The sequence below is a fragment of the Streptomyces sp. B5E4 genome (assembly GCF_039871555.1).
GTDB lineage: Bacteria > Actinomycetota > Actinomycetes > Streptomycetales > Streptomycetaceae > Streptomyces.
On sequence record NZ_JBDPMI010000005.1, the window covers coordinates 1 to 115,343 of the forward strand.

Genomic DNA, 115,343 nt, shown 5'->3' on the forward strand with positions numbered 1-115,343 from the left:
CCAGACCCCTGCGGGGGCTTCGCCCCCAGACCCCTGCGGGGGCTTCGCCCCCAGACCCCTGCGGGGGCTTCGCCCCCAGACCCCTGCGGGGGCTTCGCCCCCAGACCCCTGCGGGGGCTTCGCCCCCGGACCCCTGCGGGGGCTTCGCCCCCAGACCCCTGGCTGCCCTGGTGGTTGCCACGGCTGCCAAGCGCGCAGGGGAAGCGCTCGGCCACCCGCCGCAGGGGTCCGGCTCCGGGGTCCCCACCCCGCACCCCCGGCAGGGCTACCCGCGGAAGGGGCCGTGGACCTCGTACGTCACTCCGTCCGTGCCTGCCACGAAGCCGCTTTCGCCCCGCTGCGACGAGAAGTACAGCCGTGAGCCGTCCGGGGAGAACGCCGGGCCCGTGATCTCCGACTCCGGGTGGCCGTCGATGCGGACCACCGGGGCCACCGTGCCCGTGGGGGTGATGATGTTGATCTCCATGTTGCCGCCGTCCTCGGCGACGTACAGGTCGCCGCCCGCGCGGCCCGTGATGTTGTCGACCGTGCCCAGCGGCTCGTCCGCGTCGTAGACCACCGCGAGGGCGTTGGCGCCCGCGTCGTAGGCCCAGACGCGGTTGTCGCCCTTCGTGGTGAAGTAGCAGACGCCCGCCTGCGGTGAGTAGTAGCACCCCTCGCCGCCGTCGAAGTGCAGCGCCTCGCCGACCTGTGTCCGGGTCTGCTCCCAGGGCCACGGCGCGTCCGGGTCCGGGACCTCGCGCCACTCCACCGCGCCGCCGCCCGCGTCGCACAGCACGTCGAGGCGGCCCGACGACAGCGCGCCCCACGTTCCCCAGGAAGCCGGCGTGAAGCGGTAGAAGCAGCCGTCGTCCTCGTCCTCCGTGAGGTAGACGACCCGGCGGTCCGTGTCGCACGCCGCCGCCTCGTGCTTGAAGCGGCCCATCGCCCCGTACGAGGACGCCGAGCGGTTGCCGTACGGGTCCGTCTCGTAGACCTTGCCGCGGTACGTCTCCTCGCACGACAGCCACGTGTTCCACGGCGTCGCCCCGCCCGCGCAGTTGAGGTTCGTGCCGTCCAGGATGCGGCGGGCCGCCGTCACCGTGCCGTCCGGGCCGAAGCGGAGCGCGGAGACGCCGCCGATCAGCGGGAGTTCGGAGTTGGAGACGTAGATCCAGCCGTCGCCGTCGGGGAAGCACGCGCCGCCGTCCGGCGCGCCGTGCCAGGTGAGGCCGCCGACCGCGCGGGTGGAGCGGGCGACGACCCGGCCCGTGAAGCCCCGGGGCAGTGCGAGCCCGTTGGCGTCGGGGGCCAGCAGCGGTCCGTACGGGCTGTCCGCCGCGGCGGCCGCCGCCGGGGTCGCGGCGGCGTGCCAGAGTCCGCCGGTGACGGCGACGGCGCCGGTGCCTGCGGTCACTGCGCGGAGAAACGAGCGGCGCTCCATGGGGGGTCCTCCCGGTCCGGGGTCGGTGGCTCGTACGGGCGAAGGGGTGCCCGCGTCACGATGCCCATCCGGGCGTGACCGGTGAACTGGGTCGGGTCACAAATCTGGGCGAACATTCTGTGACGCGGGCCGCCGGGTCCCGGGCACGGTATTGCGTCAGAGAGACGATAAAATGGGCCCGTGCCTCAACTACGCCTCGCGCTGAATCAGATCGACGCCACCGTCGGGGACCTCGCCGGCAACGCCGACGCCGTCGTCCGCTGGACCCGGCACGCGGCCGACCGCGGCGCGCACTTCGTGGCCTTCCCCGAGATGGTGCTGACCGGCTATCCCGTCGAGGACCTGGCCCTGCGCTCCTCCTTCGTCGAGGCGTCCTGCGCCGCGCTGCGCGCGCTCGCCGGGCGGCTGGCCGCCGAGGGCCTGGGGGAGACCCCCGTGCTCGTCGGCTACCTCGACCGCAGCGACGAGCGCCACCGCTTCGGCCGGCCCGCGGGCTCCCCCAAGGACGCGGCGGCCGTGCTGCACCGCGGCGAGGTCGCCCTCTCCTTCGCCAAGCACCACCTGCCCAACTACGGCGTCTTCGACGAGTTCCGCTACTTCGTCCCCGGCGAGACCATGCCCGTCGTCCGCGTCGCCGGCGTCGACGTCGCGCTGGCCATCTGCGAGGACCTGTGGCAGGACGGCGGCCGGGTGCCCTCCGCGCGGATCGCCGGTGCCGGTCTCCTCGTCACCGTCAACGCCTCGCCGTACGAGCTGAACAAGGACGACACCCGACTGGAGCTGGTCCGCAAGCGCGCCCAGGAGGCGGGCTGCACGACGGCGTACGTCGCGATGACCGGCGGCCAGGACGAGCTGGTCTACGACGGCGACTCGATCGTGGTCGACGCGCGCGGCGAGGTCGTCGCGCGCGCCGCGCAGTTCACCGAGGAGTGCCTGCTCGTCGACCTCGACCTGCCCGCCGCCGCGGCGCAGCCGCCGGCCGGCATCGCCGACGACGGGCTGCGCATCGAGCACGTGACGCTGTCGGCGGAGCCCGTCGCGCCGTATCCGCGCCGGTACGCGGGAACCGTCGCCGAGCGCCTCCTTGACGAGGAGGAGATGTACAAGGCGCTGGTCACGGGGCTGCGCGCGTACGTCGAGAAGAACGGCTTCGGCTCCGTCCTCGTCGGCCTCTCCGGCGGCATCGACTCCTCCCTCGTCGCCGCCGTCGCCTGCGACGCGCTCGGCGCGGACCAGGTGTACGGCATCTCCATGCCGTCGCGCTACTCCTCCCAGCACTCCCGCGACGACGCCGCGGAACTCGCCCGCCGCACCGGGCTGCACCTGCGCAGCGTCCCCATCGGCCCGATGTTCGACGCCTACATGGAGTCCCTGGGGCTGACCGGCCTGGCCGAGGAGAACCTGCAGTCCCGGCTGCGCGGCACGCTGCTGATGGCCGTCTCCAACGAGGAGGGCCCGCTCGTGCTGGCCCCCGGCAACAAGAGCGAGCTGGCCGTGGGCTACTCGACGCTCTACGGCGACTCGGTCGGCGCGTACGGCCCGATCAAGGACGTCTACAAGTCGGTCGTCTTCCGGCTCGCGAAGTGGCGCAACGCGGCCGCCGCCGAGCGCAACGAGATCCCGCCGATCCCGGAGAACTCCATCTCCAAGCCGCCCAGCGCCGAACTCCGCCCCGACCAGCTCGACACCGACTCCCTGCCCGACTACGACGTGCTCGACGCGATCCTGGAGCTGTACGTGGACCGCGACCACGGCAGCGCGGAGATCGTCGCGCGCGGGCACGACCCGGAGCTGGTGGAGCGGGTGCTGCGGATGGTCGACACGGCGGAGTACAAGCGCCGGCAGTACCCGCCGGGCACGAAGATCTCCCCGAAGGGCTTCGGCAAGGACCGCCGGCTGCCGATCACCAACCGCTGGCGGGAGCGGGCGTAACCAGTCCGGCGGCCGACCGCGTAACGCCCGCCCCGCCCCGCTCCGCTCCGCTCCGTCCACGTCCGCGGTCGGCTGCCGCGGGGCGGCCTTCTCCGGCTACGGGCCGGGGATGTCCTGGCGGCGGACGACCTGTGCTTCGTGACCTGCTGCTCCACGTTCCCTCGTGCGGCCGGATACAGGCGCGGAGGGCGCAGAGCGGAGCGTAGCGCCGTTGACCGTCACTGCCTGAGTTCGGTTGTCTGACCGTCCGGAAGGCGAAAACCTCCTCTCGCCGGAGTAGACATCGGGTGCCGGTGTGGGTATGGTTTCTCTTGTAGCCAGAAGTCAAAGAGGCTTGGCAGAGGATGAACTGCCGGCCAGCAGTAAGCAGGACGGTGCGGTGGTGGAGTTTCGGAGCCAGGATTGTGGCAGGAAGGCGACGGGACTGACGACCGGACCGGGTGGCCCGCAATGATCAAGGGCCGCCGTGAGTGGTACCGCAGTACGGAAGTGCAGTTCGCATCACCGGCAGTAAGTAAGTGATTGATCCCAGAGGGAAGAAACGGAGGAGCCAGGCACCATCAGGATCGCCCGGGCACATGTCTGGGCCCGGGTACCGCAGGACATCGATAGTGAGGTGGTCTCCGGTCAAGCAACCGCGATCCCCGCGCCCCCGGCAGCGTGCTGCCCGGGTCCGCGGAAAGAGAATGCCGGCGCTGTGTCAAGGCCGGCAGATGGTGTAGCAGTTCCTTCGGGGCCCTGGTGCCAGCTGGCACCAGGGCCCCTCGACGCATTCCATGTATGTCACCAAGAGGTGCGATGACAGCAGATGATTCGTTCGGCCGTCTCGACGACGACGACTACCCCGCCTACACCATGGGCCGGGCCGCCGAGATGCTCGGCACCACCCCGGGCTTCCTCCGGGCCCTCGGCGAACACCGCCTGATCACCCCCCTGCGCTCCGAAGGCGGTCACCGCCGCTACTCCCGCTACCAACTGCGCATCGCCGCCCGCGCCCGCGAACTCGTCGACGGCGGCACGGCCATCGAGGCCGCCTGCCGCATCGTGATCCTGGAAGACCAACTCGAAGAAGCCCAGCGCATCAACGCCGAACACCATCGCACCGACTGAACGGCACCTCCCGCTCGCAGCCCGAGCTGCTGGAGGCCGGCCTGCTCAGGAGCCTGCGGGTCACGTTCACGGGCTCGGCGGGTTTCCCGACCCGCCGGGCCGACGGGCGGGCGTCCGCGGGGTCACAGGTCCACGGAGGCCCGTACCGGGCGGTGGTCGCTGCCCGTCTCGCCGAGCACGTCGGAGCTGACCGGTTCCACGCCGCGCAGCAGGATCTGGTCGATCCGCGCCATCGGGAAGTCCGCCGGCCAGCTGAAGCCGAAGCCGCTGCCCGCCGCGCCCTGCGCGGAGCGCAACTGCGAGGTGACGTTCGCCAGCGCCCGGTCGTTCATCGTGCCGTTGAGGTCGCCGAGGAGCAGCACGCGGTCGATCGGCTCGTTCTTGATGGCCTCGCCGAGCGCGTTGGCGCTCGCGTCGCGCTGGTTGGCCGTGAACCCCGCGTCGAGCTTGACCCGCACGGACGGCAGGTGGGCGGTGTAGAGCGCGAGCGGGCCGTCGTCGGTGGCGACGGTGGTGCGCAGGGCGCGGGTCCAGCCCATGTGGATGTCCACGGGGCGGGTGTCCGACAGCGGGTGCTTGCTCCACACCCCGACCGTGCCCGCGACCTCGTGGTACGGGTACGCCTCCGCGAGCCCGTCCTCGTACGCCGCCTTGTTGTCCTGCGTGACCTCCTGGAGGGCGAGCACGTCGGCGCCGGACTCCACCAGTCTGCGAGCGGTGCCGGCGGCGTCGGTGTTCTCCTCGGCGACGTTGTGGCTGACGACGGTCAGGTCGCCGCCGCCCCCGGACTTGTCGGTGAGCAGCCCGCCGAAGAGGTTGAACCAGACGAACACCGGCAGCACCAGCGCACACATCGCGGTCAGCGACCGCCGCCACAGCGCGCACACCAGCAGCACCGGGACGGCCAGACCGAACCACGGCAGGAACGTCTCGACGAGGCTGCCCAGGCTGCCGATCCGGTTGGGGATCGCCGCGTGGCCCATCATCACGATGCCGTCGAGCAGCGCGAGCGCGGCGACCACCAGGCCGCGGCGCCAGGTGCCGGGGCCCAGGCCCTCGCGGAGCCGGCGGCGCCAGTACACCGCGCGCGACTCCGCGGGGGCGGCCGGGTGCGCGGTCCCGGTGCTGCGCCCGGTCTCCGCCATGTCCACGTGCGTCATGCGCTGTTCCTCACGTCACTGCACTTGCCGGTCTTCCCCCGTTACCCCTTACCTGACGAACGGGACGGCGCCGCGAGTTGCGGACGGGGCGTGCCGGGAGGTCACCGTAGCGAAACCGGGACATTTCATCGGTCAGGTGAACGGACGCCGTCGAGCACGGCGTCGACTATCCGCGCGGCGGAACCGGCGGGCGGCGGCTGCCCCGGGTACAGCACGGCGCGGGCCAGCACGGGTCCGGTGAACAGGTCGGTCAGCAGCTCCGGGTCGAGGTCGGCGCGCAGCTCCCCGCTCGCGACGCCGCGGCGCAGCACCTCCCGTACCGCGGCCCTGCGGGGCGCGAGGACCGCCTCCTGGGAGCGGCGCGCGAGCGCGGGGTGGGTGCCGGCCTCGGTGAGGGCGAGGTGCAGCAGGGCGGCGGAGCGCCTGTCGAGCGCGTGGGTGCGGACGAAGTCCACGAGCGCGACGAGGTCGTCGCGTACGGACTCGCCGCGCGGACGCGGCGGCGGCGGGCCCTCCAGGGTGGCGAGCACGTCTGCCAGCAGCTCGTCCTTGCCCGGCCAGCGGCGGTAGATCGTGGCCTTGCCGACGCCCGCGGTACGGGCTATCCGCTCGATGGACAGCTCGGCGGGTGAGACGCCCTCCCCGACCAGGCGCAGCACGGCCTCGGTGATGGCACGTTCGACGGCCTGGCTGCGGGGACGGCCGCGCCGGGGCCTCGGCGGTCCGGGCGGCCTGCCGGCCTCGTCGGGGGCGGGCGCCTCGTCCCGTACGCCGGCACGCGTGCCGTCCTCGTTCGGCCCGTCCTGGTGCCGCCCGTGCCCTTCCCCGTGCCGCTCCCTGAGAGCCACCGTGCCGTCCGCCTGCCCTTCGCCCGCCGCTACTTCCGCGTGGAAGGCTCATTGTCCCTGTCCCCCGCCGGCCCCTGCCCCGCCCGGTCCTTCGCCGGCAGGAACGCCGCGGCCACCACCGCGCCCAGCACCGCGGCGCCCGCCGCCGCCAGCGACGTCACGTGCATCGCGTCGATGAACGCGTTGTTGGCCTCCGGGATCAGTTTCTTCCCGGCGGAGCCGGCCTTCTGCGCGAAGGTGCGGGTGGCCTCGATGGACTCGCCGGCCGCGCTCGGCGCCCCCGGGGGCAGGGTCACCTTGCCGCGGTAGACCGACGACAGCAGCGAGCCGAGCACGGCGACCCCGAGGGCGCCGCCGACCTGCCGGAAGGTGTTGTTCACCGAGGAGCCGGCGCCGGCCTTCTCGCGCGGCAGCGACTGCATGATCGCGGTGGTGGCCGGCGGCATGACGTGCGCCATCGCGGTGCCCATGAGGAAGAACAGCACCTCCAGGATCCACAGCGGCGACGACTCGTCCAGCAGCAGGAAGCCGGCGAAGGCGACGGCGATGGCGAGCATCGCCGTCGTGCACACCGCCCGGGCGCCGAACCGGTCGACCACCAGCCGGGACCGCGGCGCGAAGATCAACTGCGCCACGGCCAGCGGCAGCAGGAGCAGCCCGGAGTCCAGCGGCGACAGGCCGCGCACGCTCTGGATGTAGAAGACCATGAAGAACGTCACGCCCATGAGCGCGAAGAACACCAGGCCGATGACGGCGACCGAGGCCGAGAACCGCGGGTTGCGGAACCACCGGATGTCGAGCGCCGGGTGCCGGCTGCGGCGCTCGTACCAGACGAAGAGCCCGATGACGACCGCGCCGCCGAGGATCGTGCCCCAGACCTCCGGGGCGCCGAAGTCGGCGCGCTGGCCGCCCCGGACCACGCCGTAGACGATCAGCACCAGTCCCGTGATGGACAGCAGTACGCCGGTGGGGTCGATCCGGCCGGGGGCCGGGTCCTTGGAGTCGGGGACCACCAGCACCATGCCGATCAGCGCGACGCTGATGATCGGCACGTTGACCAGGAAGACCGAGCCCCACCAGAAGTGCTCCAGCAGCACCCCGCCGGTGATCGGCCCGATGGCGATGGCCAGGCCCACGGCCCCGGCCCAGATGCCGATGGCCCGGGGCTGCTCGTCGTGCTCGAAGACGTTCACGATGATCGCCAGCGTGGCGGGCAGGACGAACGCGCCGCCCATCCCCATCAGGGTGCGGAAGCCGATCAGCTCGGCCGGGCTGGAGGAGAACGCGGCGAGCACCGAGCCGACGCCGAAGACGACCATGCCCCCCAGCAGCACCCGCTTGCGCCCCAGCCGGTCGCCCAGGACGCCCGCGGTGAACAGCAGGCCCGCGAAGGCCAGGGTGTACGCGTCGATCGCCCACTCCAGCTCGCTCTGGCTGGCGCCGAGGCCGGTGGGGGCGGGGGTGGCGATCGTCTTCATCGCCACGTTGAGGATGGAGTTGTCGAGGACGACGACGAGCAGGCTGAAGACGAGGACGCCGAGGATGAGCCAGCGGCGGCGGTGGACGGCCGGGGGGATCTGGTGCGCGGTGTCCATGAAAACCACGCTAGCCTGCATTCCGAGACGGCGCCGTTTCGTATCACAAAGCCACGGCGAAGGCGCGGTCATGGGGGAAAGTGCAGGTCAAAGCTTCGACACGCGGGGGCATGCGACCTTCCGCACACGTGGCGGGGCCGGGGTGTCGTTCGCCGGTGCGGCGTGCCAGCATGGAAGAGGTCCGGGGACGCCGTCAGGGCGCCTCGAGATGACGAAGGAGCGTTTGCGATGACGCACGTTTCGCATGCCCGCAAGACGCCCGGCGGGGCCGATTCCGCCCCGGCGCTGTACGGCGGGGACGGGGGCAACCGCGGCCGCCGGGTGACGATCCGGGACCTGGCCGCCGCCAAGCGGCGCGGCGAGAAGTGGCCCATGCTGACCGCGTACGACTCGACCACCGCCGGCATCTTCGACGAGGCCGGCATCCCCGTGCTGCTGGTCGGCGACTCCATGGGCAACGTCCACCTCGGCTACGACACGACCGTGCCGGTGACGCTGGACGAGATGACGATGCTCTCCGCCGCCGTGGTCCGCGGCACCCGGCGCGCCCTGGTCGTCGGAGACCTGCCCTTCGGCTCGTACCAGGAAGGCCCGGTCCAGGCGCTCCGCTCGGCGACGCGGCTGGTCAAGGACGCCGGCGTGGGCGCGGTGAAGCTGGAGGGCGGCGAGCGCTCCCTGCGCCAGACCGAGCTGCTGGTGGAGTCCGGCATCCCCGTGATGTCCCACCTCGGCCTCACCCCGCAGTCCGTCAACGCCATGGGCTACCGCGTCCAGGGCCGCTCCGACGAGGACGCCCACCGGCTGGTGCGCGACGCGAAGGCCGCGCAGGAGGCGGGCGCGTTCGCGGTGGTGCTGGAACTGGTGCCGGCGGAGCTGGCCGCCGAGGTGACGCGGTCGCTGGAGATCCCGACCATCGGCATCGGCGCGGGCCCCGACACCGACGCCCAGGTGCTCGTCTGGACCGACATGGCGGGGCTGACCGGCGGCAAGCTGCCGCGGTTCGTCAAGCAGTACGCGCAACTGCGGCAGAGCCTCGGCGACGCGGCCAGGGCCTTCGCCGAGGACGTCGGCTCGGCGGCGTTCCCGGCGGAGGAGCACAGCTTCCACTGAGCCCGCGGGGGGCGGCGGGCACTCCGGCGCGGGGATGATGCGCCGATGCGGTGATCTTATTAACTGCATGCGGGTGCCCGCCGTCGTGCCGACACGGCACCGGCGGGGGCCGCGTGGACGCTGACGGAAGAACAACCCGTCGGCCCCCGCCGGCCCCGTGGAGAGGAACCCCGCCCATGCCCCCCGGACACCCCGGCCGCCGCCTGCTGCTCACCGGCCTCGCCGCGCCGCTGCTCTGGGCGGCCGTCACCGCCCCCGCCGAGGCGGTGGCGCTGCCCGCCGCGACGCAGACCGCCTCCGTCCCCGTACAGGAAGACGCGCCGCACGCCACCGGCGACGGCAAGAACCCCGGCCGCGCGCCTGCGATGGGCTCCCCGGGCGCCCCCGCCGTCCGCGGTGACGACGCCTGGCCCGCGATCACCGCGAGCGGCGTCTTCGCCGTCTCGCTCGGCGCGGCCGTGTACTTCTTCGGCTGGGGCCGCCGCCGTACGGCCTGACCCGCGCGCCGCCCGGCTAGCTCGCCCGGCCCCGGTCCCGGTCGCGGGCCAGCCGCGCGCGGCGTACGTAGAACCACGTCATGTTCGACGACAGCCCGGCCAGCAGCACCCAGACCGCCCCGATCCAGTAGCCCTTCGCGAAGGACACCACGGCCGCGGCCACCGACAGCACGCACACCACGGCGGTGAAGACGGCAAGCCGGCCGGACTGCGCGAGGAGGGACGGGGTCTTGCGGGACTCGGACGGCATGGGGGCGGGCTCCTCGGGGGTATGGCGTGCGGCTCCATTGTGCCCCCACGCCCTACCCGCCCCGCACCGCCCCCGGACGTCGCCGTGACCTCCTTCGGACCTCGCCGGGGCCTCTGCCGGCCGCCGTCAGACGTCGGTCAGCCGCACCCCGGCGTGCGCGCGGTAGCGGCGGTTGACCGAGATCAGGTTGGCCACCATCGCCTCGACCTGGTGCGCGTTGCGCAGCCGGCCCGCGTACACACCGCGCATCCCCGGGATCAGCCCGGCCAGCGCCTGCACGGTGTCCGTGTCCTCCCGGGACTCGCCCAGCACCATCACGTCCGTCTCGATCCGCTCCACCTCCGGGTCCTGGAGCAGCACCGCCGACAGGTGGTGGAACGCCGCCGCCACCCGCGACTCCGGCAGCAGCGCCGCCGCCTGCTCGGCCGCGCTGCCCTCGGCGGGCCGGATCGGGTACGCGCCCTTCTTGTCGAACCCCAGCGGGTTCACGCAGTCCACGACGAGCTTGCCCGCCAGCTCCGTGCGCAGCGCCGTCACCGTGGCCTCGTGGCCCTCCCACGGCACCGCGACGATCACCACGTCGCTGCGCCGCGCGCACTCGGCGTTGTCCGCGCCCTCGACGCCGTTGCCCAGCTCGGCCGCCGCCGCCTCGGCCCGCTCCGCCTTCCGGGAGCCGACGACGACCCGCTGCCCGGCCCGCGCCAGCCGGTAGGCAAGCCCCCGGCCCTGGTCGCCGGTGCCGCCCAGCACGCCGACGACCAGGCCCGAGACGTCGGGCAGCGCCCACGGGTCCTTACGGGCGGGCGGGGTGTTCTGCTCACTCGAAGTCATGCGCCGATCGTACGGTGATCACCCCCGCACCGGCAGCGGCTCACCCTGCCGGAGCGGCGGTGCAGGGCGCGTCGCCGCAGACGTCCACGATCCTGCCGGTGTTCAGGAAGCCGGCCATCTGCCGCTGCGCCGCGGGCTCGTCGCGCGGGTCGCCGTGCGGGTCCCGGCCCTCGGTGGGCGGGGTGTTCGTCAGCGGCTGGTACGGGCTGCCGCTGTCCCAGACCAGCATCCCGGAACCGGCGTGCGGGTAGCGCAGCTTCCGCAGCCCCCAGTACGGCTCCTCGTCGGGGTTGCGCCCGTCGGCCACCGCGGGGGTGTGGATGCGGGCGCCGACCGTACGGGCCTGCACCTCGGCGGCGGTGGGGGAGACCTGGTGGTCGCCGTACGCGACGTGCATCAGCACCCGGTGGCGCGGGGTGCGCGGCAGCGGGTCGGACGTCATGTGCTGGGCGTAGCCGTTGGCCTCGCCGCGGTCCCAGAGCATCTGCATGAGCGCGAAGCCGAGTTGCTGCCGCAGCTTGTCGGGGTACGCCTGGTCCAGGATCTGCTGGAACGGTGCGAAGTCGACGCTGCGGTTGAGCAGCGTGCTGTAGTTCATCGCCGGGACGCCGAGCACGGAGCGCGTGCTGTCCTGCGCCACGGCGGTGTAGATGCCGCCCATGATGCCGCCCTGGCTGTGGCCGGCGTAGCCGAGCCCGGCGCGGACGTCGATGGCGCTCGCGCCCCCGGCGCCGCGGAAGGCGCCGTCCGCGGCGAGCCCGTCCGCGTGCCGCATGAGGCGGCCGAGCCAGAGGGTGTTGAGCACGCCCTGCTGCAGCCGGTCGGCGACCGCGGGGAAGCGGCTGAGGTCCTGCAGCGTGCTCGCGACGAACGGGATGTCCTCGTCGGACATGCCCTGCCACTTCGTGGCGCACATGACGAAGTTGCCGCGGGCCGCCAGCTCGCGCTGCGTACGGGAGCCGACCTGCGTCTCGTTGCCGAGGAGCCCGTGGCCGTAGAGGACGGGCCGCGCCGCCTTGCCGCGCGTGCCGGGGCCGCCGAGGGCGGCGCGCGGTATCTCGCACTGGAACGGCACCACTTGGCTGTTGCCGGGCAGCCGGGCGGGCAGCGCGTCCTTGCCGTCGCCGGCGCGGTGGAAGCCGGAGCCGGGCGGGCCGCCGGGGGCGTCGAGGTAGCTGGGGACGTTGTAGACGCCGCGTACCGTGCGGGCGACGGGGTCGTCGGCGGGGTGGTCCTTCACCTCGTACACCAGATGCTCCGGTACGCCCTTGCCGAGGCCGGCGAAGGCGTCGTCGCGGATGTGCAGCATCCGCTCGCTCAGGCTGCGTTCGCTGGCGACGGTGAAGTCCCAGGCCAGGTGGAGCCCGCGGGAGGAGACGCCGGCGCGGTCGAGGTCGCGCCGGACCTGGCGGTGGTCGCGCTGGCGCTCGTAGAGCGGGTCGCCCTTGCGCAGCGCGGGGCCGTCGACCCGGCGGAAGGCGGCGGGGGCGGGGAGGGCGCGGCCCTCGGCGTCCTTGAGCCGGCGCAGGGCGACGGCGTAGCGGTGGCCCTCTTCGAGGTTGCGCGCGGGGCGGACGACGAGGGCCTGGCGGGCCGGGTCGGCGGCGTTGGCGTCCAGCTCCGCCCAGTAGGGGTGGCGTTCGCCGGTGTCGGCGTCGAGGAGCACGATCGGCGCGTCGCGGTCGAGGGAGGCGCCGATGTCGGTGAGCGGCGCGGCGCCGGTCTCGCCGAGGTCGATGCCGGGCACGTGGGCCAGGATCATCGAGCCGGGCGAGAAGCCGTCGCTGCGGTTCCACTCGGCGGGGTCGATGCGGGTGCCGGCGGCGTTGGCGGGCATGGCGGACGGCTCGAAGGCGACCCGGCGGCCGGTGTCCGTGCGGCGGTCCGGCTCGGTGTACCAGTCGTTGGGGAAGGGCAGCAGACAGTCCGTGGGGCCGATGGGATCGCAGCCGGTCCGGTCGCCGCCGCGGGGCTGCCCGGTCCGTACGGACTGCGGGGACTCCGCCGCCGGACCTGCGAGGGCGGTGGGGGCGAGCAGGCCGAGCGCGAGCGCCGCGACGGTGGTCAGGACCGTGAGCCGAGCGTGCACCGGGGCCTCCCACGTGTGGTTACCGAACAGTTAACCGAGGTACTTAGTCAGGGCCGCGGGCACTGTCAATGGCCGAGGCTTCAGCGATTACGCACGCGGTTCTCACGCAATCCTCATACCGGAAGGGGACATTGGGACTCATGAACGTGCTTGTGCCCGTCTGTCCGAACTGCGGCCGCGTGCGCTGCATCTGCCCGCCGTGTGCCCTGCGATCTCCCGGAAGCGGTGTTGACTGGAGGGGTGAACTGCACCTTCTGTGCCATCGCCGGCGGTGAACTCCCCAGTCACCGCGTCTTCGCGGACGAGGTGGCGGTCGCCTTCCTCGACGCCCGGCCGCTCTTCCCGGGCCATGCCCTGATCGTCCCGCGCCACCACGTGGAGACCCTCACCGATCTGCCGGAGCCCGAGATCGGCCCCTTCTTCGTACGGGTCCGGCGGCTGACCGGCGCCGTGGAGCGGGGCATGGCCGCGGCGGGTTCCTTCGTCGCGATGAACAACCGGGTCAGCCAGTCCGTGCCGCACCTGCACGTCCACGTCGTACCGCGCAACCGCAAGGACGGCCTGCGAGGCTTCTTCTGGCCCCGGACGGGATACCGGGACGAGGAGCACGCCGTCGAGACGGCCCGGCTGATCCGCGCGGCGTTCGACGACTGAACGGCCGGGCGCGCCGGGCCCCGGGGGGAACCCGATCCGGAGCGGCGCCGTCCGAGAGACATGAACCGAACGACCCCCCTACGCACCTCGGCGGTCACCGCCGCCGCCCTCGCCACCGCGTTGCTGGCCGCCGGCTGTGGCTCGGAGGACGCCTCCGGGTCCGCCGGCGACGGCAGCCGCGGGGACGTCGACCCCACCGCCCGGCTCTACCGCGTCCAGGCCACGGTCCTGGCGAACGGCGAGCACGGCCCGCAGCTCTGCCGCACGCTCGCCGAGTCGATGCCGCCGCAGTGCGGCGGCCCGGACGTCGTCGGCTGGGACTGGGACGACGTACGCGCGCACCGCGCGAGGGACACCACGTACACCGACCCGCTGGAGCTCGTCGGCACCTGGGACGGCGAGCGCTTCACCCTGGCCGAGAAGCCGCGGCCCGCCGGCGAGGGCGCCGGACCGGACGGGTCCGAGCCCGCCCCGGACTTCGACACGCCCTGCGCGGACCTGAAGGGCGGGAAGGACGCGGGCGGCTCCGCCGCCGACCGGCAGCGGGTGCTGGACGAGGCCCAGAAGATGCCCGGCTACGCCGGCTCCTGGCTCGACGGCGACATCGTCAACATCAGGTTCGCCGCCGCCGGTGAGGGTGGCGGCCCCGAAGCCGCCGAGCGCGAGCTGCGCGGCGTCTGGGACGGCCCGCTGTGCGTCGTCGGCGCCGAGCACACCGAAGAGGAGCTGGCGCGCGTCCAGCGGCAGGTCGACAAGGACGTCGAGGGGATGCTCGGCTCCGCCGTCGACCCGGTGCGCAACGCCGTCACCCTCGAAGTCGTCGCCGCCACCCCCGAGCTGCGGCGCGAGCTGGACCGTACGTACGGCGAGGACACCGTGCGGCTGAGCGGCTGGCTGCAGCCCGTCGCCTGACCGCACCACCCCGGGGACCGGGTCCCGCGCCGCTCCTCCCCATCCGGCGCGGGACCCGCCCCGGCCCGTCCGGGGCCGCGGCGAACCGCGCCGCGCCGCCGCCTACCGCCCGGGGAGGAGATACCCGCCCCCATGCGGCACCGGGGGATGATCTGACGACCCCTCTCCGTCTGGCAAACTGTCTCCCCATGGGCGCGTCGTATTCCCGGGACCTTGCACCCCGGCCAGCGAAGATTGCGAGGACTCTTCAGGACCGGCGGACACCCGTCTCCTCGACCGATACGGACACCGACGAGAGCCGAAGAGTCCCGCCCCCCTCCCGGCAGCGCCTGCGCGCCCTCCTCGACCGGATGCGCTCGCCCCGCCCGCCGCGGCTGTGGTTCGAGATCATGCTCGTCGCGCTCGTCTACTGGACGTACTCCATCATCCGCAACGCCGTGCCCGAGCAGGAGGCGCAGGCGCTGAAGAACGCGGACCGCATCTGGAGCTTCCAGGAGAGCCTGGGGCTGGCCTTCGAGCGCTCGCTCAACCACGCCGTCGAGGGCGTCACCTGGCTCGTCGTGTCGATGAACTACTACTACGGCACGCTCCATTACATCGTCACCATCGGCGTGCTCGTCTGGCTCTACCGCGGCCAGCCCGGCCGCTACGCCGCCGTGCGGCTCGCGCTCGCCATCACCACCTGCTTCGCCCTCGTCGGCTACTATCTCTTCCCGCTGGCGCCGCCGAGGCTGATGGAGGGCATGGACTTCATCGACACCGTGCGGGTGCACGAGACGATGGGCTCGATGTCCGAGGGCAACCTCGCCAACGTCTCCAACCAGTACGCCGCCATGCCCTCGATGCACGTGGGCTGGTCGGTGTGGGCGGGCATCACCATCGCCGTGCTGGCCAAGCCGCTGTGGGTGAAGCTGCTCGGGGTGCTCTACCCGACGCTGACGCTGCTGGTCATCATGGCCACGGCGAACCACTTCTGGATGGACGCGGTGGGCGGGATCATCTGCCTCTCCTTCGGCTTCGCGGTCTCGTACGCCTGGTACGGCACGGTCGCCTACCGCCTGCCCCAGAAGGTGGCGTCCACCACCTAGCGCCCCCGCGTCACCGCGTGCCGTCGTCCTCCGTGTCCCGGGAGCGGCGGCGGCGCAGGATGATGATGCCCGCGGTGCCGACGAGGAGCGCGGCGGCGGCGCTGCCGACGGCGTAGACCTTGTTGGAGGAGACCCAGGGCTCGGGGGACCACTCGTCGTCGGCGCTGGTGCAGGTGAGCCACTCGCCGCGGGTGCCGCCCTGGAAGCAGACCGTGGTGGCGGCCGCGGGCGCGCCGTCCCCGGCGCGCCGGGAGGCCGGTACGTTCCCGGCCGTGTCGGCGGCGTGCAGATCCCGGCCGTTCCGTTCGGTGCGGTCGGGGACGGCGGTCACCTTCAGCACGCGGCTCGTGCCCGCCGGCAGCATGAGCTCCCAGGTCACCTGCTGCCCGGTCGTCTCGGCCCGCGGGGTCGCGGAGACGTAGTCCATGGATGCGGGCAGGAGTTGGGTGACCCGGCCGTGCGGCGCGTCGGCCCCGGAGGTGTTGTGCACCGTGATCGCGTACGTCGTGCCGCCGTCCGCCGCCTCCCGGCGCTCCAGGGCGAGCCGGATCGGCGACGACGGCAGATCGGCCGGGATCGCGGCGGGGGAGAGCGGCGGGGAGGGGGCGAGGGACGCCAGCAGCCCGGCGACCATCGCCGCGGAAGCGATAGCCGTACGCATTCCGTGCCACCTCGCTGTCCGTGCCGCCCGATCCGTGCGGCCGGTCTACCAGCGGGTCACGAAAAGAAAAAGGGCAAATCGCACGAACAGTGCGCCATGCTACGAACGGACCGCCGAACCGTCCCTCGTCCGGACGAATCGGCGCGGCGGTGCGTCCGGCGATGCGTCAGGCGGTGCGTCCGGCGGTGCGTCCGGCGGTGCGTCCGGTGGCGGGCCGGGCGGGCGTGCGGTCTCCGTCCGGCGTCCTCAGTCGCCGTAGAAGAGCCGCTCCACGACCGCGCGTGCCCGCCGCGTCGTCCGCCGGTACTCCTCCGGCAGCTCCCCGGCCTGCCCCGGGCCGTAGCCGAAGTAGCGTGCCACCGCGCCGAGTTCGCGCTCGGCGGCGGGGAAGGTGTCGCCGGGCCGGCCGCGGACGAGCATCACCGCGTTGCGCAGCCGCGTCGCCAGCAGCCAGGCGTCGTCCAGTATCCGCGCGTCCTCCGCGTCCAGCAGCCCCGCGTCCAGCGCCGCGGCCAGCGCCGCGCGGGTGCGGGTCGTCCGCAGCGCGGGCACCTCGCGCGCGTGCTGCAACTGCAGCAACTGCACCGTCCACTCCACGTCCGCCAGCCCGCCGCGCCCCAGCTTGGCGTGCAGCGCCGGGTCCGCGCCGCGCGGCAGCCGCTCCGCCTCCATCCGCGCCTTCAGCCGCCGGATCTCGCGTACGGCGTCCTCGTCGAGCCCGCCCGCCGGGTAGCGCAGTGGGTCGATCAGTTCCGTGAACCGCACGCCGAGGCCCGCGTCGCCCGCGACCGGCTCGGCGCGCAGCAGCGCGTGGCTCTCCCAGGTCAGCGACCAGCGCCGGTAGTACGCCGCGTACGAGGCGAGGGTGCGCACCAGCGGCCCCGACTTGCCCTCGGGACGCAGGTCGGCGTCGACCAGCAGCGGCGGGTCGGCGCTGGGCAGTTGCAGCAGCCGGCGCAGCTCGTTGGCGACGGCGAACGCCGCCGCGCCCGCCTCCTCGTCGGAGACGCCGTCGCGCGGCTCGTGCACGAAGAGCACGTCGGCGTCCGAGCCGTAGCCCAGCTCGTGGCCGCCGAAGCGGCCCATGCCGATCACCGTGAAGCGCGTCGGCAGCGTGTCGCCCCAGCGGGCGGCGGTCGCGGCGCGCAGGGCGCCGGCGACGGTGGCGGCGTTGAGGTCGCTGAGCGCGTCGCCGGTGCCGTCGACGGTGGCGGCGATACGGGCGTGCTCGTCCCCGTCGTGTTCCCGCGCGTCTCCGGCGCCCTCCTCGTCCTCCTCGCCGGACGCCGTGTGCGCCCCGTACGCCGTGATGAGGTCCGCCGCCGCGGTACGGAACAGCTCCCGCCGCCGTACCCCGCGGGCCGCCGCCACCGCCGCCTCCGGGTCCGTGTGCCGGCCCACGGCCGCCAGGGTCTCCTGCTCCAGGTTCGCCCGCCCGCGCGGCCGCAGCCCCTGCTCGTCGCCGAGCAGCGCCACCGCCTCCGGCGCCCGCAGCAGCAGGTCGGGGGCGAGCCGGCCCGAGGACAGCACCCGCGCCAGGTTCTCCGCCGCCGCGCCCTCGTCGCGCAGCAGCCGCAGATACCAGGGCGTGCTGCCCAGCGCGTCCGAGACCTTGCGGAAGTTCAGCAGCCCCGCGTCCGGGTCGGCCGAGTCGCCGAACCAGCCCAGCAGCACCGGCAGCAGCGTCCGCTGGATCGCCGCCTTCCGGCTCATCCCCGACGTCAGCGCCTCCAGATGGCGCAGCGCCGCCGCCGGGTCCTCGTACCCGAGGGCGACCAGCCGCTCCCGGGCCGCGTCCGGCGTCAGCCGCACCTCCCCGGGCGCGAGCCGGGCGACGGCGTCGAGCAGCGGGCGGTAGAACAGCTTCTCGTGCAGTCGCCGCACCTCGAAGGAGTGCCGCCGCCACGCCTTGCGCAACTGCGACACCGGGTCGCCGCGGTCCGCGTCGGGCAGCAGCCGCGCCAGCGAGCGGCCGAGCGCGCGCAACTCGTGCTCGCCCTCCGGCACCAGGTGCGTACGGCGGAGCTTCTGGAGCTGGATGCGGTGTTCGAGCGAGCGCAGGAAGCGGTACGCGTCGTCCAGCGCGGCGGCGTCGGCGCGGCCCACGTACCCGCCGGCGGCGAGCGCGGCCAGCGCGTCCAGGGTGGTGCCGCTGCGCAGCGAGGCGTCGGCGCGACCGTGCACGAGCTGCAGCAACTGCACCGCGAACTCCACGTCCCGCAGCCCGCCGGGGCCCAGCTTCAGCTCCCGGTCGAGCTGGGCCGCCGGGATGTTCGCCACCACCCGGCGGCGCATCTGCTGCACGTCGGAGACGAAGTTCGCGCGCTCCGCCGCCTGCCACACCATCGGCGCGATGGCGTCCGCGTACGCCGCGCCCAGCTCCGGGTCGCCCGCGACCGGGCGGGCCTTCAGCAGGGCCTGGAACTCCCAGGTCTTCGCCCAGCGCTGGTAGTAGGCGAGGTGGGAGGAGAGGGTGCGCACGAGCGGGCCGTTGCGGCCCTCGGGACGGAGGTTGGCGTCGACGGGCCAGATGGTGCCCTCGGCGGTGGTGTCGGAGCAGACGCGCATGAGGCGGGCGGCGAGCCGGGTGGCGGCCTGCATCGCGGCGCGCTCGTCGGCGGGCTCCGCCCCCTGGCCGCCGCCCGGGCCGTCCTCGCGCGGCTCGGCGACGAAGATGACGTCGACGTCCGAGACGTAGTTCAGCTCCCGCCCGCCGCACTTGCCCATCCCGATCACCGCCAGCCGGCACAGCGCGGCGTCCTCGGGCTGCTCCTCGCAGGCGATCTCCAGGGCCGCCCGCAGCGTCGCCGTCGCCAGATCCGCCAGCTCCGCCGCCGCCTGCACCACGTCGGTCGTCCCGCAGACGTCCCGGGCGGCGATCCCCAGCAGCGCCCGCCGGTACGCCATGCGCAGCGCGTCGGCCCGCGGCAGCTCCGCGCCCCGCGGGCCCCACACGCCCTCGGCGAGCGCCTGCTCGAACTCGGCGGTCATCGGGTGCAGATCGGCCGCCTCGTAGGTGACCAGCGACTCCCAGTCGTCCGGATGCCGCGCCAGATGGTCCCCCAGCGCCTCCGACGCGCCGAGCACCCCCAGCAGCCGGTCGCGCAGCGGCTTGGCGGCCACCAGCGTGTCGAGCAGCGCCTGCCGCCGCTCCGGCCCCAGTGCCTCCGCGAGCCGCACCAGACCGAGCAGCGCCCGGTCCGGATCCGCGGTGCCGCCCAGCGCGTCGAGCAGCACCGGATCGTCGCGTACGCCGTCGAGCGCCGGGGACTCCAGCAGCCGCCCGGCGGCGGCCGGCTCCCCGAACCCGTACCGCAGCAGCCGGGTGAACGCACTGCTCCTGCGCCCCTGCGGAACCGCCATCGCGCGCACCGCCTCCCGTCGTGTGATCGCGCCGGGCTACGAGCTTACGACGACGGCCTCGCCGCGGGGACGGCCGCCGGGGCGCGAAGCGGAGCGCCCCGTCCCTGCCGCCGGCCGGCTCACGCCATCGCGATCAGCCCGATCGCCGCGCCCGCGCACACCAGCCCGGCCGACTGCCGCAGCGTCAGCCGCTCCCTGAGCACGAGCAGGGCCAGCAGCACCGGGATCGCCGGGTAGAGGGCGGCGAGCACGGTGGCGACGGCCATCAACTCCGCGCGGGCCGCGAAGAGGTAGAGGACGGTGGCGAGGGTGCCGAGCACACCGGCGGCGGCCACGTGCGGCGCGCAATGCCGCGGCAGCCGCCACGGCGCCCGGTCGCCCCGCACGGTGATCGCGACGACGGCGACCGACACGGCCCGGCTGACGGTGATGGCCCACAGGTCGCCCTCCTGGGGCATACGGGCGACGGCCACGAAGTGCGTGGCGAACCCGGCCCCGGCGATCACCGCGTCCACCGAGGCGGATCCGTGCGGCCGGCGGGCGATCAGGGCCGGATCCCGTTCCTCTCCCCTCCGCACCGGAACCGCGTGGCTCTCCCGCCCCGCGTCCCCTGCCTGCCGGTCCGGGCCGCGCGAGACCAGCCACAGCGCGGGAAACGCCGCGGCGATGCCCGCGAAGGCGGCCGCGGCCGGGCGTTCGCCGAGGAGGCCGATGCCGATGACGACCGGAACGGCCACGGCCGTCACGTCGCTGACCGGCACCACGACGCTCATCGCCCCCTTGGCCAGTGCGCGGTAGAGGAACGCCACCCCCACGCCGGTGCCCACGCCGGACAGCGCGCCCCAGCCCAGCCCGGCCGCATCCAGGTTGCCCGTACCCGGTGCGGCGAGCGCGGCGGTCACGCTCACCGCCGTGCCGCACACCTGCGCGTACAGGGCGACCGTCACCCCCGCCGTGCGCCGGGCGGCGAGCCCGGCGACGAAGTGCGTGAGGCCGAAGCTGACGGCGGACGACAACGCGAGCAACTCACCCACCGCGGCCATCCCGCCCGGCGCGTGCGGCCTGCCCGACAGGGCACACGTGGCCCGCGGCCAGGCAGGCGCCGCGGTCGCAGAGCCGGCACAGCATGTCCTCCGAGCCGACGTCCGCGTACACCTCGGTGAGCAGCAGTTCCAGCGCCTCCGTCAGCCCCGCGGCCTGCTTCGCGGGGAGCCCCGCGAGCACCCGGCGCAGCCCGTCCCGGCGCGCCGCCTCCGCCCGCGCGGCGGCGGCGACCCCGGCGTCGGTGAGCCGCAGCGGCACCCCCCGCCCGCCGCCCCGCTCGCGCTCGACCAGCCCGCGGCCTTCGAGTTGGTCGAGCATCCGGGCGCACGCGGGCTGGCTCAGCCCGATGCGCCGCCCCAGTTCTGTGACCCCGATGCCCTCCGCGCCCCGCAGCGTGACCAGCGCGGCGGTGCCGCTGACGCTCACACCGGCGGCCGCCGCGGCGGCGGCGGTCATACGGTCGGCCACGGCGAGCGCGGCGGCGCCGAGGAGGTTCGCGGTCCGGGTCTCGGCCGTTTCATGCATAACTCATGCATAGCTCACCGCGCCGACAACCTCAACCCGTGGCGCCTCGAACGGCGCGAGAGGCGGAGGGCGTAGCGGAACGGCGGGCGGCGCGTGCCCTAGAGCACGGGGAGGCTCTTGCGCAGCTCGAAGGCCGTGACCTCCGAGCGGTACTCCTCCCACTCCTGTTTCTTGTTGCGCAGGAAGAAGTCGAAGACGTGCTCGCCGAGCGTCTCCGCGCAGATCTCGCTGCGCTCCATCAGCCCGATCGCCTCGCCGAGGTTCTGCGGCAGCGGCTCGATGCCCATCGCGCGCCGCTCCGCGTCCGTCAGCGCCCACACGTCGTCCTCGGCGCCCGGCGGCAGCTCGTAGCCCTCCTCGATGCCCTTCAGACCGGCGGCCAGGAGCATCGCGTAGGCCAGATAGGGGTTGCAGCCGGAGTCGATGGAGCGGACCTCGATGCGGGTGGAGCCCGTCTTGCCCGGCTTGTAGAGCGGGACGCGGACGAGGGCGGAGCGGTTGTTGTGGCCCCAGCAGATGTACGAGGGCGCCTCACCGCCGGCGCCCGCGGTGCGCTGGGAGCCGCCCCAGATGCGCTTGTACGAGTTCACCCACTGGTTCGTCACCGCGGACACCTCCGCGGCGTGCCGCAGCAGCCCGGCGATGAAGGAGCGGCCGACCTTCGAGAGCTGGAACTCCGAGCCCGACTCGTGGAAGGCGTTGCGGTCGCCCTCGAAGAGCGACAGGTGCGTGTGCATCCCGGAGCCCGGGTACTCGGAGAACGGCTTCGGCATGAACGTCGCCTGCACGCCCTGCTCCAGCGCCACCTGCTTCATGATCAGCCGGAACGTCATGATGTTGTCGGCGGTGGCCAGCGCGTCCGCGTAGCGCAGGTCGATCTCCTGCTGGCCCGGCGCGCCCTCGTGGTGCGAGAACTCCACCGAGATGCCCATCGACTCCAGCATCGTGATCGCCTGCCGGCGGAAGTCCATGCCGACGTTCTGCGGGGTGTGGTCGAAGTACCCCGAGCTGTCCGCGGGCACCGGGCGGCTGCCGTCGACCGGCTTCTCCTTGAGGAGGAAGAACTCGATCTCGGGGTGGGTGTAGAAAGTGAAGCCCAGGTCGGAGGTCTTGGCGAGGATCCGCTTCAGCACGTACCGCGGATCGGCGAAGGACGGCGAGCCGCCGGGCATGAGGATGTCGCAGAACATCCGTGCCGTACCGGGCGTCTCCGCGCGCCAGGGCAGCACCTGGAACGTGCCGGGGTCGGGCTTGGCGAGCATGTCCGACTCGTGCACCCGGGCGAAGCCCTCGATGGCCGAGCCGTCGAAGCCGATGCCCTCGTCGAACGCCTGCTCAAGCTCGGCGGGGGCGACGGCGACGGACTTCAGGAAGCCCAGCACGTCGGTGAACCACAGCCGCACGAACCGGATGTCGCGCTCCTCCAGGGTCCGGAGCACGAACTCCTGCTGCTTCTCCATGGTCCACATCCTCGCAGGTGACTCGGTGGCGCGGGCGCGAGCCCTCAGTATCACGGTAGGGAGTTTCCACCGCGTTTCGCACCCCCGGGGCGGGGGTGGCGGGCGAGGGGCGGCTGCCGGGTGGGGCGGAGGTCAGGACGGGGGGCGGAGTGTGGTGCCGTCGGCGAGGGTCGCGGTCAGCCTGGCGCGGGCGCCGCGGTCGGCCGCCGTGGCCAGGAACCGGCCCTCCGCCGCGCCGGTGACACCGCCCGAGGCGGTGACCGAGGCGACATCGCGGCTGCCCGCCGCCAGCACGTACCACCTGCCCGAGCGCGCCTTCCACAGCACGCCCGCCAGCGCGTGCGGCGCCCGTACGCCACACGCCGTCGTGTCCCGCGCGCGGGCCGCCACCGCGCCCTGCTGCGGCGGGTCGGCCGCCGGCGGCTGGAACTGCGCCAGGGCCACCCCGCCCCACCCACGCCAGGTGTCGGCGCGGGTGCACACCCAGGCGGCGGTGCCGCCCGCCTCGGGCAGCGGCTGGCCGGCGAAGGTCCAGGAGTTCACGGACCGGACGCCGTGGGCGCGGAGCGCGGCGAGGTGGCAGGCGGTACGGGCCCAGCGGTCGCGGGCCGCGGCGCCGGCGATGTCCGTGGCGGCGGCCGGGGGCCCGTACGTCAGCCTGGCCGGCACCATCTCGCCGAGGTCGGTCGTGAGCTGGGCGGGAGCACCGGTGCCGGCGGAGGGGCGGGTGCGCAGCTCCAGGGCGGGCCAGGTGGTGCAGGACCGGCCGGTGCCGGCCGGGCCGCCTTCGGGGGTGGCTTCGGGGGTGCCGTCGTCCGGGGTTTCCGCGGCGGGTGCGTCGGTCGTCGCCGCGTCGTCCGCCTTTTCGCCGGGCGCCCCCCTGCCGGCCGGGTCCCCGCCGGCGTCCGGCCCGTGGCCGTGTTCGTCCGGCTCGCCGGGTTCCGCGGGGGCGGTGGCGGGGAGCGGGGTGCGGGGGACGGGGGCGGTGACGCCGTCCGTGTCACGGCCGACCCGTTGCGGCTCCGCCGCCGGGTCCAGCAGCTCGCGCAGCGAGACGCCGGAGACCCACGGGGCGGTCAGATAGCGCACGTTGCCGTCCGTGCGGCCGACGACGACGGCCAGCGCGCTCGCCGCGTCCGCCCCGTCGGCGCGGGCGAAGTCCAGCACCGCGGCGCCCGGTTCGTCCCGCACCTCCGCGTACCGCACCAGCCGCAGGCCGTCGTGGAAGAGGACGACGGTCGCCCGGTCGACGTCCCCCGCGTACAGCAGCCGCGGCGGTCCCGCGGGCGGCCCGGCGGGGGTGCCGGGCGTCGCGGAGACCCGTACGGACTCGCCCGGCCGGGCCCAGACGGCCAGCGCCCGGCGCAGCAGCGCGGCGTCGCGGGTACGGGCGCCGCGGGCGGGCCAGACGGCGAAGTCGGCGCGGTCGGCGCCCTGCCAGTCGTCGCGGCCCGCGACGGCGAGCCGCGCCGGGTCGAGGGCCTGTTCGGCGAAGGCGTTGCGGGCGTACGGGGCCGCCGCCGCGTCGTCCGTGCCGCCCCCGGTGCCGGGGACGCCGAGCAGGGCGACGACGGCGGCGAGGGCCGCGACGGCGGCGAGCGCGGCGCGGGTGTGCTGGCGGCGCCGCAGCAGGTCGGTGGGGCGGGCCTGCAGCGAACAGGGGTCGAACTCGGGGGAGAACAGCAGCCGCCGCTCCGCGCTGCCGGGCGGCTCCGCGACGCCGTCGGCGGCGGCGAGCGCGGCCCCGGGGTCCTCGGCACCGGCCGCCACGAGGAGCCGGCGCACGGCGGAGTCGGGCAGCGCTTCGAGGCCGCGCAGCACGTACGCGGCGCGGGCCGGCGCGGGGAGCGCCGCGAGGGCGCGGTCGAGGGCCAGTTCGTCGGAGCCGCCCGGGCGCGGGTGGAGCCGCAGCCCCCAGAGCCGCGGCAGCGGGCTCGGCAGCCCGCCGGCGCGCGGCAGCCGGAGCCGGCCGCGGGGCCGCCCGGCGTCGAGCGCGGCCCGCACGATCCGCAGCCGCACGTACGCGTACCCGGCCCCGACGTCGCCTCCGCTCCGCCACGGCGCACCGGGCCCGAACCGCACCTCGGCCGCGTACGCACCACCCGCCGGCCCGGGACCCCGACCCGCGCCGCCGTCCGCGCCGCTCCCGGGGGCCCGCCGGCCCGGCACTTCGCCCCCCGGCACCCCGCCACCCGGTGCCCCCGGCGCCGTACGCCCCCGCGGCAGCGAGCGCTGCACCAGGCCGTGGGCCGCCAGCACCCGCCTGCCGCGGTCGTCCTCCGCCGGCAGCAGCAGATACGCCAGCCGTGTCAGGTGCGCGTAGTGCTCGACGACGGCGGCCTCGGCCTGTTCGACGTCGACGGGTGAGGGGAGGGGGTCCGCGGGCGGTGGCGGCTTCGCGGCGCCCCGGGCGGTGACGGCCTGCTGATCCACGTTGGGTTGAACGAGTGAATCCTCAGATGGTCACCCCGCCGCGGCGCCCGGCCGGCCCTCACCCGCTCGTCCACCCGCTGAACCCCACCGTCCCGCGCACGCCCGCCGCCGCCGACATGAACAGCCCCGCGTCCTGCGTCCCCGCCGTCCCCGGCACCGTGACCGTCGCCACGGTGCGCCACGTCGCCCCGGAGTCCGTGGAGCACGCGCCCGTGAACGTCTCCCCCGCCCGGGTCAGCCGCAGCGTGACCGGTGCCGTGACGCCCGTGATCCGGCGGTACGTGTCCAGCGTGCCGTCGCCGTTCGAGTCGTAGGACAGCACCACGCCGTTCGCCGGGGTCACCGCCAGGTTGAGGAACCCGGCCGCGCCCGCCGTCCGCAGGTCGTTGCGGGCGACGATGCCCGCCCGCGCCCACGGACCCGTCGCCGCCTGTGCGTCGACCGTCAGCGTCACCGTGCCGCCGGAGGCCAGCGCCCCCGGCCGGAAGGCCGCGCCGAACTCCGCCGTCGCCTTCCACATGTCGGCCCCGCCCCCGTCGACCGCCCAGCGGTCGCCGAGTTGGCCGAAGACGGCGGCGTTCGTGGTGACCGTGGCGAGGCTGTCGTCCAGCGGCCCGGCGACGAACAGGGTGCCCGGCGTGTGCACCGTCACCGGGGCCTGCCCCGCCATGCCGTACGCCGTGCGCACCTCGTACGCCAGCGGCGTCAGCGGCTCCGCGGGCGGTCCGGCGGGCGCCCGCACCTCCCACGCGTGCTCCGCCCGCCCCGCCGCCGGCACGGCCGGCAGGGAGACCGCCCCCGGCGGGGCGGCGTCCAGGCCCGTCAGCTCCAGCTCCACCGCGCCGGTGGCGGCCAGCCCGCACATGTTGCGGAACCCGGCCGTCAGCCGCCCCGTCCCGCCCGGCGCCAGCGCGGGGGGATCGGCGACGGCCGTGACGACGCCCTGGTACGGGGCCGTGGCCAGCACCTCGTGGACGCGGCGCGCGAGGGTGTGCGCGTTGCCGGACGGGCGCTCGGGGTAGTGGTTGCGCTGCCGTGTCCAGGGGTCCTCGACCGCGTACCAGTCGAAGGGCTCCGGCTCCCGCCCCGCCGCCAGCGCGTCCTGCAACTCCTCCAAGTAGGCGCGCCAGCGCGGCGCGTGGAAGTCGCGGATCAGCCCGGACCAGTCGCGGTTCGCGTAGTCCGCGAGGTGCCCGCCGTCGGCCGTGGGGCGATCGGCCCAGGTGGTGACGAGGACCCGAGCGGTGCGCTCCAGCAGCGCGGCCTCCGCGTCGTCGGCGGCCATCCGGCGGGCGTCGGCGAGCCACGGGCCGAGGAGGAACGCGCGGTGCGCGCCGGTGGTCTCGTCGCTGAGGGCCATCAGCTTCAGCCACAGGTCGGACAGTGTGCGGAAGGTGGTCGCGTCCTCCCGCTCGTACGCCGCCTTGAGCTGCGGCAGCAGCACCCGCGACCGGCTCGCGAGCGCCTGCCGGGCGAGGTCGACGAGGTCGTGCCGGTACGCGTCGGAGGCGCGCAGCGCCGGGGCGACGGCCAGCAGCGCGCCGAACGCCTTGTCGAACTCGGCGAGGTCGAAGGCCGGCGTCTTGGTCGCGTAGTACGCGCCCGAGCGGGCGTCCAGCGACGGACGGGCGGCGAAGATCGAGTCGTGCGGGCGGCCGTCGGCGCTGGAGATCGCGTACGCCGTCTCGCGCAGCGCCGCGAACGCCGCGCGCGCCGATGCGTCCGCACCGCCGTAGCGCACGGCCGCGTACTCGTCGAACCACTCCTTCCGGTCCACCGGCTCGGCCCGCCACGCCAGCTCGCTGAAGAGTTCCAGCGCCGCCGGGTCGCGCTCGGCGGCCTCCGGCATGTACGCGGTGCCCACGCACGCGCTGCCCGGCTTGTCCCGCCAGGCGGCGAACCGCTCCGCCCACATGTGGGTCTTGGCGCCGATCGTCGTGCGCCCGCCGAAGTTGGGGATGGTGCCGAAGGCGTACGGCACGCCGCCCCAGTCCGCCTCGCGGTCGGTGACCCGCTCCAGGTCGGACAGCCCGTCGACGACGAGCATCCGGTCGGGGTGGGCGAGGCCGTCGAGCAGGGCGCGCCGCGGGTTCTCCTGCCAGCCGAGGATGACCCACGTCGCGCCGGGGCGGGCGGTCTGCAGCGCGGTCTCGACGGCGCGCGCGGCCTCCGGCACGGGGACGTCGCCGGGGTCGCCGCCCTCGTGCAGCAGGTCCATCTTCAGGTGCCGTACGGGCCCGAACAGCTCTTCCTGGTGGCGGTAGAACGCGGCGGCGACCTCGCGGAAGACGTCGGTGCGCGGGTCCAGCCAGTCGGGGCGGGGCAGGCCCGCCCAGGTGCCCTGGGGGACGGTGCGGGCGCCGGGGTTGCGGTCGGCGAAGCCGCCGGGGACGGTGCCGAAGTAGCCCGGCAGGACGGGGGACATGCCCAGCTCCCGCATGCGGGCCGTGATGCGGCGGCCGAGTTCGGTGCGCTCGGCCAGCAGCGCGGGGGAGACCGGGCCGCCGTAGTCGCTCATGTTCTGCAGCAGCCACCACGGCTGGTGGCTGGGGGCGGGCAGCCAGGCGCGGGCCTCGGCGTCGGAGTAGCCGAAGTCCTGGAGCAGCCGGTGGTAGACGGCCTCGGTGCCGGGGGTGACGAGGACCTGGTTGCAGCCGTGCAGGGCGAGCACGTCGAGGAACCGCTCCCAGCGCGCCCAGTCGTGGTACGGGCCGGTGTAGCCGTCGTGCGTGTCGTTGAGCGCGAACCGGGCCGGGACGGTGGCGCGGCGCTCCACGGGCGCGGCGGGCGCGGGGAGGCGGCGGGGGAGCCGGGTCTGGCTGCCGGACCAGGAGACGACGGCACGGCAGGTGTACTTCAGGTACCAGTGCACGCCGGTGAGGAGCACCGCGGGGCTGGTGCCGCCGACCTCGATCCGGCCGGCCCGGCCGCGTACGGTGAACCGCTCCTCGCCGTCGAGGGCGGTGAGCGCGAACTGCCCGGCGTGGTCGGGCAGCAGCCGCGCCAGCGCCTCGCTCGCCGCCGCCACGTCGAACCCCCCGCCCGCGACCGCCGCCGTGCCGCCTCCGGCCGTCACGCTACGGGCGTGCGCCTGCCCGCCGACGAGTGCCGCGCCGGCGCCGAGTGCGCCGGCCGTGCCCAGGATCGTGCGTCGCGTCATGTCCGTCATCAGCGGACCGTAGCCACGCGCGAGGCGAGGGGGCAACGGAGGGAAACGGGTGAAAGCGACCCGCGTTCCGGCCGGCGCCGCAAGCGCTGTCTTCCGGACCCGGACATGGCGCCGGACGCGGGCCCCGGACGCCGGCCCGGCCCGCGTCCGTCAGCCGCGGTCCAGGTACGCCAGCACCGCCAGCACCCGGCGGTTGTCGTCGTCCGACGGCGGCAGCCCCAGCTTGGAGAAGATGTTCGACGTGTGCTTGGCCACCGCCCGCTCCGTGACCACCAGCCGCTCCGCGATCGCCGCGTTGGACCGCCCCTGCGCCATCAGCTCCATCACCTCGCGCTCGCGCGGCGTCAGCGTGTTCACGGGCTGGTCCTGCGCCGCCCGCCGGCTCAGCAACTGCGAGATGACCTGCGGGTCCATCGCCGTACCGCCGCCCGCCACGCGCCGTACCGCGTCGATGAACTGGTCCGCGTCGAACACCCGGTCCTTGAGCAGATACCCCACCCCGCCGCGCTCGTCGGCCAGCAGCTCGCGCGCGTACAACTGCTCCACGTGCTGGGAGAGCACCAGCACCGGCAGCCCCGGCCGCTTCGCCCGCGCCTCCAGCGCACACTGCAGGCCCTCGTCCGAGAACGACGGCGGCAGCCGGACGTCGACCACCGCGACGTCCGGCTCCAGCTCGTCCAGCACCCGCGCCAGCTCCGGGCCGTTGTCCACCGCGGCCAGGATCTCGAAGTCATACGCTTCGAGCATGCGGACGAGACCGTCCCTCAGAAGGAAGAGGTCTTCGGCGATGACAGCGCGCACGGAATCTCCAGGGTCACCATCGTGGGGCCGCCGACCGGGCTGTTGACGGCCAGTACGCCGTCGAATGTACCGAGCCTGCGCTCCACCCCGGCGAGCCCGGAGCCCTTGTCCAGCGACGCGCCACCGCGGCCGTCGTCCGTGATCGCGATGCGCAGCATGCCGTCGCGGTGCCCCATGTCCAGCCACACGCGCTGCGCCTCCGCGTGCTTGACGGCGTTCGTCAGCACCTCGCTGACCGCGAAGTACGCCGCCGACTCCACCGGCTCCGCCGCCCGCCCCGGCGGCGTGCCCAGGTCGATGTCCACCTCGACCGGCACCGGCATGCGCAGCGCCAGCGCCCGCACCGCGTCCGCGAGACCGCGTTCGGCCAGCACCGGCGGGTGGATGCCCCGCACCAGGTCGCGCAGCTCCGTCAGCGCCTCGGCGGACTCGCCGCGCGCTCGCGACACCAGCTCCTTCGCCTTGGCCGGGTCCTTCTCGATGAGCGCCTCGATGGTGCCGAGGCTCATGCCCATGGCGACCAGCCGGGCCTGCGCGCCGTCGTGCAGGTCGCGCTCGATGCGGCGCAGCTCGGCGGCGGAGTTGTCGACGGCGTCCGAGCGGGTCTCGGTCAGCCGCGCGACCCGCTCGGCCAGCTCGACCTCGCGCGGCGCCAGCACGCCCTTGGTCATCTGGAAGTGCAGCCCCAGCAGGCGGTGGCTGGTGAAGAGGCCGACGACGAGCAGGGCGGTGCCGAGCCCGGCGGCCATGAGCGCGGTGCTCTGCGAGGACACCGGCACGAAGCCGTACCAGTAGGTGTTGTCGCCGCCGCTGGTCATGGGGTCCCAGACGCCGGCGGCGATCACGTACCCCTCCACCGGGTAGAAGGTCAGCGCGACCGTCACGACGGCCAGGACCGTGCCCGCGAGCATGTCGGTGAACAGCCAGCGCAGATCGCGCCAGGTCGCCGGGTCGGTGAGCATGTGGCGGGTGCGCTGCGCCTGGCCGACGACCCCGCCGTGCAGGTCCCGCGGCCAGGGGCGGTACGTGGCGGGGATGCGCACGTCCGACCACTGGGCGGCGAGCAGCCGGCGCAGATTGGCCTGCATCCGTACGCCCTCCAGCACCCAGGGCGTCGTCATCAGGCCGATGCCGAGCACGGGGATGAGCACGAGGGAGACGAGGGTCAGCACGAAGAGCGTGATCGAGACCGCGGTGCACAGCACCGTCAGCGCCAGCGCCCGTACGCCGGCGAGCGCCCAGTTCCGGAAGATCATCTCCGTGTTCCCCTCTGTTTCCGCTGCTCCCTGCCGGTCCCGTGCCCGTTCCCGCGCCGGGTCCCGGCTCACGCGGCCCGCTTGACCGGCCGCACGTCACAGTCTGCCGCGCGGCCCGGACGGGGGCACGGGGCCGTGCCCCCGGGCCGGGGTGTAGCTAGCACCACCCCGCCCTGCGCGAGGAAGGGACACACCGGGTTTACATCCGGGCAACGGAAGGGAAACCGCGGCTTGCGACGCTGCGCGCGGCGGACGACCGTGCCCGCCCGCACCGCACCTGTACGAACGAAGGACGGCGACCGTGAGCTACAAGGCCGAGTACATCTGGATCGACGGCACCCTGCCCACCGCCAAGCTGCGCTCGAAGACCAAGATCGTCGAGACCGGCGCCGAGCCGCCCGTGTGGGGCTTCGACGGCTCCAGCACCAACCAGGCCGAGGGCCGCTCCTCCGACTGCGTCCTCCAGCCCGTCTTCACCTGCCCCGACCCGCTGCGCGGCGGCGCCGACGTGCTCGTACTCTGCGAGGTCCTCGACACCGACCTGAGCCCGCACGCCTCCAACACCCGCGCCGAACTGCGCGAGGTCGCCGAGCGCTTCGTCGGCCAGGAGCCGGTCTTCGGCATCGAGCAGGAGTACACCTTCTTCCGCGGCTCCCGCCCCCTCGGCTTCCCCGAGAACGGCTTCCCGGCCCCGCAGGGCGGTTACTACTGCGGCGTCGGCGCCGACGAGATCTTCGGCCGCGAGGTCGTCGAGGCCCACCTCGACAACTGCCTCAAGGCGGGCCTGGGCCTGTCCGGCATCAACGCCGAGGTCATGCCGGGGCAGTGGGAGTTCCAGGTCGGCCCGCTCGGCCCGCTGGAGGTCGCGGACCAGCTCTGGGTCGCGCGCTGGCTCCTCTACCGCACGGCCGAGGACTTCGGCGTCTCCGCCACCCTCGACCCCAAGCCGGCGAAGGGCGACTGGAACGGCGCGGGCGCGCACACCAACTTCTCCACCCGGCGGATGCGCGAGGGCTACGAGGCGATCGTCGCCGCCTGCGAGGCGCTGGGCGAGGGCGACAAGCCGCTGACGCACGTGCGCGCGTACGGCGCGGGCGTGGAGACCCGGCTCACCGGCGCGCACGAGACGGCGCCGTGGGACGAGTACTCGTACGGGGTCTCGGACCGCGGTGCGTCGGTGCGGATCCCGTGGCAGGTGGAGAAGGACGGCAAGGGCTACATCGAGGACCGGCGGCCGAACGCGAACGTCGACCCGTACGTGGTGACGCGGCTGATGGTGGACACGTGCTGCGCGGCACTGGAGAAGGCGGGCCTGGACTGAGCACGGACTCCGTCGGCGTACGGGGCCGGGGCGCCGGCGGTCGGCATGTGCGGACCAGCTCACGGGAGCCGGCGCAGCGGCCGTAGCCGCTGCGCCCGAAGTCCGTGGCCGTGGCGGCGTGCGCCCTGCCGCGGTCCCCGCGGCCGTGCGTACTGCCGCGGTCCCCGCGGACCCCGGCCGCTCCGTACGCGCCCGGAGCCCGGGTACCGCGGGTGGCTGCGGCGGCACTGAGGCCGGGCGCGGCCTCGCCTTCGGCGTCGGCGATCCGGGGGCCGCACGCGTACGTGAGGGGGCACCGCCCGCCCGTGTGCCACTGCGGGGTTGGTGCAACCGGCTTCTTCGCTCGCCCTATCGGCCGCGTCGCGCTGGCCTGGGGCCGGGGAGATGTCGAGGCTGAGTGCATGTCAGGGGCGCGGCGGATCTGGACGGCGGTCGCCGCCGCGCTCCTGAGTGCGCTGACGGTGCTGCTGCTGTGCCGGTACACGGTGGCCGACCCGGCGTACTACACGGGCGCGGTGCGGGAGGCCGACGGCTACCAGCGCGTCTACGACGAGGTGCTGGCGGACCCCGCCGTCCGCCGGGCCTTGCGCACGGGCGCGCTGGGTGTCCCGCTGCGCAGCGACGCGGTGGTCGACAACCTGCCGCTGCTGGTCCCGCGGCCGGCGCTGGAGCAGGCGGCGGACCGGCAGGCGCGGGCCCTTGTCGCGGCGCTGACCGGCACCGGCCGGCCCGCCGCGGGCGACGACTGGCGCCGCCCGGTCACGGAGAGCGCGACGGAGGCGGGCAGCGACCAACTGCGCGCGCTGCGCGCCGATGCGGACCCGGTCGCGGCCCGCGGCCTCAACCACCTCATCGTCCGCCTCCGCGAGTACATCACCCCCACCCGCCCGTCGCCGGCCCCGTCGTCGGCGCTGCGGGAAGCGGTGGCGGCGTTCGTCCACGACACGTGGCCCCCGAGTACGGCACGCCGGATCATGACCGCGCTGGACGAGGTCCTGCCGGGAGCGGAAGCGGAGCCGCGTACGCCGGGGGCCGGTGGCGGGGTCCCGGGGCCGGCGGCGGAAGTGCGGCCGCCGTTGGTGGTGCCTGGGGATGCGGTGGAAGGGCCGGGGCCGTGGGCGGTGGCGCGGGGAGGTGGCGCGGCGGGTGCCGAGGCGCCGGGGGCGGGCGGAACCCAGTCGCGTGGGCCGTCGGCGGTGGGCGGGCACGGCGCGGGGGTGCCGTCCGGGCGTGGGACGCAGTCGCGTCGGCCGGGGGCGGAGCTGCGGCCGCCGTTGATCAGCGCTCCGCGTGCCGAGGCGCCGGTGGCGCCGGGGAAGGAACGGCGTGGGCCGTACGCCGCCGGGGTGCGCCCGCCGCTCGTGGCGCCGGGCGGTGCGGAGGGGGAGGGGCGGGTGCCGTTGGCGGTGGAGGACGGGTCCGGGCCCGGTGCGGATCCGGCATCCGCGGACTCCTCGGCACCGCCGGGGTGGCTGCCGGAGCGGGCGGCGGTGGTACGGACCGTGCTGGCCGCGTCCGCGTCGTGGTGGGCCGTCGCCGGGGTGGCCGGCGCGGCGGCCGGGTCCGGGGCGCTGGCGCTGCGGGCGGCGGCCCGGGACGGGCGTCTCCGGGCGCGTACCGCCGCGGCGGCGTGCACGGGCGCCGCGGTGCTGACCGCCGCCGCCGGGACGGCGGTGTGGGCGACGCTGCCGGCGTCCGCGGGGCTGGTGCCGGACGGCCTGCCGCCGAGCGTGGCGGCGCTGCTCACGGACGTGGTGACCGGCCTCTACCGGCAGGCGGCCCTCACCTGGGCAGCGGCCCTGCTCGCCCTGGCCCTCACCGCCACCGCCCTCACCGCCTCCCCGGCCGCCCGCAGAACCCTGTACCGCACCCTCGCACACGCCGCGGGGCACACGCCGAGCCGGCGGGCGCCCGCCACCCGGACCGCCACCGCCACCGCCACCGCCGCCGTCCGCGCGAACCCGCGCCGCGGCCCCGGCGCCCCCGCGCCGACCGCGGACGGCGCCGCGACGGCACCGCCACCCGCCACCTCCACGCAGCCCTCTGCGGCGGCGTTCCGGCCGAGCCGTACCGCCGCGCCCGCGCCGCCCCGCGCCCCTCGCGCCCGCTGGGCCCGTCGCCTCGGGCTCGGGGCCGCCGGCTTCGCCGCCCTCGCTCAGGTCTGGGTGCTCGTCGGGGTGCCGTCCGAGGACGCGCTCGCCTGCAACGGTGACGTCGCCCTCTGCGGGCGGCCGTACGACCGGGTCGTACAGGTCGGGGCGCACAACGCCATGGCCACCGTGCCCGACGGGTTCCTCGGGGCGCACCAGGACGTCTCCCTCACCGGACAGCTCGACCGCGGTGCCCGTGCGCTCCTCCTCGACACCCACTACTGGGAGACCGCCGAGCGGCTCGTGCCGCCCGCCGGCACCGGCGGGCTCGATGCCGCCGCCCGGGCGACGCTCGTACGGGCCGTGGACTCCGTCGTGCGGCCGCGCCCCGGCACGTGGCTCTGCCACGGCCCGTGCCGGATGGGCGCCACCCCGCTCACCGCCCAACTGCGCGAGCTGCGCGGCTGGCTGGAGGAGCATCCGCGGGACGTGGTGACCCTGGTGCTGCAGGACGCCATCACCCCGCGGGACACCGCCCGCGCCTTCCGCGCCGCCGGCCTCGGGCCGTATCTGCACCGGCCCGAGGCCGATCCCGGCGCGGCCTGGCCGACGCTCGGCGAGATGGCCGACTCCGGGCGGCGGCTCGTGGTCTTCGCCGAGGAGGCCGACGGGCCCGCGCCCTGGTACCGCAACTTCTACGACTACGCCGTCGAGACCCCGTACCGCGCCCGCACACCCGGCGAGATGAGCTGCGCACCCCACCGCGGCGGCAGCGACCCCCGCAAGCAGCTCTTCCTCCTCAACCACTTCGTCACGCACGGCATGGGCGCCCCCCGCGCCGAGGCCGCCGCCGTCAACGCCGCCGACGTCATCGTCCACCGCGCCAGGACGTGCGCGCTGCTGCGCGGCCGGCTGCCCACCATCGTGGCCGTGAACCACATGACCCTCGGGGACGCCGTCGGTGCCGTACGGCGCCTCAACTCCGAGACGCCGTAGGCGGCGCCCGTCAGCCGCAGCGCGTGCCCTTCTCCGGCAGCTTGCCGTCGAGCAGGAAGTCGTCGACGTTCCCGTCGACGCACGAGTCCCCGGTGGTGTACCCGGTGTGTCCGACGCTCCGGAAGGTCAGCACGACGGAGTCGTTGTCGAGTTCCTTCGCCATGTCCGCACCGCCCTGGTACGGGGTGGCGGGGTCGCCGGTGGTGGCGACCAGCAAGGCGGCGGGTGCCTTCGTGGCGCGTACCTGGCGGGAGGCGTTGTCGCCGGGTACGGGCCAGCCCGTGCAGGTGAGCATCTGACCGGCCATGAAATCGCCGAAGACCGGGGACGCCCTGGTGAACTCGCCCCTGGCCCGCTCGACGTCCGCCGCGGTGGCGCGGTCGCCGGTGTCGCGGCAGGTGACGGCGGTGAAGGCGGCGTCGGCGTTGCCCGCGGGAGGACCCGCGAAGACCCCCGCCCCCGGTCGCACCCCGCCCGGCACCCCGACACCCGGCACCCCCGCACCCCCCGGCGCCGCCGCGCCGCTGCTCCCGCCCGCCAGCCGGACCATCGGCGTCCCGTTGCCGTTCCCGAGCGCGCTCAGCGCGTGCCGCAGGTCCGGCCACAGCTTCTCCGAGTACATCGCGTTCTTCAGTGCGTCGACGAACGTCGACTGGTCCAGCTCCCCCGCCGGGGTGTCGAGCTCCCGCTCGTCGAGCAGGGCGAACAACTGCCGCATCTCCTTCTTCGCCTTCGCGGGGTCGCCGCCCAGCGGGCACTCCGACGCCCCGCGCTTCGTGCAGTCGTCCGTGAAGTCGTCCAGCGCGCGCTGGAAGCCGTGCGCGTTGGCGAGGTAGGTCTGCCTGCTGTTCTTCAGCGGGTTCTCGACGCCGTCGAGGACGACCCGGCCCGTCTTGTGCGGGAAGAGGTGCAGGTAGTTGGAGCCCAGCCTGGTGCCGTAGGAGAAACCCAGGTACGTGAGCTTGTCCTCGCCCAGCCTCGCCCGCAGCACGTCGAGGTCGCGGGCGGAGTCGACGGTGCCGACCCACGGCAGGAGCTTCGCGGAGTCCTCCTCGCACAGCTTGCCCTGGAGCCGGTTGAACGCGGCGAGCCGGTCGACTTCCGCACGGGTGTCGGGGGAGCGGTCCAGACTCTCGGCCTTCCGCGCGGCCGGCCGCGCGCAGCGTACGGCCGGGGTGCTGTCGCCGACGCCGCGCGGGTCGGGGGCGACGAGGTCGTAGCGCTCGTTGAGCGTGGAGAACTTCGCGCCGAGGCCGGCGAGGCCCTCGACGCCCGACTCGCCGGGGCCGCCGAAGTTGAGCACGAGGGAGCCGATGCGGTCGCCCTTCGGGCCCGTCGCGGGCAGGCGGGCGACGGCGAGGCGCAGGTCGCCCCGGTCGGCGGCCGCGTAGTCGCGGGGGACCTGTACGCGGGTGCACTGGAGCCGTTTGAGGTAGCCGGGGACCTTGCGGCCCGCCTGCTTCGCCGACTTCGCGACCTGGCGGCCGCAGTCGTTCCACGTCACGGACTGGTCGTAGTACGAGGTGAGCGACGCCCCGCGGTCGCCGGCGGGGCGCTTCACGGGGGCGCCGGCCGGGCCCGTGGCGGTGAGCGCGAGGGCGCCGGCGAACGGCAGGACCGCGACGGCGAGGGCGGCGCGGCGGGACGCGGAACGCCGGCGACCGGCAGGGGATATGTCGTGGTTCGCTCCCATAGGGCACACGGTAAGGGCGCCCCCGTACGGCCGCACCCGCGGGCGCGGACCGCAGGCGCCCGGCGGCGTACCACCGCGGCGCCGTGCGCAAAACGGGGCGCGCCGCCGCCCCGGCGGCTGCGATGCCGGCCCGCATGGCTGATCACGACCACCGCGGCGCCCCGCGCGTCGCGCCGCGCTCGACTCCGTCGCCGTCCGCCGCTACACCACCGGGCAGGTCATCCTCGACGACGTCGACTGGACCGTACGGGCCGGGGACCACTGGGCGCTGCCCGGTCCCCACGGCGCGGGCGAGACCACGGTGCTGCGGCTGCTCGGCGCGCTGACGCACCCGACAGCCGGCACCGTGGAGGTCCTCGGCCACCGCATCGGGCGGGTCGGCATGCGGGAGCTGCGCGCCGCGATCGGCCTGGTCTCCTCGGCGCAGAAGGTGCCGCAGGACGCCCCCGGGCACACCGTGGTCCTCACCGGCCACAGCGGCACCGTGCAGCCGCTGTGGCGCACCTACGACACGGCCGTCCGCGAGCGCGCACACGAACTGCTGGCGGAGCTGGACTGCAAGGAGCTCGCCGACCGCCCGTACGGCGTCTGCTCCGGCGGCCGGCGCGCCCGGCTGCTCGTCGCCCGCGCGCTGATGCCGGACCCGGGTCTGCTGCTGCTCGACGAACCGTTCAACGCGCTCGACCTGCCCTCCCGCGAGGACCTGGTCGACGCCCTGCAACGCCTCGCCGGGACGCGTCCCGGCCTGGCCACCCTCACCGTTCACCCACCACCTGGAGGAGCTACCGCCCACGACGAGTCACGCGCTGCTGCTGCGCGACGGCCGCGTGGCGGCGGCGGGCCCGGCGGCGGAGGTGCTCACGGGCGCCCGCCTGGCGCACTGCTTCGGCCGCCCCATCGAGGTCCACCACCACGAGGGCCGCCGGCAGGCCCGCTCCCCCCGCCCGTAGCCGATCATCCCCGCGCGCGTCCCAACCGCCTTACGGCCGTACAACCTTCACCCCGCCGCACAGGTCTTCCCCACACCCGCGGACATCGTCCGCCACCGACCGGGAGGACCCAGGTGACCCCTCAGCCCCGCCGCCGTACCCTCGTGGCGCTCGCCGCCTCCGTCGCCCTCGCCGGCGGCGGCCTGACGGCGGTGGCCGCGCCACCCGCCGCGGCGGCCCCGAGCGGGCTCAAGGGCGACTTCGACGGCGACGGCTACCGCGACGTGGTGATCGGCAACCCCGCGGCCACCGTGTCCGGCAAGTCCTACGCCGGGGCCGTGGCCGTGCTCTACGGCTCCGCGGCCGGCCCGGACGGGAGCCGGCGCGCGGTGTACCACCAGGGCACCGCCGGCGTCCCCGGCTCGCCGGAGGACGACGACTACTTCGGCGAGACCGTGGCCGTCGACGACTTCGACCGCGACGGCTACGCCGACCTGCTCGTCGGCGCGTCGCGCGAGAACGTGAGCGGGGACGTCGACCGCGGCACCCTGACCCTGCTCTGGGGCGGGCCCCGGGGGCTGAGCGGCGCCGCCGCGGTGAAGGTGGCGAACCTCCCGGACACCGGCTGCGCCCTCGCCGAGGGCCTGTACGCCGGTGACTTCGACGGCGACGGCGCGCCCGAGGTGAGCGTGGCCGCCCGCTGCGCGGCCTTCCACCTCCGGGGACCCTTCACCCGCGAAGGACGGCCGCAGAGCCAGCAGCGCGACTCCTTGTTCGGCACCACCCGCGGCGGCGCCTTCGGGAACGTGGACGCCGACCCGCAGGCCGAGCGCATCGTGTTCGTCGGTCTGATCAGCGGCCGGCCCGGCGGCACCGTCTACGTCGACGACTGGACCGGCGCCGGCTACACCCGCACCCAGCTCACCGACGCCGGCGGCCTGAGCGGCGAGGTCGGGGACGTCGACGGCGACGGCTACGGCGATCTGGTGACGGGATACCCGTACGAGACGCTGAACAGCGGCCAGCCCTGGCCCGTCGGCGGCACGGTCGCGGTCTGGTACGGCGGCCCGGACGGCATCGACGAAACGCAGCGGCCGCAGCGCATCCACCAGGGCACCGCGGGCGTCCCGGGCGGCGGAGAGCCCGATGACCGTTTCGGCGCGTCGGTCGCCGTCGCGGACACGGACGCCGACGGGTACGCCGACGTGGCCGTCGGCGTACCCGGCGAGGACTTCGCCGGTAAGTCGTTCGCCGGGACCGTCACGCTGCTGCGGGGCACCGCGGACGGGCTGACCGGTGCCGGAGCCCGGCTGCTCCACCGGAACACCGCGGGGGTGCCGGGGGCTGCCGCGAAGGGCGATGCGTTCGGCGCCGCGGTCGCGCTCGGCGACCGCAACCGCGACGGCAGGGCCGACCTGACCGTGGGGGCTCCGTGGCGGACCGCCGGGGGCTTCGTCTGGCACGCCCGGGGCACCGCCGACGGCATCACGACGACCGGCTCCTACAACGTCACCGCCGCTCGTGCCGGGTTCGGCCGCGATTTCCCGGGCTTCGGCGAGGTGATCGCCCGGTAGCCCCGGGCGGCCCGCGGCTGCCCACCCGCGGCTGCCCCCGCGCCTGCGCCGCGGCCTCCTCGCGCCCCCGGCTACGTGCCCGGGGGCGGGCGGTGGCGTTCGCCCGGCCAGTCCAGGGTGAGGCGGTGGGCACGGGGGAGCTTGGCCACCACCAGGTCGTACGAGTCCTCGATCATCTCCAGCACCAGCTCCTCGGGGACGGCGCCGTCGAGGCGGACGGTGTTCCAGTGGCGCTTGTTCAGGTGGTAACCCCCGACGATCTCGGGGTGCGTGGCGCGGAGTTGCACCGCAAGGTCCGGCTCGCACTTCAGGCTCACCGACAGCGGCGTGGCGGCCAGCTCGCTGAGCGCGAACATCTTGCCGCCGACCTTGAAGACGGAGATCGCCTGATGCCGGTCGAAGGGCCACTCCTCGACGGCCCCGTTCGGCTCCAGGCAGGCGGCGCGAAGCTGGTCAGGTGTCATGCGCCCAGTATGGGAGCCCCCACTGACACCGCACGGCGAGTGCGCGCCCCCGCGGCCCTGGTGACTGCCTACAGCCCCGCCGCCGCCCCCGCCGTCGCCAGCACCTCCCGCAGCATCTCCGGCGTCAGCCGCCCGGTGAAGGTGTTCTGCTGGCTGACGTGGTAGCACCCGTACAGCTCCAGCGGCGCGCCCCCGTCCGGCCGCCGCAGCGTCGTGTGCGCACCGTGGCCGAACACCGGCCGCGGGCGCGGCACTTCCCAGCCGGCCGCCGCCAGCACCGGCAGCGCCGCCTGCCAGCCGAACGACCCGAGCACCACCGCCGAGCGCAGCGTCGGCCGCAGCAGCTCGATCTCGCGGACGAGCCAGGGACGGCACGTGTCGCGCTCGGTGGGCGTCGGCTTGTTCTCGGGCGGAGCGCAGTGGACGGGGGCCGTGATGCGGACGCCGCGCAGGGTCAGGCCGTCGCCGCGGTGGGTGGCGGTGGGCCGGCTGGCGAAGCCGGTGGCGTGCAGGGCGGCGTACAGGACGTCGCCGGAGCGGTCGCCGGTGAACATCCGCCCGGTGCGGTTGCCGCCGTGGGCGGCCGGCGCGAGGCCGACGATGAGCATCGCGGCGTCCGCGGGGCCGAAACCGGGCACGGGGCGGCCCCAGTAGTCCCAGTCGGCGTACGCCTTGCGCTTGGTCGCCGCGACCTCCTCCCGCCAGGCGACCAGCCGCGGGCAGGCGCGGCACTCGCACAGCCGCCCGTCCAGCTCGGCGAGGGTACGGGTGCGGGGGGCGGTGACGGCGGGGAGCGGGGGTTCTGTGGTGGTCATCGGTGCCAGCATGCCCGAAGGCGGCGGACGGTGCCGAACGGGCCCCTGTACACCTCTGTGCATTCGAACTGGTATCCCGAAATGACCTTTGACCAGGGGTGTTTGTCAGTCGGTGGCGGTATCATGGAGGGAGTGAAGACGGGCCAAGACGAGGCCGAGGAGGTCGCCCATGCCAGTGGCGTACGCCCCGACACCCCTGCCCAAAAAGCCGCTTCCGGCAGGTATGCCGCGTGAGTGGTATGTCGCGCACAACCGCATGCTGAAGGCCATGCGCATCGCCATCGCCCTGCTCGACACCGGGGTCTACACCCCGCAGCGCGCCCGCAACGAGGTGATACGCCACACCGCCGAGCACATCGGCGTCCACCCGCCCTCGCTCACCACCTGCCGGCTGGTGCGCAGCCTGCTCCCGCTCATCTGACCGCGTCCTGACTCCGCGCTGACCCTGCCCCGACCGCGTACCGGGCGCGGGGCACGGCCCAGGCCGTACGCCCCGCGCCCGCGCGCACGCATCCCCGCCCACCGGAAAACCGGCTGCGCCGCGTCCCGTCCACCGCCCACACTGGACGTCCCGACACGGCGCACACCTCCTGCGCGCGCCGCACCCCGACCCGCATCAGGAGCCCGCCGCGTGCAGGCAGCCGTCACCGTCACCCCCGCCCGGATCCCCGAGCTGCTGCTCGGGCTCGCCACCGTGCGCCCGGTCTTCCTCTGGGGCGCCCCCGGCATCGGCAAGTCGTCGCTGGTACGGAAGTTCGCCGGCTCGCTCGGCCTCGACTGCGTGAGCCTCCTCGGCACCCAGCTCGCCCCCGAGGACCTCATCGGCGTCCCGCAGATCCGCGACGGGCGCAGCGTCTTCTGCCCGCCGGAGGCCATCGCCCGCGACGAGGCGTACTGCCTCTTCCTCGACGAGCTGAACGCCGCCACCCCCGATGTCCAGAAGGCGTTCTACTCGCTCATCCTGGACCGCCGCATCGGCAGCTACGAACTCCCCGAGGGCAGCATCGTCATCGGCGCCGGCAACCGCGCCACGGACAACGCGCTCGCCCGCCCCATGGCCTCCGCCCTCGTCAACCGCCTCACCCACGTGCACCTGGAGGCGTCCGCGACCGACTGGCTCGTCTGGGCCGGCGAGCACGGCATCCACCCCTGGGTGACGGAGTACCTGACCGACCGCCCCGACCACCTGTGGGCCAAGCCGCCGAAGACCGAGGAGCCGTTCTCCACCCCGCGTTCGTGGCACATGCTCTCCGACGCGCTGCACTCCTTCGGCCCGTCCCTCGACGACGCCACCCTCAAGACCGTCGCGCACGGCACGCTCACCCCCGCGCACGCCGTCTCCTTCTGCGGCTACGTCAAGATCGTCCGGCACCGGTACGGCGTCGAGGCCATCCTCAAGGGCGACGCCTCCTGGCCCCGCCGCACCGAGGACCGCGACCTGCTCTACTACCTCGCCGAGGCGTTCCGCGGCCGGCTCGTCAAGGAGCTGCCGGCGAGCAAGGAGCACGCCTCGCCGGCCGTGCGCGAGACCGCGTACCGCGCCAAGGCGCTCCTCGTCCAACTGGCCGAGATCTCGGTGGAGGTGGCGCAGACCGTCATCGCCGAGGACACCGACGGGCAGCCGGTGCTGCCCGCCTGGTTCCTCGTCGAGGCGGCCCGGGACATGCCGCGCCTGGTGGAAGCCCGCAGATGAGCCGTACGAACCGGGGCGCACGGCGCGGCAGGGCCAAGGCCGAACAGCGCGACGACCCGGCCACCCGCGCCTTCTCCGCCGGGCTCGCGAAGGCCCTGCAGAACCCGGCCCTGCGCGCCCTCGGCGCGCAGGTCGTCCGCAGGGGAACGGCGGGCGCGCCCGGCGCGCCGGGCACCGGCGGCACCACGATCCTCCCGGGCCGCGCCACCGCCCCCGCCCACGGCCTCGCCCGCGTCGACTCCCACGGCACCGTCCACGCCCACCCCACCCGCCGCGCCGAACCCGCCGAGTGGACGTGGGCGCTGGCCCACTGCCTGCTGCACCTCGGCTTCGGCCACGCCCCCGCCGCCCGCGGCGAGCGCACCCAGCCCGACCGGTTCGAGCAGGCCGCCCGCTGCACCGTCGTCAACCGCTTCCTCGTCTCCTTCGGCACCGGCCGCCCGCCCGCCGACCTGCCCGGGCACTACCCCGGCGGCAGCGAGGAGGAACTCGCCGCGCGCTGGCGGCGCGACGGCATCCCCGCGGAGTACGAGCGCTGCGGCGCCGCCGGCGACGAGCCCGACGTGCTGCTGCTGCCCTGGGAAGGCTGGGCGGGCACCACGCCGCCGGACTGGCAGCGGGACTTCGCGCACGCCCTCGCCCGTACGGTGTCCGCCGCCATGGAGGTCGCCGGCGGCCGGCGCGACTCGCTCACCGGCGTGCGGGCGCCGCGGCGGCCGTGGGAGCGGGCGCTGGAGTGGTTCGTCTCCTCCTACCCGCTGCTCGGCGGGGTCGCCGCCGGCATGACCGTCGTCGCCGACGCCGCACTCGCCCGCGCGCACGGCATCTCCCTCGCCGCCGTCGACGCCGCCGCGGGCGAGATCTACGTCAACCCGCTGAAGGACCACTCCGACGAGGAGTGGCGCTTCATCCTCGGCCACGAGATGCTGCACGCCGCCCTGCGCCACGGCGAGCGCCGCGGGTCGCGGGACCCGTATCTCTTCAACATCGCCGCCGACTTCGTCGTCAACGGCTGGCTGCTGGAGATGCGCGTCGGCGAGATGCCCGCCGGGCTGCTGCACGACCCGCGGCTCGCGGGCCTGTCCACCGAGGAGGTCTACGACCGCCTCGCCGCCGACCCGCGGCTCCAGCGCCGCCGGCTCGCGACGCTGTGCGGCCGGGGGCTCGGCGACATCCTGGGCGAGCCGCTGGTGCCGCGGGATCCGGCGGCCGCGTACGTCGATCTCGACGAGTTCTACCGCCGCGGGCTGCAGCGCGGCCTCGATCTCCATGAGCGCGACCGGGGCCGCGGGCTGCTGCCGGCCGGGCTGGTCGAGGAGATCCGTGCGCTCGCGCAGCCGCCGCTGCCGTGGGACGCGCTGCTGGCCCGCTGGTTCGACGAGTTCGTGCCCCGCGCCGAGCCGGTGCGCACCTTCGCACGCCCCGCCCGCCGGCAGGCCGCCACCCCCGACATCCCGCGCGCGGGCCGCTACTTCCCGCCCGAGGCGGTCGCCCGCTGCACCTTCGGCGTCGTCCTCGACACCTCCGGCTCCATGAGCCGCACGCTGCTCGGCAAGGCGCTGGGGGCCATCGCGTCGTACGCCGAAGCGCGTGACGTGCCCGCGGCGCGCGTCGTCTTCTGCGACGCCTCGCCGTACGACGCGGGGTATCTGCCGGCGACGGAGATCGCCGGCCGGGTGCGGATCCGGGGCCGCGGCGGGACCGTGCTCCAGCCGGGACTCGACCTGCTGGACCGGGCGGACGACTTCCCGCGCGGGGCGCCGGTGCTGGTGATCACCGACGGCATGTGCGACGTGCTGCGGGTGCGCCGGGAGCACGCGTATCTGATCCCCGCGGGGGCGTCGTTGCCGTTCGTCGCGCGGGGGCCGGTGTTCCGTGTGAGGTGACGGCACGCGCGGGCTCCGCACGGGCGTACGGTGACGGCAGAGGCGGCAGCGCACGGGAGGCGGCGGACGTGGCGGAGAGCACGCGGACCCTGGACTGGAACGGGGCCAACGGCGACCACTGGGTCGCGTACGAGGAGAAGTACAACGCGGCGATGATCCGCTACGGCGAGCGGCTGTTCGCGGGAGCCGACGTGCGCCCGGACGAACGCGTCCTCGACGTCGGCTGCGGCTGCGGCCAGACGACCCGGGTGGCCGCGGCGCTCGCCGCCGAGGGCTCGGCGCTGGGCGTCGACCTGTCCGCCGCGATGCTCGCGCAGGCGCGCACCCGGGCGGCCGAGGAGGACATCGCGAACGTGCGCTTCGAGCAGGCCGACGCGCAGGTCCACGACTTCGCCCCCGGCGCGTACGACGTGGCGATCAGCCGGCACGGCGTGATGTTCTTCGCGGACCCGGTCGCGGCGTTCGCCAACGTACGGCGCGCGCTGCGGCCGGCGGGGCGGCTGGCGTTCGTGTGCTGGCGGGCGCCGGAGGAGAGCGAGTACTCGGGCGTGCCGCGCGCCGCGCTCGCGCCATACGTCACCGTGCCGCCGTCCGGCGGCGTGAACGAGCCGGGCCCGAACTCGCTGGCGGACCCCGACCGGGTACGGGAGGTGCTCGGCGCGGCGGGCTTCGTCGACGTGCACCTGGAGGCGGAGAACGAGCCGATGAACCTCGGGGCGGACGTCGGGGAGGCGCTGGACTTCGTCCTCAACCGGCCGCATGTGCAGGGGGCGATGGCGGACCTCGACGGGACGACGAGGGCGAAGGCGGCCGAGTGCGTGCGCGAGGCCCTGACCCCGTACCTGACCCCGGAGGGAGTCCTGCTCCGGGCCCCGGCCTGGCTGGTGACGGCCCACACCCCGGCGTGAGGGGCGCGTGCCGCATGCCACGTGCCGCGTGTGTGCTCGCGGTCTGACCCGCCCCTGGGTCACCGGACCCCCGCCACACCCCCGCCGCCGTAACTCGCGCCCGCCCCCTCGCCGTTCCCCGCTGCCGGGCCGTCAGGCCCGTAACGTGCGGCGGGCGACCAGTGCCGCGCTCAGGCGGCGGGCGTCCGCCGGGGTCGTCGGGGTCAGGCCCGTCAGGAGGGCGATGCGGCGGATGCGGTAGTCGACCGTGTTGGGGTGGACGTGCAGCGCGGCGGCCGTGCCGCGGCGGTCGAGGTCGCGGGCCAGGTACGTCTCCAGGGTGTGCAGCAACTCCGGGCGGCCGGCCAGCGGTTGCAGGAGATCGGCGAGTCCGGTCAGGGCCTCACTGGGCCGGCTGAGCTGGTAGTCGAGGAGGACGTCCGCCAGCCGGTACAGGCCGGGCGGCCGGTCCGTACGCCGTACCAGCTCCACGATGTCCGCCGTCTGCGCCACCGCCGCCGGCAGCCCGTCCGGCGCCGCCGCGGCCGCCGCCGCGGTCACCGGCGCTCCGACGGCCGTCTCCGTACGGTCGATCAGCCCGCACAGCGCCGGCCACGCCGGTTCGTCCGCCACCGGCAGCAGCGCGGTGCCGCCGCCGGCGTCGAGCGCGGTGAGCGCCGGTTCGCCGGCGAAGCCGTTGAGCGCCGTCTGCAGCCGGCGGATCTTGCGCCGCGCGGCGATGCGGGACCGCGGCCCGGGGGAGTGCTCGTCGGGGTGCGGGGCGACGTACAGGGTCATCGCGACGTACCGCGGCGCCGGCCGCAGCCCCGTGCGGCGGGCGATGCCGTCCAGCGGCTCGCCGGCGAGCAGCGCGGCGAGCAGTGCGTGCCGCGGCGCGTGCTCCTGGACGTCGAGCACCTGCCGCGCCTCCAGATACGCCGCGCTGACCGCCGCCGTCAACTGCCGCTGCAGGACGAAGAGATGCCGCAGCACCTCCTGCGCGTCGGCGAGGTCCGCCGGCCGCGCCTCCGCCGAGATCTCCTCCCAGCCCATCGCCGTGCCGATCTGGTACGCGCTGAGGATGGCGTCCAGCGGCACCCCCTCCTCGGCGCGCTGGGCGGCCGACTCCCGCTGCCGTACCAGCTCGTCGTCGCGCGCCGGGCCGCGGCGCTGCAGCACGTCGGCGAAGAGCCGCAGGCTGCGCTGCACGATGTCGGCGATGTCGCCCGCGACCTCCTCGGGCGGCAGGGTGGCGTACACGGGCAGGTCGGTGAGCAGCCGGTCGACGACGCGGTGGGTGAGCGCGGGCACCCGGGCCCGCAGCCGCGCGTCGACCGGGCTGCCGCCGATACACAGCGGTGTGTTGTCACGCGTCACAACGGCTCCCGGAGAACTCTGCGTTACTGACCAGTTAAGCGCAGCCCGGCCCGTCTGCATCATGTGCACGACACAACTTTCCGCTCCACCCACCCCCACCGCCGGGAGCCGCCGATGAACGTGGTGCCGAAACTCCTCAAGGGCGCGCTGGGCGCCGCCGCGGCGACCGGCCTCGTGGTCGCAGGCACGGCCGCGCCGGCCGCCGCGGACGCCGCCGCCGACGCCGCGGCGGGCGAGGTCTACGTCGCCCTCGGCGACTCGATGGCCTCGGGGCCGCTCATCCCGCTCCCCACCGGACCGCTCGCCTGCGGGCGCTCCACCGAGAACTACGCGCACGAACTGGCCGACCGGCTCGACGTGGCGGAACTGCGCGACGTCACGTGCAGCGGCGCCAAGACCGACCACATGACGCAGCCGCAGTCGCTGTCGCTGCTCGACGTGGACATGGGCGAGGCACCCCCGCAGTTCGACGCGCTGAGCGCGGACACCACCCTGGTCACGCTGACGATCGGCGGCAACGACGCCGGGCTCGTCGGCGTCGCGCAGGACTGCATGCAGCTCAACCCGCTCGGCGACCGGTGCAAGGACGGCTTCATGGAGGGCGGCGTCGACACCGTCGCCCAGCGCATCGAGGCCATGGGCCCCGAGCTCGGCGCCGTCCTCGACGGCATCCACGCCCGCGCCCCGCAGGCGCGCGTCCTGGTCACCGGCTACGGCGACTACATCAAGCCGGGCGGCTGCTGGCCGTACCAGCCGGTGCTCGCCCCCGACGCCGACTGGCTCCAGGGCAGCGTCAACCACATGAACCGCGTCATCGCCGACCGCGCGGCGGCCCACGGCGCCGAGTACGTCGACGTCTTCACCCCGAGCCGCGGCCACGACTCCTGCCAGTCCCCGGACAAGAAGTGGGTCGAGGGCTACGTTCCCACCGCCCCGGCCGCACCGCTGCACCCCAACGCCCGTGGCGAGGAGGCGTACGCCGGCATCATCCACGCCCAACTGACCGGCTGACCCCCGCCCCCGGCCGGCCCGACCGGCGGGGACGGGCCGGCCACCGACGTCCCCCACCCCCGAGGGGACGCACACACGCCGGCCCGGCGCGGAGTATCCGCGCCGGGCCGGCCGTGTCGGTTGCGCGGCGGCCGCTTCCGCGCGGGCAGGTCAACCGTCCGCGGCGGGGACCGGCTCCGCCGGCGGGGCGTCCCCGGTGCGGCAGACCTCCCGTACGACGCGCAGGAAGGCGTGCAGGACGGGGTCGCGGTCCGTACGCCGCCAGATCACCGAGGTGTCGACGGTCAGGCCAGGACCGGCGAGGGGCCGGTAGACCACGCCGTCGCGGCGCAGGTTCTCCAGCGAGGCGGGCAGCAGGGACGCCCCGAGTCCGGCCGCCACCAGGCCGATGACGGTCTGCTTGGGCGACGCCTCGCGCAGCGAGGGCGGGGTGTAGCCCGCGGCCCGGCACAGGGCGACGATGTCGTCGAAGAGCGGCGGGTTGATCTCCCGGGGGAACTGGACGAGCGGTGTTCCGGCCAGCTCGGCGAGGTCGACCCGGGACCGTCCGGCCAGCGGGTGCCCCCCGGGCAGCGCCACCGCCAACTCCTCCGTGAACACCGTCTCCACCGCCAGCCGCGGATCGGACACCGGCGGGTGGACGAACCCCGCGTGCAGCCGGCCCTCCGCCACCTCGCGGATCTGGTCGGGGATGCGCAGCTCCGTCACGCTCAGCTCGACGCCGGGGCGGACCTGCGAGAACCGGCGTACCACGGGCGGGATCACGCTGTAGATGGCCGCGTCGATGAACGCGACGGCCAGTTGCCCCGTCTCGCCGCGCGCGGCCCGCCGGGTCAGCTCGACCGCGCGGTCCGCCTGCCGGACGGTCGCCCGCGCCTCCGCCAGGAACACCCGCCCCGCGGCGGTGAGCGCGACGCTGCGGCGGCTGCGGTCCAGCAGCCGGGCACCGACGGCCCCCTCCAGCAGGCGGATCTGCCGGCTGAGCGGCGGCTGCGCCATGTGCAACCGGGCCGCGGCGCGGCCGAAGTGCAACTCCTCGGCGACGGCGATGAAGTACCGCATCTGTCTGAGGTCGACCACGTGTCATATCCGTTCTGTCTCAGAGCCCGTGAAACGGGTATTGGACCCCGCCCGGTTCCGCCGCGGACGCTGGTGCCACCACGCCACCGACGATGCGGAGAGGACGATGACGGACAAGCAGGGGATATCGCGCCGGGGGGCGCTGCGGGCCTCGCTCGCCGGCGCGGCGGCGGGCGCGGCGGGCGTCGCGGCGCCCGGTACGGCCGCGGCCGCCGGGCCCGCCGTACCGGCCGGCCGGGCGCGTCACGTCGAGGCGGTCGGGTACAGCGATCTCGACCACCGGCCGGCGTTCAAGATGGCCGTACGGCACAAGCGCGGCCGGTGGTACCTCTACACGGGGCACTTCTGGGACTCCGGCTGGAGCGTCGTGGACGTGACCGACCCCACGCGGCCGGAGGTCGCCGCCCACGTACCGGGACCGGAGAACACCTGGACCCTCCAGGTCGACCTGCACGGCGACACCATGGTCACGGCGCTGGAGCAGGTCTTCCCCAACTTCGGCGGCGACCCCGCCGCGCCCTTCGAGGAGGGCGTGCTGATCTGGGACATCGCCGATCCCGTACGCCCGCGGCGGCTGGGCCACTACCGCACCGGCGGCACCGGCACGCACCGCAACCTCTATCCGGGCGGGCGCTACGTCCACCTGGCCGCCGGCGCACCGGGCTTCAGCGGCAACATCTACGTCATCCTCGACATCTCCGACCGCTCCCGGCCCCGGGAGGCCGGCCGCTGGTGGGTGCCGGGCCAGCGGGACGACGAACCGGCCCCGGAGGGCTCCGGGCCCGGCGAACCCGCCGCATCAGGCGGCTTCTGCTGCTCCGCGGGCCACGACGTGTCGCTGCACGGCCCGCCGTATCCGGTGGGGAACCTTGTCTACCTGCCGTACGGCGGCGCCGGCCTGGTGGTGCTCGACATCGCCGACCCCGCCCGCCCCCGGCCGGTGGGACGGCTGCCGTTCAGCCCGCCGTTCCACAGCCGCTTCGGCGTCCACGGCGTCCTCCCCGTCCCCGGCCGGAACATCGCCTTCGCCAACTCCGAGGACGTCTCGTACGGCACGGGCCCCGCGCACCACGCCTCGATAGTCGACATCTCCGACCCGCAAAAGCCCTTCCTGCTCTCGCTGCTGCCCGAGCCGGCGCCCCCGCGCGGCGCCGACTACCCCGACTTCTCCACCCGCGGCGGCTGGAGCGGCCCGCACAACATCAACCACCACCAGCACCACCCCGACGTCCAGCCCCACAACGGCCTGCTCCACGTCGCCCACTTCAACGCCGGCCTACGCATCTACGACGTCTCCAACCCCCGCCTGCCCCAAGAGACCGGCCACTTCATGCCCCCGGAACCGACCCGTCGCTACGGCCCCATGCCGGAAGGCGAACTCGCCCTGCAGACGGAGGACGTGGTGGTGGACCGCCGTGGCTACATCTACATCACAGACAAGAACCAGGGACTGTGGATCCTCCGCTACACGGGCCCCCGCCCCTGAGGAGCAGGGCGTGGTGTGGCACCTTCACTGGCGAAGACCGGTGCGTGAGGCTTCTTCGACTCGGGCGATCAGGCGGCTGTTGTGGACGGCGTGGTCGAATCCCGGGGTGTGGTGGGTCCCGTCGGTGAGGTCGCGCGCCAGGCTGGCGTACACCTCGCCCACGTTGGGGGAGGCGCCCCTCCATATCTCGGCGGCGGTCGCGCCGGTACCGGTGGCGAGGGGGCTGTCGGGTGCGGTGAAGTCCACGCTCGACGAGAGTGCGAGGTCGCCGACCTGAACGCCCGCGGGGTGGTCGCCGGTCAGCTTCAGCCAGCCGTCCGACCCGCGTACATCCAGGCTGAAGTGGGCGTCGGACGCGGGCACGCCCGCCAGGATCTGCACGCCGACCGGCGCGCCCGACGAGGTCTTGGCGATGGCGTCGAGGTGGTCGGGGACTTCCCGGACGGAAATCGCGCCGGTGTCCACCAGCTTCACCTGCGGCCAGAGGAGTTCCGTGCGCGCGTCGACTTCGGTGATGTCACCGAGCACGGCTTCGATATCCCGTCCCGCTGGATCCCGCCTCGTGGACAGTGCTGCAACGCTGCCTGGCCCACCGCGCAAAAGCCACCGTCACTGAAGGCGCAGGACGGCAGGGGCTCGATACTCGAAGATCTCGATCAACCAGTCGAAGACGGTCGTTCCACGCTCTTCACGTACCGCGGCCAGATCGGCACTGACCGCTGGGCGGTTCGTGGGGTGGCAGCGCGACAGGCGGATCTCCAACTGCCGAGCAGTCTCTGGGTAGCCCATATGCTCGCGAGACACCTGATGGTCCCGCCACTCCATCACGTAGTCATCGTCATCGGGCGTCCCGAAGCCGCCACTGAGGCAGTCGGCGAAAGCGTCGAGATTCCTGCCGAAGTAGCCACCGGGGCCGTTGATCGCCTCACCGATGACTCGCCAGAAGTCTTCCAACGTCCTGATCCGGGTACCGTCCAGCACGTATATCGCGGTCACAGCCCGCAGGATACGTGCGGCTCCGTGACGGGTCCCTCCATGTTGAACCCGTGCTGTTCAGGCACTGCCTCGCACGGGTTCGCCGGAACATGTGCGCTTTGCCGAACGATTCGTTGGAGGCGATGGCCACGCTGTTCTTCTCCTCCCGTTCGGTCAGGACCTGGGAAGAGCATCTCGGCGCCGTGGCGGTGTTTGTCGCTGGCTTGCTGTGGGGCAAGCCGCGCCGTCGGTCAGTCGAGGTCGGACATGTCGAGTACGAAGCGGTAGCGGACGTCGTTGCGTTCCAGGCGCGCGAGAGCGGTGTTCACCTGGGACGACGGTAGTAGTTCGATGTCTGCGGTGATGTCGTGTTCGGAGCAGAAGCGCAGCATGGCGGCGGTGGACGGGCGGCCGCCGCTGCCGGCGGAGCTGAGCTTCTTGCGGCCGATGAGCAGGTCGAGGGTGTCCACGGTGACCGGTCCGAGGTGGCCGAGGTGGCTGAGGGTGCCGTCCATGGCGGTCATCCGCAGGTACGGGGCCAGGTCGTGGGGGGCGGAGATGGTGTCGATGACCACGTCGAACTGGTCGCGGACCGTTTCCCTCTGCTCGGAGTCGGTGGACACGACGAATCCCTGCGCGCCCAGGCCGCGCGCTTCGCCGGCCTTCTCCGGAGTGCGGCTGACGACGGAGGTCGTGGCGCCGAGCGCGGTCGCCATCTTGACCGCGAGGTGCCCCAGGCCGCCGAGTCCGGCAACGGCGACGGTGCTGCCCGGGCCCACGTCGAGCGCCTGCAACGGTTCCCAGACGGTGACCCCGGCGCAGAGCAGGGGGGCCGCGGCGGCCGCGTCGAGGCCCGCGGGGAGGTGGTAGGCGAACTGATGGCTCACGACGTACTCGCGGGAGTACCCGCCCAGCGTGGTCGTCCCGTCCTGCCGGTCGGCTCCACCGTAGGTCAGTGTCGGAAACGAACGGCAGAAGTTCTCCTGGCCGGCCCGGCACATGCGGCAGATGCGGCACGAGTCGACGATGTTGCCGACGGCCACGGGAGCACCCGGGGAGAAGCCGGAAACTGCGCTGCCGACCTCGGTGACCACGCCGGTGAACTCATGCCCGGGTACGAGCACGCCGTTCGCGCCGTTCTCGTGCGCGTGCAGCGCGTGGAGGTCCGTGTGACAGACGCCGCAGTACTCGACACGTACCGCGATGTCGTCCGGGCGCAGGTCCCGGCGCTCCAGCGCCGTGCGGCGCAGGGTCCGCGTCTCGCTGTCCGCGCGCCATCCGGTCGTAGGGCGCATCACCATCTCCTCAGACAGACTGTTCGGTCTGTTTCACGGTAGGCGCACGGGAGCCGAGAAGCAAACAGACAAGTCGGTCTGTAAGATTCGAGGCATGCCTGAGCAGCCGTCCAGCAGCCGCGGAGCCGCGACGTACCAGCGCATCGTCGACGCCGCCACCCAGGAGTTCGCCCGGCACGGCATCGCCGGCGCACGCATCGACCGGATCATCGCCGCCGCACGCACCAACAAGGCGCAGCTCTACGGCTACTTCGGCAACAAGGACGCGCTCTTCGACGCGATCTTCTTCGCCTCACTGGAGCGGATCACCAATGTCGTCCCCATCGACGCCACGGACCTCGCCGACTGGGCGGTGCGCCTCTACGACGAATACCTCAGCCGCCCGGATCTGATCCGGCTCGCGACCTGGGCGCGCCTGGAGCGGCGCCCGACCGGAAACCTCGTCGCGGACCACGACCGCTACGACGACCACAAGCTCCGCGCCATCGCAGAAGCCCAGGCCGCCGGACGCATCAGGCAGGGAGACCCCTTCGACGTGATGGCCATGGTCATCGCCATGTCCATGGCCTGGTCCCCGGTGAGCAACGTCTACGCCGCCTCCGCCGAGGAGGCCGCGGCCGTGCACGACCAACGGCGCGCCCTGCTCCGAGACTGCGTACAACGCGCCGTCGCCCCGGACCCGGGAGCCTGAGCACCCCGCCCCGTGAGTGTGCGGGCCTTGCCTTCACCTGCGAAGTGCACGTCTTTGTTCCCCACTTGACTGAGGGGCCAACCGATGGGACGACGAGTGGCCCCGGCCGATTCCAGAGATCCCGTCAAGACCGCGTTCAACCTACGGATTGCGGGTGGAGAGGGTCGCGCATCATCGTGGCGAATACCGGGGAGTCCGCAAAGGGCTGTTGCCCCTTCCGAAGGAGTGCAGAAGGCTGGAGACGCGGCCGTGCCGGGCCTCTGCGGGCACTCTCAGAGCAGTGGTGACGGCGGGTTCGAGGTCGTCCTGTTCGAGGTGCGCGAGGTGCGCGAGTGCGAGAGCCCGATTTCGCTGGAAGTCGTAGCGCAGCAGATGAGGTTGCGGTGGGCGTGCGCTTCGGCTTCGGCCCAGCGGCCCAGAGTCAGGTGGGGTCGTCAGCGCCGGCAGTCCCAGCTCTGCTTGGTCGTAGAAGGCCATCCACGGCGGCCGGTACGCGCTGGGGTCGGAGCGGTCCACAGCTTGCTGTGCGTGATCCAGGGAGCGACGGGCGGCAGTGGTATTGCCGAGAGGGCCGCAACGCCCACCTGGGGTGGGGTCGCGACCCTCGTGGCGTTTCTGACGTCATGTCAGAGATTGGGTCAGGCGGTGCGCACCGGGCGCACCAGGAGGCGGAAATCGTGGGCGGCGGCGAGAACTGATGCGAAGAGTTTTCGCAGGTCAGAGCCTGTTGCCAAGGGCTTCCACCCAGGTCACCCGAGCCTGCTCTTTAGATGTCGAAGTACAGCTCGAACTCGTGCGGGTGCGGGCGGAGCTGGATCGGCTCGATCTCCTGGGTGCGCTTGAAGTCGACCCACGTTTCGATCAGGTCGGACGTGAAGACGCCGCCCTGGAGGAGGAACTCGTGGTCGGCTTCGAGGGCTTCCAGTACGGCCGGGAGGTTCGTCGGGACCTGGGGGACCGCGGCGTGCTCCTCGGGGGCCAGTTCGTAGAGGTCCTTGTCGACCGGCTCGGCGGGCTCGATCTTGTTCTTGATGCCGTCCAGGCCCGCCAGCAGCATGGCGGAGAAGGCCAGGTACGGGTTGCCGGAGGAGTCCGGGGCGCGGAACTCGATGCGCTTGGCCTTCGCGCTGGCGCCGGTGATCGGGATGCGGATCGCCGCGGAGCGGTTGCGCTGGGAGTAGACCAGGTTGACCGGGGCCTCGAAGCCGGGGACCAGGCGGTGGTAGGAGTTCACCGTCGGGTTGGTGAAGGCCAGCAGCGCCGGGGCGTGGCGGAGGATGCCGCCGATGTAGTAGCGGGCGGTGTCCGACAGGCCCGCGTAGCCCTGCTCGTCGTAGAAGAGCGGCTCGCCGCCGGTCCAGAGCGACTGGTGGCAGTGCATGCCGGAGCCGTTGTCGCCGAAGATCGGCTTGGGCATGAAGGTCGCGGTCTTGCCGTTGCGCCAGGCGACGTTCTTCACGATGTACTTGAAGAGCATCAGGTCGTCGGCGGCGGCCAGCAGCGTGTTGAACCTGTAGTTGATCTCGGCCTGGCCCGCGGTGCCCACTTCGTGGTGCTGGCGCTCGACCTTGAGGCCGGACGCGGCGAGTTCGAGGGAGATCTCCGCACGCAGGTCGGCGAAGTGGTCGACCGGCGGGGCGGGGAAGTAGCCGCCCTTGTAGCGGACCTTGTAGCCGCGGTTGCCGCCGTCCTCGATCGCGCCGGTGTTCCAGGCGCCGGCCACGGAGTCGATGTGGTAATACCCGGCGTTCGCCTTGGTCTCGAAGCGGACGTCGTCGAAGACGTAGAACTCCGCCTCGGGGCCGAAGTACGCGGTGTCGGCGATGCCGGAGGAGGCGAGGTACGCCTCGGCCTTCTTGGCCACGTTCCGCGGGTCACGGCTGTACTGCTCGCCGGTGATGGGGTCGTGGATGAAGAAGTTGATGTTGAGCGTCTTGTCCTTGCGGAACGGGTCGAGGCGGGACGTGGAGAGGTCCGGTACGAGCGCCATGTCGGACTCGTGGATGGCCTGGAAGCCCCGGATCGACGAGCCGTCGAACATGAGCTGGCCGTCGGGCTCGAAGACGTCCACGGGCACCGTGAAGTGCTGCATGATGCCCGGCAGATCGCAGAAACGCACGTCGACGAACTTCACGTCGTTGTCCGCGATGTACTGCTGGACCTCGTCGGCGTTCTGGAACATCCCACTCCTCCTATGTCCCGCCGCGAGGGGACGGGTAAGCCTGCAGAGCCTGCGCGAGGTGCGCCTGCCGGCGTGCCGGCATGCTCGCCCGAGCGTAGGCACCCGGGATTTCTCGGGCATGACCCGGTTGTTTCGCCGATGTTAACCGCGACCCCCGGCCGGGCCGGGGAACGCGGCCCCGGCGGCCCCGCGGGTGGCCGGAATCGTATGCGGTCCGAGGGCGCCGGCAGGGGGCGAGGAAGGGCCGCGCGCACCTGGCAGTACCGTGGATACGTGGATGACGCGGAGAAGCGGCAAGCAATCGGATCGTGGCTCTCCGGCCCCCGCGCGGCGGCCGAGGACATGGGCGTCGACTTCGGCTACCGGGGCCAGCGCCTCGGGCTGCCCGAGACCGGCCCCGGCTCGGTCGCGTCCGTCGGCCGGCGGATCGCGGCGCTGGTCGTCGACTGGCTGCTGTGCCAGCTCATCGCCTACGGACTGTTCGCGGGCAGCGACACCCGGTCGCTCGGGCTGTGGACCATGGTCGTCTTCTTCGTGATGACCGTGCTGCTGGTCGGCACCCTCGGCTTCACGCCGGGCAAGCGGATCATGCGCATCCGCGTCCTCGCCGAGAACGGAGCCCGGCTCGGCCCCGTCGCCACCATCGCCCGCTCCGTGCTGCTCTGCCTGCTGATCCCCGCGGTCGTCTTCGACCGCGACACCCGCGGTCTGCACGACCGGCTCGCCCGCGCCGTCGAGGTGCGGTTCTGAGAGAAGTGCGGTTCTGACCGAAGGGCGGTTCCGAGCGAGACCGGGTTCCGCGCCGGGCCTTTCCGCGCCGGGCCTGCCTCCGAGCCGGTCCTACGCCGCGGGCCCCTCCGGCGCCCGTCCCCGTACCCGTACGAGATCCGCCGCGCTCAGCGCAGCTTGCCGCCGCCCTTCGGAATCCGCATGCCCTTGGGCATCGGGCCCTTCGGGACCGGCATGTTGCTCATCAGGTCGCCCAGTGCCTTCAGCCGGTCGTTGACCTGCGTGACCTGCGGGCCCTGCAGCACGCGCGGCATCTTCACCAGCGTGGCCCGGAGCTTCTTCAGCGGCACCTGGCCCTCGTCGTTGCCGACGACGACGTCGTGGACCGGCACCTCCGCGATGACCCGGTTCATCTTCTTCTTCTCGGCCGCCAGCAGGCCCTTCAGCCGGTTCGGGTTGCCCTCGCCGACCAGGACGATGCCCGCCTTGCCCACGGCCCGGTGCACGACGTCCTGCTGCCGCGTCATCGCCACCGCGGGGGTGACGGTCCAGCCCCGCTTCATGTTGTCCAGCACCGCCGCGGCCGCGCCCGGCTGGCCCTCCATCTGCCCGAACGCCGCGGCCTCCGCGCGCCGCCCGAAGACGATCGCCATGCCGAGCAGCGAGAGCAGGAAACCGACGATGCCCAGGTAGATCGGGTGTCCGATGAGGAAGCCGATGCCCAGGGCGGCACCGAGGACCAGGATGCCCACGCCCGCGACGATGAGACCGACCTTGGGGTCGGCCCGCCTGGTCATCTTGTACGTGAGGGCGATCTGCTTCAGACGCCCGGTGTTCTCGGGTGTGGGTTCACTGCTGGCCATGCCGCGAATTCTACGGCCAGCCGGGCCCGGGGTCAGACCGGGCCCGGCACCTGGTGGCCGGATCGGGGCGCGCCGGGCGGCCCGCGGCGCCGGGGCGCGGCGGCTAACGGGGCAGAGCGGACGTACCGCCCGCGGGCGGGTCCGCCTGCGACACCGCCGATTCCGACTCGCGGCGGGCCATGGCCCGGCGGCGGTCCTCCAGGACGGCGTCCCAGGCGTTACGCCGTGCGGTGCGCTGCTCGCCGCGGAGCAGCACTTCCTCGATCGTGCGCAGCACCCGGGCGACGGTGGGCCGGGGCGGCGGCCAGGACGGTAACGACGACGGTGACGACGGCACGACGGCCCTCCTCGGCGGTCGGGAAGTCGGAACTGGGTCGGGCTCCATGCTCACCCCACGGTGTTACCAGCGCGTGGCCCGGCGGTCAAAGCGGGGTGAAGACCGCCGGGACGCGGCCGCCGGCGGCACTGCCGGGCCGGCTCGCGGGGGCCTACGCCGCTTGCTGCGCGCGCTTCTCCATGGCCTGCTTGTACAGCCGTCCCGCCCGGTACGAGGACCGCACCAGCGGGCCGGACATGACGCCTGCGTAGCCGATCTCCTCGGCCTCCTGCTGCAGCTCCACGAACTCGTGCGGCTTCACCCACCGCTCCACCGGGTGGTGCCGCGGCGACGGGCGCAGGTACTGCGTGATCGTGATCAGCTCGCAGCCCGCCTCGTGCAGGTCACGCAGCGCCTGGCTGACCTCCGCGCGCTCCTCGCCCAGGCCCAGGATGAGGTTCGACTTCGTCACCAGACCGGCCTCGCGGGCCCGCGTGAGGACCTCCAGCGACCGCTCGTAGCGGAAGCCGGGGCGGATGCGCTTGAAGATCCGCGGGACGGTCTCGACGTTGTGCGCGAGCACCTCGGGGCGGGCGGAGAAGACCTCCGCGAGCTGCTCCGGCTCGGCGTTGAAGTCGGGGATCAGCAGCTCCACGCCGGTGCCCGGGGTGGTGGCGTGGATCTGGCGCACGGTCTCCGCGTAGAGCCAGGCGCCGCCGTCCTCCAGGTCGTCGCGGGCGACGCCGGTGATCGTGGCGTACCGCAGCTCCATGCGCTGGACGGACTCGGCGACCCGGCGGGGCTCGTCGCGGTCCAGCTCGGCCGGGCGGCCCGTGTCGATCTGGCAGAAGTCGCACCGCCGGGTGCACTGCTCGCCGCCGATCAGGAACGTCGCCTCGCGGTCCTCCCAGCACTCGAAGATGTTGGGACAGCCGGCTTCCTGGCAGACCGTGTGCAGACCCTCGTCCTTGACGAGCTTCTGCAGCGCGTTGTACTCGGGCCCCATCTTGGCGCGGGTCTTGATCCACTCGGGCTTGCGCTCGATGGGGGTCTGGCTGTTGCGGACTTCCAGGCGGAGCAGCTTGCGACCGTCGGGTGCGACAGCGGACACGTCCGGGCTCCTAGCTTTCGATTCCTCGGCGTTCTCCAGCGTACGCCTCTGAATTGGGGAGTCAGACCGCGCGGGGGAGCGCCTCGGCCGTCTCCAGGATCTCGCGCAGATGCTTCTCCACGACGGGGAGAACCTCCGACACCGGTACGTCTCTTCCCAGCTCGCCGGAGAGCGAGGCCACCCCCGCGTCGCGGATGCCGCACGGCACGATCCTGTCGAACCAGGTGTTGTCCGGGTTGCAGTTCAGCGAGAAGCCGTGCATGGTCACGCCCTTGGCGACGCGGATGCCGATGGCGGCCAGCTTGCGGTCCTCGCGCCGCTGGCCGGCGTTGGACGGCGCGTACTCGGGACCGGCCAGGCGCGGGTCGTACTCCTCGTCCGAGAGGCGGGGGTCGAAGTCCAGCGCCAGCCCGCCCAACTCCGCGCGCTGCTCCACGGGGTCGCCCAGCACCCAGACGCCGCTGCGGCCCTCGATGCGGGTGGTCGCCAGGCCGAAGTCGGCGCAGGCGCGGATCAGGGCCTCCTCCAGCCGCCGGACGTGCGCGACGACGTCCACGGGGCGCGGCAGCTTCAGGATCGGATAGCCGACGAGCTGGCCGGGACCGTGCCAGGTGATCTTCCCGCCGCGGTCCACGTCCACCACGGGGGTGCCGTCGAGCGGGCGCTCGTCCTCGGCCGTGCGGCGGCCCGCGGTGTAGACCGGCGGGTGCTCCAGCAATAGACAGGTGTCGGGGATCTCCTCGGCGAAGCGGGCGGCGTGCACGCGCCGCTGCTCCTGCCAAGCCTCCAGGTACTCCACGGCGTTCTCGCCGAACCCCAGGTGAACGAAGCGCAGCTCGCCCACGGTGCCCTCCTCGCGCTGTTCGCGCAGTTCGCGCCGGGCGGTGCGCGTGCGCCGCCCGGCATATGCGGTCGGCGGTATTCCAGCCGACCCTCTGCCACTGTACGGCGGTATACGTTCCCGCCCTGCACCCAGGTCTCCTCACACGATCGAATGAAGCTGGGACGAAAGCGGCGAGTGAGGCTTGTTTCGCCGCTACATTCGCGCCGTTCCCGGAGGCCAGGCAGGAGACCCCACAGGTGACGACGGAACGACCTTCACAGCGACCTCCCAACCGCCAGCTCGCGGCCCTCATCTCCGAGGCCGGGTTCTCCAACGCGGGGCTCGCCCGCAGAGTCGATCAGCTAGGGCTCGAACACGGCCTCGACCTGCGATACGACAAAACGTCCGTGACCCGGTGGCTACGCGGCCAGCAGCCGCGCGGCACGACACCTGCGCTGATCGCCGAGGTGTTCACCCGGCGCCTCGGCCGCCGGCTGACCGCGCAGGACCTCGGGCTCGACGCATGCGCACCGGTGTACGCCGGACTGGAGTTCGCCGCGACGCCCACCGAGGCGATCGACATCGTGAGCGGGCTGTGGCGCAAGGACACGGGCAGTCAGGCGGAGCTGCGGAAAATCGCGTTCACTCCTGCGGGTCTCGTCGTGCCGAGTCGGGATTGGCTGATCGGCAGGCCGGACGAGAAGGTGGCGCGCGAGCTGCAGCAGCGCGGGGCGCCCGGTCCGGCGGGGGTGGCGTCGCCGGGGGCGCCGGGCGCGCTGCGGGTGCCGGCGCAGGGGCGCGGTCCCGGCGTGGGCCTCGGTGGCGGCGGTGTCGCCGTCGGTGCGGGGCCGGGCGCCCCGGGCGGACCCGGGGCGGGTCTGGGCGGCGTGCCCGCCGGGCGCGGTGATCCGGGACCGGGGTGGGGCGGGCCGGGGGCGCGGGCGCCGGGACAGCGGGTCACCCAGGGGGACATCGGGGCGATGCGGTCGGTCGCCGAGATGTTCCGGGCGCTGGACAACGCCTACGGCGGCGGGCACGCCCGGCAGGCCCTCGTGCGGTATCTGGAGCACGAGGTCGAGCCGATGCTGCGCGGCACGTACAACGAGGCAACGGGGCGCCGGCTGTTCGCCGCCGCCGCGGACCTGACGCGGCTGGCGGGCTGGACGTCGTACGACATCGCGGCCCACGGGCTGGCCCAGCGGTACTTCGTCCAGGCCCTGCGGCTGGCGCAGGCGTCGGGGGACCGGGCGTACGGCAGCTACGTGCTGGTCACGATGAGCCGCCAGGCGGTCTACCTGGGGCACGGCCGGGAGGCGGTGCAGCTCACCCGGGTCGCGCAGCAGGGTGTCGGAGGGGGCGCGCCGCCGGTGGTACAGGCGCTGCTGCACGCCGCGGAGGCGCGCGGGCACGGGCTGCTGGGCGAGGTGCGGGCCTGCACGACGTCGCTGGCGCGGGCGGAGCGGGCGCTGGAGTCGGCGCGGCCGGGGGAGGAGGCGCCGCACTGGGCGCGCTTCTTCGACGAGGCGCAGCTCGCGGACGAGTTCGGGCACTGCTACCGCGACCTCCAGCAGTACCGGGCGGCGGCGCAGCACGCGGAGCGCTCGCTGCAGTACAGGGCGGCGGGGTTCGCGCGCAGCCGGGTCTTCTGCCGGCTGGTGCTGGCGACGGCGCGGCTGGGGCTGGGCGAGGTGGAGCAGGCGTGCGTGCTGGGCGCGGAGGCGGCGCAGCAGGCGGCGGAGATGCGTTCGGCGCGGGCGGCGGAGTACGTCCGCGACTTCGAACGGCGCCTGGAGCCGTACCGCGATGCACCTCCGGTGCGGGCGTACCGGGAGCGGGTCGCGGCGCTGGCGGTGTGAGGGCGGGGGCCGCGGGGCCGCGGAGCGGCGCGGCCGGCGGTGCGGGTCGGGGCGGTGCGGGCGGCGGGTGCGCGCGTGTGGTGAGCGGTGCTCTCGCTGCTGAGGGCTCTCTGGGGAGCTGCTTCTCGGTGTAGGACGCCGCTCTTGGCGCGGATCGCTGTGCTCGCCGCAGAGCAGTGCTCTCGGTGCGGGGTGCCGCTCCCGATTCGGAGCGGTGCTCTCGGGTGGGCGGCGCTCTGGTCGGAGAGCTGTGCTCTCGCCTCGGAGCGGTGCTTCCTTCCCGGAGCGGTGCTCTCGCTGCGGGGCGGTGCTCCGGTCCCGGAGTGGCGTTCCGGTCCCGGAGCGGTGCTCCCGCTCAGGAGCACCGCTCCGTGGTGGAGAACCGTTCCTGCTAGGCGACTGCCGGGACGGCCGCCGGGTCCGTGGCCGGGGTGAGGCCGAAGTCGCGGAGGAGGGCACGGGCTGCGCGGCGGCCCGAGTACAGGGCGCCCTGGGGGGTGCTCGTGTCGCGGTGGTCGCCGCAGACGTAGAGGCCGCACAGCACCCGGACCGGTCGGTGGAGGTCGTGCGGCGCCGGCATCGCCGGTATCGCCTCCGGGTCGTGGTGCGCCCCCACCAGCTCCCAGTCGAAGGCCGACGTCCCGTACAGCTCGCTCAACTGCCGCCGCGCCGACTTGTCCAGCACCCGCGCCGGCCGGACCGCGTCCTCGCCCAGCACCACCGAGCTGACCAGGGCCCGCCCCCGCGGCGCCCGCGACGTGTCCGCCCTGCTGACCACCGCCGTATGCGACACCGGCCCCTGCGCCCCCTCCGCGTCCAGCAGCAGCGCCGCCTGCCGCACGCCGCCCGCGACCGCGCCACTCCGCGCCGCCCCGCCTTCCCGCACCCCGCCTTCCCGCACCGCGCCCTGCCGCGCCCCGCCGTCACGCCCCCCACCGTCACGCGCCGGAACGCCGTCCTCCGCGCCCCCGGCCTCCCCCGCCTCCGGCCGGCTCCCGACTCCGCCGCCGCCCGGCAGCGACTCCGCCGGGGCGCTGTGGTGCAGCACCGTCACCGGGTGGAACCCCGGCAGCCGCAGCCCCGGCAGCAGCCCCGCCGCCGCCCGCGCGCCCGTGGCCACCAGCACCGACCGGCACCGCAGCACCCCGTGCTCCTCCGTCCGCACCGCGGTCGTCGAGACCGACACCGCCCGCACCCCGGTTCGCACCGTCCCGCGCGGGAGCCCCGCCGCCAGCTTCTGCGGCACCGTCGCCGCACCGCCCGCCGGCAGGCACAGCCGTCCGCGCGCGAACGCCCGCAGCGCCAGGTCCGCCGAGCGGCTCGACGTCGTCAGCGCCGGGTCGTTGAGCAGCGCCACCAGCAGCGGCCGCAGGAACCCCGCCGCGATCCGCGGCGGCAGCCCGCGCGCCGCCAGCGCGTCCGCGGCCCGGCGCTCCGGCCGGGCCAGCAGCCGCGCCGTGGGTACGGTCGCCAGCCGCGCCAGCGCCGCGGAGAGCCACGCCTGGTCGATGACGGCGCCCCGGGGCGCACGCGCGGCGCTGGCGAACGCACTCGCCGTCGTGAACGCGCCCCCCGTGCCCCGCGATCCGCCGATCCGCTGCCGCCGCCCGCCCGCGCAGACCACCACGTCCCCGTCGAGCGGGCAGAGCGGCACCCCCGCGAGCCCCGGCAGGCGACGCAGTTCCGGGTACGAGGTGTTGAGCAGGTGCAGCGAGCGGTCCAGCCGGAATCCGTCGACGTGGTCGGTGGTCATCCGCCCGCCGACCTGCTCGTCCGCCTCCAGCACGGTCACGCTGAGGCCCGCTCCGACCAGGTGCTGGGCCGCGGCGAGACCGGCGAGTCCGGCGCCCACGACGACGACGTCGACGGGGTCCGTGCTTCCTGCGGCATGGGGCACGGGTGCCTCCCGGGGTTGTGCGTCCGCGGCCGAGCGCTCTCGCATGCCGCTGGACGCCTGTTTGATGCCCAACTGGGCATGGTCGTATCCGCGTTCCCCCGTGGACGCGTTCCGTTGACGATAGGGCGGATGGTGGCGCCGGCCAGGTGCGCACCACAAGGGCACGGACGCACACCCGGCGCAACCAGCCGCGACACCGTCCCCGCCGACCCTCCGGCCGGCCCCCGGATCAGCCCGCCGCACCCTCCCGGGCCGGCACCGCACCGGCCCCCTCCCTCGCCTCCGTCACCCCCGCAGCGCCGCCCGCAGGGCCTCCTCGATCCCCGGGAACGCGAACGTGAACCCCGAGTCGAGCAACTTGCGCGGCACCACCCGCTGGCTGCCGATCACGTCCTCCGCCAACTCGCCCAGCGCCACCCGCAGCGCCGCCGCCGGCACCGGGAACGGCGTCGGCCGGTGCAGCACCCGCCCCATCGCCGCCGTCACCTCGCGGTTGGTCACCGGCTCCGGGGCCGTGAGGTTCACCGGCCCGGCGAGCGACTCGGTGTCGATGAGGTGGCGCAGCGCCGCGATGTGGTCGTGCAGGGAGACGAAGCTCCAGTACTGCCGTCCGTTGCCGAGCCGCCCGCCGAGACCCGCCCGGAAGAGCGGGAACAGCCGTCCCCACGTCCCGCCCCTGCGGGAGACCACCAGGCCCGTACGCGCGTGGACGGTACGGATCCCGGCCTCCTCCGCCGCGTTCGTCGCCGCCTCCCACTCCTGGCACAGGTCGGCGAGGAAGCCCCGCCCCGGCGGCGCGGTCTCGTCGATGCGGCGGTCGCCGGTGTCGCCGTAGTAGCCGATCGCGCTGCCGCAGACGAAGACGGACGGCGGCCGGTCGAGACAGGCCAGGGCGTCGGCGACGGCCGCGGTGCCGAGCACCCGGCTGTCGCGCAGCACCCGCTTGTAGCTCTCGGTCCAGCGCCGGTCGGCGATGCCGGCCCCGGCGAGGTGCACGACGGCGTCGCAGCCGTCGAGCCGCCCGGCGTCGACGTACCCCTTCCCGGGGTCCCACCGCACCTCGTCCGGTGCGCTCGCCTCCCGCCGCACCAGCCGCAGGACGTCGTGCCGGTCGGTCCGCAGCGAGCGGACGAGGGCGGAGCCGATGAGTCCGGAGGAGCCGGAGACCGCGATGCGCATGGGCCCATCCTGCCCTCATGTGCCGTCCCCCGGCAGCACGTGTCACAGTGAGCCCATGACTGACGTGCACGGCGGCGGGGCGGTCGGCGGCGGCGAGCTGCGCATACGCCCCGCGAGCGCCGCCGACGGGGATCTGCTCCGCGCCCTCGACGCCGCGACCTGGTCGCATCTGCACGCGGTGACCGCCCCGCCCAGCACCGACGCCCCGTTCTTCGACGAGCGCCACCACCCCGACCACTACCTTCTCGCCGAGCTGCCCGGCCGGACCCCCGCCGCCCCCGCCCGCGTCGTCGGCTACATCTGCGTCGTCCCCCCGACGTCGCTGGCGGTCAACGGGCACGTACGCCAGATCCAGGGCCTCGTCGTCGCCCCCGAGGCCCGCGGCGCCGGTGTCGCGCGGGCGCTGCTGCGGGCGGGCGCGGAGCACGCCCGCGCGGCAGGTGCGCGGCGGCTGACGCTGCGCGTGCTGGGGCACAACGCCCCGGCGCGGCGGCTGTACGAGTCGGAGGGGTTCGCGGTGGAGGGGGTGCTGCCGGAGGAGTTCCTGCTGGACGGCACGTACGTGGACGACATGCTGATGGGGCGCACACTCCTCTGACGCGCGCGCCCCCGCCGATCCCGTACGAGCTCCGGCCCTCAGCGCCAAGCCCCGGCCCCAAGCCCTCGAACCCCGCGCCCGCGGCCCCGGGGCAACGGCAAGCCGTCAGTCCTCCCGGTACAGCGCCCACAGCTTCGGGAACCGCTGCGCCAGCACCCCTACGTCCTCGAAGTCGATCGCCTCGCCCACCGGCTCCGCGGGCCCCTCCGGCAGACCCAGCTCCGGCAGCTTCAGCCCCGTCAGCCGCTCGTACGCCTCGTCCGCCACGTACGCCAGGTCCTCCGCCTCCCCGTCCGTCTCCTCGTCGAAGTCCTCCAGCAGGTCCGCGAGATCGTCCGGCTCGTGCAGCGCGCCCTCGAAGACCGTCCGGCCCTGCCCCACGAGCCAGCCGCGGAAGGAGTCGAAGGCGTCGTCGCTGACCCCGTCGAGCAGCACCCACGCCGCGCCCCACAGATCCATGCGGTACGCGCGGTCCATCCGCGACTCGAAGTGGCAGGCGAAGTCGGTCACGGCGTCCGGGTCGAGACCGGTCAGCCGGTCCACGAGCAGGTCGGCCTGCTCCGCGGGGTCGCCCTCGGCGGCCTCGCGGGCGGCGTCGATCAGCTCCCAGAACTCCGACTCCTCCATCACGGATCCAGCATCTGCCTTCCGCCGCGCATATGCACGCGGAGCGCGGGATCGGAATCCTCCGGAACTCCTTTCGCAACCCGCCGGAAAACCAGACAGAAGATGTCCGGATTCGCTGTCACGGTGGGCGCATGAGCGAAGAGCAGAACCGAGACAAGCCCGTTCCGGGCACCGCGGACAAGCCGCTGCGCGGGAAGGTCGCCCTGGTCGCGGGCGCCACGCGGGGCGCGGGCCGGGCGATCGCGGTGGGGCTGGGCGCCCTGGGCGCCACCGTGTACGCCACGGGCCGTACGACCCGGCAGCACGTCAGCGAAGTCGGCCGCACCACCGAGACCATCGAGGAGACCGCGGAGCTGGCCACCGAGGCCGGCGGCGAGGGCGTCGCCGTCCGTGTCGACCACCTCGAAGCCGATCAGGTACGGGACCTGGTCGCCCGCATCGAGCGCGACCACGGGCGGCTCGACGTGCTGGTGAACGACGTCTGGGGCGGGGAACACCTCGTCGAGTTCGGCAAGAAGATGTGGGAGTACGACCTCGACCGCGGCCTGCGGATGATGGAACTCGGGGTCAAGACCCACCTCATCACCAGCCACTGCGCGCTGCCGCTGCTGCTGCGCACCGGCGGCGGGCTGGTGGTCGAGATCACCGACGGCACCGCGGAGGCCAACAAGCCGTACCGCGACATGTTCTTCTACGACCTGACCAAGAACGCCCCGATCCGGATGGCCTTCGGCCTCAGCCACGAGCTGAAGGACGCCGGCGCCACCGCGCTCTCCCTCACCCCGGGCTTCCTGCGCTCCGAGCAGATGCTCGACCACTTCGGGGTGACCGAGGAGAACTGGCGCGACGCGGTCGCCAAAGACAAGCACTTCGCGCTCTCCGAGAGCCCCGTCCTCGTCGGCCGCGCGGTCGCGGCGCTGGCGGCGGACCCGGACAAGGCGCGGTGGAACGGCACGTCGCTGTACAGCGGGCAGGTCGCCCAGGAGTACGGGTTCACGGACGCCGACGGCACGCTGCCGGACAGCTGGCCGTACTTCCAGCGCGTCATGGCCGGCGAGGACCCCGGCGACCCGGAGGGCTACCGGCTCCGCCCGTAGGGCTCCCGCCCGTACAGCTCCGCGCTGCGGGCCGCCGCCGCCGCGAACCGCGCGCGCAGCTCCGGCGGCCCCAGTAGCTCCGCGTCCGGGCCGAGGGCGAGGAGCTGGCCGTACGCGACGTCCGCGGACTCCACCCGCAGCCGCACGGCCGTCCAGCCCCGGTCGTCCGGCGGGCCGGCTGCGGCCACGGCGTCCTCGGCGGCGAGCCGGTCCGTGACGTGCGGCAGCCGCCGCAGGCCGTCGGGGGAGAGCCGCAGCGTCACCTCGTCCCGCAGGATCGACCGCGCGAACGCCGCGGCCCGCTCCGCCCAGAAGCCCGGCAGATCGAACTCCTCGTCGCGCTCGAAGCCCGCGTCACCGTCGACGATCACTGCCTGCTCGAAGCGCTCCACGCGGTAGACCCGGTACGCGCCCCCTGCTTCCGGCACCCGCGCGACCAGGTACCAGACCCCCGCCTTCAGCACCAGCCCGTACGGCTCGACCTCCCGCTCCACCGCCTCCGCCGCCGGCCGCCGCCGGTACGTCACCGCCAGCGTCCGGTCCGCCCACACCGCCTCCGCCACCGCGGGCAGCAGCTCCGGCGCGTCCGGCTCCCGCCACCACCCCGGGGCGTCGAGGTGGAACCGCTGCGCCGCGCTCTCGGGGGCGCCGCGCAGCTCCGGCAGCAGCGCCGCCGACACCTTCAGCCGCGCCGCGGACGCCGCGTCCGCCAGCCCCATGTCCCGCAGCGCGCCGGGCACCCCGGACAGGAACAGCGCCTCCGCCTCGGTCCGCCCGAGCCCGGTGAGCCGGGTGCGGTAGCCGCCGACGAGCCGGTAGCCGCCGGTCCGCCCGCGGTCGGCGTAGACCGGCACCCCCGCCTCCGCGAGCGCCTGCACGTCCCGGGCGACGGTCCGCTCGGAGACCTCCAGCCGCTCCGCCAGCTCGGCGGCGGTCATGGACGGGCGGGACTGGAGCAGCAGAACGAGGTGGATGAGGCGGGCGGCGCGCATGTCAGCCATCATGCAGCGCCCTGATACCGTCGTTCGGCACTGCACCAAAGAATAAGAGAGTTCTATATGTCCAACGAGCCTCGTGAGCGTTGGGGAAACCGGGCAGGATTCCTCTTCGCCGCGATCGGATCCGCGGTCGGTCTCGGCAACATCTGGCGTTTTCCCTACGTCGCCTACGACAACGGCGGCGGCGCCTTCCTTCTGCCGTATCTGGTGGCCCTGCTGACGGCGGGACTCCCGCTGCTGATCATGGAATACGTCATCGGCCGCCGCTACCGCTCCTCCCCGCCCGGCGCCTTCCGGCAGCTCTCCCGCCCCGCCGAGGCCATCGGCTGGTGGCAGGTGGCGATCTGCTTCGTGATCTCCGCGTACTACGCCGTGATCCTGGCCTGGGCCGTCCGCTACGTCGGCTTCTCGATCGACGAGTCGTGGGGCGACGACCCCAACGCCTTCTTCTCCGAGGACTTCCTCAAGTCCGGCGAACCGGGCACCGTCTCCACCTTCGTGCCCGGCGTCATGTGGCCGCTGCTCGGAGTGTGGCTGGTCACACTCGTCATCCTCTGGCTCGGCGTGCGCCGGGGCATCGAGTGGGCCAACCGCGTCTTCATCCCTGCGCTGCTGGTCTTCTTCGGCATCCTCGTCGTCCGCGCGGTCACCCTGGACGGCGCGGGCGAGGGCCTGGACGCCCTGTTCAGGCCGGACTGGGGGGCGCTGGGCGAGGGCAGCGTGTGGGTCGCCGCGTACGGGCAGATCTTCTTCTCGCTGTCCATCGGCTTCGGCATCATGATCACGTACGCCTCGTACCTGGGCCGCAAGTCGGACCTGTCCGGCTCGGCGCTCGTCGCCGGCTTCGCCAACAGCTCGTTCGAGATCCTGGCCGGCATCGGCGTGTTCTCGGTGCTCGGCTTCATGGCCGCGCAGCAGGGCGTGGGCGTCGACGAGCTGGCCACCTCGGGCGTCGGGCTGGCGTTCGTGGCGTTCCCGGCGATCATCTCCAGCATGCCGGGGGGCGCGTTCTTCGGCGTGATGTTCTTCCTGTCGCTGGTGATCGCCGGCCTCACCTCGCTGGTGAGCATCGTGCAGGTGCAGGTCGCGGCGGTCGAGGACCGTACGGGCCTGTCCCGCAGGGCGGCCGTCGCGATCGTCGGCGGCGTGCTCACCGTGGTGTCCGTGCTGGCGTTCGCCAACGACGGCGGGCTCACGCTGCTCGACGCCGCCGACCACTTCATCAACCAGTACGGCATCGTGCTCGCCGGCCTCGTGTCGGTCGTCGTCGTGGCCTGGGTGCTGCGCCGGCTGCCGCTGCTGCAGCGGGACGCCAACGCCACGTCCGCGGTGCGGATGGGGCGCGTATGGCTGGTGTGCCTGGGGATCGTCACACCGCTGGTGCTCGGCTGGATGATGGTCGACAGCCTGCGCACCGAGCTGGACGAGAACTACGGCGGCTACCCCGGCTCGTTCCTCGGCTGGGCCGGCTGGGGCGTCGCCGCCGGTGCGCTGCTCGTCGGCGTGCTGGCCGCCCTGATCCCGTGGCGCCACCACGGCGACATCGGCGGCCGGGCGCCGGAGGCACAGCCCGTCGAAGACCCGGAACCCGCGAAGGAGGGCAACTGATGTCGGCGAGCGCCATCGTCATGCTGGTCGTCGCGGTCGTGATCGTCTGGGGCGGCCTGGTCGCGGCGCTGCTGAAGCTGCGCAGCTTCCCGGACCAACCGGACTAGGCCCGCAGGCCGGTACGGGCCCGGCCTGCGCCCCCCGCAGGCCGGGCCCGTCGGCCCCAGGGCTCAGACCAGCCCGTACTTCGACGCCGCCGCCGCGACCGTCTCCTTCTTCACCTCGCCGCGCCGCGCCAGCCGGTCCAGCACCGCCACCACGATCGACTCCGGGTCGACCCCGAAGTGCCGGCGGGCCGCCTCACGGGTGTCGGAGAGGCCGAAGCCGTCCGTGCCCAGCGAGGTGTAGTCCTGCGGGACCCACTGCGCGATCTGGTCGGGCACCTGCCGCATCCAGTCGCTGACGGCGAGAACCGGGCCCGGTGCGCCTTCCAGAGCACGGGTGACGTAGGGGACCCGGTCCTCGCCGCGAAGCTGCGCCGTGTCACAGGACAGGGCGTCACGGCGCAGCTCGCTCCAGGAGGTGGCGGACCAGACGTCGGCCGCGACACCCCAGTCCTCGGCGAGCAGTCGCTGGGCGTCGAGCGCCCAGTGGATGGCGGTGCCGGAGGCGAGCACCTGGGCGCGCGGGGCGTCCTCGGCGGCGGCCCCGGCGGGGGAGTCGGCGGTCCGGTAGCGGTAGAGGCCGCGGATGATGCCCTCCTCGACGCCCTCGGGCATCGGCGGCTGGACCTTCGGCTCGTTGTAGACGGTGAGGTAGTAGAAGACGTCCGGGTCCTCGCCGGGGGCGGCCTGCCCGTACATGCGGCGCAGCCCGTCCTTGACGATGACCGCCACCTCGTACGCGAACGCCGGGTCGTAGATCAGCGCCGCGGGGTTGGTGGAGGCCAGCAGCGGGGAGTGGCCGTCGGCGTGCTGCAGGCCCTCGCCGGTCATGGTGGTGCGGCCCGCGGTGGCGCCGACGACGAAGCCGCGGCCCAACTGGTCGGCGAGAGCCCAGAACTGGTCGCCGGTGCGCTGGAAGCCGAACATCGCGTAGAAGATGTAGAACGGGATCATCGGCTCGCCGTGCGTCGCGTACGACGTGGCCGCGGCCGTGAAGGACGCCAGCGAACCGGCCTCCGTGATGCCCTCGTTGAGGATCTGCCCGTTCGCCGCCTCCTTGTAGTACAGGAGCTGGTCGCGGTCGACGGGGTCGTAGGTCTGCCCGCGCGGGGAGTAGATCCCGGCGCTCGGGAAGAGCGACTCCATGCCGAACGTGCGCGCCTCGTCCGGCACCACCGGTACCCAGCGGCGGCCGGTCTCCTTCTCCCGCATGAGGTCCTTGACCAGGCGGACGAACGCCATGGTCGTCGCGATCTCCTGGCTGCCGGAGCCCTTCTTGAGCGCGTCGAACGGCTTCGCCGCCGGCTCCGGCAGCGCCGCCGGGTGCACCCGGCGGGCCGGCGCGGGGCCGCCGAGCGCGGCGCGGCGCTCCTGGAGGTAGCGCACCTCGGGGGAGTCGGGGCCCGGGTGCGCGTACGGCACGAGGTCGCCAGCCAGCGCGCTGTCCGGGATGGGCAGCTCCAGCAGGTCCCGCATGTCGCGGAACTCGGCGCCGGTCAGCTTCTTCATCTGGTGGTTGGCGTTGCGCGACTCGAAGCCCTTGCCGAGGGTGTGGCCCTTGACGGTCTGCGCCAGGATCACGGTCGGCGCGCCCTCGTGGGCGACGGCGGCACGGTACGCGGCGTAGACCTTCCGCGGCTCGTGGCCGCCGCGGGAGAGGTGGAAGCATGCGAGGATCTTGTCGTCGCCGAGCAGCTTCGCCATCTCCGCGAGCGCGGGCTCGGCGCCGAAGAAGTGCTCGCGGATGTACGCGGCGTCGCGGGTGGCGTACGTCTGGAACTGCGCGTCGGGCACGGCCCGCAGCCGGCGGGCGAGCGCGCCGGTGGTGTCGAGGGCGAGCAGCTCGTCCCAGGCGGAGCCCCACAGCGACTTGACGACGTTCCAGCCGGCGCCGCGGAACTGGGCCTCCAGCTCCTGGACGACCTTGAAGTTGGCCCGTACGGGGCCGTCGAGGCGCTGCAGGTTGCAGTTGATGACGAAGGTGAGGTTGTCGAGCTGCTCGCGGGCGGCGAGGGCGAGCGCGGCGGTCGACTCGGGCTCGTCCATCTCGCCGTCGCCGAGGAAGGCCCATACGTGGCTGGCGGAGGTGTCCTTGATGCCGCGGTGGGCGAGGTAGCGGTTGAACCTGGCCTGGTAGATCGCGGAGATCGGGCCGAGCCCCATGGAGACGGTCGGGAACTCCCACAGCCAGGGAAGCCGCCGCGGGTGCGGATACGAGGGCAGTCCCTCGACGGCGCCGGGCGCGGCCTCCTGGCGGAACCGGTCGAGGTGGGCCTCGGAGAGCCGGCCGTCGAGGAAGGCGCGGGCGTAGACGCCGGGGGAGGCGTGGCCCTGGATGTAGAGCTGGTCGCCGGAGCCGGGGGCGCGGTCGTCGTCCTTGCCGCGGAAGAAGTGGTTGAAGCCGGTCTCGTACAGCCAGGCCGCGGAGGCGAAGGTGGCGATGTGCCCCCCGAGCCCGAACCGCGACCCGCGGGTCACCATGGCGGCGGCGTTCCACCGGTTCCACGCGGCGATCCGCCGCTCCAGCTCGGGATCCCCGGGCAGCTCGGGCTCGGCGGCCGTGGGGATGGTGTTGACGTACGGCGTCTCCAGCAACGCGGGCACGTCCAGACCGGCGTCCCCGGCGTAGGCGAGGGTGCTTCGCAGCACCTGCGCAGCCCGGTCGGGGCCGGCGTGCTGCGCCACCGCGTCCAGGGACTCACGCCACTCGGCGGTCTCCTGCGGGTCGCGGTCGGGGAGCTGGTCGAGCTGACTCTGCATGGCAACTACCTCCTCGACCGAACTGTAAGTCTCCGATCGATGATCGATCAAAGGTTGGACGGCAAAATACTTCCGGAACGAGAAAGTAGGCATGCCGTGCCAGCCCTACGTGCACGCGGTGCCCCTCGGAGGGCGGGGTCGACGAGGACCGGGCCGACGGGAAGACGAGGAACAGGGGCCGCCGGCAAGCGTTGCCGAAGCCGCAGCCCGACGGGCACACCGCCGCAGGGATGGCGGGCCGCCCCCGGGAGGGGCAGCCCGCCCGGCGAGTGACGGCCCTCGCGGGCCGAAAGAGCACGGCGAGTCCGGAGCGTAGCCCCGCGCGCGGCCGGGAGCGCAGCCCGGCGGCCTGCTGCGCAGCGCCTACGGGCCGGGTCGGAGCGCCCGGCGGGAGCCCGGGGCCTACCCCGCGGGGGGTGGGTCGCGAGCCCTCCGGGGTCGGGAGCGGAGCCCCGGTCAGGATTGCTAGGCAGCCGCGGGGGGCGCGGCAGAGCGTCCGGTCGGATCTAGTGCCTGCTCGGGGTGAGCCTCGCGGGGTCCTGGGGGGCGGAGCACCCGGTCGAGTCCGGGGCTTAGCCGGGCGGGGGCAGGGGAGAAGCCCCCGAGCCGAGCGAGTGCGGGGGCCTGGGGCAGAGCCCCGGCCGTGCTCGGCGCGCAGCACCGTGAAGGGCTGAGCCCACCGGGTAAGGCTCAGCGCTGGGCCCGAGGTGGAGCCCGGGTCGGGGGCGGAGCCCACGGCGTGTTCGGTGCGCAGGGGCGTCAGTCCCGCGGGGCAGGGGGCGGAGTCCCCGGGGCGAGGTCCGTGGGGGCCGGGGCGGAGGCCCGGTGGGGGTGCGGGGGCGGAGCCCCCGCTTACGCGGGCGCGCAGCCCAGGACGTGGGCCTTGACCAGTTCCGCGATCGCCGGGTCGCGGCGGCGGAAGGCTTCGACGATGTCCGCGTGCTCCTCCGCGTACGACTGCTGGCGCGTGCCCAGCCAGCGGATCGCCAGCGACGTGTAGATCTCGATGCCCAGCGACTCCCACGTGTGCAGCAGCACGCTGTTGCCCGAGGCCCGCACCAGCTCCCGGTGGAACGCCACCGTGTGCCTGACCTGCGCCCCGCCGTCGCCCTTCGCGTCCGCCTCCCGCAGCGCCGCCACGTGCGGCTCCAGCGCCGAGACGTCCGCCGCCAGCCGCGGCGCCGCCAGCTCCGCCGCGATCTGTTCGAGACCGGCCCGTACCGGATAGATCTCCTCCAGATCCGCCGCCGTCAGGTCGCGGACCCGTACGCCCTTGTTCGGCGCGGACTCGATCAGCCGCATGCTCTCCAGCTCGCGCAGCGCCTCGCGCACCGGCGTCTGGCTGACCTCCAGCTCGACCGCGATACGCCGCTCCACGATCCGCTCGCCCGGCTTCCACCGGCCGCTGACGACGCCCTCCACGATGTGCTCGCGGATCTGCTCGCGCAGCGACGGGTGGACGACGGTAGGGGGCATCGGCATCTCCTCGGTGTGCTCACAGACGCGCAGGGGGTGCAGACGAGAATACGGCGCCCCCGCCCGGACCGGAGCCGGACGGGGACGCCGCGGTGTGCGCGTCAGGCGCTGCGCGCGAGCGCGGGTGGCGCCGCTCGCTCAGTCGAAGGGATCACCGTTGTACTGCGGCTTGCGCAGCCGGTCGGGCGTGAGCGGGCTCATGTCCGTCACGTCGCGCGGCGAGAGCTGGAAGCCCTGCCAGTGCACCGGCATCGGCGTCTGGTCCTCGTCGCGGGCGATGTGGTGGAAGCCCACGTTCACCCAGACGATCGGGTGCTTGAGCTGCTCGCCGTCGGTGGCGGCGACGATGTCCTTCGCGCAGTTGCCGTCCCAGCGCCGGTTGTGGTTCGGGAACTTCTCGCACTTCTTGTACTGAGTGAAGTACACGTCCTTGCTGGTGAACTTGCGCCCCGTGTAGCGCGCGCTGTTGCTGTGCACCAGCTCCCAGGACCGGGTGTGCCCGTCGCCGTTCTTGCCCGCCGTGCCGCTCACGCGCCACCAGCGGTGCTGGTCGGAGTTGCCCGACGTCTCCTTGGTGACGTTCTTGCGAGTCGTCTCCTGCGCCGGGTAGCCGCCCTCGCCGGTGCCGGAGCGGTTCGTGTCGTACTGCTGGATCTTGGCCGGGCGGGCGCTGTCCGTCTGGAAGTCCAGCCGCCAGAAGATGTTGTGCTGGTGGCTGGTCGCGCGGTCGCGCGAGTCCTTGCCGATCGGCCAGCCCTGCTTGTCCGAGGCGTCGAAGTCACCGGGGGAGAGGTTGCCGGTGGCGCCCTCCTTGGCGGTGATGGTGCCGTCGTCGGAGAAGTTCCACTGGGTGATGTAGTAGTAGTAACCCGCCGAGTGGATCGTGTAGACGACGAGGTCGTCGCCCTGCGCGCTGTCGTTGCGGCCGTTCTCCTCGCCGACGTCCCAGCTGTTGCCGAAGTGCGCGAAGCCGCGCGGCTGCTGGGTGACGCACACCGCGTCGTACGCCTCGCCCCCGACGTTGACCGGGCGGCGGGTGCCGCCGGGGCAGTCCTTCTCCTTCAGCGACACGGGCGAGGTGCCGAGAGAGATGTCGGTGACGTCGTAGTACTCGATGCCGCCGTCGTCGTACGGCACGTGTATCTGGCCGAGGCGGGCGCTGTTGAGCACCGGGACGGCGTTGGCGGCGCCCTTCGGCTTGTACGAGACGTCCTCCAGGACCAGGCCCGCGTAGTCGTTGTTCCGGTAGCACATCTGCCACTCGGTGCCGTTGGGCAGTTTGTGCGTGATCCGGTACTCCTCGCTGCAGTCGGGCGCGGCCGCCTGCGGCGCGTGGGGCGTCGCGGCGCCCGCGGTGGGCAGCGCCGCGGGGCCCGCGGCCGGGAGGAGCAGGACCAGGGCGGCGACGGCGCCCCCGCGCCAGGTCGCGGGGCGGCGCCAGAACGCGCCCCTGCGCCGGCCGGCGGACACGTCGGAGCCGGCGAACGGCGCGTCCGGCCCGTGGGTCGTGGGGTTACGCATGGTGCACCTTCCGCTCGCTCAGGTCGATGACGAAGTCGCGGGTGTCGATCCACGGGCCGTCCTTGACCCGGGTGAAGAGCCGCACGCAGCGGTGCTCGCCGCACTTCTCCAGGCCGCCGGAGTCGCCCGGCCGCGCCGTGTACGTCATCCCCTGGACCTGCAACTGCCCGGCGCCGGTCAGCTCTTCACCGGTCGCCGCCTTGTAGTCCTGCCGCAGGCCGGCCCCGACGGGGCTGTCCACCAGCAGGTCGGCGGCGGCCTCCGCCTCCGGCGCGGCCGGCGGGGGCTGCGCGCCGGTGGACTCGACGGTGTCCACGACCTCGTTGCTGCTCAGGTTGACGCTCTTCTGGACGAGCGTGTCCCGCGCGTAGTCGTAGAAGTACACCTCGGCGATCCGGTCGTCGCCGGCGCTCACCGAGGTGTCGGCGAGGTCGGTGTTGACGAGCTGCGGCATGCCCTCGCGGCCCCGGACCCCCTCGCTCTCCGTACGCAGCGGCCGGTCCCCGGCGAGCGCCAGCTCCTCGGCGCGCTGCTCCTCGTCCGGCGTCAGCGGGTCGCTGCCCGTGCCGGTCTTCTCGGTCGGCAGCGGGGCGGTCCCCGGTCCCCCGGTGCCCGGCGTCTGAAGCGCGCCGGGCGCCGGGGACGACGCGGACACCCCCGGATCCCCCTTTTGTCGGTCGTCGCCCGCCGCGCCGAGCGGCACGGCCACGACGACGGCGGCCGCGGTGCCCGCGACGGCCGTCAACGCCCCCCACACGATGCGCTGTCGCATGCGGCGGCGGCCTCCCCCCGATGTGCTCATGGGAAGTCCCTTCACTTTGTTCGGTCCCGACCGATTAGATCGGCCGGACCGTTGTTCAGCACCCCGTTTCGGCCCTTCTGAACAATCCCCGGGGGACGTCGTACGGCGTCCGTGGCGCGGTTTATCGTGGGGGGCGACCTGGGGGAGCAGGGGAGCGAGGGGGGACCGCCCATGGGGCGGCGCGAGAAACCCGTGGATCCGTCCGCGGGCCCGGTCCAGTGCTTCGCGTACGAGCTGCGCAAGCTGCGGGCCGAAGCAGGCGGACCGACCTACCGGCAACTCGCCGCGCGCGGGCCGTACTCGGTGACGGCGCTGTCGCAGGCCGCCGCCGGCGACCGGCTGCCGTCGCTGCCGGTCGCGCTGGCGTACGCGGAGGCCTGCGGCGGCGAGCCGGACGAGTGGGAGTGGCGCTGGCGGCAGGCGGCGGCGGAGGACGCGGAACAGCCGCTGCAGCACGGCGACGCGGCGCCGCCGTACCGGGGTCTGGCGCGCTTCGAACCGGGCGACCGCGACCGGTTCTTCGGCCGCGACCGGCTCACGGCGGACCTCGTGGAGCTGGTCCGCGCGCGCCGCTTCGCGGCGGTCTTCGGCCCGTCGGGCAGCGGGAAGTCGTCGCTGCTGCGCGCCGGGCTCGTACCGGCGCTGCAGTCGGGTGGCGTACGGGGACGGGACGGCGAGGAGGCGGAGGGGGCCGGGCGGGAAGAGTCCGGGGAGCCGGCCGGGGCCGGACCGGAGCCGGTCCGCCCGCCGCCCGCCGCGCTGCGCATCCTCACGCCCGGCGAGCATCCGGCACGTACGCACGCCGACGTGCTCGACGCGGCCCCCGGCGAGGGGGACACGTACCTCCTCGTCGACCAGTTCGAGGAGGTCTTCACCCTCTGCCAGGACCCCGAGGAGCGCGCGGCGTTCCTCGGCCGCCTCCTCGCCGCCCGCGACCCGGCGCGCCGTCTGCGGGTGGTCATCGCCGTACGGGCCGACTTCTACGGCCGCTGCGCCGAGCACCGCGCGCTGACCGAGGCGCTGCGCGACGCCCAGTTGCTCGTCGGCCCCATGTCGCCGGCGGAGCTGCGCGACGCGGTGGTCAGGCCCGCGGCGGCGGAGGGCCTGATCGTCGAACGGGCCCTGACGGCGCGCATCCTCAAGGACGTCGACGGCGAACCGGGCGCGCTGCCGCTGATGTCGCACGTCCTGCTGGAGACGTGGCACCGGCGGCGGGGCCGGTCGCTGACGGAGGAGGCGTACGAGGCGGCGGGAGGCGTCCGCGGCGCCATCGCGAGGACGGCGGAGCGGGTCTACGGAGAACTGACGCCGCCGCAGCAGCAGGTCGCCCGCCGCGCGCTGCTCCGCCTGGTCTCGCCGGGCGAGGGCTCCCAGGACACCCGCCGCCCGGCACCGAGGACGGAGCTGGCGGAGATCGCCGCACACGCGGGCGCCGCCGGCGGGGGCGGGGGACCGGCCCGCCCCGGTGGTGACCCCGACCACCCCCGGGACGAGGCCGCCGACGTCGGGTACGTGCTCGAACGGCTCGTCGAGGCACGGCTGCTGACCCTCGACGACGACGTCGTCGACCTCGCCCACGAAGCCCTCCTCACCTCCTGGCCCCGCCTGCGCGGCTGGATCGAGGAGGACCGCGAGCGCATGCGCGCCCTGCGGCGGCTCACCGAGGCCGCCCACGGCTGGGAGGAGCTGGACCGCGACCCCGGGGCGCTGTACCGGGGGAGCAGGCTCGCGCAGGCCGAGGAGCTGTTCGCCGATCGGCCGCAGGAGCTGACCGGCGGCGAGGGCGCGTTCCTCGCCGCCAGCCGGGCCGCCCGCGGCAGGGAGCGGCGGCGGTTCCGCGGCCTGCTCACCACGCTGGTGGCGCTGGTCGTCCTGGCCCTGGTCGCCGGATCGTTCGCCTGGCAGCAGGACCGCGCCGCCGACGCCGAGCACCGCCGCGCCGAGGCCCGCCGCGTCGCCGCCGTCGCCGGGAGCCTGCGGTTCACCGATCCCGTACGGGCCATGCAGCTCAGCGTCGCCGCCTGGCGGCTCGCCGACACCCCGGAGACCCGCGGCGCCCTGCTCGGTGCGCTGCACCAGCGGGAGTCCGACTCGTTCGCCCTCCCCCAGGACGGCGAGCCCGGCGCGCAGCGCTTCCTCAGCGCCGACGGCCGCACCGTCACCAGCGTCGGCAAGGACCGTACCGAGCGCTGGGACGTCGCCACCCACCGCCGGCTCGACTCGGGGCCCGGCCTCGGCCAACCGGCGGACGAGGCCGACTTCCAGCTCTCGCCCGACGGCCGCACCCTCGCCGTCGCCGGCGAGAACGGCGGCGTCCGGCTGCGCCCCGGCCGCGACATCCCCGGCACGACGGGCTGGTTCGGTCCCAGCAGCCGGACGTACGTGTCGAACACCTGGTCCTTCGACGGCGAGCGGACGCACCTCGCGCTCTACGACGTACGCGACCGCAAGAGGCTCTTCTCCTACGAGGCGGGCACCGGCGACACCGGCTGGTTCAGCCAGGTCAGCCCCGACGACCGGCTCGTCGTCGTGTGCCCGGACAGCGGCGTGCCGGAGGTGTGGCACACGGGCGAGCGGCAGCGCCTGCTGCGCGCGTATCCCGGCGCCCGCGACGCCTGCGGCGCCGACACGACGTCGCTGGAGTTCACGCCCGACAGCCGCGGGATCGTCGTGATGAACGACTCCGGCTTCCGCGTGCTGGACGTGGCGACGGGGCACAAGCGGCTGGAGGTGGAGCGCGAGGGGCTGTCGGAGATCGAGTTCAGCCGGGACGGCTCGCTGGTGGCCGCCGTGGGCCCGGACGAGCTGATCGTCTGGCGCACGGCCGACGCCTCGGCGCCGGTGCTGCGGCATCCGCTGGTCAGCGAGTACGCGACGGAGCTGCGGGTGACGCCGGGCAACCGGGAACTGCGGTATCTCAGCGGCCTGTCCGGGCACGTGGTGCGGACCGTCCGGCTGGACGGCATCGCGGGCGCCGGCTGGCAGGCGCGGCGGCTGGAGGGCGCGGCGTTCAGTCCCGACGGCGGCAAGCTGGTCACCGCCCGCCGCTCGGGGGCGCGCGGCGTCTTCGAGGTGCGCGACATGCGCGGCGGCCGGACGCCGCAGACGCCGCCGCCGCTGCCGTGCCGGGTGCCGGAGGGGCTGGACCCCGTCGAGGACTTCTGCGTTCCGCTGATGGCGTTCAGCCCGGACGGCCGGCGGCTGGCGTACGCGTTGCCGAGCGTCATGGGCGACGAGCCGGAGCGGGTGCACGTGTGGGACACCGGGAAGGGCCGGATCGTACGGACGCTGGAGGTCACCCCGGACCCGGCGCGGGCCAACCCGCTGAACAGCCTGGCGTACGGGGCGGGCGGCAAGCTGATCCTCTCCCGGATACCCGACCGCGAGTCCCTGGAGGTGTGGGACGTCTCGCGCGGCGAGCGCGTGCGCCGGCTGCGCGACACCGGCGGCGATCCGCTGGCCCTGCACCCCGGCGGCAGGCTGCTGGCCACCGGCGACGATCAGCTCGTCGCGCTGCGCGGGGGCCGGGTGACGCCGCGCCCGCTGGCGCAGGACGGGGTGCGTTCCGTGGAGTTCAGCCCGGACGGCCGCTTCCTCGCCGCGGGCGACGACTCCGGCCGCATCACCCTGTGGGACGGCGAGGGCCGGCGCCGTCTCGGGGTGCTGCCCGGTACGTACCGGGGAATGCAGACGGGCGCCGCGGAGCCGGCGACGGCGCTGGCGTTCTCGCCGGACGGCCGCACGCTGGCGGTCGCGGGGCACTCGGGGACACTGCGGCTGTGGGACACGGCGTCGAACCAGTCGCTGGGCGGCAGTCTGCCGACCGCCGGCGACGAGTTGCTGGCGGTCTCCTTCAGCCCCGACGGCAGCGAGGTCTACGCCGTCGGCAGGCACACCGCGCCGCGCGCCTACCCGGCGGATCCGGAGCGGGCCCGGCAGGCCGTGTGCGCCCGCGCGGGCGGCGGGCTGTCGCGGGCCGACTGGGAGGCGTACCTGCCGGGGACGCCGTACCGGGACACCTGCTGACCGACCCCGCCCGCTTCGGCCCCGCGCGCCGGCCCGGAACACGACCGCGCCCCCGCCCGAGCTGCTGCTCGGAGCGGGGGCGCGGCCGGTGCGTACGGAACTACCGGACCGCTCGCCTCACAGGCCGATCTCGCTCTCGAACTCGCCCGCCTCCAGCAGGCCCTTGACCGCGCCCAGGTAGCGGGCCGCGTCGGCGCCGTCCACCAGGCGGTGGTCGTAGGAGAGCGTCAGATACGTCATGTGCCGCACGGCGATCGTCTCGCCCAGCTCCGGGTGGTCGACGACCGTCGGACGCTTGACGGTGGCGCCGAGGCCGAGGATGGCGACCTGGTTCGGCGGCACGATGATCGTGTCGAACAGCGCGCCGCGCGAGCCGGTGTTGCTGATGGTGAAGGTCGCGCCCGACACCTCGTCCGGGGTGATCTTGTTGTTGCGGACCTTGTCCGCCAGCTCCGCCGTCTTCCTGGCGATGCCGGCGATGTTGAGGTCGCCCGCGCCCTTGATGACCGGGGTCATCAGGCCCTTCTCCGTGTCCACCGCGATACCGACGTTCTCGGTGTCGAAGTAGCTGATCGTGCCCTCGTCCTCGTTGATACGGGCGTTGACGACCGGGTGGGCCTTCAGCGCCTGGACGGCGGCCTTGACGAAGAACGGCATCGGCGAGAGCTTCACGCCCTCGCGCTGGGCGAACGCGTCCTTGGCCCGCGCCCGCATCCGCATGATGCGGGTGACGTCCACCTCGACCACGGTGGAGAGCTGGGCCTGGTCGTGCAGGGCGCGCATCATGTTGTCGCCGATGAGCTTGCGGATGCGCGGCATCTTCACGGTCTGGCCGCGCAGCGGCGACGCCTCCAGCACGGGCGCCGCGGGCCGGCCCGCCGAGGGCGCCGCGGTGGCGGCGGCCGGGGCGGAGGCGGCGGCGCGGGCGGCCTGCTCGGCGGCGGCGACGACGTCCTGCTTGCGGATACGGCCGCCGACGCCGGAGCCCTTGACGGCGGCCAGGTCGACGCCGGACTCGGCGGCGAGCTTGCGCACCAGGGGGGTGACGTACGCGCCCTCGGCGGCGGGTGCGGGAGCCGGAGCCGCGGCGGCCGGAGCCGGTGCGGCCGGAGCCGGTGCGGGCTGGGCCGGTGCGGGCTGGGCCGGCGGAGCGGGCGGGGCCGGCTGTGCCGGAGCCGGAGCCGGAGCGGCGGGCGCGGCGGCCGGGGCGGGCGCCGCGGCGGCGGGCTGCTGCGCCGGAGCCGCCGGGGCGGCAGCCGGTGCGGCCGGTGCGGCAGGCGCCGCGGCCGCCGGAGCGGCGGCACCGCTGCCGATGACCGCCAGCTTGGCGCCGACCTCCGCCGTCTCGTCCTCCTGGACCACGATCTCCAGCAGCGTGCCGGACGCCGGGGAGGGGATCTCGGTGTCGACCTTGTCGGTGGAGATCTCCAGCAGCGGCTCGTCGGCCTCGACCTGCTCGCCGACCTGCTTCAGCCAGCGGGTCACCGTGCCTTCGGTGACCGACTCGCCCAGCTCGGGCAGCGTGACGTCGGTGCCCTGAGCACCCCCGGCGGCCTGCGCGGGCGCGGGCTGCTCGGGCGCCGCGGGCGCGGGCGGGGCCTCGGCAGGAACCTCGGCCTGCGCCGGAGCGGATGCCGGTGCCTGGGCGGGCTCCGGAGCCGGTGCGGCGGCGGGCGCGGGTGCGGGCGCGGGTGCCTGGGCCTGCTCGGCGGCGGGCGCGGGCGCCGCAGCGGCACCGCCGGTGCCGTCGTCGATCACGGCCAGCTCGGCGCCGATCTCGACGGTCTCGTCCTCGGCCACCTTGATGGAGGACAGCACTCCGGCGGCGGGGGAGGGGATCTCGGTGTCGACCTTGTCGGTGGAGACCTCAAGCAACGGCTCGTCGGCCTCGACACGCTCGCCCTCGGCCTTGAGCCAGCGCGTGACGGTGCCCTCGGTGACGCTCTCGCCGAGCGCCGGCAGGGTTACGGAAACCGCCATGGTTTCGGTTGCTCCTCACGTTCTTTGCGGATGGTGGGCGTCTCCGTGGCTCAGTCGTGAGCGTGGAGCGGCTTGCCGGCCAGCGCCAGATGGGCTTCGCCGAGCGCTTCGTTCTGCGTCGGGTGCGCGTGGATGAGCTGGGCCACCTCGGCCGGCAGCGCCTCCCAGTTGTAGATGAGCTGCGCCTCACCGACCTGCTCGCCCATGCGGTCGCCGACCATGTGCACGCCGACCACGGGGCCGTCCTTGACCTGGACGAGCTTGATCTCGCCCGAGGTCTTGAGGATCTTGCTCCGGCCGTTGCCCCCCAGGTTGTACTTCAGCGCCACGACCTTGTCGGCACCGTACGTCTCCTTCGCCTTCTCCTCCGTGATGCCGACGGACGCGACCTCCGGGTGGCAGTACGTCACCCGCGGCACGCCGTCGTAGTCGATCGGCACCACGTCGAGCCCGGCCAGCCGCTCCGCGACGAGGATGCCCTCGCCGAAGCCGACGTGCGCGAGCTGGAGGACCGGGGTCAGGTCACCGACGGCGGAGATCGTGGGCACGTTCGTGCGCTTGTACGCGTCCGTCAGGACGAAGCCGCGCTCCATGGCCACGCCCTGCTCCTCGTAGCCCAGGCCCTGCGAGACCGGGCCGCGGCCGACCGCGACCAGCAGAAGCTCGGCCTCGAACTCCTTGCCGTCGGCGAGGGTGACCTTGACGCCGTCCTGGGTGTACTCCGCCTTCTCGAAGAAGGTGCCCAGGTTGAACTTGATGCCCCGCTTGCGGAAGGCCCGCTCCAGCAGCTTGGAGCTGTTCTCGTCCTCGGCCGGGACCAGGTGCTTCAGGCCCTCGATGATCGTCACGTCGGTGCCGAAGGACTTCCACGCGGAGGCGAACTCCACGCCGATGACGCCGCCGCCCAGCACGATCGCCGACTTCGGCACCCGGTCCAGGACCAGCGCGTGCTCCGAGGCGATGATGCGGTCGCCGTCGATCTCCAGGCCCGGCAGGGACTTCGAGTACGAACCGGTGGCGAGCAGCACGTGCCGCCCGCTGTACCGCTGGCCGTTCACGTCCACCGAGGTCGGCGAGGACAGCCGGCCCTCGCCCTCGACGACGGTGACCTTGCGGGAGGCGATCAGCCCCTGCAGGCCCTTGTAGAGGCCGGCGACCACGCCGTCCTTGTACTTGTGCACGCCGGCCATGTCGATGCCGTCGAGCGAGGTGTTCACTCCGAAGGATGCGCCTTCGCGCGCCTGGTCGGCGAGCTCCCCGGCGTGCAGCAGCGCCTTCGTCGGGATGCATCCGCGGTGCAGGCAGGTGCCGCCCACCTTGTCCTTCTCGATCAGGGCGACGTCAAGACCAAGCTGAGCGCCTCGCAGGGCGGCGGCGTAGCCACCGCTGCCGCCTCCGAGGATCACCAGGTCGAAAACGGTGCTGGCGTCGTTCGCCACGTCACGTCCTCCATGCATGTGCGCCGGTGGCCGGCCGTGGTGCGGCCGGGCGGCGGCTCCTTATCGGCCGCTCTACTACTGAGGCCCTGTCCTGCCACCAGCCATCTTCGCACTTGTCGCCGGAAGACGGAGACGCGGGCCGCACCCCGCCGGGCCGAAGACCGGTCGCCGGCGGGCTGCGGTGCACGTCAGACCAGGTCGCCGTGCGCTGCCTCCTCGGCGATCGCGACCAGCGTGCGCACCGCGGAGCCGGTGCCGCCCTTGGGGGTGTAGCCGAACGGTCCCGCGGAGTTGAAGGCCGGGCCCGCGATGTCCAGGTGCGCCCAGGTGATGCCGTCGCCGACGAACTCCTCCAGGAAGAGCCCGGCCACCAGCCCGCCGCCCATCCGCTCGCCCATGTTGGCGATGTCGGCGATCGGGGACTCCATGCCCTTCTTCAGCTCCGGCGGCATCGGCATCGGCCAGGACTGCTCGCCCGCCGCCTCGGCGAGGACGTGGATCCGGGTCCGGAAGGCGTCGTCGTTGGCCATGATGCCGAAGGTGCGGTTGCCCAGGGCCAGCACCATGGCGCCGGTGAGGGTCGCCACGTCGATCATGTAGTCGGGCTTCTCCTCCGACGCCTTCGTCAGCGCGTCGGCGAGGACGAGCCGGCCCTCGGCGTCGGTGTTCAGCACCTCGACGGTCTTGCCGCTGTACATCCGCAGTACGTCGCCGGGGCGGGTGGCGGAGCCGGACGGCATGTTCTCGGCGAGCGCCAGCCAGCCGGTGACGTTCACCGGCAGCTCCAGCCGGGCGGCGGCGGAGACGGCGGCGAGCACGGCCGCGGCGCCGCTCATGTCGCACTTCATCGTCTCGTTGTGGCCGGCGGGCTTGAGCGAGATGCCGCCGGAGTCGTAGGTGATGCCCTTGCCGACCAGCGCGATCGTCTGCTCGGCCTTCGGGTGCCGGTGCTCCAGGCGGACCAGCCGGGGCGGGGTCTGCGAGCCCTGGCCGACGCCGAGCAGGCCGCCGTAGCCGCCCTTGGCGAGCGCCTTCTCGTCGGTCACCGTGACCTTGAAGCCGTGCTCCTTGCCGGCCTGCTGGGCGGCGGCGGCGAAGCCGGTGGGGTCGAGGTCGTTGGAGGGGATGTTGACCAGGTCGCGCGCGCGGTTGACCTCGTCGGCGAGCACGGAGGCGCGCTCGACGGCGGCGCGGTGGGCCTTGTCGCGCTTGCCGCCGAGGAGGGCGATCTCGGCGAGCGCGGCCTTGGCGCCGTTGCCGTTCGCCTTGCCCTTCGCGGCCTTGCCGCCCTTGGTGCCCTTGTCGTCCTTCGCGTCCTTGGCGTCGGCGGCCGCGCCGCCGTTGCGGTAGGTGTTGAAGGCGTACGCGCCGAGCAGCGCGCCCTCCGCCACGGCGGCGGTGTCGTCGGCGACGTCCAGCGGCAGCGCGAACGCGGCCTTCTTCGCACCGGCCAGCGCGCGGGCGGCGCTGCCCGCGGCGCGGCGCAGGGTCTCCGTGTCGTAGCCCGCGCCCTTCTCGGGCACGGCGCCGAGGCCGACGGCGACGACGAGGGGCGCCTTGAGGCCGTCGGGGGCGGGCAGCTTCGTGACCTCGCCCTCACCGCCGGACGCCCCGAGGGCCTCCAGCACGGCCCCCAGCTTCCCGCCGTACGCCTCGTCGACCGCCTCGGCGCCGGGGGCCGGCACGGGACCCTTGGGGCCCTTGGCCACACCCACGACGACGGCGTCCGCACGCAGGCCGGCGGCGGACGAGGAACTGAGAGTCAGAGCAGTCACGGTGGTGAAGATCCATTCTCGGGTGCGGGTTTCGGGGAATGTACGCGGCATCGTATGCGGTACGACGCCCGCGGAGGGCGGCGGGTTGACGGCGGGTTTCCCCGCGTACGGGCAGGTGGCGGGGACCCGCCGCGGGGCGCCGCGGGCGTCGGCGGCGGCGTCGGTCGCGTGCCGAACCCGCGCCGTTCGCCCGAAGTGCGGACGTCGGAGGTTGACGCCGGGTGCTCGACGGGGGCCCGACGGCGGTGAGGAGGGGGTGGGCGCGGTGGTCCGGGGAGCGCGGCAGGCGGTGGGGACGCGCCGTCGGGTGTCACGTCCGGTGTGCGGACGGCGCGAAGTTGACGAGGGGCCTAGGCGGGCCCCAGCACGGCGGCGACGAGGGCGGCGGTCGCGGCGGTCTCGGCGAGTGCGCCGAACACGTCGCCGGTGACCCCGCCGAGCCGGCGGACGCAGTGGTGCCGCAGCAGTTCGGCGGCGGCAAGACCGGCGGCGACCGCGAGGGCGGTGTGCAGCGCCGCGTATTGGCCGGAGAGGAGCCCGGCCGCCGCGGCGGTCACGGCGGTGGCAACTGCCGTGCAGCCGACGGCCGTACGGGCGGACAGCACCCCCGCCACCGCGGCGCCCAGGCCCTCCGGGCGGGCCGCCGGCACGCCGGTGCGGGCGGCGAGGGCGAGGGCCGCGCGGGCGGCGACGGCGGCGGCGGTGACGGCGAGCGCGGCGCGGGTCCGGGAGCCGTCGCCGTACAACTCGGCCACCGCGGCGGCCTGCCCGCCCAGGACCAGCAGCAACGTGATCACGCCGAACGGGCCGATGTCGGAGCGCCGCATGACCGCCAGAGCTCCCGCGGCGGGCCGCCCGCTGCCCAGCCCGTCGGCGGTGTCGGCGAGCCCGTCGAGATGCAGCCCGCGCGTCAGCACGGCCGGCACGGCGACGGTGGCCACGGCGGCGACGGCCGCCCCGGCTCCCGCGAGCAGCAGCAGCCAGCCGGCCCCGGCCGCGACTGCGCCGAGCACGAGCCCGACGAGGGGCGCGGCGAGCATGCCGCCGCGGGCGGCGGCGCGGTCCCAGCGGCGGACGCGTACGGGCAGGGCGGTGAGGGTCCCGAAGGCGAACCGCAGCGCGTCGAGGTGAGGGGAGGCGGGCGCGTCCGGGGCGGTACGACCGCCCGACGGGCCGGGGCGGGGGTCGTCCGGGTCTGCGGCATCGGACCGGTCGTGCACGGTCGCGTCGGGCGCCGGACCGGGACCGGCGGTCTCGTGCGACTCGTCCGGCCGCCCCGGGTCCCGGCCCTCCGCGGGGCCGGCCGCGTCGGGCGCCGGACCGGGACCGGCGGTCTCGTGCGACTCGTCCGGCCGCCCCGGGTCCCGGCCCTCCGCGGGGCCGGCCGCGTCAGGTGATGTCGTCAACCGCTTCCTCGGCCGCGGGGTCCTCCGGGCCGGCCGTGTTCTCCGGCAGGTCCGCCCACAGCTCTGCCGCCGCCTGGAGGAACGGCAGGGCCAGCAGGGCGCCGGCGCCCTCGCCCGTCGTCACGCCGTGGTCGAGCAGCGGGTCGATCGCGATGCGGTCCAGCGCCTTCTCCTGTGCCGGCTCGCCGCTCGCCTGACCGGCCAGCCACCAGTCCGGCGCCCGGAACGCCACCCGCTGCGCGACCAGCGCCGCCGCCGCCGAGACCACCCCGTCGAGCACCACCGGCGTGCGGCGTACCGCCGCCTGCAGCAGGAAGCCCGTCATCGCGGTGAGGTCCGCGCCGCCGACCGTCGCGAGCAACTGCAACTGGTCGCCCAGCACCGGCCGCGCGCGGCGCAGCGCGTCGCGGATCGCGGCGCACTTGCGCATCCACGCCAGGTCGTCGATGCCCGCGCCGCCGCGGCCGGTGACCACGGAGGCGTCGGTGCCGCACAGGGCCGCGACGATCGCGCCGGCCGCCGTGGTGCCGCCGACGCTGAGGTCGCCGAGGAGCAGCAGGTCCGTACCGGAGTCGGCCTCCTCGTCCGCGACCGCCATGCCGGCCCGGAACGCCTCCTCGGCCTCCTCGGCCGTCAGCGCGTCCTCGACGTCGATACGGCCGGACCCGCGGCGTACGCGATGGCGGGTGACCTCCTCCGGCAGCGACTCCGGGTCGCAGTCGAGCGCCATGTCGACGACCCGCAGCCCGGCGCCGAAGCGGCGGGCGAGGATCGCCGAGGTGCTCCGGCCGTCGAGCGCGGCGCGGGCCAGCACGTCGGCGGTGCCCGCGGCGCGTCCGGAGACGTCCAGCCCGGCGACGCCGTGGTCGCCGGCGAAGAGCACCAGCCGCGGTTCCGCGACCGGCTTCGCCGGCACACCGCCCTGCGCCGCCGTCAGCCACTCGCCCAGGTCGTCCAGGCGGCCGAGCGCGCCGGGGCGTGGGCCATGGGTCGCCCGCCACTCCTCGGCATCGCGGCGGATGGCCGAGTCGGGGCGGTCGATGTCGTTGATGAAGTCGTCCAGATTCAGGCCGCTCACGGGCGCAGATTACCCGCCGGGGGCGCCGCCGACTCCGCTGCCCCCGAGGTTGCCCGCGCCCGCGGGGACCGGTGCGCGGGCGGTTGGTCCGTATCCGATCCGGTATCGGAGCAGGGGTGTACGCGGCACGCGGGAGGTCTCCCCGGGCCCGGCACCCGCCGCACCGCAGAACCGATCACCCCCGGAGGACCCGCACCTGTCCCGCCACCACCAGCAGCACCTGTTCGCACTCCGCCGCCACCCCCGCGTTCAGCCGGCCCAGCTCGTCGCGGAACAGCCGGCCCGCCGGGGTGGCCGGGACGACGCCCGAGCCGACCTCGTTGCTCACCGCGACGACCGTGCGGCGGGTGGCGCGTACCGCCGCGACCAGCTCGTCGACCCGTGGCCGTACGTCGCCGCCCTCCCATGCTCCCGCCCGGTCCATGGCGTCCGTCAGCCACAGCGACAGGCAGTCGACGAGCAGCGGCGGCGCGCCGTGCGCGGCGAGCAGCGGCACCAGGTCGCAGGTCTCGGTGGTACGCCAGCTCGCCGGCCGGCGCTCGCGGTGGACGGCGACCCGCGCCGCCCACTCGGCGTCCCCGTCACGGGCGCCGCCGGTGGCCGCGTACTCGACCTCCGGGAACGCCGCGAGCCGCCGCTCCGCCTCCACCGACTTGCCCGACCTGGCGCCGCCCAGGACCAGCGTGCGCCGCGGCACGGCGGGGCTGTCCGGGCCGTGCCCCGCGACGAGGCCCTGCCCGTCCGGTACGGCCCTGGCCCCCGCGGCGGCGAGCCGCCGGTGCAGCTCCGGCCCCGGCGGCGGCGTCGGCCCGGAGGCGTCGCCGGAGTGGCCGCCGAGGTGGACGGCGACGACGTCGGTGGCGGCGGTGACGGCGCCGTGGGCGCGCAGCCGGGCGAGCGCGTCGGGGCGGCCGCAGACGTCGAGCAGCACCAGGTCGTACGGCTCCACCGGCCCCTCCAGGCCGGCCGGCGCGGCCCGCGGCGGCAGATACAGCAGCCGCCGCCCGCCGGGCCCGGTGATCTCGTACCCGGTGCCGGGGAAGTCGACCGCGACGGCCCGCACCCGGTGCCCGCTGATCAGCGTCACCTCCTGCCCGTCCGGCGCCCGCGACGGCGCCGGCACGCCCGCCGGGGGCGCCAGGGCGGGGCCGTCGTGCGGGTGGCTGAGCAGCACCTGCATGACGCCGGACAGCGTCCGCCCGGCACGCGCCGCGGCGAGCGCCGCGCCGGGCGTGAGGTCGAGCAGCACGATGCCGTCCACCAGGACGGACGTCGCCGCCCGCGCCTCGGGCCCGACGGCGGCGGCGCACGCCGCGCAGGGGCAGCCGGGGCGCGGCAGCCCGGCGGGCGCACCGGTGCCGAGGAGGGTGATGTCCACGCCCCGATCGTCTCGCGAGCGGCGGTCCCGCGCCCGGGCGGGGCCGCGCTTCAGCGCTCTCGGTTACGCTGCGAGCGCACTATCCGGCGTGGGACGGAGGCATTCATGGCAGCGTGGACCTGGCGGTTCGAGAAGGCCGACGGCACGGAGACGACCCCGGCGGTGGAGCCGGAGGACTTCACGACCCAGGGGGACGCCGAGTCATGGCTCGGCGAGGTCTGGAAGGACCTGCTGGCGGGCGGCGTCGAGCAGGTCAGGCTGCTGGAGGACGGGGCCGAGGTCTACGGCCCGATGAGCCTCGCGGCGGCCGAGGGCGCGTAGCGGCAAGCCCGCAGCGGGAGCCCGGCACCGGGCGGCGGCGTTCGGCTCGTACGGGCGTACGCGGCGGTCTCCGCCCCGTACGCCCGCCGGCGTCAGGGCCGCTCGCCCCGCTTCACCTGCGGCTTCGGCAGCCGCATCCGGCGAAGCTGCAGCGTGCGCATCAGCGCGTACGCCCGGGCGCCGCGGTGGCTCTCGTCCGGGAAGCGCGCCTTGAGCTGCTTCTTCACCTGCACGGAGATCGCGATCGAGTCGAAGACGATGAGCACGATCACGAACAGCCACAGCAGCAGCGAGATGTTCTTCAGCCCCGCCGACGGCGTGATGCTGAGCATGAGGATGACGATGGCCAGCGGCAGGAAGAACTCCGCCACGCACCACCGCGAGTCCACGTAGTCCCGCACGAACTTGCGCACCGGGCCCTTGTCGCGCGCGGGCAGGTATTTCTCGTTGCCCGAGGCCAGGGCCTCGCGCTGGCGGGCCATGTCGGCCCTGCGCGTCTCCCGCGCGCGCTTCGACGCCTCCTTGCGCGTCACCGGCGTCTTGGCCATGGCGCGGCGCTGCGCCTGCGAGTCGCTGCGCTTGGGCGTGGGCCTGCCCTTGGGCGCCTCGGCCGGACGCACATGCTTCGACTCCACCGCGCTCACCTCGGGCTCAGTGGACTGGTCATCCTTGGAACGGCTTCCGAACACAAGCCCAAGAATAGGGGCAGTCGGGTGTACGACACAGAGCGAGGGGGAACGATCCGGCAACGGCGTGCGTGTCACTACCTGTGGGGGCGCGTGAACCGGGAGCCCCTACGGTCGTCTACTCCCTGGGCGGGAGGACGGACCCCCCGCGGTTCGTCCCACAGGAGGAGCGCATTGGCGCCCAGGCAGTGCGGTAATGGAAGCAGGGCCCGTACTGTGGGTTCTGCAGAGTATGTGCCGAGGCTGAAGTCCGTCAGAAGGGGGCGCGCGAGGCCCATGAGCGGTGTCATGAAGCGGATGGGGATGATCTTCCGCGCGAAGGCCAACAAGGCCCTGGACCGGGCCGAGGACCCGCGCGAGACCCTCGACTACTCGTACCAGAAGCAGCTTGAGCTGCTCCAGAAGGTGCGCCGGGGTGTCGCCGACGTGGCGACGTCGCGCAAGCGCCTGGAGCTGCAGCTCGGGCAGTTGCAGAACCAGTCCGCCAAGCTGGAGGACCAGGGCCGCAAGGCCCTCGCCCTCGGCCGCGAGGACCTTGCGCGCGAGGCGCTGTCCCGCAAGGCGGCGCTGCATCAGCAGGTCACCGACCTGGAGACGCAGCACCAGACGCTGCAGACCGAGGAGGAGAAGCTCACCCTCGCCGCCCAGCGGCTGCAGGCCAAGGTGGACGCCTTCCGGACGAAGAAGGAGACCATCAAGGCCACGTACACCGCGGCGCAGGCGCAGACCCGGATCGGCGAGGCGTTCTCCGGCATCTCCGAGGAGATGGGCGACGTCGGCCTGGCCGTGCAGCGCGCCGAGGACCGTACGGCGCAGATGCAGGCCCGCGCCGGCGCGATCGACGAGCTGCTGGCCTCCGGTGCGCTGGACGACCCGACGGGGATGGCGAAGGACGACATCTCCGCCGAGCTGGACCGGCTCTCCGGCGGCGCGGACGTCGAGCTGGAGCTGCAGCGCATGAAGGCAGAGCTGGCGGGCGGCCCCGCCGAGCAGCAGCAGGCGATCGAGGGCGGCCAGCAGGGCGCCCAGACGCCGCCGCAGCAGCAGGCCCCGCCGCAGGACGCGCCGCGGTTCGACAAGCAGTGACTGCCCCGCGACGGGCTCGGAAGAACGGGAGAAGGCCGTGATCGTACGGATCATGGGGGAGGGTCAGGTGAAGCTGGACGACAGCCACTTCACCGAGCTCAACAAGCTGGACGACGAACTGCTCGCCGAGATGGAGAGCGGTGACGAGGCCGGCTTCCGGCGGACGCTCGGCGCCCTGCTCGACGCCGTACGCTCGCTGGGCACCCCGCTGCCGGACGACGCGCTGGAGCCCTCCGAGCTGATCCTCCCGGGGCCTGACGCCTCCCTGGAGGAGGTCCGGGAGATGCTCAGCGACGACGGCCTCATTCCCAGCTGACTCCCGGACTCCCCTCACGAACGCCTCGGCCGCTCCGCGCCCCGGTCGTCAGGACCGGGGCCGGCCCTCCTCTGCACACCCCGCTGCCGTGACCTCACTCGCCGCTCTGCCCCGCTGGCTGCGGGCGCACCCCCTCGCGGCCGACGCCCTGCTGGCGGCGGCCGCGCTCGCCGCCATCCTCATCAGCTCCGTGTTCCCGGACCGCGGGGCGAACGCGCCGCCGCCGGCCGACCTCGGCCCCGCCGAGGTCGTGCTCGCGACCGCGGCCTGCGCCGTCCTCGTGCTGCGGCGGCGGGTGCCGTGGGCCGTGCTCTCCGCCACGATGGCGCTGACCATCGCGCACGTCATCGCCTCGGCGGGCGACCCGCGCTCGCCGATCGCGCTGAGCGTCGTGGTCGCCCTCTACACCGTCGCCGCCCGCACCGACCGGCACACCACCTGGCGGATCGCGTTGCTCACCATCGGGGTGCTGACGTTCGCGATGATGCTCTTCGGCGACCGCCCCTGGTACGCGGACGAGAACCTCGGGGTCTTCGCCTGGACCGGGATGGCCGCGGGCGTCGGCGACGCCGTGCGCAGCCGCCGGGCCGTGGTCGACGCCATCCGCGAGCGCGCCGAGCGGGCCGAGCGGACCCGCGAGGAGGAGGCGCGGCGGCGGGTCGCGGAGGAGCGGGTACGGATCGCGCGCGAGCTGCACGACGTCGTCGCGCACCACATCGCGCTGGTCAACGTCCAGGCGGGGGTGGCCTCGCACGTGATGGAGAGCCGCCCGGACCAGGCCAAGGAGGCACTGGCGCACGTACGCGACGCCGGTCGCACGGCGCTGGAGGAGCTGCGTACCACCGTCGGGCTGCTGCGCCAGTCCGGCGACCCGCACGCGCCCACCGAGCCGGCGCCGGGGCTGGCGATGCTGACGGAGCTGGTGGAGGGGTTCGTCCGGGCGGGCACGCCGGTGTCGGTGGAGGTCGCCTCGGAGCTGGGCCCGCGCAGGACGGCGGTGACGACGCGGGTGGAGCGGGCCGCCGAGGTGATCGGCGGGCTGCCGGCGGCGGTGGACCTGGCGGCGTACCGGGTGCTGCAGGAGGCGCTGACGAATGTGCGCAAGCACGCGGGGGAGCAGGCGCACGCGGTGGTGAGCCTGTCGCGGGAGGCGGACGGGCTGGAGGTCACGGTCCGCGACGACGGCCGGGGCGGGGACGGCACCGCGGCGGACGGCGGACGCGACGACGGCAGACGGGACGATGGCGGGCGGGCCCGTGCCGAGGGGGACGCGGACGGCGAGCGTGCGGGCGGACTCGGGCTCGTCGGCATGCGGGAGCGGGCCGCCGCGCTGGGCGGCCGGTGCACGGCGGGAGAGCGTGCGGACGGCCGGACGGGCTTCGAGGTACGGGTACGGTTGCCGCTGCGGGTGACCGCGGACGCGGACACGGGCGGCACGCACGCCGCCGGCGGCCCGGGCCGGGACCGGCCACCGCGCGAGACGAACGGGACGCGGGCGCCCGGCTGTCTGCGCCGCGCGCCCGGCGAGGCGATCAAGGAGCAGGGGTGAGCGAGGTCCCGCCGCCGCGGACGCGGCCGATCCGGGTGGTGCTGGCGGACGACCACGCGCTGATGCGCAGCGCGTTTCGCGTCCTGGTCGACTCCGAGCCGGACATGGAGGTCGTCGGCGAGGCGGGCGACGGGGCGGAGGCGGTGCGGATCGTCCGCGAGACGGACGCGGATCTGGTCCTCATGGACATCCGGATGCCCGGCACCGACGGCCTGACCGCCACCCGCACGATCTCCGAGGACGACAGCCTCCACCACGTGCGCGTGGTGATCCTCACGACCTTCGAGGTCGACGACTACGTCATCGAGGCGCTGCGCGCCGGCGCGTCCGGCTTCCTCGGCAAGGGCGCGGAGCCCGGCGAGCTGCTGGCCGCCATCCGGGTGGCCGCGGACGGCGACGCGCTGCTGTCGCCCACGGCGACGAAGGGGCTGATCGCCCGCTTCCTGGCGGCCGGCGACACCTCGCCGGGCGGCACGGCGGACGTCACCGGGGGCCAGGCGGCGACGGACCGCCTCGCCGTCCTGACGAGCCGGGAGCGCGAGGTGCTGGGCCTCGTCGCCCGCGGCCTGGCGAACGACGAGATCGCCGGCCGGCTGGAGGTCAGCCCGCTGACGGTGAAGACGCACGTCAACCGCACGATGGCCAAGCTGGGCGCCCGCGACCGGGCCCAACTGGTGGTGCTGGCCTACGAGTCGGGCCTCGTCCGCCCGGGCGGCTAGGCCCGTGCGGCCGGGCCCGTACCGCTACAGGAACATCCCCGACGGAAGGTACGGCGCCGGCGGCCGCATGCCCCGGACGCACACGTAACCCGCCGTCGTCAGCTCCAGCCCTGCCGCGAGCCCCACGTCCACCGCCCACTCCTGGTCCGCCGTCAGGTGCGCGACCCGCGCCGCCGTCCCCGGGGCCAGGCTCAGCAGCGCCGCCGTCAGCAGCCGCGCCGCGATCCGGCGCGACGTCGCCGCCAGCATCTCGACCTCGCCGTCGCGCAGGTAGGCGTACCCGCTGCCGGCGAGGTCGTCGGAGACGATGCACCGGTAGTGCCGCAGCAGCTCGGTGTGGTCGGGGCCGTGGGCGCCCCCGCGGAGCCTGCGGTCGACGGAGTCCATGAGGTCGCGCTGGCCCGGGCCGCCCTCGACGACCGCGCCCGTGGGCGGTTCGAGACCGGCGTGGTCGACGGTGCCGCGCAGCCGCATGGCGGGGTGCAGGGTGAAGCCCGCGGCGCGGTAGGCGCGGGCCGCGTGCGGGTGGCGGGAGCCGCAGATGAGGCCGCGCAGGCAGCCGCGTCCGTACACGAGCGTGCGCGCGAGCAGCGCCTTGCCGAGCCCCTTGCCCTGCGCCTCCGGCGTGACGACCAGCAGCGACAGCCCCCAGGTGCCCTCGCGTCTGGTGGACAGCGCCGCGCCCACCGGCCGGCCGGAGTCGTCCAGGGCCAGCCAGCAGCCGCTGGGGTCGGTGCGCGCCAGGTGCCGTACGACGCTGCGCAGGAGGATCGCCTCGCTCTCGCCGGGCTCCTCGGGCGGGTCGCCCTTGGCGGCGTGCGAGGCGGCGAACGCGGCGTGGGCGGTGAGGCGTACGGCCTCGGCGTCGTCCTTCGAGTCGCGGACCTGGCGCAGGATCATGAGGTCAATCCTCTGCCCTGCGCCGGGCCCGCGTCACCCCCCGCATCCGGACGTCAGGGCAGCGCCAGCATCCGCTCCAGCGCGAGCTTGGCGAAGTCCTCGGTCTCCTTGTCGACCTCGATGCGGTTGACGAGCTTGCCGTCGGCCAGCGACTCCAGTGCCCAGACCAGGTGGGGCAGGTCGATGCGGTTCATCGTGGAGCAGAAGCAGACGGTGCGGTCGAGGAAGACGATCTCCTTGTCGGGGTGCCGCTTCGCCAGCCGGCGGACGAGGTTCAGTTCCGTGCCGACGGCCCACTTCGAGCCGGCGGGGGCCGCGTCGAGGGCCTTGATGATGTGCTCGGTGGAGCCGACCTGGTCGGCGGCGGCGACCACCTCGTGCTTGCACTCGGGGTGGACCAGCACGTTCACGCCGGGGATGCGCTCGCGTACCTCGTTCACCGAGTCGAGCGAGAAGCGGCCGTGCACGGAGCAGTGCCCGCGCCACAGGATCATCTTCGCGGCGCGCAACTGCTCCGCGGTCAGGCCGCCGTTCGGCCGGTGCGGGTTGTAGAGGACGCAGTCGTCGGGGGACAGGCCCAGGTCGCGTACCGCGGTGTTGCGGCCGAGGTGCTGGTCGGGCAGGAACAGCACCTTGCCCGTGCCGGCCGCGCGCTGGTCGAACGCCCAGTTCAGGGCCCGCTCGGCGTTGGAGGAGGTACATATGGTGCCGCCGTGCCGACCGGTGAACGCCTTGATGTCCGCCGAGGAGTTCATGTACGAGACGGGGACGGTGACGTCCGCCACACCGGCCTCGGTGAGCACGTCCCAGCACTCGGCGACCTGCTCGGCGGTGGCCATGTCGGCCATGGAGCAGCCGGCCGCCAGGTCGGGCAGGACGACCGCCTGGGCGTCGGAGGTGAGGATGTCCGCGGACTCGGCCATGAAGTGCACACCGCAGAAGACGATGTACTCCGCCTCGGGGCGGGCGGCGGCCTGCTGGGCCAGCTTGAACGAGTCACCGGTCACGTCGGCGAACTGGATGACCTCGTCGCGCTGGTAGTGGTGGCCGAGGACGAAGACCTTTTCGCCGAGCCGCTCCTTGGCGGCGCGGGCGCGCTCGACCAGCCCGGGGTCCGAAGGGGCGGGCAGGTCGCCTGGACAGTCGACGCCGCGCTCGCTGGAGGGGTCGGCCTCCCGCCCGAGCAGCAGCAGGGCGAGGGGCGTGGGGGTCACATCAAGGTCCTGGGCGGTGGTCACAGCGCACTCCACCCTTTCTCTTCGGCTCTCGGCGGGCTGCCGGCGCATCCATTTTCGTCACATTGACGTTATTAATCATATCCCCTTCGCGTCAGGTTGACGATGGTGCTCGCGTCAATGTGACGAATGCCGCCCGCGGGCCCCGGCCCGGTCCGTACGGCCCTCCTCCGACCTCGGGCGGATGACCCGAAGTGGTGGCGTATGCGAGCATGAAAGGAGCAAGAACGCGCGCCCCCGGCCGGAATGAATCGGGAGCGCGGCCGGTTGGACTCGATCGGCAAGCAGTCCACAACCCGGGAGACATGCGAATGACCGTTCAGGGCGAGACCACCGCAGTCGACGGCATCATTCTGTCCGACGCCGCTGCGGCGAAGGTCAAGAGCCTGCTGGAGCAGGAAGGCCAGCCGGATCTCAAGCTCCGCGTCGCCGTACAGCCCGGTGGCTGCTCCGGCCTGCGCTACCAGCTCTTCTTCGACGACCGCGACCTCGACGGCGACGTCGTCAAGGACTTCGGTGGCGTCTCGGTCGTGACCGACCGGATGAGCGCCCCGTATCTGACCGGCGCGTCCATCGACTTCGTCGACACCATCGAGAAGCAGGGCTTCACGATCGACAACCCGAACGCCACCGGCTCCTGCGCCTGCGGCGACTCCTTCAGCTGACGAACCGCCCGGAGCGCACGGGCCGCGGCCCGTACCGGCATGAGGAAGGCGGCGGAAACCCCCACGGTTCCGCCGCCTTCCGCTTGTGTGGGCGTCGCCGCCCGGCGTGGCAAGTTCTTACTACTCCTCCTTGGCCGCCACCCGCTCTCCCGTTCGCGCGTCCACGACCCTGCGCCCGTCGAGCGGCGCGGACAGCTCCACCGTCTCCGTCAGGCGCTTCGCGATCTTGATGCAGACCTGGCCCGGCTTTTCCTCGCCGGTGAGCCGCACCGTCACCGTGCCGTCCGACTCGTCGGCGGTCGCCGCGTAATCGGTGCACACGCCGCCCCAGAAGTGCAGCTCCAGGGTGCGCCCGGACACCGAGTACGACTCGATGCCCACGGCGCTGCCCACGGCACCGCCGTTCTCCGGCTGCTCCTCCGGCGCCGACGACGGCGGCTGCGCCGGCTCGGCGGGCTCCACCTGACCGGGCGATTCCGGCGCCGAGCCGCTGCCCGTGCCGGGGGCGCTGCCCGAGTCGCTGCCGGAGCCGCCGCCCGCGCCGGGCTCGGCGCCCGGGGCGGATGTCGGCGGGGCCGGCTCGGGGACCGGCGGCGTGCTCGGTTCGGCGGAGGTGACGTACTCCGGCGCGACGGCCAGTTGCGGCCAGACGATCGTGCCCGGCCTGCCGCCGTGGAACGGGGTCGGCGCGTCGCTCGTCACCGCGAACAGCCAGGACGGCACCAGCACCGGCCGCCCCTCCACCGACTGTGCGGAGAGCCCGAACTCGGCGCCGCGCACCTTGGTCGGCGTCATCCTGCCCATGCACGGGTCCACCTTGCCGGCCGGCGGCTTGCCGGGCCCCGTGCCCTTCTCGTACGGCACCGCGGAGGCGCACGCCGGGGCGACCGCCGGCTCCTCGCCGTTGCCGCCCGAGGGCTCGTTCAGCTCCCGGAACGCCGCGTCCGCCGTGATCACCGGGTACGTGTCCGCCTCGGCCGGCGCGGCCAGGTAGCCGTTGCCGCCGGTCACCTGCCCGTCCCCGCCTATCTGCAGCGACGTCTGCCAGCCCGTCGTCGGCAGGCCGCCGACGACCGGCTCCGCCGTCACCGTACGCACGGCCCCGAACGGCTCGGCCGCCGCCACCTCGGCGTCCTTCTGGCCCACCGCCGCGAGCACCGGCTCCGCGGCCTTCTCCGCCGCGGACCCGGGCACCGGGTCGCCCGCCTGGCCGCCGGGCCGGGGGGCGGGGGCCTCGCACGCGGACGTCACCGCCGCGTCCGGGTCGCCGCCGTCCTGCTGAGCCGGCAGCGGGAGGTCGCAGGCCGTGCCGCCGTACTGGTGGTACGTCCAGGCGCCCGGCGCCTCCGCCTGGACCTGGAGCAGCGGACCCTGCCCGTCGCGCGAGACGCCGACGCGCCAGCCGCCGCCCTCCTCGCGGGGCCTGCCGTCCATCCCCAGCGCCTCCGCGAGCCGCGCCACGTCGGCGGCCCCGACCCGGCCCGCCGGCTCGAACACCGGCGCCTCGTCGGGCCCCTCGGGCAGCTCGCCGACGAGCCGCAGCGGCCCGCGCGCACCCGTCGCCGCGGTCTCCACGGAGAGCCCGTCGAGCCGCAGCGGCGGCGGCTCGCCGCCGTCGGAGCCGGCGCCGCCGCCGTCGTCCGTCCGGTCCACCAGGTACGCGACCCCGCCGCCGGTCAGCATCACCGCGGCGGCGACGGCCGCGGCCACCAGCACGCCGGGCCGGCGCCTGCCGCCGTCCGGGTGGCCGGGCTCGCCGTGCCGGCCGAGACCGCCCGGGTCGTCGGCGTCCCGGCCGTCCGGCCCGGACGCGCGGGCGTGCGCGGGCTCGGGCTCAGGCGCGGGACCTGGGGTGTGCTCGGTGCTCACCGTTCGGCTCCTTCGTCGGGGATGACGATGGGACGCCGGTCACGCGGATCCGGTTCCCTCCGGGGGGAGCCGACCGGGCGAAGGGGTCAGTCGCCGTACTCGGACATGCCGCGGAGCAGGTCCGCGGACGCCGGCGGGACCATGATCCGCGCCAGACCGCTGATCCGGGAGTCCGGCACGTGCCCCGAGGGGGTGTGCGCGTGCCCCGACCAGTGCGGCGCCATCCGGGCGCAGTCGGTGCGCAGCTCGGCGAGGCCGCCGTCCAGTTCCAGGGGCGCAGTGCTCGGAAAGGCCGGCGGCGGGAGGGGGGTGGCGGAGGCACGCGAGTCCTTGTGCATGTCCCGACCGTACGCATCCGCGGGGAGGAGGGGTAAGACCTACTATCAGGTAGTTTTGGCCGGGTCGAACCCGTCCGGAGGCCGGTGTTCAGCCGGTAGCGTGAGCACTACCCGCGTTACCTGCCCCGCCTACAGGAGCGTACGCCGTGCATATTGCCGTTTCCGGCTCCATCGCGACCGACCATCTCATGACCTTTCCCGGTCGGTTCTCCGATCAGTTGGTCGCAGACCAACTGCACACAGTCTCGCTGTCGTTCCTCGTCGACAAACTGGACGTGCGCCGCGGCGGAGTCGGACCCAACATCTGCTTCGGCATGGGCCAGCTCGGCGCCCGCCCGATCCTCGTCGGCGCGGCCGGCCCCGACTTCGACGAGTACCGCGACTGGCTGGAGCGGCACGGGGTCGACACCGGCTCCGTACGCATCTCCGAAGTGCTGCACACCGCGCGCTTCGTCGTCACCACCGACGCCGAGCACAACCAGATCGGCTCCTTCTACACCGGCGCCATGAGCGAGGCCCGGCTGATCGAGCTGAAGACCGTCGCCGACCGCGTCGGCGGCCTCGACCTCGTCACCATCGGCGCCGACGACCCCGAGGCGATGCTGCGCCACACCGAGGAGTGCCGCACCCGCGGCATCCCCTTCGCCGCCGACTACTCCCAGCAGATCGCCCGCATGGAGGGCGACGGCATCCGCACCCTCACCGAGGGCGCCGCGTTCCTCTTCTCCAACGAGTACGAGAAGGGGCTGATCGAGACCAAGACCGGCTGGGGCGACGAGGAGATGCTGACCCGCGTCGGCACCCGCGTGACCACGCTCGGTGCCCGCGGCGTGCGCATCGACCGCGCCGGCGAGGAGCCGATCCTCGTCGGCTGCCCGGAGGAGGAGCGCAAGGCGGACCCGACGGGCGTCGGCGACGCCTTCCGGGCCGGCTTCCTGTCCGGGCTGAGCTGGGGCGTGAGCATGGAGCGGGCGGCGCAGCTCGGCTGCATGCTGGCGACGCTGGTCATCGAGACCGTGGGCCCGCAGGAGTACGAGCTGCAGCGCAGCAACTTCGTCGCCCGGTTCACCAAGGCGTACGGGCAGGAAGCCGCCGCCGAGGTGCAGGAGCACCTGCCGGAGACGGCGCAGGACTAACGGTGCCGCGCGGGCGCCCGGCGGACAGGACGAGCCGGGCGTCCGCCGCGCGTCCGCCGTACGGACCGGCCGCTCAGCTCCTGCGCCGCACCCGGTAGCCCGTGCCGCCGCCGGCCGCCGGCTCCTCGCCGACGTACTCCTGCCCGCGCATCCCGCACCACGCCGGGATGTCCAGCCGCGCCGCCTCGTCGTCCGACAGCACCAGTGCCGTGCCGCCCACCGGCACCCGGTCGAAGACCTTCGCCAGCTCTATGACGGGGATGGGGCAGCGCCGGCCGCGCGCGTCGACCACCAGCTCCCCGCCCGGCGCCTCCTCCGCCGCACCGCTCACCGTGCCCAGCTCCGCCCGCACCGCGGCGACCGCGTCCCGCAGTGCCCCCAGGAAGCCCTGCACGTCCTCCGCCGACGTCCCCTGCGGCAGCGACACGCGCACGTTGCCCTCCGACAACACGCCCATGGCCTTGAGCACATGGCTCGGCGTCAGCGTGCTCGACGTGCACGAAGACCCGGACGAGACCGAGAAACCCGCCCGGTCTAGCGCGTGCAGCAGCGCCTCCCCGTCCACGTACAGACAGGAGAACGTCACCAGATGCGGCAGCCGGCGCTCCGGATCGCCGACCACCTCCACGTCGGCGACCGTCTCCGGCACCCGCGCACGGATCCGGTCCACCAGCGCCCGCAGGCGGGCGTCCTCGGCCTCCGCCTCCCCGCGTACGGCGCGCAGCGACGCGGCGGTGGCGACGATGGCCGGGATGTTCTCGAAGCCGGGCGCGCGGCCCGACTCCCGCTCGTCGGCCGGGCCCGACGGCGCGAAGCGGGTGCCCTTGCGCACCGCGAGCAGCCCCACGCCGGGCGGGCCGCCCCACTTGTGCGCACTCGCCGCCAGCAGCGACCACGGCCCGGCGACCCGTCCCCAGCCCAGCGACTGCGCCGCGTCCACCAGCAGCGGCACCCCGGCGTCCCGGCACTCCTCGGCCGCCTCGGCGACCGGCTGCTCGGTGCCGACCTCGTGGTTGGCCGACTGCAGACAGGCCAGCGCGGTATCGGCGCGCAGCGCCTCGGCGTACGCCCCGGGCGCGACCCGGCCGCCGCGGTCGACCGGCACGTACGTCACGTCCCCGTCCGCCGCCCGGTGGGCCTCCGCGGAGTGCAGGACCGCGGAGTGCTCGACCGACGAGACGACCAGATGCCGGCCGGTGCGGCGGCGGCCCGCCAGCGCCCCGGCGATGCCGTCGTGGACCGCGCGCGTACCGGAGGACGTGAACACCAGCTCGTCCGGGCGGCAGCCGACCAGCTCCGCGGTGGTCTCGCGGGCGGCGTCCAGCAGCCGGCGCGCCCGGCGGCCCTCCCGGTACAGCCGGGCCGGATCGGCCCAGCCCTCGTCGAGCGCGGCGAGCAGCGCCTGCCGGGCGATCGGGTGAAGGGGCGCGGACGACGCGGCGTCGAAGTACGGCACCCGACCACGCTAACCCCTGGTCCGCGCGGCCGGGACCACGACGCCGGGACCCCGGCCGGGCCCCGGGCGGACCCCGACGGGGGACCGGCGGGACCGAGTTGACGGCCCCCGCCACGCCATCGGAGTGCCCCCGGCGCGCCAGGGCACCCTCCCCGAGCGACCCCAAATGGCGTCCAGTAGGGTTTGGTCCGCGTAAACATCCAAACCTGCTGCCCGCGCGCCCGAAGGGACCGTGGGCGAGACTCTCGGGAAGGCGCTACGTGAGTCACAACGGCTCCGACCTCCCCCGCGGCCACAAGGCGGCCGCGGGAGGTACCCGCTCGCCGCGGCGCACGATGCGGCGAAGGCTGCCGCAGGCGCTGGCCGCGGGCCTGGTCCTGGTCACCCTCTCCGGTTGTACCTACAAGGACTTCCCCCGCCTGGGCATGCCCACGCCGGCCACCGAGGAGGCGCCGCGGATCCTCTCCCTGTGGCAGGGTTCCTGGGCGGCCGCACTGGCCGTCGGGGTGCTCGTCTGGGGCCTGATCCTGTGGAGCGTCATCTTCCACCGCCGCTCCAGGACCAAGATCGAGGTCCCGGCCCAGGTCCGGTACAACCTGCCCATCGAGGCGCTGTACACGGTCGTCCCGCTGATCGTCGTGGCGGTGTTCTTCTACTTCACCGCGCGCGACGAGAGCAAGCTGCTGGAGACGTCGGAGAAGCCGGACCACGTGATCAACGTGGTGGGCTACCAGTGGAGCTGGGGCTTCAACTACCTGGAGAACCTGGACGGCGACGCCGCCACGCCGGCGAAGCGGCCCAAGGAGCTCGACGCCATCCCCGACCGGGACTTCGAGGCCGTGCCGAAGGGCGCCGAGGGCGTCTACGACTACGGCGTGCCCGCCAGCGAGAACGAGCAGACCGGCAACCCGGGTCCCACGCTGGTCCTCCCCAAGGGTGAGACGGTCCAGTTCGTGCTGACCTCCCGGGACGTCATCCACTCCTTCTGGGTGGTGCCGTTCCTGATGAAGCAGGACGTCATCCCCGGCCACACCAACGTCTTCGAGGTGACCCCCAACAAGGAGGGCACCTTCCTGGGCAAGTGCGCCGAGCTGTGCGGCACGGACCACTCCCGGATGCTCTTCAACGTGAAGGTGGTCTCCCCGGAGAAGTACCAGGAGCACCTGCAGAAGCTGGCCGACAAGGGCCAGACCGGGTACATCCCGGCGGGCATCCCCCAGACCGACGCCGCTAGGAATGCGGAGACCAACCAACAATGAGCATCCTCAACGAACCCCAGGGTGCGGCGGCCGCGGGCGCGGACGAAGACGCATACGAGGACGAGGTGCCCGCGCGCCGCCGCGAGCCCGGCAACGTCGTGGTCAAGTGGCTGACGACCACCGACCACAAGACGATCGGCACGCTGTACCTGGCGACGTCGTTCTTCTTCTTCATCGTCGGCGGTGTGCTGGCGCTGTTCATGCGCGCCGAGCTGGCCCGGCCGGGCACGCAGGTGATGAGCAACGAGCAGTTCAACCAGGCGTTCACGATGCACGGCACGATCATGCTGCTGATGTTCGCGACGCCGCTCTTCGCGGGCTTCGCGAACTGGATCATGCCGCTGCAGATCGGCGCGCCGGACGTGGCGTTCCCGCGGCTGAACATGTTCGCGTACTGGCTGTACCTCTTCGGGTCGCTGATCGCCGTCGCCGGCTTCATCACCCCGCAGGGCGCGGCCGACTTCGGCTGGTTCGCGTACACGCCGCTCTCCGACGCGGTGCGCTCGCCGGGCGTCGGCGCCGACATGTGGATCATGGGTCTGGCGCTCTCCGGCTTCGGCACCATCCTCGGCTCGGTCAACTTCATCACCACCATCATCTGCATGCGGGCGCCCGGTCTGACGATGTTCCGCATGCCGATCTTCACCTGGAACGTGCTTCTCACCGGTGTGCTGGTGCTGCTCGCCTTCCCGGTGCTGGCCGCCGCGCTGCTCGCGCTGGAGGCGGACCGCAAGTTCGGGGCGCACATCTTCGATCCGGCCAACGGCGGTGCGCTGCTCTGGCAGCACCTCTTCTGGTTCTTCGGGCATCCAGAGGTGTACATCATCGCGCTGCCGTTCTTCGGCATCATCTCCGAGATCATCCCGGTCTTCAGCCGCAAGCCGATGTTCGGCTACATCGGCCTGGTGGCCGCCACGATCTCCATCGCCGGCCTGTCCGTGACCGTGTGGGCGCACCACATGTACGTGACAGGTGGCGTACTCCTACCGTTCTTCGCGTTCATGACGATGCTGATCGCGGTGCCGACAGGAGTGAAGTTCTTCAACTGGATCGGCACGATGTGGAAGGGATCACTGAGTTTCGAGACACCGATGCTCTGGTCCATCGGCTTCCTGGTGACGTTCGCCTTCGGCGGTCTGACCGGTGTCATCCTGGCCTCGCCGCCGCTGGACTTCCACGTCTCCGACTCGTACTTCGTGGTGGCCCACTTCCACTACGTGGTCTTCGGCACCGTCGTCTTCGCGATGTTCGCGGGCTTCCACTTCTGGTGGCCCAAGTTCACCGGCAAGATGCTCGACGAGACGCTCGGAAAGATCACCTTCTGGACGCTGTTCATCGGCTTCCACGGCACGTTCCTGGTGCAGCACTGGCTGGGCGCCGAGGGCATGCCCCGGCGGTACGCGGACTACCTCGCGGCCGACGGCTTCACCGCCCTGAACACCTTCTCGACGATCAGCTCGTTCCTGCTCGGCATGTCGATGCTGCCGTTCTTCTACAACGTGTGGAAGACGGCGAAGTACGGCAAGAAGATCGAGGTCGACGACCCGTGGGGCTACGGCCGCTCGCTGGAGTGGGCCACGTCCTGCCCGCCGCCGCGGCACAACTTCACGTCGCTGCCGCGCATCCGGTCCGAATCGCCGGCCTTCGACCTGCACCATCCCGAGATCGCGGCGGCCCAGGTCGGCCACGGTCACGGCGCCGGTGCCAAGACGCTCGTCGGCGGCGGCAGCGAAGGGGAAGCGAAGTGAAGATCCAGGGCCACATGTTCGGCTGGCTCGCCGCCTTCGTCCTGGTCGCGGCGATCGTCTACGGCTACTGGTCGAAGGAGCCGGTCGGCACCACCGCGCTGTTCCTGGCCTTCGGCCTGACCGCGATGATCGGGTACTACCTGGTCTTCACGGCCCGCCGGGTCGACACCGGGGCGCAGGACAACAAGGAGGCGGAGGTCGCCGACGACGCCGGCGAGCTGGGCTTCTTCAGCCCGCACAGCTGGCAGCCGCTGTCGCTGGCGATCGGCGGTGCGCTCGCCTTCCTCGGCATCGTCCTCAACTGGTGGCTGCTGTACTTCTCCATTCCCGTGATCCTGGTCGGCCTCTACGGCTGGGTCTTCGAGTACTACCGCGGGGTGGACCAGAACCAGTAGCACGCACGACAGCACAGCTCCACCGAGGGGCCGCGGCACGCCGAACGGGTGCCGCGGCCCCCTCGTATGGCCCACACACCGCGCGTCGCGTTGTGCATCTGCCTAGCGTGTGATCATGAGCCAAACGCCCCATCGCCGCACGGCAGTCAGTTGTTCGTTGCTGTTGGTCGCCCTCGCCCCCGGCCTCGCCGCATGCGGCGCGGGCGGCCATCCGCTGGCCCGCGAGCCGGGAGAGCCCGCCGGCCGGATCACCCTCGCCGGCCTGGCCGATGACAGCGATCGTGCCGACCCCTCGGAGGACCTGGAGGTCACCGCCCAGGGACAGGCCCGCATCACCGACGTCACGGCCGTGGACGAGAGCGGCCGGTACGTACGCGGCCGGCTGTCCGAGGACGGCCACACCTGGCGCAGCACCGTGCCGCTGGCCTCCCGGTCCCGGTACAGCGTCGAGGTGAGCACCGAGAACGACGACGGTACGCCCGGCCGCAAGCGGCTGACGTACCGCACCTCGAAGGCCAGGACCAAGAAGCCGATGAAGGTCGAGCTGGGCCCCGACAAGGGCACGTACGGCGTCGGCCAGCCCCTGACGGTCAAGCTCGACCGGGCCGTGAAGACCCAGGCGGAACGGGCCGTCGTCGAGCGCGGGCTGAAGGTCAGCTCGACTCCCGTGGTCGCGGGCGCCTGGTACTGGGTCGGCAACAAGGAACTCCACTACCGTCCCCAGGACTACTGGCCCGCGGGCGCCCGGGTCCGGCTGGAGAGCAGGCTGGAGGGCGTGAAGGTGCGCGAGGGCGTCTACGTGAGCGCCACGAAACCCCTCGAACTGAAGATCGGCGACCGCATCGAGGCGGTCACCGACGCCGCCACGCACGAGATGACCGTCTTCCGCAACGGCAAGGCGATCAAGACCATCCCGGTGACCACCGGCAAGGCGGGCTTCGAGACCCGCAACGGCAAGAAGGTGGTCCTGGAGAAGCAGTCGAGCGTCCGGATGACCGGTGCCAGCATCGGGGTCGGCGGCACCGGCGAGGACTACGACCTGCAGGTGTCCTGGGCGACCCGGGTCACCTGGAGCGGCGAGTACGTGCACGCCGCGCCCTGGTCCGTGGGCTCGCAGGGCTCCGCCAACGTCAGCCACGGCTGCACCGGAATGAGCACCGACAACGCCGCCTGGTTCTTCAAGACCGTACGGCCCGGCGACATCGTGGAGGTCGTCAACAGCTTCGGCGACGACATGGCCCCGTTCGGCAACGGCTTCGGGGACTGGAACCTCTCCTGGACCAAGTGGCAGGAGGGCAGCGCCCTGACGCCCGGCGTACGCGACGGCGGCGGCCCGGCCGACGCGAGCCGGCTGCGGCCCGCGGTCTGAGACGCCCTGCCCGGCCGACGGCCGGAAGGCCCGGCCGGGAAGCGCGAACTCCTCAGACGCCGGCCGCCCTCAGGCGCCGACGGCCAGCCGCGTCCGCAGCACGCCCGCCAGACCGTCCGCGAGCGCCGCCGGGTCGACCGGGTGCGCCACGGTGGCCTCCGCCCGGCTCCAGGTCGCCAGCCAGGCGTCCTGCGGGCGGCCGATGAGCAGCAGGACGGGCGGGCACTGGAAGATCTCGTCCTTGATCTGGCGGCACACGCCCATGCCGCCGGCCGGCACCGCCTCGCCGTCGAGCACGCAGGCGTCGATGCCGCCCCGCTCCAGCTCCGCCAGCACCGCGGGGAGCGTGGCGCACTCGACGTACTCCACGGGCGGCAGATCCGCCGCGGGCCGGCGGCCGGCGGCGAGCCGGACCTGCTCGCGCGTGTTCGCGTCGTCGCTGTAGACCAGTACGTTGACCGGTCCTGCGGCCGTCGACTCCATGGTTCCTCCGGTGGTTCTCGGGCACCGCTCTCACCGCGGATGCTACTCCGCCCGGCATGCGGCGGTGCAGTCCAGGGCCCCTCCGCAGGGCCTTGACACTCCGAACGGCACCCCCCGGAGTGAGGCGGAGATAAGGGACCGACATAATGTCGGACGTGGCGACAGCAACAGCAGCAGTAGAGACCGGGCACGCGCACCCGTCGGTCAACCGGCCGAACCTCACCAGCGTCGGAACCATCATCTGGCTGAGTTCCGAGCTGATGTTCTTCGCGGCCCTCTTCGCGATGTACTTCACCCTGCGTTCGGTGATGGGAGCGGACTTCTGGGGGGAACAGGCCGACACCCTCAACGTTCCGTTCGCACTCGGCAACACCACGATCCTGGTGCTCTCCTCGCTCACCTGCCAGCTCGGCGTGTTCGCCGCCGAGCGCGGTGACGTGAAGAAGCTGCGCATGTGGTTCTCGGTGACCTTCATCATGGGTGCCGTCTTCATCGCCGGGCAGGTCACCGAGTACGTGGAGCTGGTGCACGAGGGCATCACGCTCTCCTCCGGCCCGTACGGCTCGGTGTTCTATCTGACCACCGGCTTCCACGGACTGCACGTGACGGGCGGCCTGATCGCCTTCCTGCTGGTCCTGGGACGCACCTACGCGGCCAGACGGTTCACGCACCAGCAGGCGACCGCCGCGATCGTGGTGTCCTACTACTGGCACTTCGTCGACGTGGTCTGGATCGGCCTCTTCGCCACGATCTACTTGATCAAGTAACCGGCCGGGGAGCCGGCACCGAGAAGCACACCGACGCTGAAGATCCTGATACCGGGGTAATCCGTGAAAAAGCTCTCCGCACGACGGCGCCATCCGCTGGCGGCGCTCGTCGTCCTACTCATCGCGCTGGCGGCCACCGGGGGGCTGTACGCCACATTCGCGCCCACCGGTAAGGCGCAGGCCGACGAGACCAGCGCACAGTCCCTCGCCGTCGAAGAGGGGCAGAAGCTCTACCGGGTCGGCTGCGCGAGCTGCCACGGCACCGGCGGGCAGGGCTCCAGCGACGGCCCCAGCCTCGTGGGCGTCGGCGCGGCGGCGGTGGACTTCCAGGTCTCCACGGGCCGGATGCCCCTGCAGCAGCAGGGCGCCCAGGCGCCGAAGAAGCCGAACATCTACACCCAGAAGGAGATCGACCAGCTCGCCGCGTACGTCGCCTCCCTGGGCCCGGGCCCGGCGGTCCCCGAGGAGAGCCAGTACGACCCGGCGGGCGGCGACGTCGCCCGCGGCGGTGACCTGTTCCGCACCAACTGCGCGCAGTGCCACAACTTCACCGGCAAGGGCGGCGCCCTGACGGACGGCAAGTACGCGCCGAGCATCGACGGCGTGGACCCGAAGCACATGTACGAGGCCATGCAGACCGGCCCGCAGAACATGCCGTCCTTCCCCGACAAACTGCTGACGACCACGGACAAGCAGGACATCATCGCCTACCTCGACGAGGTCGGCGGTGACGAGGCCGAGTCGCCCGGTGGCTTCAGCCTCGGCGGCCTCGGCCCCGTGAGCGAGGGTCTGTTCGCCTGGGTCTTCGGGCTCGGCTCCCTCGTCGTCCTGACGATCTGGATCACCGCCCGGACTGCAAAGGCCAGGAAGTCATGAGTAGCCAGGCTGGCTCTGAGAACGAGAACAACGGCGAGCACCTGCCGACCGTCCGGGAGGGCGAGGAGGGCGGGGGCGTCGCGGTCGAGGAGCGCGACCCGTTCGCCAACCCCGGCATGCCGCCGCACGAGCCGCGCAAGCAGGACATCGACGAGCGTGCCGCCAAGCGGTCCGAGCGCACCGTGGCGCTGCTGTTCACGGTGTCGATGCTGGCGACCATCGGTTTCATCGCGGCGTTCGTCGCCATCGACGTCGACAAGATCGTCTACATCTTCCCGCTCGGCCACGTCAGCGCGCTGAACTTCGCCCTCGGCGTGACCCTGGGCCTCGCGCTCTTCTGCATCGGCGCCGGCGCGATCCACTGGTCGCGCACGCTGATGTCGGACGTGGAGGTGATCCAGGAGCGGCACCCGATCGAGGCCTCGGAAGAGACCAAGGCCATCACCAAGGCCGAGTGGCGCCAGGGCACCGAGGAATCGGCGATCGGCAGCCGCAAGCTCATCCGCCGCACCATGCTCGGCGCGCTCACGCTGGTGCCGCTCGCCGGCGTGGTGCTGCTGCGCGACCTCGGCCCGCTGCCGGGCACCAAGCTGCGCCACACCATGTGGGGCAAGGGCAAGCTGCTCATCAACATGAACACCGACGAGCCGCTGCGCCCCGAGGACATCACCGTCGGTTCCCTCTCCTTCGCCAAGCCCGAAGGGCTGAAGGAAGGCGACCACGACTTCAACACGGAAATCGCCAAGGCGGCCCTGATGCTCGTCCGGATCCACCCGGGCGACATCAAGGACCCGAGGTCGGCGGACTGGGGACACGAGGGCATCCTGGCCTACTCCAAGATCTGCACGCACGTCGGCTGTCCCGTCAGCCTGTACGAGCAGCAGACGCACCACGTGCTGTGCCCGTGCCACCAGTCGACGTTCGACCTCGCCGACGGCGCGCGCGTGCTCTTCGGCCCGGCAGGCCACCCCCTGCCGCAGCTGAGGATTACGGTCAATGACGAGGGCTACCTGTACGCGCTCGGCGACTTCGACGAGCCGGTCGGCCCGAGCTTCTGGGAGCGCGGATGAGCACCACCACGACAGACACACGCCGCAAACCGCCGAGCAGAGGCGAGAAGGTCGCCGACTGGGCAGACGCCCGGCTGGGCCTGCACGCCGCCGGCCGTAAGAACCTCCGCAAGGTCTTCCCGGACCACTGGTCCTTCATGCTCGGGGAGATCGCCATGTACACCTTCATCATCGTGTTGCTGACGGGTGTGTACCTGACGCTCTTCTTCAAGCCGAGCATGGCGGAGATCACGTACCACGGTTCGTACGCGCCGATGAACGGCGTGCACATGACCGAGGCGTACGCCTCCACGCTGGACATCAGCTTCGACGTCCGCGGCGGGCTGCTCATCCGGCAGATCCACCACTGGTCCGCGCTGATCTTCATCGCGGCGATGGCGACGCACATGATGCGCGTCTTCTTCACCGGTGCGTTCCGCAAGCCGCGCGAGGTCAACTGGCTCTTCGGCTTCACTCTGCTGGTCCTCGGCTGCATCGCCGGCTTCACCGGCTACTCGCTGCCCGACGACCTGCTGTCCGGCACCGGCGTCCGGTTCATGGAGGGCGCGACGCTCGCCACCCCGGTGGTCGGCACGTACCTGGCGTTCTTCCTGTGGGGCGGTGAGTTCCCCGGGACGGACATCATTCCGAGATTCTTCTCGATCCACGTGCTCCTGGTGCCGGGCATCATGCTGGGACTCTTCGTGGTCCACCTGATCCTGGTCTTCTACCACAAGCACACCCAGTACGCGGGTGCCGGCAAGACCAACGACAACGTCGTGGGCATGCCCTTCATGCCGGTCTACGTGGCGAAGGCGGGCGGGTTCTTCTTCCTCATCTTCGGCATCATCACCGTGATCGCGGGGATGTTCACCATCAACCCGGTCTGGGATCTCGGACCCTACCGACCGGACCTGGTCTCCACCGGAGCCCAACCGGACTGGTACATGGGCTGGACCGAGGGCCTGATCCGGTTCATGCCAGGGTGGGAATGGGTCATCCCGGGCGGATACACGATCAACTTCGGGGTGTTCATCCCGCTGATCATCGTCGGCATCGTTCCGGTCGCGCTGGTCGCCTACCCGTTCTTCGAGGCCTGGGTCACCGGTGACCGCCGCGAGCACCACACCCTGGACCGCCCGCGCAACGTGCCGACCCGCACCGCCTTCGGTGTGGCCTGGCTGACCTGGGTCTTCGTGCTGCTGATGGCCGGCGGCAACGACCTGTGGGCCACGCACTTCCACCTCTCGATCGAATCGATCACCTGGTTCGTGCGGGTCGCCTTCTTCGTCGCCCCGGTGCTGGCCTTCTGGATCACCCGGCGCATCTGCCTCGGGCTGCAGCGGCGGGACCGTGAGAAGGTCCTGCACGGCCGGGAGACGGGCATCATCAAGCGGCTGCCGCACGGCGAGTTCATCGAGGTGCACGAGCCGCTGTCGCAGGAGGAGCTGCACAAGCTCACCGCGCACGACCAGCACGCGCCGCTGGAGCTCGGCCCAACGGTCGACGACAACGGCGTGGTGCGCAAGCAGGGCCCGGTGGAGAAGCTGCGGGCCAGGCTGTCGCAGAGCTACTACGGCGAGGCCGGCCAGATCCCGAAGCCGACCCGGCGCGAGTACGAGGAGATCACCAGCGGCCACGGGCACCACTAGGGCCTGTCCGCCGCCGGGCGATCACCGCCGGGGCCCCCGTCCAGCAGTTGGACGGGGGCCCTTCGGCGTATTCTGCGGTCGATAGGCTGACGCCCGACAACTGAGACGACCCCCGGGACGGTGTGCCATGAGCGTGCAGACGGCAGCAGGAGGCGACAGCACGGCGGCGCGTTCCTGGCCGGATGTCATCAGCGCGCTGATCGCCGGGCAGGACCTGGGCGCCGAGGACACCGCCTGGGCCATGGACCAGATCATGTCGGGCACCGCGAGCAACGCGCAGATCGCCGGATTCGCCGTCGCCCTGCGCGCCAAGGGCGAGACGGTCGCGGAGATCTCCGGGCTCGTCCGCACGATGTACGCGCACGCCAACACCATCTCCGTCCCCGGCCCGACCGTGGACGTCGTGGGCACCGGCGGCGACCGGGCCCGTACCGTCAACATCTCCACCATGTCCGCGATCGTCGTCGCCGGGACCGGCGCGAAGGTCGTCAAGCACGGCAACCGGGCCGCGTCCTCCGCCTCCGGCGCCTCCGACGTGCTGGAGAAGCTGGGGGTCAACCTCGACCTGGCCCCCGAGCGGGTCGCCGAGGTCGCGGAGGAGGCGGGCATCACGTTCTGCTTCGCGGTGAAGTTCCACCCCGCGATGCGGCACGTCGCCCAGACCCGCAAGGAGCTGGGCGTCAGCACCCCGTTCAACTTCCTCGGCCCGCTCACCAACCCGGCCCGGGTCGGGGCGCAGGCCACCGGCGTCGCGGACGCCCGGATGGCGCCGATCATGGCCGGGGTGCTGGCCGAGCGCGGCACCTCGGCGCTGGTCTTCCGCGGCGACGACGGGCTGGACGAGCTGACGACGACGGCCACCTCCCAGGTGTGGACCGTGCGCGGCGGCGCGGTGCGCCAGGAGCGCTTCGACCCGCGGGACGTGGGCATCGAGCTGGTGCCGGTGGAGGCGCTGCGGGGCGCGGACGCCTCGTACAACGCCGACGTCGCCCGCCGGCTGCTGGCCGGCGAGACCGGCCCGGTGCGCGACGCGGTGCTGCTGAACGCGGCGGCGGCGCTCACGGCCCTGGACACCGACGCGGACGGCCCGCTGCCGGACCGGATCGCGACGGGCATCGTACGGGCCGCGGAGTCGATCGACTCGGGGGCGGCGCTGCGCGTGCTGGAGCGCTGGGTCGCGGCCAGCAACGGCTGAGGCGGACGCGGGGGGACCTCCTGCTCCGGGTCACTCCCCGCCGATATCCGGAGAGTTGCGGACAGTCCGGGCAACCGGGTTGCGCCGCGGCTCTCCGGTGCGCATACTCCTGACCAGGTCACGAGCGACAGCGATCAAGGCCCCGGCCCGCTGTCCGGCAACCCTCCGTCCGTGGCGGGGTGCCCCGGGTGATGACCGGGCCGCAGGCAGCGAGGTCTGCGGCAAGCGCGGACCCCTCGCGAATCCAGGGGTCCTGGTCGGCCGAGGGAGTTCCGCCGTGAGCAAGCGAATGCGCTAGGGGCCAGCCGCCCCGCCGCCGCTGCGCGCGTCTTTCCGCCGGGTGCCGCGCGCGTCCTTTCCGGGCCGTACGGGCCCGTCACCCCGCATCTCCACGCCTGCTCACGGGAGTTCCGCATGTCCGCGTCCACGCTCACGCCCGCCTGTCTGCCCGTCCTCGGCCGGGACGTCCGCGCCCCGCTCGTCACCGGCGGCGACGCCGAGTACGCCGCCCTGGACTACGCCGCCAGCGCCCCGGCGCTGCAGCGCGTCTGGGACGACGTCGCCGCATACGCGCCGTACTACGGCGCGTGCACCGCGGCGCCGGCTACCTCTCGCAACTGTCCACCGAACTCTTCGAGTCCAGCCGTGCGACGGTCGCCGGGTTCCTCGGCTGCCGCCCCGACGACCAGGTCGTCTTCACCCGCTCCACCACCGACTCGCTCAACCTGCTGGCGACCGCGCTGCCGCCGGGGACCGAGGTCTACGTCTTCGAGACCGAGCACCACGCCGCCCTGCTGCCCTGGCAGCACGACGGGTCCGCGGCCGGCCGGGTCACCGTGCTCGCCGCGCCCGCCGGCCCCGAGCAGGCGGTGGCGGCGCTGGACTCGGCGCTCGCCGCGCGGGTCGGCGACGGTCCTGCGCTGGTGTGCGTCACCGGCGCTTCGAACGTCACCGGCGAGCTGTGGCCCGTACGGGAGCTGACCGCGGCGGCGCACCGGCACGGGGCGCGGCTGGTCCTGGACGCGGCGCAGCTGGCGCCGCACCACCCGGTGGACGTGGCGGACCTGGGCGTGGACTGGGTGGCCTTCTCCGGGCACAAGCTGTACGCACCCTTCGGCGCCGGCGTCCTGGCCGGCCGGGCGGACTGGCTCCAGGCGGCGCCGCCGTATCTCGCGGGCGGCGGCGCCAGCCGGCGGGTGCTGCGCGCGGCGGACGGGGGACTGGACGTCGAGTGGCAGACGACGGCGGCGCGGCACGAGGCGGGCTCGCCGAACGTCATCGGCGCGTACGCGATCGCATCGGCCTGCAAGGCGCTGACGCAGGCGGGGTTCGACGCGCTGGTGGAGCGGGAGCGGGCGCTGGTGGCACGGGTCCTCGCGGGGCTTGCGGCGCTGCCGGGGGTGCGGGTGCTGTCGCTGTTCGGCGCGGACGCGGCGCGGGTCGGGGTGATCTCGTTCGTGGTCGACGGCTGGAGCAGCTCGCATCTGGCGGCGGCGCTGTCGGCGGAGCACGGGATCGGGGTGCGCGACGGGCTGTTCTGCGCGCACCCGCTGGTGCGGGCGCTGCTCGGCGAGGCGGGGGAGTCGGCCGAGTGCGGGGGCGGCGCGTCCGAGGGGGAACGGCCGCTGAACGCGGTGCGGGTGAGCTTCGGGGCGGGGACGCCGGACGAGCACGTGGACCGCTTCCTGGCGGCGCTGGGGTCGCTGGTGCGCGACGGTGCGCGGTGGTCGTACCGCACGGTGGACGGCCGCTGCGTACCCGCCTTGGGCGCGGTACCGGCCGGAGGCGGGGCCCCGGCGGCGGCCTGACGGCGGCCGCCCGGCGTGCGCCGTCCGCGGCGCCGCCCCGGGGCGGTGCACGCGTGCGTGCGGTACGTGCCCTCGCCGCCGGCCGCTCCCGCCGGCCCGCCGCAGGCGACGCCGTGCCTCCGCGGCCGTCCCCCGGCTCAGGCCGGCGGCCGCACCGCCGCCGCGGGCACGGGGGCGGCCGGGCGGCCCGCGAGGGTGCTGCCGATCAGCACCATGCGCAGCGTCCGTTCCGCCGCGTCCGCCAGGAACTCCCGGGCGTGCAGCAGTGCTTCGGGCAGCGCCATCGGGCCCGGGATGATGGTCCCGTAGGCGTCGACGCCCGTGTCGTGGATCTCGTGTGCGCCCTCGCCGATGGTGCCGGCGAGGGCCAGGACCGGGCGGCCGTGGAGCTTGGCGCGGCGCGCCACCTCCGCGGGCACCTTGCCGCGCGGGGTCTGGTGGTCGAGGGCGCCCTCCGCGGTGATGACGAGGTCGGCGGCGGCCAGCCGGGCGTCGAGGTCGAGATGGCCGAGGAGCACCTCGAAGCGGGGAAGGAGGCGGGCGCCGACCGCCGCGAGGCCCGCGCCGAGGCCGCCGGAGGCGCCCGTGCCGGCGCCCAGGCGCAGGTCGGTGCCGGGGGCCGGGAGGTCGCGGGTGAGGACGCCGGCCCAGCGGTCGAGGGCGGCGGCCAGCTCCTCGACCTGCTGCGGGGAGGCGCCTTTCTGCGGGCCGAAGACGCGGGCGACGCCGCGGGGGCCGCAGAGCACGTTGTACGGGTTGCAGGCGACGAGCAGCTCCGTTTCGGCGAGCCGGGGGTCGAGCCCCGCGGTGTCGATGCGCGCGAGGCGGGCGAGGGCGGAGCCGCCGGGGGCGAGGTCGCGTCCTTCGGCGTCGGACAGCCGGGCGCCCAGGGCCGTCAGGGCACCGGCACCGCCGTCGGAGGTGCCGGAGTCGCCGCAGCCGACGATGATGCGGCGGACACCGTGGTCGAGCGCGGCGCGGATCAGCTCGCCGACCCCGTACGTCGTGGTGCCGCCCGGATCGCGCCGCGGGTGCGGCACGAGCGCCAGGCCCGCGACGGCCGCCATCTCCACCACCGCGGTGGTGCCGTCGCCGAGGAGGGCGAAGTGGGTCTCCAGCCGGTCGCCGAGCGGGCCGGTGGCGGTGTACGGGACGAGCCGCCCGCCGGTCGCGGCGGCCAGCGCCTGCGCCGTACCCTCGCCGCCGTCGACGAGGGGGATCAGGTCGACGGCGGTGTCGGGCAGCACCCGGCCGACGCCTTCGGCGATGGCCTCGGCGGCGGCCTCGGCGGACAGGGATTCCTTGAAGCCGCTGGGGGCGACGACGACGCGGTCGAGCATGAGATCTCCTGAGGGTCGGAGGGAGGGACGAGGGCCGGCGGCCGGCGAGCGGAGGTTCAGCGGTCGAGGACGGGCACGCCGAGCAGCGGCCAGACGGCGAGGGCGAAGAGCAGCACCAGCGCGGCCGTCAGCGGCGCCAGCACCGCGGCCGTACGCAGCAGGTCCCGCGGCGTGTACGTCGCCACGCCCGGTATGTCCGAGAAGAGCGCGACGGGCTTGGCGGACGCCGGCAGGGTCTGGCAGAAGCCGGCAGCCGCGGTGGACGCCAGCGCGGCGGCGACCGGGTTGACGCCGGCGGCCAGCGCCGCGGCGATGACCAGCGGGACGAGCACGCTGGAGCGCGCGGAGCGGGACTGCAGCACGAGATGCGCGGCGGTGCTCACGGCGACCACCCCGGCCAGGAACGCCCACGCCGGCACCGACGAGCCGCCCGGGAGCCCGGAGACCAGCCACGCGGCGGCCTTCGACTGCGACAGCGCGATGCCCATCGCCATCGTCGCCGCCATGAACAGCAGCAGCGACCACGGCACCGTGCGCAGCGCGTCCTTCAGCCGTACGGTCCCTATCACCGGCGACGCCGCGACCACCGCGCCGATCAGCGCCACGACCGCCGGCGGCACCCGGTGCAGCGGTTCGCTGCACCACAGCACCACCACCGTGCCGAGCAGCAGCGCGCACCGCGCCTCGGCCTGCGACAGCGGCCCGGTGACCGGCTGTTCGGTGTGCTCCTGGATCTGTTCTGCGGTCAGGTGCACCGGGCCCTTGCGGTCCGCGCGCTTCGTCATCGTCAGCAGCACCACCTCGGCGGCGAGATGGGCGGTGGCGATCGCCAGCGGCAGCCCGAGCAGCAGCCACTCGGTGAAGCCGATCTGCTCCCCGGTCGCCTCCCACAGCACCGACACGGTGATCAGGTGCGCCCCGGCGCCGATGAGGGTCGCCACCGCGGAGAGCAGGATGACGGTGGGGAAGAGCAGTGCCAGCATCACCACCAGTCGCTTCCGCTCGCCCAGCGCCTTGGCCAGG

Annotated in this window: 92 protein-coding genes, 3 pseudogenes and 1 riboswitch (1 of these 96 running past the window's edge); of the genes and pseudogenes, 42 read left to right on the forward strand and 53 right to left on the reverse strand. The window is 73.8% G+C overall.

Annotated features, from left to right (window positions below; translation table 11 throughout):
* Nucleotides 1-265: 265 nt before the first annotated feature.
* On the reverse strand, nt 266-1,423 hold the full coding sequence (locus ABGA99_RS08805) for an alkaline phosphatase PhoX (RefSeq protein ID WP_347575330.1): 1,158 nt from the start codon (nt 1,421-1,423) through the stop codon (nt 266-268).
* Between the two features lie 180 nt (nt 1,424-1,603).
* Between ABGA99_RS08805 and ABGA99_RS08810 the strand changes: the two genes are divergently transcribed.
* Nucleotides 1,604-3,355, forward strand: coding sequence for an NAD+ synthase (locus tag ABGA99_RS08810; RefSeq protein WP_347575331.1), 1,752 nt, complete (start codon nt 1,604-1,606; stop codon nt 3,353-3,355).
* A 798-nt stretch (nt 3,356-4,153) separates the two neighbouring features.
* Entirely contained in the window at nt 4,154-4,465 is a 312-nt protein-coding gene (locus ABGA99_RS08815; protein ID WP_347575332.1) for a MerR family transcriptional regulator, read from the forward strand.
* Nucleotides 4,466-4,587: 122 nt separating this feature from the next.
* Here ABGA99_RS08815 and ABGA99_RS08820 read toward each other — a convergent pair whose 3' ends face one another.
* From ABGA99_RS08820 to ABGA99_RS08830, 3 genes are all read right to left on the reverse strand, one after another.
* Complete coding sequence (locus tag ABGA99_RS08820; RefSeq protein WP_347575333.1) at nt 4,588-5,625, reverse strand: endonuclease/exonuclease/phosphatase family protein; 1,038 nt, start codon at nt 5,623-5,625, stop codon at nt 4,588-4,590.
* Nucleotides 5,626-5,750: 125 nt separating this feature from the next.
* Nucleotides 5,751-6,473: a TetR/AcrR family transcriptional regulator gene (locus tag ABGA99_RS08825; protein WP_347575334.1), complete on the reverse strand. Its 723-nt coding sequence runs from the start codon at nt 6,471-6,473 to the stop codon at nt 5,751-5,753.
* Between the two features lie 29 nt (nt 6,474-6,502).
* Nucleotides 6,503-8,068: an MFS transporter gene (locus tag ABGA99_RS08830; RefSeq protein ID WP_347575335.1), complete on the reverse strand. Its 1,566-nt coding sequence runs from the start codon at nt 8,066-8,068 to the stop codon at nt 6,503-6,505.
* Between the two features lie 228 nt (nt 8,069-8,296).
* On the opposite strand from ABGA99_RS08830, the gene panB reads away from it, so the two are divergent.
* Nucleotides 8,297-9,178 carry a 3-methyl-2-oxobutanoate hydroxymethyltransferase gene (panB, locus tag ABGA99_RS08835; RefSeq protein ID WP_347575336.1) on the forward strand — a complete coding sequence of 294 codons (882 nt, stop codon included), beginning with the start codon at nt 8,297-8,299 and terminating at the stop codon, nt 9,176-9,178.
* A 176-nt stretch (nt 9,179-9,354) separates the two neighbouring features.
* Entirely contained in the window at nt 9,355-9,675 is a 321-nt protein-coding gene (locus ABGA99_RS08840) for a hypothetical protein (RefSeq protein WP_347575337.1), read from the forward strand.
* A gap of 16 nt (nt 9,676-9,691) precedes the next feature.
* Here ABGA99_RS08840 and ABGA99_RS08845 read toward each other — a convergent pair whose 3' ends face one another.
* The 3 genes from ABGA99_RS08845 to ABGA99_RS08855 form a co-directional block, all read right to left on the reverse strand.
* Nucleotides 9,692-9,925, reverse strand: coding sequence for a hypothetical protein (locus ABGA99_RS08845; RefSeq protein WP_347575338.1), 234 nt, complete (start codon nt 9,923-9,925; stop codon nt 9,692-9,694).
* Nucleotides 9,926-10,051: 126 nt separating this feature from the next.
* Nucleotides 10,052-10,756, reverse strand: coding sequence for an NADPH-dependent F420 reductase (npdG, locus tag ABGA99_RS08850; protein ID WP_347575339.1), 705 nt, complete (start codon nt 10,754-10,756; stop codon nt 10,052-10,054).
* A gap of 40 nt (nt 10,757-10,796) precedes the next feature.
* Nucleotides 10,797-12,845, reverse strand: coding sequence for a hypothetical protein (locus ABGA99_RS08855; protein WP_347575340.1), 2,049 nt, complete (start codon nt 12,843-12,845; stop codon nt 10,797-10,799).
* Between the two features lie 240 nt (nt 12,846-13,085).
* On the opposite strand from ABGA99_RS08855, the gene ABGA99_RS08860 reads away from it, so the two are divergent.
* The 3 genes from ABGA99_RS08860 (at nt 13,086) to ABGA99_RS08870 (ending at nt 15,499) form a co-directional block, all read left to right on the forward strand.
* Nucleotides 13,086-13,499 carry an HIT family protein gene (locus ABGA99_RS08860; RefSeq protein WP_347575341.1) on the forward strand — a complete coding sequence of 138 codons (414 nt, stop codon included), beginning with the start codon at nt 13,086-13,088 and terminating at the stop codon, nt 13,497-13,499.
* Between the two features lie 60 nt (nt 13,500-13,559).
* The gene (locus ABGA99_RS08865; RefSeq protein ID WP_347575342.1) at nt 13,560-14,411 is read left to right on the forward strand and encodes a hypothetical protein; all 852 of its coding nucleotides are present in this window, start codon (nt 13,560-13,562) and stop codon (nt 14,409-14,411) included.
* Nucleotides 14,412-14,761: 350 nt separating this feature from the next.
* On the forward strand, nt 14,762-15,499 hold the full coding sequence (locus tag ABGA99_RS08870) for a phosphatase PAP2 family protein (protein WP_347575343.1): 738 nt from the start codon (nt 14,762-14,764) through the stop codon (nt 15,497-15,499).
* A 10-nt stretch (nt 15,500-15,509) separates the two neighbouring features.
* Here ABGA99_RS08870 and ABGA99_RS08875 read toward each other — a convergent pair whose 3' ends face one another.
* From ABGA99_RS08875 to ABGA99_RS08915, 9 genes are all read right to left on the reverse strand, one after another.
* Nucleotides 15,510-16,160, reverse strand: a complete 651-nt coding sequence (locus ABGA99_RS08875; protein WP_347575344.1) for a DUF11 domain-containing protein — start codon at nt 16,158-16,160, stop codon at nt 15,510-15,512.
* A 246-nt stretch (nt 16,161-16,406) separates the two neighbouring features.
* The gene (locus ABGA99_RS08880; protein WP_347575345.1) at nt 16,407-19,523 is read right to left on the reverse strand and encodes a bifunctional [glutamine synthetase] adenylyltransferase/[glutamine synthetase]-adenylyl-L-tyrosine phosphorylase; all 3,117 of its coding nucleotides are present in this window, start codon (nt 19,521-19,523) and stop codon (nt 16,407-16,409) included.
* Between the two features lie 119 nt (nt 19,524-19,642).
* Nucleotides 19,643-20,557, reverse strand: a complete 915-nt coding sequence (locus ABGA99_RS08885) for an EamA family transporter (protein ID WP_347575346.1) — start codon at nt 20,555-20,557, stop codon at nt 19,643-19,645.
* Nucleotides 20,550-21,092 (reverse strand): MarR family transcriptional regulator, encoded by a 543-nt coding sequence (locus ABGA99_RS08890; protein WP_347575347.1) that lies wholly within the window; start codon nt 21,090-21,092, stop codon nt 20,550-20,552. Before ABGA99_RS08890 ends, ABGA99_RS08885 begins: the two co-directional genes overlap by 8 nt.
* A 98-nt stretch (nt 21,093-21,190) precedes the next feature.
* On the reverse strand, nt 21,191-22,552 hold the full coding sequence (locus tag ABGA99_RS08895; RefSeq protein WP_347575348.1) for a glutamine synthetase family protein: 1,362 nt from the start codon (nt 22,550-22,552) through the stop codon (nt 21,191-21,193).
* A gap of 132 nt (nt 22,553-22,684) precedes the next feature.
* Nucleotides 22,685-24,985, reverse strand: coding sequence for a hypothetical protein (locus ABGA99_RS08900; RefSeq protein WP_347575349.1), 2,301 nt, complete (start codon nt 24,983-24,985; stop codon nt 22,685-22,687).
* A gap of 58 nt (nt 24,986-25,043) precedes the next feature.
* On the reverse strand, nt 25,044-28,154 hold the full coding sequence (locus ABGA99_RS08905) for an alpha-N-acetylglucosaminidase (RefSeq protein WP_347575350.1): 3,111 nt from the start codon (nt 28,152-28,154) through the stop codon (nt 25,044-25,046).
* A 150-nt stretch (nt 28,155-28,304) separates the two neighbouring features.
* Nucleotides 28,305-28,955 (reverse strand): response regulator transcription factor, encoded by a 651-nt coding sequence (locus tag ABGA99_RS08910; protein ID WP_347575351.1) that lies wholly within the window; start codon nt 28,953-28,955, stop codon nt 28,305-28,307.
* Nucleotides 28,919-30,211, reverse strand: a complete 1,293-nt coding sequence (locus ABGA99_RS08915) for a sensor domain-containing protein (RefSeq protein ID WP_347575352.1) — start codon at nt 30,209-30,211, stop codon at nt 28,919-28,921. Before ABGA99_RS08915 ends, ABGA99_RS08910 begins: the two co-directional genes overlap by 37 nt.
* A gap of 301 nt (nt 30,212-30,512) precedes the next feature.
* Between ABGA99_RS08915 and glnII the strand changes: the two genes are divergently transcribed.
* Entirely contained in the window at nt 30,513-31,532 is a 1,020-nt protein-coding gene (gene glnII, locus ABGA99_RS08920) for a glutamine synthetase (protein WP_347575353.1), read from the forward strand.
* 401 nt (nt 31,533-31,933) lie between these two features.
* Nucleotides 31,934-34,618: a hypothetical protein gene (locus ABGA99_RS08925; protein WP_347575354.1), complete on the forward strand. Its 2,685-nt coding sequence runs from the start codon at nt 31,934-31,936 to the stop codon at nt 34,616-34,618.
* Nucleotides 34,619-34,628: 10 nt separating this feature from the next.
* Here ABGA99_RS08925 and ABGA99_RS08930 read toward each other — a convergent pair whose 3' ends face one another.
* The gene (locus tag ABGA99_RS08930; RefSeq protein ID WP_347575355.1) at nt 34,629-36,311 is read right to left on the reverse strand and encodes an alpha/beta hydrolase; all 1,683 of its coding nucleotides are present in this window, start codon (nt 36,309-36,311) and stop codon (nt 34,629-34,631) included.
* A 122-nt stretch (nt 36,312-36,433) separates the two neighbouring features.
* Between ABGA99_RS08930 and ABGA99_RS08935 the strand changes: the two are divergent.
* Together ABGA99_RS08935 and ABGA99_RS08940 are read left to right on the forward strand one after the other, a co-directional pair.
* Nucleotides 36,434-37,261: pseudogene (locus tag ABGA99_RS08935) on the forward strand (ATP-binding cassette domain-containing protein).
* A gap of 191 nt (nt 37,262-37,452) precedes the next feature.
* Entirely contained in the window at nt 37,453-38,814 is a 1,362-nt protein-coding gene (locus ABGA99_RS08940) for an FG-GAP repeat protein (RefSeq protein ID WP_347575718.1), read from the forward strand.
* Nucleotides 38,815-38,885: 71 nt separating this feature from the next.
* Here ABGA99_RS08940 and ABGA99_RS08945 read toward each other — a convergent pair whose 3' ends face one another.
* A complete protein-coding gene (locus ABGA99_RS08945) occupies nt 38,886-39,278 on the reverse strand; it encodes an MmcQ/YjbR family DNA-binding protein (protein ID WP_347582452.1) in 393 nt (130 codons plus the stop codon).
* A 68-nt stretch (nt 39,279-39,346) separates the two neighbouring features.
* Nucleotides 39,347-40,093 (reverse strand): uracil-DNA glycosylase, encoded by a 747-nt coding sequence (locus ABGA99_RS08950; RefSeq protein ID WP_347575357.1) that lies wholly within the window; start codon nt 40,091-40,093, stop codon nt 39,347-39,349.
* Between the two features lie 169 nt (nt 40,094-40,262).
* On the opposite strand from ABGA99_RS08950, the gene ABGA99_RS08955 reads away from it, so the two are divergent.
* The 4 genes from ABGA99_RS08955 to ABGA99_RS08970 all read left to right on the forward strand — a co-directional run bounded on the left by ABGA99_RS08955 (nt 40,263) and on the right by ABGA99_RS08970 (nt 44,580).
* Nucleotides 40,263-40,514: a hypothetical protein gene (locus tag ABGA99_RS08955; protein WP_347575358.1), complete on the forward strand. Its 252-nt coding sequence runs from the start codon at nt 40,263-40,265 to the stop codon at nt 40,512-40,514.
* 210 nt (nt 40,515-40,724) lie between these two features.
* Nucleotides 40,725-41,786: a MoxR family ATPase gene (locus ABGA99_RS08960; protein ID WP_347575359.1), complete on the forward strand. Its 1,062-nt coding sequence runs from the start codon at nt 40,725-40,727 to the stop codon at nt 41,784-41,786.
* Complete coding sequence (locus ABGA99_RS08965; RefSeq protein ID WP_347582453.1) at nt 41,783-43,672, forward strand: hypothetical protein; 1,890 nt, start codon at nt 41,783-41,785, stop codon at nt 43,670-43,672. The genes ABGA99_RS08960 and ABGA99_RS08965 overlap by 4 nt, the downstream gene beginning before the upstream one ends.
* 68 nt (nt 43,673-43,740) lie before the next feature.
* A complete protein-coding gene (locus ABGA99_RS08970; RefSeq protein ID WP_347582454.1) occupies nt 43,741-44,580 on the forward strand; it encodes a class I SAM-dependent methyltransferase in 840 nt (279 codons plus the stop codon).
* 132 nt (nt 44,581-44,712) lie between these two features.
* Here ABGA99_RS08970 and ABGA99_RS08975 read toward each other — a convergent pair whose 3' ends face one another.
* Nucleotides 44,713-45,936, reverse strand: a complete 1,224-nt coding sequence (locus tag ABGA99_RS08975) for a helix-turn-helix domain-containing protein (protein WP_347575362.1) — start codon at nt 45,934-45,936, stop codon at nt 44,713-44,715.
* A gap of 114 nt (nt 45,937-46,050) precedes the next feature.
* On the opposite strand from ABGA99_RS08975, the gene ABGA99_RS08980 reads away from it, so the two are divergent.
* Nucleotides 46,051-46,947 (forward strand): SGNH/GDSL hydrolase family protein, encoded by an 897-nt coding sequence (locus tag ABGA99_RS08980; protein ID WP_347582455.1) that lies wholly within the window; start codon nt 46,051-46,053, stop codon nt 46,945-46,947.
* Nucleotides 46,948-47,097: 150 nt separating this feature from the next.
* Here ABGA99_RS08980 and ABGA99_RS08985 read toward each other — a convergent pair whose 3' ends face one another.
* The gene (locus tag ABGA99_RS08985; protein ID WP_347575364.1) at nt 47,098-48,027 is read right to left on the reverse strand and encodes a LysR family transcriptional regulator; all 930 of its coding nucleotides are present in this window, start codon (nt 48,025-48,027) and stop codon (nt 47,098-47,100) included.
* Nucleotides 48,028-48,133: 106 nt separating this feature from the next.
* Between ABGA99_RS08985 and ABGA99_RS08990 the strand changes: the two genes are divergently transcribed.
* Complete coding sequence (locus tag ABGA99_RS08990; protein ID WP_347575365.1) at nt 48,134-49,513, forward strand: hypothetical protein; 1,380 nt, start codon at nt 48,134-48,136, stop codon at nt 49,511-49,513.
* 24 nt (nt 49,514-49,537) lie between these two features.
* On the opposite strand, the gene ABGA99_RS08995 is transcribed toward ABGA99_RS08990, so the two are convergent.
* The 4 genes and pseudogenes from ABGA99_RS08995 to ABGA99_RS09010 form a co-directional block, all read right to left on the reverse strand.
* Nucleotides 49,538-50,041, reverse strand: coding sequence for a hypothetical protein (locus tag ABGA99_RS08995; RefSeq protein ID WP_347582456.1), 504 nt, complete (start codon nt 50,039-50,041; stop codon nt 49,538-49,540).
* Between the two features lie 81 nt (nt 50,042-50,122).
* Nucleotides 50,123-50,509, reverse strand: coding sequence for a barstar family protein (locus tag ABGA99_RS09000; RefSeq protein ID WP_347575367.1), 387 nt, complete (start codon nt 50,507-50,509; stop codon nt 50,123-50,125).
* A gap of 103 nt (nt 50,510-50,612) precedes the next feature.
* Nucleotides 50,613-50,697, reverse strand: a pseudogene (locus ABGA99_RS09005) (AAA family ATPase); the annotation flags it as partial.
* Between the two features lie 42 nt (nt 50,698-50,739).
* Entirely contained in the window at nt 50,740-51,783 is a 1,044-nt protein-coding gene (locus ABGA99_RS09010; RefSeq protein ID WP_347575368.1) for an NAD(P)-dependent alcohol dehydrogenase, read from the reverse strand.
* Between the two features lie 94 nt (nt 51,784-51,877).
* Between ABGA99_RS09010 and ABGA99_RS09015 the strand changes: the two genes are divergently transcribed.
* Nucleotides 51,878-52,474: a TetR family transcriptional regulator gene (locus tag ABGA99_RS09015; protein ID WP_347575369.1), complete on the forward strand. Its 597-nt coding sequence runs from the start codon at nt 51,878-51,880 to the stop codon at nt 52,472-52,474.
* Between the two features lie 766 nt (nt 52,475-53,240).
* On the opposite strand, the gene glnA is transcribed toward ABGA99_RS09015, so the two are convergent.
* Nucleotides 53,241-54,656, reverse strand: a complete 1,416-nt coding sequence (gene glnA / locus ABGA99_RS09020) for a type I glutamate--ammonia ligase (RefSeq protein WP_347575370.1) — start codon at nt 54,654-54,656, stop codon at nt 53,241-53,243.
* 273 nt (nt 54,657-54,929) lie between these two features.
* On the opposite strand from glnA, the gene ABGA99_RS09025 reads away from it, so the two are divergent.
* Entirely contained in the window at nt 54,930-55,406 is a 477-nt protein-coding gene (locus ABGA99_RS09025; protein ID WP_347575371.1) for an RDD family protein, read from the forward strand.
* A gap of 146 nt (nt 55,407-55,552) precedes the next feature.
* On the opposite strand, the gene ABGA99_RS09030 is transcribed toward ABGA99_RS09025, so the two are convergent.
* From ABGA99_RS09030 to lipB, 4 genes are all read right to left on the reverse strand, one after another.
* The gene (locus ABGA99_RS09030) at nt 55,553-56,248 is read right to left on the reverse strand and encodes a DUF4191 domain-containing protein (protein WP_347582457.1); all 696 of its coding nucleotides are present in this window, start codon (nt 56,246-56,248) and stop codon (nt 55,553-55,555) included.
* A 103-nt stretch (nt 56,249-56,351) separates the two neighbouring features.
* A complete protein-coding gene (locus ABGA99_RS09035) occupies nt 56,352-56,585 on the reverse strand; it encodes a hypothetical protein (protein WP_347575373.1) in 234 nt (77 codons plus the stop codon).
* 151 nt (nt 56,586-56,736) lie between these two features.
* Nucleotides 56,737-57,675, reverse strand: coding sequence for a lipoyl synthase (gene lipA / locus ABGA99_RS09040; RefSeq protein ID WP_347575374.1), 939 nt, complete (start codon nt 57,673-57,675; stop codon nt 56,737-56,739).
* Between the two features lie 61 nt (nt 57,676-57,736).
* On the reverse strand, nt 57,737-58,519 hold the full coding sequence (lipB, locus tag ABGA99_RS09045; RefSeq protein ID WP_347575375.1) for a lipoyl(octanoyl) transferase LipB: 783 nt from the start codon (nt 58,517-58,519) through the stop codon (nt 57,737-57,739).
* 236 nt (nt 58,520-58,755) lie between these two features.
* Between lipB and ABGA99_RS09050 the strand changes: the two genes are divergently transcribed.
* Nucleotides 58,756-60,354, forward strand: coding sequence for a regulator (locus tag ABGA99_RS09050; RefSeq protein ID WP_347575376.1), 1,599 nt, complete (start codon nt 58,756-58,758; stop codon nt 60,352-60,354).
* Nucleotides 60,355-60,745: 391 nt separating this feature from the next.
* Here the strand turns inward: ABGA99_RS09050 and ABGA99_RS09055 are convergent, their stop codons facing one another.
* Nucleotides 60,746-62,251 (reverse strand): FAD-dependent oxidoreductase, encoded by a 1,506-nt coding sequence (locus ABGA99_RS09055; RefSeq protein WP_347575377.1) that lies wholly within the window; start codon nt 62,249-62,251, stop codon nt 60,746-60,748.
* A gap of 285 nt (nt 62,252-62,536) precedes the next feature.
* Nucleotides 62,537-63,430, reverse strand: coding sequence for a TIGR01777 family oxidoreductase (locus ABGA99_RS09060; protein WP_347575378.1), 894 nt, complete (start codon nt 63,428-63,430; stop codon nt 62,537-62,539).
* A gap of 55 nt (nt 63,431-63,485) precedes the next feature.
* On the opposite strand from ABGA99_RS09060, the gene ABGA99_RS09065 reads away from it, so the two are divergent.
* Nucleotides 63,486-64,028, forward strand: coding sequence for an N-acetyltransferase (locus tag ABGA99_RS09065; protein WP_347575379.1), 543 nt, complete (start codon nt 63,486-63,488; stop codon nt 64,026-64,028).
* Between the two features lie 105 nt (nt 64,029-64,133).
* Here the strand turns inward: ABGA99_RS09065 and ABGA99_RS09070 are convergent, their stop codons facing one another.
* Nucleotides 64,134-64,655 (reverse strand): DUF4240 domain-containing protein, encoded by a 522-nt coding sequence (locus tag ABGA99_RS09070; protein ID WP_347575719.1) that lies wholly within the window; start codon nt 64,653-64,655, stop codon nt 64,134-64,136.
* A gap of 131 nt (nt 64,656-64,786) precedes the next feature.
* On the opposite strand from ABGA99_RS09070, the gene ABGA99_RS09075 reads away from it, so the two are divergent.
* The gene (locus ABGA99_RS09075; RefSeq protein ID WP_347575380.1) at nt 64,787-65,752 is read left to right on the forward strand and encodes an SDR family oxidoreductase; all 966 of its coding nucleotides are present in this window, start codon (nt 64,787-64,789) and stop codon (nt 65,750-65,752) included.
* Here ABGA99_RS09075 and ABGA99_RS09080 read toward each other — a convergent pair.
* A complete protein-coding gene (locus tag ABGA99_RS09080) occupies nt 65,734-66,744 on the reverse strand; it encodes a WYL domain-containing protein (protein WP_347575381.1) in 1,011 nt (336 codons plus the stop codon). The genes ABGA99_RS09075 and ABGA99_RS09080 overlap by 19 nt on opposite strands.
* Before the next feature lie 66 nt (nt 66,745-66,810).
* Between ABGA99_RS09080 and ABGA99_RS09085 the strand changes: the two genes are divergently transcribed.
* Both ABGA99_RS09085 and ABGA99_RS09090 read left to right on the forward strand, forming a co-directional pair.
* Nucleotides 66,811-68,358: a sodium-dependent transporter gene (locus ABGA99_RS09085; protein ID WP_347575382.1), complete on the forward strand. Its 1,548-nt coding sequence runs from the start codon at nt 66,811-66,813 to the stop codon at nt 68,356-68,358.
* The gene (locus ABGA99_RS09090; protein WP_347575383.1) at nt 68,358-68,465 is read left to right on the forward strand and encodes a methionine/alanine import family NSS transporter small subunit; all 108 of its coding nucleotides are present in this window, start codon (nt 68,358-68,360) and stop codon (nt 68,463-68,465) included. The genes ABGA99_RS09085 and ABGA99_RS09090 overlap by 1 nt, the downstream gene beginning before the upstream one ends.
* 63 nt (nt 68,466-68,528) lie before the next feature.
* Here the strand turns inward: ABGA99_RS09090 and aceE are convergent, their stop codons facing one another.
* The 4 genes from aceE to ABGA99_RS09110 all read right to left on the reverse strand — a co-directional run bounded on the left by aceE (nt 68,529) and on the right by ABGA99_RS09110 (nt 74,991).
* A complete protein-coding gene (aceE, locus tag ABGA99_RS09095) occupies nt 68,529-71,222 on the reverse strand; it encodes a pyruvate dehydrogenase (acetyl-transferring), homodimeric type (protein WP_347575384.1) in 2,694 nt (897 codons plus the stop codon).
* Nucleotides 71,223-72,074: 852 nt separating this feature from the next.
* Nucleotides 72,075-72,698, reverse strand: coding sequence for a GntR family transcriptional regulator (locus tag ABGA99_RS09100; protein WP_347575385.1), 624 nt, complete (start codon nt 72,696-72,698; stop codon nt 72,075-72,077).
* A 138-nt stretch (nt 72,699-72,836) separates the two neighbouring features.
* On the reverse strand, nt 72,837-74,219 hold the full coding sequence (locus ABGA99_RS09105) for a copper amine oxidase (protein WP_347575386.1): 1,383 nt from the start codon (nt 74,217-74,219) through the stop codon (nt 72,837-72,839).
* Complete coding sequence (locus ABGA99_RS09110) at nt 74,212-74,991, reverse strand: hypothetical protein (protein ID WP_347575387.1); 780 nt, start codon at nt 74,989-74,991, stop codon at nt 74,212-74,214. The genes ABGA99_RS09105 and ABGA99_RS09110 overlap by 8 nt, the downstream gene beginning before the upstream one ends.
* 201 nt (nt 74,992-75,192) lie before the next feature.
* On the opposite strand from ABGA99_RS09110, the gene ABGA99_RS09115 reads away from it, so the two are divergent.
* The gene (locus ABGA99_RS09115) at nt 75,193-79,047 is read left to right on the forward strand and encodes a DNA-binding protein (protein WP_347575388.1); all 3,855 of its coding nucleotides are present in this window, start codon (nt 75,193-75,195) and stop codon (nt 79,045-79,047) included.
* A 117-nt stretch (nt 79,048-79,164) separates the two neighbouring features.
* Here the strand turns inward: ABGA99_RS09115 and sucB are convergent, their stop codons facing one another.
* The 6 genes from sucB to ABGA99_RS09145 all read right to left on the reverse strand — a co-directional run bounded on the left by sucB (nt 79,165) and on the right by ABGA99_RS09145 (nt 88,103).
* A complete protein-coding gene (sucB, locus tag ABGA99_RS09120; protein WP_347575389.1) occupies nt 79,165-81,027 on the reverse strand; it encodes a 2-oxoglutarate dehydrogenase, E2 component, dihydrolipoamide succinyltransferase in 1,863 nt (620 codons plus the stop codon).
* 50 nt (nt 81,028-81,077) lie between these two features.
* Nucleotides 81,078-82,466 (reverse strand): dihydrolipoyl dehydrogenase, encoded by a 1,389-nt coding sequence (lpdA, locus tag ABGA99_RS09125; protein WP_347575390.1) that lies wholly within the window; start codon nt 82,464-82,466, stop codon nt 81,078-81,080.
* A 188-nt stretch (nt 82,467-82,654) separates the two neighbouring features.
* Nucleotides 82,655-84,241, reverse strand: coding sequence for a leucyl aminopeptidase (locus tag ABGA99_RS09130; protein ID WP_347575391.1), 1,587 nt, complete (start codon nt 84,239-84,241; stop codon nt 82,655-82,657).
* Nucleotides 84,242-84,591: 350 nt separating this feature from the next.
* Entirely contained in the window at nt 84,592-85,359 is a 768-nt protein-coding gene (locus ABGA99_RS09135; protein ID WP_347575720.1) for an adenosylcobinamide-GDP ribazoletransferase, read from the reverse strand.
* 271 nt (nt 85,360-85,630) lie between these two features.
* Nucleotides 85,631-86,725, reverse strand: a complete 1,095-nt coding sequence (locus tag ABGA99_RS09140) for a nicotinate-nucleotide--dimethylbenzimidazole phosphoribosyltransferase (RefSeq protein WP_347575392.1) — start codon at nt 86,723-86,725, stop codon at nt 85,631-85,633.
* 175 nt (nt 86,726-86,900) lie between these two features.
* Nucleotides 86,901-88,103 carry a bifunctional adenosylcobinamide kinase/adenosylcobinamide-phosphate guanylyltransferase gene (locus tag ABGA99_RS09145; RefSeq protein WP_347575393.1) on the reverse strand — a complete coding sequence of 401 codons (1,203 nt, stop codon included), beginning with the start codon at nt 88,101-88,103 and terminating at the stop codon, nt 86,901-86,903.
* 105 nt (nt 88,104-88,208) lie between these two features.
* On the opposite strand from ABGA99_RS09145, the gene ABGA99_RS09150 reads away from it, so the two are divergent.
* Nucleotides 88,209-88,424, forward strand: a complete 216-nt coding sequence (locus tag ABGA99_RS09150; protein WP_347575394.1) for a hypothetical protein — start codon at nt 88,209-88,211, stop codon at nt 88,422-88,424.
* Nucleotides 88,425-88,516: 92 nt separating this feature from the next.
* Here the strand turns inward: ABGA99_RS09150 and ABGA99_RS09155 are convergent, their stop codons facing one another.
* Nucleotides 88,517-89,068, reverse strand: coding sequence for a DUF3043 domain-containing protein (locus ABGA99_RS09155; RefSeq protein ID WP_347575721.1), 552 nt, complete (start codon nt 89,066-89,068; stop codon nt 88,517-88,519).
* 318 nt (nt 89,069-89,386) lie between these two features.
* Here ABGA99_RS09155 and ABGA99_RS09160 point away from each other — a divergent pair, with 318 nt between their 5' ends.
* The 4 genes from ABGA99_RS09160 to ABGA99_RS09175 all read left to right on the forward strand — a co-directional run bounded on the left by ABGA99_RS09160 (nt 89,387) and on the right by ABGA99_RS09175 (nt 92,780).
* Nucleotides 89,387-90,196 carry a PspA/IM30 family protein gene (locus ABGA99_RS09160; protein ID WP_101424950.1) on the forward strand — a complete coding sequence of 270 codons (810 nt, stop codon included), beginning with the start codon at nt 89,387-89,389 and terminating at the stop codon, nt 90,194-90,196.
* 37 nt (nt 90,197-90,233) lie between these two features.
* A complete protein-coding gene (locus tag ABGA99_RS09165; RefSeq protein WP_018837621.1) occupies nt 90,234-90,512 on the forward strand; it encodes a hypothetical protein in 279 nt (92 codons plus the stop codon).
* Between the two features lie 88 nt (nt 90,513-90,600).
* Nucleotides 90,601-92,061 (forward strand): histidine kinase, encoded by a 1,461-nt coding sequence (locus tag ABGA99_RS09170; RefSeq protein WP_347582458.1) that lies wholly within the window; start codon nt 90,601-90,603, stop codon nt 92,059-92,061.
* Nucleotides 92,058-92,780, forward strand: coding sequence for a response regulator transcription factor (locus tag ABGA99_RS09175; RefSeq protein ID WP_347582459.1), 723 nt, complete (start codon nt 92,058-92,060; stop codon nt 92,778-92,780). The genes ABGA99_RS09170 and ABGA99_RS09175 overlap by 4 nt, the downstream gene beginning before the upstream one ends.
* 24 nt (nt 92,781-92,804) lie before the next feature.
* Here ABGA99_RS09175 and ABGA99_RS09180 read toward each other — a convergent pair whose 3' ends face one another.
* Both ABGA99_RS09180 and nadA read right to left on the reverse strand, forming a co-directional pair.
* On the reverse strand, nt 92,805-93,680 hold the full coding sequence (locus ABGA99_RS09180) for a GNAT family N-acetyltransferase (RefSeq protein ID WP_347575397.1): 876 nt from the start codon (nt 93,678-93,680) through the stop codon (nt 92,805-92,807).
* Between the two features lie 53 nt (nt 93,681-93,733).
* Nucleotides 93,734-94,918 carry a quinolinate synthase NadA gene (gene nadA / locus ABGA99_RS09185; protein WP_347575398.1) on the reverse strand — a complete coding sequence of 395 codons (1,185 nt, stop codon included), beginning with the start codon at nt 94,916-94,918 and terminating at the stop codon, nt 93,734-93,736.
* A gap of 308 nt (nt 94,919-95,226) precedes the next feature.
* Here nadA and erpA point away from each other — a divergent pair, with 308 nt between their 5' ends.
* Entirely contained in the window at nt 95,227-95,580 is a 354-nt protein-coding gene (gene erpA, locus ABGA99_RS09190; protein WP_018837629.1) for an iron-sulfur cluster insertion protein ErpA, read from the forward strand.
* A gap of 120 nt (nt 95,581-95,700) precedes the next feature.
* Here erpA and ABGA99_RS09195 read toward each other — a convergent pair whose 3' ends face one another.
* Complete coding sequence (locus tag ABGA99_RS09195) at nt 95,701-97,449, reverse strand: hypothetical protein (RefSeq protein WP_347582460.1); 1,749 nt, start codon at nt 97,447-97,449, stop codon at nt 95,701-95,703.
* Between the two features lie 86 nt (nt 97,450-97,535).
* Complete coding sequence (locus ABGA99_RS09200) at nt 97,536-97,787, reverse strand: hypothetical protein (RefSeq protein ID WP_347575400.1); 252 nt, start codon at nt 97,785-97,787, stop codon at nt 97,536-97,538.
* A gap of 146 nt (nt 97,788-97,933) precedes the next feature.
* Between ABGA99_RS09200 and ABGA99_RS09205 the strand changes: the two genes are divergently transcribed.
* Nucleotides 97,934-98,923, forward strand: a complete 990-nt coding sequence (locus ABGA99_RS09205) for a carbohydrate kinase family protein (RefSeq protein WP_347575401.1) — start codon at nt 97,934-97,936, stop codon at nt 98,921-98,923.
* A gap of 73 nt (nt 98,924-98,996) precedes the next feature.
* Here ABGA99_RS09205 and ABGA99_RS09210 read toward each other — a convergent pair whose 3' ends face one another.
* A complete protein-coding gene (locus ABGA99_RS09210; RefSeq protein WP_347575402.1) occupies nt 98,997-100,379 on the reverse strand; it encodes an aminotransferase class V-fold PLP-dependent enzyme in 1,383 nt (460 codons plus the stop codon).
* A 260-nt stretch (nt 100,380-100,639) separates the two neighbouring features.
* Between ABGA99_RS09210 and coxB the strand changes: the two genes are divergently transcribed.
* The 4 genes from coxB to ABGA99_RS09230 all read left to right on the forward strand — a co-directional run bounded on the left by coxB (nt 100,640) and on the right by ABGA99_RS09230 (nt 105,150).
* The gene (coxB, locus tag ABGA99_RS09215) at nt 100,640-101,638 is read left to right on the forward strand and encodes a cytochrome c oxidase subunit II (RefSeq protein ID WP_347575403.1); all 999 of its coding nucleotides are present in this window, start codon (nt 100,640-100,642) and stop codon (nt 101,636-101,638) included.
* Nucleotides 101,635-103,386 (forward strand): cytochrome c oxidase subunit I, encoded by a 1,752-nt coding sequence (gene ctaD, locus ABGA99_RS09220; RefSeq protein WP_347582461.1) that lies wholly within the window; start codon nt 101,635-101,637, stop codon nt 103,384-103,386. Before coxB ends, ctaD begins: the two co-directional genes overlap by 4 nt.
* Complete coding sequence (locus ABGA99_RS09225; RefSeq protein WP_347575405.1) at nt 103,383-103,781, forward strand: cytochrome c oxidase subunit 4; 399 nt, start codon at nt 103,383-103,385, stop codon at nt 103,779-103,781. Before ctaD ends, ABGA99_RS09225 begins: the two co-directional genes overlap by 4 nt.
* A gap of 115 nt (nt 103,782-103,896) precedes the next feature.
* Entirely contained in the window at nt 103,897-105,150 is a 1,254-nt protein-coding gene (locus ABGA99_RS09230) for an Ig-like domain-containing protein (protein ID WP_347575406.1), read from the forward strand.
* 69 nt (nt 105,151-105,219) lie between these two features.
* Here the strand turns inward: ABGA99_RS09230 and ABGA99_RS09235 are convergent, their stop codons facing one another.
* Entirely contained in the window at nt 105,220-105,633 is a 414-nt protein-coding gene (locus ABGA99_RS09235; protein WP_347575407.1) for a hypothetical protein, read from the reverse strand.
* 146 nt (nt 105,634-105,779) lie between these two features.
* On the opposite strand from ABGA99_RS09235, the gene ABGA99_RS09240 reads away from it, so the two are divergent.
* The 6 genes and pseudogenes from ABGA99_RS09240 (at nt 105,780) to ABGA99_RS09265 (ending at nt 112,980) form a co-directional block, all read left to right on the forward strand.
* Nucleotides 105,780-106,400: a heme-copper oxidase subunit III gene (locus tag ABGA99_RS09240; protein WP_347575408.1), complete on the forward strand. Its 621-nt coding sequence runs from the start codon at nt 105,780-105,782 to the stop codon at nt 106,398-106,400.
* A 63-nt stretch (nt 106,401-106,463) separates the two neighbouring features.
* A complete protein-coding gene (locus ABGA99_RS09245; RefSeq protein WP_347575409.1) occupies nt 106,464-107,276 on the forward strand; it encodes a c-type cytochrome in 813 nt (270 codons plus the stop codon).
* Nucleotides 107,273-108,346: a Rieske 2Fe-2S domain-containing protein gene (locus tag ABGA99_RS09250; protein WP_347575410.1), complete on the forward strand. Its 1,074-nt coding sequence runs from the start codon at nt 107,273-107,275 to the stop codon at nt 108,344-108,346. The genes ABGA99_RS09245 and ABGA99_RS09250 overlap by 4 nt, the downstream gene beginning before the upstream one ends.
* Complete coding sequence (locus ABGA99_RS09255) at nt 108,343-109,977, forward strand: ubiquinol-cytochrome c reductase cytochrome b subunit (RefSeq protein ID WP_347575411.1); 1,635 nt, start codon at nt 108,343-108,345, stop codon at nt 109,975-109,977. Before ABGA99_RS09250 ends, ABGA99_RS09255 begins: the two co-directional genes overlap by 4 nt.
* A gap of 127 nt (nt 109,978-110,104) precedes the next feature.
* Nucleotides 110,105-111,172, forward strand: a complete 1,068-nt coding sequence (gene trpD, locus ABGA99_RS09260) for an anthranilate phosphoribosyltransferase (RefSeq protein ID WP_347575412.1) — start codon at nt 110,105-110,107, stop codon at nt 111,170-111,172.
* Between the two features lie 116 nt (nt 111,173-111,288).
* A riboswitch (SAM riboswitch) is annotated at nt 111,289-111,406 on the forward strand.
* A gap of 180 nt (nt 111,407-111,586) precedes the next feature.
* Nucleotides 111,587-112,980 (forward strand): annotated as a pseudogene (locus tag ABGA99_RS09265) (aminotransferase class V-fold PLP-dependent enzyme).
* A gap of 137 nt (nt 112,981-113,117) precedes the next feature.
* Here ABGA99_RS09265 and ABGA99_RS09270 read toward each other — a convergent pair.
* Nucleotides 113,118-114,320 (reverse strand): glycerate kinase, encoded by a 1,203-nt coding sequence (locus tag ABGA99_RS09270; RefSeq protein ID WP_347575414.1) that lies wholly within the window; start codon nt 114,318-114,320, stop codon nt 113,118-113,120.
* 56 nt (nt 114,321-114,376) lie between these two features.
* On the reverse strand, nt 114,377-115,343 hold the 3' portion of the coding sequence (locus tag ABGA99_RS09275; protein ID WP_347582462.1) for an SLC13 family permease. The gene runs 458 nt beyond the window's last position; only the last 967 of its 1,425 coding nucleotides appear in the window; its start codon lies off the right edge, out of view; the stop codon is at nt 114,377-114,379.

Excerpts from the sequence above, each read along its gene's own strand:
- npdG (WP_347575339.1), bottom strand. The coding sequence starts at position 10,756 with ATGACTTCGAGTGAGCAGAACACCCCGCCCGCCCGTAAGGACCCGTGG.
- ABGA99_RS09115 (WP_347575388.1), top strand. The coding sequence starts at position 75,193 with ATGGGGCGGCGCGAGAAACCCGTGGATCCGTCCGCGGGCCCGGTCCAG.
- ABGA99_RS08955 (WP_347575358.1), top strand. The coding sequence starts at position 40,263 with ATGCCAGTGGCGTACGCCCCGACACCCCTGCCCAAAAAGCCGCTTCCG.
- panB (WP_347575336.1), top strand. The coding sequence starts at position 8,297 with ATGACGCACGTTTCGCATGCCCGCAAGACGCCCGGCGGGGCCGATTCC.
- ABGA99_RS09080 (WP_347575381.1), bottom strand. The coding sequence starts at position 66,744 with ATGCGCGCCGCCCGCCTCATCCACCTCGTTCTGCTGCTCCAGTCCCGC.
- ABGA99_RS09030 (WP_347582457.1), bottom strand. The coding sequence starts at position 56,248 with ATGGCCAGCAGTGAACCCACACCCGAGAACACCGGGCGTCTGAAGCAG.
- ABGA99_RS09200 (WP_347575400.1), bottom strand. The coding sequence starts at position 97,787 with ATGCACAAGGACTCGCGTGCCTCCGCCACCCCCCTCCCGCCGCCGGCC.
- ABGA99_RS08925 (WP_347575354.1), top strand. The coding sequence starts at position 31,934 with ATGTCAGGGGCGCGGCGGATCTGGACGGCGGTCGCCGCCGCGCTCCTG.
- ABGA99_RS08870 (WP_347575343.1), top strand. The coding sequence starts at position 14,762 with ATGCGCTCGCCCCGCCCGCCGCGGCTGTGGTTCGAGATCATGCTCGTC.
- ABGA99_RS08875 (WP_347575344.1), bottom strand. The coding sequence starts at position 16,160 with ATGCGTACGGCTATCGCTTCCGCGGCGATGGTCGCCGGGCTGCTGGCG.
- ABGA99_RS09160 (WP_101424950.1), top strand. The coding sequence starts at position 89,387 with ATGAGCGGTGTCATGAAGCGGATGGGGATGATCTTCCGCGCGAAGGCC.
- ABGA99_RS09255 (WP_347575411.1), top strand. The coding sequence starts at position 108,343 with ATGAGCACCACCACGACAGACACACGCCGCAAACCGCCGAGCAGAGGC.
- ABGA99_RS09235 (WP_347575407.1), bottom strand. The coding sequence starts at position 105,633 with ATGGAGTCGACGGCCGCAGGACCGGTCAACGTACTGGTCTACAGCGAC.
- ABGA99_RS08915 (WP_347575352.1), bottom strand. The coding sequence starts at position 30,211 with ATGATCTTCCGGAACTGGGCGCTCGCCGGCGTACGGGCGCTGGCGCTG.
- ABGA99_RS09090 (WP_347575383.1), top strand. The coding sequence starts at position 68,358 with ATGTCGGCGAGCGCCATCGTCATGCTGGTCGTCGCGGTCGTGATCGTC.
- ABGA99_RS08840 (WP_347575337.1), top strand. The coding sequence starts at position 9,355 with ATGCCCCCCGGACACCCCGGCCGCCGCCTGCTGCTCACCGGCCTCGCC.
- ABGA99_RS08990 (WP_347575365.1), top strand. The coding sequence starts at position 48,134 with ATGACGGACAAGCAGGGGATATCGCGCCGGGGGGCGCTGCGGGCCTCG.
- ABGA99_RS09010 (WP_347575368.1), bottom strand. The coding sequence starts at position 51,783 with ATGCGCCCTACGACCGGATGGCGCGCGGACAGCGAGACGCGGACCCTG.
- ABGA99_RS09240 (WP_347575408.1), top strand. The coding sequence starts at position 105,780 with ATGTCGGACGTGGCGACAGCAACAGCAGCAGTAGAGACCGGGCACGCG.
- ABGA99_RS09075 (WP_347575380.1), top strand. The coding sequence starts at position 64,787 with ATGAGCGAAGAGCAGAACCGAGACAAGCCCGTTCCGGGCACCGCGGAC.
- ABGA99_RS09150 (WP_347575394.1), top strand. The coding sequence starts at position 88,209 with ATGGCAGCGTGGACCTGGCGGTTCGAGAAGGCCGACGGCACGGAGACG.
- ABGA99_RS09270 (WP_347575414.1), bottom strand. The coding sequence starts at position 114,320 with ATGCTCGACCGCGTCGTCGTCGCCCCCAGCGGCTTCAAGGAATCCCTG.
- ABGA99_RS08820 (WP_347575333.1), bottom strand. The coding sequence starts at position 5,625 with ATGACGCACGTGGACATGGCGGAGACCGGGCGCAGCACCGGGACCGCG.
- ABGA99_RS08815 (WP_347575332.1), top strand. The coding sequence starts at position 4,154 with ATGACAGCAGATGATTCGTTCGGCCGTCTCGACGACGACGACTACCCC.
- ABGA99_RS09230 (WP_347575406.1), top strand. The coding sequence starts at position 103,897 with ATGAGCCAAACGCCCCATCGCCGCACGGCAGTCAGTTGTTCGTTGCTG.
- ABGA99_RS09180 (WP_347575397.1), bottom strand. The coding sequence starts at position 93,680 with ATGATCCTGCGCCAGGTCCGCGACTCGAAGGACGACGCCGAGGCCGTA.
- ABGA99_RS08965 (WP_347582453.1), top strand. The coding sequence starts at position 41,783 with ATGAGCCGTACGAACCGGGGCGCACGGCGCGGCAGGGCCAAGGCCGAA.
- ABGA99_RS08865 (WP_347575342.1), top strand. The coding sequence starts at position 13,560 with ATGAACCGAACGACCCCCCTACGCACCTCGGCGGTCACCGCCGCCGCC.
- aceE (WP_347575384.1), bottom strand. The coding sequence starts at position 71,222 with ATGCAGAGTCAGCTCGACCAGCTCCCCGACCGCGACCCGCAGGAGACC.
- trpD (WP_347575412.1), top strand. The coding sequence starts at position 110,105 with ATGAGCGTGCAGACGGCAGCAGGAGGCGACAGCACGGCGGCGCGTTCC.
- ABGA99_RS08830 (WP_347575335.1), bottom strand. The coding sequence starts at position 8,068 with ATGGACACCGCGCACCAGATCCCCCCGGCCGTCCACCGCCGCCGCTGG.
- ABGA99_RS09070 (WP_347575719.1), bottom strand. The coding sequence starts at position 64,655 with ATGGAGGAGTCGGAGTTCTGGGAGCTGATCGACGCCGCCCGCGAGGCC.
- ABGA99_RS09015 (WP_347575369.1), top strand. The coding sequence starts at position 51,878 with ATGCCTGAGCAGCCGTCCAGCAGCCGCGGAGCCGCGACGTACCAGCGC.
- ABGA99_RS08930 (WP_347575355.1), bottom strand. The coding sequence starts at position 36,311 with ATGGGAGCGAACCACGACATATCCCCTGCCGGTCGCCGGCGTTCCGCG.
- erpA (WP_018837629.1), top strand. The coding sequence starts at position 95,227 with ATGACCGTTCAGGGCGAGACCACCGCAGTCGACGGCATCATTCTGTCC.
- ABGA99_RS09250 (WP_347575410.1), top strand. The coding sequence starts at position 107,273 with ATGAGTAGCCAGGCTGGCTCTGAGAACGAGAACAACGGCGAGCACCTG.
- ctaD (WP_347582461.1), top strand. The coding sequence starts at position 101,635 with ATGAGCATCCTCAACGAACCCCAGGGTGCGGCGGCCGCGGGCGCGGAC.
- ABGA99_RS08905 (WP_347575350.1), bottom strand. The coding sequence starts at position 28,154 with ATGACGGACATGACGCGACGCACGATCCTGGGCACGGCCGGCGCACTC.
- ABGA99_RS08845 (WP_347575338.1), bottom strand. The coding sequence starts at position 9,925 with ATGCCGTCCGAGTCCCGCAAGACCCCGTCCCTCCTCGCGCAGTCCGGC.
- ABGA99_RS08890 (WP_347575347.1), bottom strand. The coding sequence starts at position 21,092 with ATGCATGAAACGGCCGAGACCCGGACCGCGAACCTCCTCGGCGCCGCC.
- ABGA99_RS08945 (WP_347582452.1), bottom strand. The coding sequence starts at position 39,278 with ATGACACCTGACCAGCTTCGCGCCGCCTGCCTGGAGCCGAACGGGGCC.
- ABGA99_RS09065 (WP_347575379.1), top strand. The coding sequence starts at position 63,486 with ATGACTGACGTGCACGGCGGCGGGGCGGTCGGCGGCGGCGAGCTGCGC.
- ABGA99_RS09085 (WP_347575382.1), top strand. The coding sequence starts at position 66,811 with ATGTCCAACGAGCCTCGTGAGCGTTGGGGAAACCGGGCAGGATTCCTC.
- ABGA99_RS08895 (WP_347575348.1), bottom strand. The coding sequence starts at position 22,552 with ATGGAGAAGCAGCAGGAGTTCGTGCTCCGGACCCTGGAGGAGCGCGAC.
- ABGA99_RS08880 (WP_347575345.1), bottom strand. The coding sequence starts at position 19,523 with ATGGCGGTTCCGCAGGGGCGCAGGAGCAGTGCGTTCACCCGGCTGCTG.
- ABGA99_RS09105 (WP_347575386.1), bottom strand. The coding sequence starts at position 74,219 with ATGCGTAACCCCACGACCCACGGGCCGGACGCGCCGTTCGCCGGCTCC.
- ABGA99_RS08805 (WP_347575330.1), bottom strand. The coding sequence starts at position 1,423 with ATGGAGCGCCGCTCGTTTCTCCGCGCAGTGACCGCAGGCACCGGCGCC.
- ABGA99_RS09060 (WP_347575378.1), bottom strand. The coding sequence starts at position 63,430 with ATGCGCATCGCGGTCTCCGGCTCCTCCGGACTCATCGGCTCCGCCCTC.
- ABGA99_RS08980 (WP_347582455.1), top strand. The coding sequence starts at position 46,051 with ATGAACGTGGTGCCGAAACTCCTCAAGGGCGCGCTGGGCGCCGCCGCG.
- ABGA99_RS09110 (WP_347575387.1), bottom strand. The coding sequence starts at position 74,991 with ATGCGACAGCGCATCGTGTGGGGGGCGTTGACGGCCGTCGCGGGCACC.
- glnA (WP_347575370.1), bottom strand. The coding sequence starts at position 54,656 with ATGTTCCAGAACGCCGACGAGGTCCAGCAGTACATCGCGGACAACGAC.
- ABGA99_RS08950 (WP_347575357.1), bottom strand. The coding sequence starts at position 40,093 with ATGACCACCACAGAACCCCCGCTCCCCGCCGTCACCGCCCCCCGCACC.
- sucB (WP_347575389.1), bottom strand. The coding sequence starts at position 81,027 with ATGGCGGTTTCCGTAACCCTGCCGGCGCTCGGCGAGAGCGTCACCGAG.
- ABGA99_RS09100 (WP_347575385.1), bottom strand. The coding sequence starts at position 72,698 with ATGCCCCCTACCGTCGTCCACCCGTCGCTGCGCGAGCAGATCCGCGAG.